Here is a 110411-nt window from a genome sequence, read left to right as displayed (position 1 = left end):
GGGTCGCCGCGGGGGAGATCGCCGCACCCGAGACCTTCGAGGTCGGCGGCCTCGTCGTCGGGCTGCAGACCTGCTACGACCTGCGCTTCCCCGAGGTCAGCCGCTGGCTGGTCGACGCCGGGGTCGACGTCATCGCGGCACCGGCCGAGTGGGTGCGCGGCCCGCTCAAGGAGGCGCACTGGCGGACGCTGGTCACCGCTCGCGCGCTCGAGAACACGGTGTACCTCGTCGCAGCCGACCAGGCTCCGCCGATCGGGGTCGGCACGAGCATGATCGTCGATCCGATGGGCGTCGAGACCGCCACCCTCGGCGAGGTCGAGGACGTCGCCGTCGCCTGGGTCTCGCGCGAGCGGATCGACGCGGCGCGCGCGAAGAACCCCGCTCTGGCGCTGCGGCGCTTCCGGGTGCTGCCGCTCTGACCGCCGCCACCGGCCCGGCGGCGCGGATCCGGCCGCATCCGGTGCCGCGGGGTCCTCAGCGCGCCATGCCCGCGAGGCCCGCGACCGCGGTCTCCAGCACCTCGAACCGCTTGCAGAAGGCGAAGCGGACGAGCGAGCGGTAGGGAGCGGCGTCCTCGGGGCGGCAGAACGCCGTCACGGGCACCGCCACCACTCCCGCGAGCTCCGGGAGCGCCCGGCAGAGCGCGACCCCGTCGTCGTAGCCGAGCGGTGCCGCGTCCGCGACGACGAAGTAGCCGCCCGAGGAGGGCGCGACGCCGAAGCCCGCAGCAGCCAGGCCCGTCGACAGCAGGTCCTTCTTGGCCGCAAGAGTCTGCGCCGCGCCGGTGAAGAAGGCGTCCGGGAGCCCGAGCCCGAGGGCGACGGCCCCCTGGAACGGCGAGCCGCTGACGTAGGTGAGGAACTGCTTCACGGCGAGGACGGCCGTGATCAGCTCGCGCGGGCCCGTGACCCAGCCGATCTTCCAGCCCGTGGTGCTGAAGGTCTTGCCCGCCGAGGAGACGGAGAGCGTCCGCTCGAAGGCTCCGGGAAGGGAGGCCAGCGGGACGTGCGGGGTGTCGAAGCGCAGGTGCTCGTAGACCTCGTCCGTCAGGATCACGGCGTCGTGCCGCTCGGCGAGCCGCACGATCAGCTCGCGGGTCTCGGCCGGGAGGACGGCACCGGTCGGGTTGTGCGGGTCGTTCACCAGGATGACGCGCGTGCGGTCGCTCACCGCGGCGGTCAGCTCGTCGTGGTCGACCGCGAAGGAGGGGCCGCGCAGGAGCACGGTGCGGTGCACCCCTCCGGCGAGGGCGATCAGGGCTCCGTAGGCGTCGTAGTGGGGCGTGAAGGTGACGACCTCGTCGCCCGGCTCGAGCAGGCCCAGCAGAGCCGCGGCCAGGGCCTCGGTGGCGCCCGTGGTGACGAGGACCTCGCCGTCGGGGTCGAGGGCGATCCCGGAGAAGCGCAGCCGGTGCGCGGCGATCGCCTCGCGCAGGACGGGGAAGCCGGGACCCGGCGGGTACTGGTTGAGCCCGGACGCGATGGCGTCGCGCGCGGCGTCGAGGATCTCGCGCGGGCCGTCCTCGTCCGGGAAGCCCTGGCCGAGGTTCACCGCTCCGGTGCGCAGGGCGAGCGCGCTCATCTCGCTGAAGACGGTGGCGGCGACCTCGCCGCCGGGGCCGAGGAGGCCGGCGCCCGCCGCGGCGCGGGACCAGGATCCGGGAATGCTCACGTGCCCAGTGTGCCCGCTCGAGCAGCCCGGCCGGTTTCATTTCCCGCTCGCAGGCCCGTCATAAGAAACCCCCAGGTACGATCGCCAAGCTATCCCCGCTTGGAAGGAGCAGCACCCATGACCGAGAGTCACGAGGGTCCTCGTCAGCCGGAGGAACCCACCACGCCGACGGAGTCCGGCGCCCGAGAGGCGACCGAGCGCACCCCCGGCGAGAGCTCCGGAGCGTCGTCCTCGACCACCGGGCCCACCGAGCCGATCCACCGGGGCGGAGAGCACCGCGAGAGCGAGAACCCGACCGTCCCCTACCCCTCCTCCTCGGCCCCCCAGCCGCCGTACACGCCGAACGCGACGGCCGGCAACGAGGCGCAGCCCGTCTCCCAGCCCGCCCGCTACGGGCAGTACGCGCCGCCCGCTGCGAACACCCTGCACGGCTCCGAGGAGCCGCCCTCCTCGAGCCCCTTCGGCCCGGGCGCCGAGTACACCCCCGCCCCCACCGCCACGAAGCGCCGAGCCGGAGTGGGCGTCGTCGCGGCGCTCGCCATCGGCGCGGTCGTGGGCGGAGTCGCGGGAGCCGGCGTGTTCGGCCTCTGGTCCGCCTCCAACGGCGGCGGGACCCGCGTGGTCTCCGCCGGCGGCTCGCAGACGATCACGGTCAACAACGCCGAGGACGCGACGACCGCCACCGCGGTCGCCGCCAAGGCCACTCCGAGCGTCGTCACCATCGCGGTGAGCGGCAGCTCGTCCGCCGGCACCGGCTCCGGCATCGTGCTCTCGAAGGACGGCTACGTCCTGACCAACACCCACGTGGTCACCCTCGACGGCGAGATCGCGAACGGCACCGTCTCGGTCACGACCAGCGACGGCCGGATCTTCGACGCGACCGTCGTCGGCACCGACCCGACCCTCGACCTCGCCGTGATCAAGCTGACCGGCGCGTCCGACCTCAGCCCGATGACGTTCGCGGACTCCACCAAGATCAACGTCGGCGACACGGCGGTCGCCATCGGCGCCCCGCTCGGCCTCTCCGGCACCGTGACCGACGGCATCGTCAGCGCGCTCAACCGCAGCATCCAGGTCGCCTCCTCGGCTGCTCCGGACGATTCGGGCGACAGTTCGAGCGGCGGCACCGAGAGCCCGTTCAACTTCGACATCCCTGGCCAGCAGGCGCCGACCCAGGCGAAGAGCACCATCTCGCTGCCCGTCATCCAGACCGACGCGGCGATCAACCCGGGCAACTCCGGCGGCGCGCTGCTCGACAGCGACGGCGAGCTGATCGGCGTGAACGTCGCGATCGCGAGCGCCGGCCAGTCCTCCTCGAGCGGCCAGTCCGGCAACATCGGAGTCGGCTTCGCGATCCCCAGCGCGATCGCGGAGCGCATCGCGAAGGAGATCATCGCGAACGGCTCCGCCTCGCACGGCCTGCTCGGCGCGAGCGTCTCCGACTCGACCGCGGACGTCCTCGGCGCCCGCATCGAGGAGGTCTCCGGAGGCGGTGCCGCGCAGGCGGCCGGTCTCGCCAAGGGCGACATCATCACCGCGATCGACAGCACTCCGATCACGAGCGCGTCCGACCTCACCGCGCAGGTCCGCGCGCAGGCCGCGAACGCCGCGGTCGAGCTGACCTACGTCCGCAACGGCCAGAGCTACCAGGCGAAGGCGACGCTCGGCCAGATGGCCGCCGGCTGACCCCCGCCGCCGCGCACAGCCCCTCGAGGATCCGTCCCCGGGGGGCTGTGCTCCGCCACCGCGCACAGCCCCTCGAGGATCCGTCCCCCGGGGGGCTGTTCCGCGTCCGGGCCGGCCCCGGGGCGGGGCGGTCTCCGCTGGTAGGGTGGTGGATCCCTGCGCCCGCGCTCCTCCCGCACGAACTGGACCCATGCAGCACGAGATCCCGGAAGACGACCTCTCCGACCTGCCCGGCGTCTCCTACGTCATGCCCGTCCTCAACGAGGTCGCCCACGTGCGCGCCGCGGTCGACTCGCTGCTGCACCAGGACTACACCGGCCCCTTCGACGTCGTCCTCGCCGTCGCCCCGAGCATCGACGGCACGGAGCAGCTCGTCGCCGAGCTGAGCGCGGCCGACCCGCGGATCCGCGTCGTGCCGAACGAGGTCGGCTCCACTCCTGCGGGCCTCAACGCCGCGATCCGCGCATCGCGCCACCCGGTCGTCGTCCGGGTCGACGCGCACTCCGTCCTGCCGCCCGAGTACGCGCGCACGGCGGTCGAGGCGCTGCAGCGCTCCGGAGCGGCGAACGTCGGCGGAGTGATGGCGGCGGAGGGCCTCACCCCGTTCCAGCGCGCAGTCGCCCGGGCCTACGGCTCCCGCATCGGGCTGGGCGGCACGCCCCACCACGTGGGAGGCGAGGAGGGCCCGGCCGACACGGTGTACCTCGGCGTCTTCCGCCGCTCCGCCCTCGAGCGCGCCGGCCTGTTCGACGAGCGCTTCAAGCGCGGGCAGGACTGGGAGCTCAACCGGCGGCTGCGCGAGCGCGGCGAGGTCGTCTGGTTCACTCCGCGCCTCACCGTCACCTACCGGCCGCGGCCCTCGATGCGCGCGCTGCTCCGGCAGTTCCTCTCGACGGGGATGTGGCGGGGCGAGCTCACCCGGATGTTCCCGGCCTCGCGGTCGCTGCGCTACTTCGCTCCGCCCGTGCTCGTCGCGATGCTCGCGATCGGGCTGCTCGTCGGGCTGGCGGGAGTCGTCCAGGTGCTCGCCGGAGCCGCGCCCTGGCTCCTGCTCGGGTTCGCGGTGCCCGCCGCCTACCTCCTCCTGGTGGCGGCGGCCACTCTCGTGGTCGCGCGGCCGGACGGCGCGCGTGCGATGCTGTGGTTCGCCGTGGTCATCCCGGCGGTCCACGTGGCCTGGGGGACCGGCTTCGTGCTCGGCTTCGCCGGGCTGACCAGCAACATCTCCGCCCACCGCCACCAGCCGCGGTCCGACTCGCCGAGGGGCGCATGACCACGACGACGAGACCCCGCTCCATCGCCGAGCTGCGCGCCGTCGCGCAGCCCCCGGAGGTGCGCGGGCGCCGCAACGCCGAGCACTGGACGGCGTCCCTCTACCTGCGCCGCTTCTCGCCCTACCTGACCTGGCTGCTGCTGAAGACCTCGATCTCGGCGAACGGCGTCACCGGGCTGATGATCCTGGTCGGCTGGAGCGCGGCGGCAGCCCTCCTGATCCCGGGGATCGCCGGAGCGGCGCTGGCGCTGCTCCTCGGCCAGCTGCAGATGCTGGTGGACTGCTGCGACGGCGAGGTCGCGCGCTGGCGCCGCACGTCCTCGCCGGCGGGCGTGTTCCTCGACAAGGTCGGGCACTACACGACCGAGGCGCTGATCCCGATCGCGCTCGGGCTGCGAGCGGCGGGCGTCCCGTTCGAGGCGCCGGCGGACTTCCTCTGGACCACGATCGGCTTCGCCCTGGCCCTGGTGATCGTCCTCAACAAGGCGCTCAACGACATGGTGCACGTGGCGCGCGCGAACGCCGGTCTCACGAAGCTGGCCGACACGAAGGGCGAGGCGGTGCCGTCCTCGTCCGGGCTGGCGGGGCTTCGCCGCGCGGCCCGCTTCCTGCCCTTCCACCGCCTCTACCACTCCGTCGAGCTGACGATGCTGGCCTTCGCGACCGCCCTCGTGGGCCTCGTCGTCGGAGCGGGCACGGCCGACCGGGTCCTCGTCGGGGCGCTGCTGCCGCTCGCCCTCCTCGCCCTGGTCGGCCACTTCGTCGCGATCATGGCGTCCAAGCGTGTCCGCTCCTGAGCCGCGGGTCGGCGTCGTCGTCCTGACGCAGGGGACCCGGCCCGACGACCTCGCCGCGGGGCTGGCCGGCGTCCTCGCGCAGGAGGGCGTCGAGCTGGACGTCGTCTGCGTCGGCAACGGCTGGGAGCCCGACGGCCTGCCCGAGGGAGTGCGCGCCCTGGCGCTGCCCGAGAACCTCGGCATCCCCGCGGGCCGGAACGCCGGAGTCGACGCCGTCGCGGGGGAGTACCTCTTCTTCCTCGACGACGACGCCCGGATCCCGTCTCCCCGCTTCCTCGTCGACGCGATCGCGCTGCTCGCCTCGAACCGCCGCATCGGCCTGGTGCAGCCCCGCGTCGACAGCACGGACGGCACGCCGAGCCCGCGGCGCTGGATCCCGCGGATCCTCAAGGGCGACCCCCGCCGCTCCGGCCCCGTCTTCTCGGTCTGGGAGGGAGCGGTCGTGCTGCGGCGCGACGTGTTCGCCCGGACGGGCGGCTGGGCGGCTCCGTTCTTCTACGCCCACGAGGGCATCGAGCTGGCCTGGCGGGTCTGGGACACGGGTCGCACCGCCTGGTACGCGGGAGAGCTCGTCGCCCAGCACCCGGTCATCCAGCCGACCCGTCACGCCGACTACTACCGGCTGAACGCGCGCAACCGCGTCTGGCTCGCCCGCCGCAACCTCGCCGCACCTCTGGCGCTCGTCTACGTGGGGTCCTGGACCGCGATCCAGTGCCTCCGCTGGCGTCGCGACCCGGCCGCCCTGCGCGCCTGGTTCGCCGGCTGGCGGGAGGGATGGCGCTCGGATCCGGGCGGCCGGCGCGTCCTCTCGGCCCGCACGGTGCTCCGGATGGCGTTCGCCGGGCGCCCGCCGATCGTCTAGCATCGGGGAATCCGCCCCCGCCGGGGCCCCCGAAAGGACGACGGTGTTCGATTCGACCCAGCTCTCCCCGCCCGAGCGCGCCGAGGCGGAGGCGACCCCTGCCGGACCGGACCTCCTGACGACGGTCCGCGAGCGCCTCGGCGCCGTCGACGACGAGTTCTCCGGCCGCCTCGACGAGCACCTCCCGCGCCTGGTCGATCTGCTCGCCACGGTGTACGCCGGCCGCGACGACCTCGAGGACCAGCTCGTCGCGATCGTCGAGCTCGCCGCCGCCTCCTGGGAGGAGCGGCCCGAGGAGCTCCGCGCGCTCGACCGCGCCCGCGAGCAGCACCCGACCTGGTTCCTCTCGAACAAGGCTCTGGGCGGGGTCTGCTACGTCGACCGCTACGCGGGCGACCTCGAGGGGCTGCGCGCCGAGATCCCGTACTTCCGCGAGATCGGCCTGAACTACCTGCACCTGATGCCGCTCTTCGATGCGCCCGAGGGGGAGTCGGACGGGGGCTACGCGGTCTCGAGCTACCGGCGCGTGCGCCCGGACCTCGGCGACATGGAGCAGCTCCGCGGGCTGGCCTCCGAGCTGCGCGAGCAGGGCATCGCACTCGTGGTCGACTTCGTCTTCAACCACACCTCGAACGAGCACGAGTGGGCGCAGCGCGCGCTGGCCGGCGAGCAGCGCTTCGAGGACTACTACTGGATCTACCCGGACCGGGAGCAGCCCGACGCCTTCGAGCGCACGACGCGCGAGATCTTCCCGGACGACCATCCCGGCTCCTTCGTGCAGCTGGAGGACGGGCGCTGGGTCTGGGCCACGTTCCACCGCTACCAGTGGGACCTCAACTACTCCAACCCCGAGGTGTTCCGGGCGATGGCGGGAGAGATGCTCTTCCTCGCCAACCAGGGGATCGACGCCCTGAGGATGGACGCGGTCGCGTTCATCTGGAAGGAGCTCGGCACCACCTGCGAGTCGCAGCCGCAGGCGCACCTCCTGCTGCGCGCGTTCAACGAGGTCTGCCGCCTGGCCGCTCCGGCGCTGCTGTTCAAGTCCGAGGCGATCGTGCACCCCGACGAGGTGATCGAGTACATCGACGTCGAGGAGTGCCAGCTCTCGTACAACCCGCTGCAGATGGCGCTCACCTGGGAGGCGCTCGCCACGCGCGACGTCCGTCTCCTCTCACAGGCCCTCGAGCGCCGGCACGCCCTCCCCGAGGGCACGGCCTGGGTCAACTACGTGCGCGGGCACGACGACATCGGCTGGACCTTCGCCGACGAGGACGCCGCCGAGCTCGGGATCGACGCGGCCGGTCACCGGCGCTTCCTCAACGACTTCTACACGGACCGGTTCGACGGCACCTTCGCCCGCGGAGTGCCGTTCCAGGAGAATCCGCGCACCGGCGACCGCCGCGTCTCGGGCACCACCGCGTCCCTCGCCGGAGTGGAGGCGGGCGACGCCTACGGGATCGACCGCGTGCTGCTCGCGCACTCGATCGCCCTGAGCACCGGCGGGCTGCCGCTGCTCTACCTCGGCGACGAGGTCGGCCAGCTCAACGACTACGGCTACCTCGACGACCCGACGACGGCCGGCGACTCGCGCTGGGTGAACCGGCCCCGCCGCCCCGCGGAGCGCTACGACGAGCGCGAGGTCCCGGGGACTGCCGCGAGCGAGGTCTTCGGCGGGCTGCTGCACCTCATCGCCGTGCGCAAGGCCGCGCCGATGTTTGCGGGCACCGAGCTGAGCGTCTTCGACCCGGTCAACGACCACGTGCTCGGCTACCAGCGCCCCGGCGACGGGGAGTCGGTGCTCGTGCTCGCGAACGTGTCGGACGAGGTCCAGGAGGTCGCGGCCGAGCGGTTCGGCGGGTTCGCCGCGGAGGCGGTCGACCTGGTCACCGAGATCGCGGTCGACCTGCGCGAGGGCTTCCGTCTCGCTCCGCTGCAGTTCGTCTGGCTGAGGGTGACCCCGGCCTGATCGGACCGCGCGAGGCCCCCGGCGCGGGGGCCGTCGCCGGTACCCTGGGGCGGATGACTCCCGCTCCCCGCGCCCTCCTCGCCCGCCTCCGCACCGACGCGCGACTCGCGCGGAAGGTGGGCGGCGAGCTGCTCGCGGCCCGCCGGGCCCGCCACGCGGTGGCCCGGCTGCTCGCGGAGCGCGGGCCGCTGCCCGAGGGCCGGTTCGAGATCGGCGTCTACTTCGCCGACGGCGACATCAACCTGTACCAGCTGCGGCAGTGGTACCGGCCGCTGGCCGAGCTGGCGGAGACGCACCCGGTCGTGCTGCTCAGCCGCAACGCCGGCGCCGCGGAGGTGCTGCTGCGCGAGAGCCCGGTCCCCGTCGCCTACGTCCGCTCCGTCGCCGACCTCGAGAGCACCATCGCGAGCCAGCCGCTGCGGATCGTGCTCTACGTCAACCAGAACGCCCGCAACTTCCAGATGATGCGCTACGGGCGCCGCTGGCACGTCTTCGTCAATCACGGCGAGAGCGACAAGATGTACATGACGACGAACCAGTTCAAGGCGTACGACTACAGCATGATCGCCGGGGACGCCGCCCTCGCCCGGCTGCGCCGCGTGCTCTGGGATTACGACTTCGACAGGCGCGCCCTCGCCATCGGCCGTCCTCAGGCGGACCACTTCGCCGGCGCCGTGCCGTTCACGCCCGACGAGCGCCGCGTGGTGCTCTACGCGCCGACCTGGGAGGGCGACCGCCCCGCCGCGGGCTACGGCTCGATCCGGAGCCACGGCACGGCCCTCGTGCGCGGGCTCCTGGCCGACCCGCGGTTCCGGCTCGTCTACCGCCCGCATCCCCGCAGCGGCGCGGTCGACTCCGACTACGCCGCGGCCGACCGGGCGATCGTCGCGATGATCGCCGCCGCCAACGCCGCCGATCCGCGAGCCGGTCACGTGCACGACACCGGTGCCGAGCTCGGCTGGCAGCTCGCCGCCGCCGACCTCGCGATCCTCGACGTGTCGGCGATGGTCTACGACCGGCTCGCCACGGGGCGCCCGCTGCTGGTCACCCGGCCCGTCAGCGCCGAGGCGCAGGTCGACGAGAGCGGCTACCTCGGCGACGCGGAGTGGCTGCGCGCCGAGGGCGCCTCCGCGATCATCGCGCGGATCGACAGCGCCGAGCGCGATCCGGAGTCGGTCGAGCGGCTGGAGCGCTGGGTGCACCGCTACTTCGGCGATACGTCGCCCGGAGCGGCCACGCGGCGCTTCCACGAGGCGGTCGAGCACCTGCTCGCGGAGTGGGAGCGGCACGCCGCTCTGCACCGGGGCGACGGCGCGGTCGACGACCACGATCCGGAGGGCTGAGCGGGCGGGAGCACCGCTCGAACCGCCGCGTCAAGGGTCGGCCCGGTCGCCGGGCGGCCTCCCGGCGCCCCGCTACGCTCGTCCCATGATGACCCCGCGCGCCTTCGCCCGCTCCCGCCGGCGCCGGTCGGCACCCGCCCAGCCCGTGGTCGAGCCGGACATCGTGGTCTCCGCCGACCCGGAGAAGCCGGTCTTCACGATCCGCTCCTTCCGCATCGGCCTGTTCGGCGCGCTCGGCGTGCTGGTGGCGCTCGTCCTGGGCGGCCTCGTCGTGCAGCTGGGCACGGTGCTGACCTACATCTTCGTGGCGCTGTTCTTCGCGCTCGGCCTCGATCCGCTGGTCTCCTGGCTCGAGAGCAAGCGCCTGCCGAGGCCGCTCGCGATCACGGCGGTCTTCGCCGCGGTGGTGCTGATCTTCGCCGGCCTGCTGGTCTACATCATCCCGATCCTGGTCGAGCAGCTGACGATGTTCGTCACGAGCGCCCCGCAGATCGTCACCGACATCGCCTCGCAGCAGTGGGTGCTCGACCTCGAGCAGCAGCTGCGCGGCGTGATCGACATCGACGAGCTGATCGAGAGCGTCCAGAGCTTCATCGGCAACCCCAACAACCTGCTCTCGCTCGGCGGCGGACTGATCGCGGTCGGGACCGGGATCGCCAGCGGCGTGACCGGCGCCGTCATCGTGCTGATCCTGACGCTGTACTTCCTCGCGTCGCTGCGCTCGATGAAGGCCGTCGCCTACCGCTTCGCCCCCGCCTCGCACCGCGCGAAGGCGCACGAGGTCGGCGACGAGATCACCGGCGCCGTGGGCCGCTACGTGGTCGGCCAGGTCTCGCTCGCCGGCGTGAACGGCGTGCTCACGTTCATCCTGCTGCTCTCGATCGGCGCCCCGGTGCCGGCGCTGCTGGCCTGCGTCGCGTTCCTCGGCTCCCTGATCCCGCTGGTCGGCACTCTCTCGGGCGCCGTGATCATCTCGCTCGCCTGCCTCCTGGCCTCGCCGCTGACCGCGCTGGTCGCCGCGATCTACTACCTCGTCTACATGCAGGTCGAGGCGTACCTCCTCAGCCCCCGCATCATGAACAAGGCCGTCTCGGTCCCCGGTGCGGTCGTCGTGATCGCGGCGGTCGCGGGCGGCACCATCGCGGGCGTGCTCGGCGCCCTGGTCGCGATCCCGGTCGCGGCCTCGGTGATCATCGTCGTGCAGAAGGTCGTCTTCCCCCGTCAGGACGCCAAGTAGCGGACCGCACCGCGACGGCCGGTCCGCTCAGCGCCAGGGCGGCACCGCGCCGTCGACCGCAGCGCTGAAGCGGCGGACCGACTCCGGGACCGCGACGCCCTCCTCCGCCGGCACCGGCGCGAGCGTGCGGGTGACCAGGGGCACGACGCCCGCCCAGACCCCGGCCTCCGGCTCGTCGCCCACTCCGTGCGCGCGCACCTTCAGGCTCGCCTCGGCCAGGGGGAGGCGCAGCACCAGCGTCGCCGCGATCTCGCGGTCGGTGCTCGGCCGCACCTCCTCGTCGCGCCCCGGGAGGAGGCGGGCCACCAGCAGGTCGAGGGCTCGCTCCTTCTCCTCTCCCTCCAGCGCCTCGGCCCGGCCGATCACCATCGCCGAGCGGTAGTTCATCGAGCTGTCGAAGGTGGAGCGGGCGACGACCAGCCCGTCAACCAGCGTGACTGAGGCGGTGAGGAGCGAGTGCCGCGCCGCCTCCCGCAGCAGTCCTCCGCCGCTCGACCCGTGCAGCAGGACGGAGTCGCCGTCGCGGGCGAAGAGGATCGGCAGCACGATCGCGGCGCCGTCCCGCACGACGGCGACGTGGGCGACGAGCGCCTCGTCGAGCAGGGCGTGCAGCTCGGCGGGATCGGTGCGCTGGCGGTCGCGGAGACGGGAGACGCGGGTGCGGTCGGTGACGGGGAGGCTGTCCATGTCGGAATCGTCCCGCGCCGACTGGATCTGCCAGGATGCCACTGGGCCGCGATCGGAGTGGTCCAGAGCGGAGCGGTCGATGGCGTCGGGCGATCTGGAGATCCCGCTCCTCCTCGGGCCGTCGCCGCGCGGCTCGGTCCGCGCCGGGCTCGCCGAGGCGCTGCGCCAGGCGGTGCTGGACGGGCGCTACCGGGCGGGCGATCCGATCCCGTCGAGCCGCGTGCTCGCCGAGCGGCTCGGCGTCTCGCGGGGCTCCGTCGTCGCCGCGGTGGATCAGCTGGTGGGGGAGGGCTACCTCGTCGCCCACCCGCGCGCAGCGGTGACGGTCGCCTCCGACGGACTGCTGGCGCCGGCGCCGCAGGAGCCGCGGCCGGAGTCCCGGGAGACCGTCGTCCCGCCCGCCGCGGCGGACCTGAGGCCGGGCCGGCCGGACACCCGCGCCCTCGACACCCCGGAGTGGCGGGCCGCCTGGCGCCTGGCGCTCGCCTCGCCGCCCTCGGCGCCTCCTCGGGGTTCCGGGGACCCGGCCCTGCGGGAGCAGATCGCCGAGCAGCTGCGCCGGTCCCGCGGCGTCGACGTGCAGGCGTCGGACGTGGTGGTGACCAGCGGCACCGCGGGCGCCGTCGCGCTCCTGGCCCGCGCCGCCTCGGCCTCGCTCGGACGCGAGGTGCGCGTCGCCGTCGAGGACCCCGGCTACCCGGCCGTCCGGCGCCGCCTGCGCGCCGACGGGCACGAGGTCGTCGGCGTCCCGGTGCGCGGCGACGGCATCGACCTCGACGCTCTCGCGAGCTCCGGCGCGGACGTGGTCGTCGTGACTCCGTCGCACCAGTACCCGACCGGCGGCAGGCTCGCGCTCGCCGAGCGCCTGGAGCTGGTGCGCCGCGCGTCGGCCGGCCCCCTGCTCGTGGTGGAGGACGACTACGACAGCGAGTTCCGCTACGTCGGCGCCCCGCTGCCCGCGCTCGCCTCGCTCGACTCCGGCGGCGGAGTCGCCCATGTCGGGTCGTTCTCGAAGACCGTCTCGCCGTGGCTCCGCATCGCCTACCTGGCCGTTCCGCCGGCGTCCTGGCTCCGCGGGGCGCTGGCCGGCCTCGACGACGAGAAGGACGCCTCCGCCTCGGGCCCGACGCAGGCGGCGCTCGCGCAGTTCATGGCGAGCGGGGCGTTCCGGAGGCATCTCACGCGCTCGAGACGGCGCTACGCCCACCGCCGTGAGCTGGTCCACGCATTCGGGGAGTCGGTGCCGTGGGGGCGCGCAAGCGGACTCGACGGGGGTCTGCACGTCGTCCTCTCCCTGCCCGCGCCTCTGGACGCGCACGCCGTCGCGGCCGCGCTGCTCCGGGAGGGACTGCTCGTCGCCACTCTGCACGAGTACGCCCTGTCGGGACGGGCTGCGACCGAGGCGCTGGTCCTCGGCTACGGCCATGTCGGAGACCTCGAGCTCGCTGCGGCGCTGGATCTCGTCGACCGGACCGTCCGCGCGCTCGCCGCCGGGGCCGTCCGTGGTATCCCTGGAGGATGACCCGCGACTCCGCCCTGCACATCACCGACGATCCCGACGCCGACGCGCTGCTCAGCCGCGACCCGCTGGCGCTGCTGATCGGGATGCTCCTCGACCAGCAGGTCGCGATGGAGACGGCCTTCTCCGGGCCCCGCAAGATCGAGGAGCGCCTCGAGGCCGAGGGCGCCTCCTTCGACGCCGCGTCCATCGCCGGATTCGACGACGACGCGTTCTCGGAGCTCTGCCGGACACCGCCCGCGATCCACCGCTACCCGGCGAACATGGCGGGCCGCGTGCAGGTCCTCTGCCGTGCTCTCGTCGACGACTGGGACGGCGACGCCGCGGCCCTCTGGACGCGGGAGAACCCCGACGGACGCACGGTGCTCGCCCGCCTGAAGGCGCTGCCCGGCTTCGGCGAGCAGAAGGCGCGGATCTTCCTCGCCCTGCTCGGCAAGCAGCGCGGGTTCACGGGCGAGGGCTGGCGCGAGGCCGCCGGCGCGTACGGCGAGGAGGACTCCTTCCGCTCGGTCGCCGACATCGTGTCGCCGGAGTCGCTGACGAAGGTCCGCGCCACCAAGCAGGCCGCGAAGGCCGCCGCCAAGGCGAAGAAGTAGGGCGCGGGGCGGCGGCCGGATGGATCGAGCGCTCGACGACGGTCCCGGTCGCCGTCTCCGCAGTCGCAGGCCGAGCAGCCCGACCCGATGATCCCCGCCGCCACCGCCCGGCTGCGCTTCCGTGAGATGACCGCCGAGGACCTCCCCGACATGGCGGACCTGCTCGGCGACCCGGTCGTGATGCGGTACTACCCCGCGCCGAAGGACCGCGAGCAGGCAGCCGCCTGGATCGAGTGGAACCGGCGCAACTACCGCGAGCACGGCTTCGGGCTGTGGATCGTCGAGACCCTCGACGGCGAGTTCGTCGGCGACTGCGGGTTGACCTGGCAGCGCGTCGACGGCGGGATCGAGCTCGAGGTCGGCTACCACGTGCGGGCCGGTCTGCACGGCCGCGGCTACGCCACCGAGGAGGCTGCGGCCTGCCGCGACCTCGCGCTCGCCCACCGCCTCGCGGGACGACTCGTGGCGCTCGTGCACCCGGACAACGCCGCCTCGAGGCGCGTCGCCGAGAAGACCGGCCTCCGTGTGATCGCCGAGGACCGCGACGGCGGCGGACTCGTCCGCACCGTGCTCGGGATGCCGCTCGTCGGGCCCGGGCGCCGGCCTCGGGAACGCTGACCGAACGCCTCCGACGGCTCCGGACCATCGCGCGCGGAGCAGGCCCTGAGCTGGAGCAGATCCTGAGCTAGATCCGGTCCTCCAGCGCCGCGATCAGCGCCGCGCGGTCCTCACGGAGGATCGAGGCCCCGCCCCCCGGCACGGTCCGCACCTCGACGCCGCGGCCGGCGAGGACGCCGCCCAGCGAGCCGTGGCCCAGCGGGTCCTCCGGCATCACGGCGAGCGTCGGTACGGGGAACGTCTCGGGGGCCTCGGCCGCACCCCGTGCCGTCAGCCCGCCGGCGGAGTCCTGCTCCCAGAGCGCGTGGGCCGACACGTCGAGCTCGATCTGCTCGTCCGTCCAGATCGGGTGGCGGTGGCGGAGGGAGTCGGCGTCGCCCTTCTCGACGTGCGCGACCGAGCCGCCGCGGTGGAGCGCGCTCGTCAGTCCCCGGGCGTCCGAGAACGCGGGGTCGAGCAGGACGAGCCGGTCGGCGCCGTACTCGGGGGCGAGCCGGGCGGCGATGACGGCGCCGAGGCCGTGGCCGATGACGAGGTCGGGGGTCTGCAGCACCGAGGCGCGGACGTCCGACGCCCAGCGCTCCGGCGAGTACGCGGGCGATGCCGGCGAGCCGCCGTGACCGGCGAGATCGGGGGCCACCACGCGGTAGCCGTGCTCGTGCAGCGTCGGGACCAGGGCGTACCAGATCCGGGAGTCGGAGCCGAGGCCGTGGAGGAGGAGCGCCGTCCGCTCGCCCGTTCCGCCGTAGTCGCGGACGAACAGCGCCAGCGGCTCGGCCGGCGCGGCGGCCAGCGCCTTCCGCTCGGCACGGGTCGGCTCGAGCACGAGGGTGTTGCCGAACGCCTGCGGTGCCGGCCCGAACGCATCGCGCGCGCTCTGGATCACCTTGCGGCCCAGCATCGCGTTGCCGACGCCGCCCAGTGCCGCTCCGATCCCGAACGGCATCGCCCGGCCGACCAGGCCCGCGCCCTGCTGGGCGAGGAAGTGCTTGGCGAAGGACTTCTTCGCGCGGTCCGCCAGCTCGCCCACGAGGAAAGACGGCAGGCCCTTCGTGACCACGGAGCCCCAGTACTGGTTGAGGCCGCTGCCCCCGCCGACGGCCTGCCCGGCCACCTGACGCACCATCTCGCTGCCGGAGGAGCCCATCATCAGCGTGAGCACGAGGGCCCGCGCGCGGTCCGGATCCTCGAGCGGGATCCCGTGCACCTCCGTCACCGACTGCGCGAAGAGCGCGCTCGCCTCCAGGAACCCCGCCGCTCCCGCGCCGGAGAGGGCCACCGAGGCGGCCGTGCCGATGCCGGGGACGACGGCGGTCGCCCCGATCGCCGCGCCTCCCGCGGCCACGCTCGAGAGGTACTGCCGCTCGAGCGACGTGATGATCTGCTCCGGAGTCGCCCCGGGACGCCGGCGCCGCAGCAGGCGGATGTTCGCCAGCACGGCCGGGCGCTGCACCGCGAGGAGCCGGTCGAGCAGCTTCGCCAGCTGCGCGTTCTCGGAGCCGTCGGCCTGCTCCACCTCGCCGGCCCTCTCCACGGCGCGCTCGCGCTTGCGGTCCTTCTGGGCCATGTCGTGCACTCCTGCGTCCTCGGGCGCCGCGTGCGGGAGGGGTCAGTCGTCGGAGACGGTGCCCTGGACGGGCGGGCCCTCGGCCGGTGCCGTGCTGCTCCGCGGTGTCGGCGCGTAGTCCTCAGCGTAACGCGCGAGCACCTCCTCGATCGGCGCGTCCAGCACCAGGCGGCCCTTGTCCAGGTAGAGGCCGCGCGTGCAGAAGCGGCGGAGGTCGCGCTCGTTGTGCGAGACGAAGAAGAGGGTGCGGCCGGAGGCGAGCAGCTCCTCGATCCGCGCGTAGCACTTCTCGCGGAACGCCCTGTCGCCGACCGCGAGCACCTCGTCCACCAGGATGATCGGCTCCTCGAGCCGCGACACGACGGAGAAGGCGATGCGCACCTTCATCCCGCTCGAGAGGTGCTTGTAGGGGGTGTCGAGGAAGTCGCCGATCTCGGCGAACTCGATGATCGAGTCGAAGCGCGCGTCGACCTCGCGCTTGGACATCCCGTGGAGACCCGCGGTCAGGTAGACGTTCTCGCGGACGCTCAGGTCGGCCACGAAGCCGCCGGTGATCTCGATGAGCGGAGCGACGCCCCCGCGCACCTCCACCGCGCCCTCGTCCGGCAGCACCACGCCGGCGACGAGCTTGAGCAGCGTCGACTTGCCCTGACCGTTCCGGCCGACGACACCGATGGCCTCGCCCGCCCGCACCTGCACGTCGAGCCCGCGGAGCGCCCAGAACTCGCCGGGCCGCGAGCGGCGGGAGCGGCCGGCGAAGAGGTCCTTGAAGGAGCGGCGGCCCCGCCGGTTGCGGCGGAAGCGGATCCCGAGGCCGCGGCATTCGATGACCACGGGGGCGTCGGCCATCACAGCTCCTTCAGCACCGCGCGCTCGGAGCGGCGGAAGACGACGAGGCCCAGCGCCAGCACGAGCACCGAGATGCCCGCGGAGGCGAGGATGAGCGGGACGTCGAGCTCGCTCTCGAAGAACGCGGAGCGGTAGAGGGCGAAGATCCCGCTGAGCGGGTTGAGCGCCGCGAGCGGCCGGATCTGCTCCGGCAGGTTGGCCGTGGAGTAGATGATCGGCGACGCGTAGAAGAGGAACCGGAGCACGAGCTTCACGGCCCGCTCCAGATCGCGGAAGAACACCACGAGCGGAGCCACCAGCAGACCCACGCCGAGCGTGAGCACCGCCTGCAGCAGGATCGCCACGGGGAACAGCAGCGCCGCCCAGGTCAGGTGCGCGCCGGCGATCACGGCGAAGAGCACCAGCACCGGCAGGCTCGCCACGAACTCGATGCCCTTCGAGAGCACGATCCGCCCGACCCAGATGGTCCGCGGGATCGACGTCGACCGCACCAGCTTCGCCTCGCGGAGGAACGCGCGGGTCGCGTCGGAGGTCGCCTGGTTGAACCACATCCACGGCAGCAGGCCCGCGAGCAGGAAGACGATGTACGGATCCTCGCCGACGGTCCGCTGGAAGACGACGGTGAAGACGAAGAAGTAGATGCCCGACATGACGAGCGGGTCGAGAACCGACCAGACGTAGCCGAGCGCGCTCGTGGCGTACCGGACGGTGAGGTCGCGCCTGGTGAGCAGCCAGAGGGAGTGGCGGTAGCGCCAGGCCCGGGAGCGCCGGTGGCGCAGGGCCGTCTCGGTCGCGAGGGTGTCGGCCGTGCTCACTGCGCGACTCCTCCCGTCGGCTCCGCTCGAGCCGGGGGAGGAGCCGGGAGCGTCAGACGAAGAGGTTCGCGCGCTCGAGGTCCTCGGCGAAGTCCACCTCGACGGCGTAGAGGTCGGAGATGTCCATCGGCTCGACGAGCAGGCGGTCCTGCTCGATCGCCAACTCTATGCCACGCTCGAAGTAGTCCTGGGCGTCGACCCGGGCGAGCTGGCGCACCAGCGCGGCCTTGTCGGAGGCGGACACGTAGTTGATCCCGACCGCCTCGCCGAGGCCGCCGCGCACCGTCTTGGAGAGCTCCTGGATGAAGCCCTCGGCGCTCGTCGTGTACTTGACCTCCTCGTCCGACACCTTCGAGGTGTTGACGGTGACGAAGGAGACGTCCTTCGCGATCAGCGCGGCCGCCCGGTCGAGGATGCGCGGGTCGAAGACGACGTCGCCGTTCATCCAGAGCACGCCGCCCTGCCCGCTCGCCTGCAGCGCGCGGAGGAGGCTCTTGGAGGTGTTGGTCTGGTCGTACTGCTCGTTGTAGACGAACGTCGCCGAGGGGAAGGCCTCGATGATGTGCTCGAGCTTGTAGCCGACGACGATGCTCACCGGGACCTTCGTGCCGAAGGCGTGGTGGATGTTGTCGAACTGCTGCTGCATGATCGTGCGCCCGTCGCTGAGCGGCGTGAGCGGCTTGGGGAGGGAGCGGCCGAGCCGGCTGCCCATCCCTGCGGCGAGGATGACGACGGTGGCGGGGCTGCTGCTCGTCGAACCTGTGTGCATCATCGTGTGTTCTCCTCGAATTAACCGCTGCGTCTCGATCTGATCGACTCCTCGGGTAGAGACCTAGTGTACAGTTCACGCCCCCCGGGGCCAGGGTGGTTGACCTCTCGCCGTGTCGCCGGGTGTCGGCGCGGGCGCCGGGGGCCCGCGGGCGAGTTGGTACCGTAGCCGGATGACGTCCGTGACGAACGCCGAGCCCGCTGAGGGTGCCGCGGATCCGGACGGCGCCTCGCCCGTCGTCTTCGAGCTGCACCAGCTGACCCGGACCTTCGGGAGGACGGTGGCGGTCGACCGCATCGACCTGGCCGTCCGCGCGGGGACCTTCTACGGGATCATCGGCCCGAACGGCGCGGGCAAGACCACCACGCTCTCGATGATGACGGGCCTCCTGCGACCCGACACCGGCCGCGTCCTCGTGCACGGCGTCGACGTCTGGAAGGACCCGTCGGCCGCGAAGCCGCTGATCGGGGTCCTGCCCGACCGTCTCCGGCTGTTCGACCGGCTCACCGGCGCTCAGTTCCTCGCCTACTCCGCCGCGCTGCGCGGCATCGACCTCGCCACGGCGAAGCAGCGCACGGTCGAGCTGGCCGAGGCGCTCCGCCTCTCCGACGCGCTGGAGCGCCTGATCTCGGACTACTCCGCGGGGATGGCGAAGAAGGTCGCCCTCGCGGCGGCGATGATCCACGCCCCGCGCGTGCTGGTCCTCGACGAGCCGTTCGAGTCGGTGGACCCGGTCTCCTCGGCCGCCGTGATCACCGTGCTGCGCCGCTTCGTCGAGGGCGGCGGCACCGTCGTCCTCTCCAGCCACGGGCTCGACTTCATCGAGCGCGTCTGCGACGACGTGGCCGTGATCGTCGGCGGGCGCGTGCTCGCCTCCGGGACGGTCGCGGAGGTCGCCGGCACCGCGACGCTGGAGGAGCGCTTCCTCGAGCTCGCGGGCGGCAAGCAGATCGCCGAGGGGCTGCAGTGGCTGCACGACTTCTCCGGCTGAGGGTCGACGTCCTCCTGGGCGCGTTCCGCTCCGGGCCCGCGCGCTCGGCCGGCGCCGTCCTGGGCGTGCTCGTGGTCGTCGCGGTGACGGCCCTGCTGATCGCGGCGATCGGCGCTCTGCGCTCCTCGGACGCGGCGGCGGGCGCTCTCGTGACCGCCGGCGGCCTCGTCTCCGTCGGCTTCCTGGTGCTGCCCTTCCTGCTCGGCCCGCTCGACCCGATGGATCCGCGCGCGTTCCGCCTCTTCGGCCTTCCGCCGCTCCGCCTCGCCGGGGCGCTCGCCCTGGCCGGCCTCGTCTCGGTCCCCACGCTCGCCCTGCTGGTGGTCGGGCTCGCGAGCGCGCCGCTCGTCCCGGGCGCAGGCGCCTTCGCCGTGGTCGGCCCGCTCCTCGCGGTGGCGACGGCCTCGCTGTTCGCGCGGATCGGCCTCGCCGCCTCCGCCGCCCTCGTCCCCTCCCGGACCGCCCGCGAGCTGCTGGCCGTCCTCGGCCTGGTGCTGATGCTGGGCGGTCCCGCAGCCCTCGGCGCCGCCGCGCTGGTCGACACGGGGGACACCCCGGTGCTCGAGCGATGGGGCGCGGCGATGGGGGCCACTCCGTTCGGCGCGGCGTGGATGATCGCCCCGGCCGCCCGGACCGGCGACGCGCTCGGCCCGCTCCTGCTGGCCCTGGCGACGCTCGTCGCGGCGGGCGCGCTCTGGTGGCTCGTCGTCCGCCTGCTGACGGAGCGCCCCGAGCGCACGCACCGGCCGCCGCGCGGCCTCCGGCTGGGCTGGTTCGACGTCCTCGGCTCGACCCGGACCGGCGCGATCGCGGCGCGCAGCATCACCTACTGGCTCCGGGATCCGCGCTACCAGGCGTCGCTCGTCGCCGTGCCGGTGCTGCCGGTCGCGGCCCTGCTGCTGCTCGCGGTCGTCGGCGTCCCCTTCCCGCTGCTCTCGCTGCTCCCGGTCCCGCTGATCGCGCTGTTCCTCGGCTGGTTCCTGCACAACGACGTCGCCTACGACGGCTCGGCGTTCTGGCTCCACGTGGCCGCGGGCGTCCGCGGCTGGTCGGACCGGCTCGGCCGCGCCTTCCCGACCCTCCTGCTCGGCGTGCCGGTCGTCGTGCTCGGCTCGCTGATCAGCAGCGCGACCTCGGGGCTCCCCGATGCGCTGCCCGTCGTGCTCGCCGTGAACACCTGCCTCCTGCTCGTCCCCGCAGGCGTCGCCAGCGCCGTCTCGGCACGGCTCGCCTATCCGGCTCCGCGCCCGGGCGACAGCGCGTTCACGCAGCCCCAGGCCCCCGGAGCCAGTGGCGCCGGTCCGCAGTCCCTGGCGTTCGGCCTGGGGCTGCTCCTCTCGGCTCCGGCCGTGGTGCTCGGCGTCCGGGCGCTCTTCGTCGACCAGGAGGCGGCCGGGGACGCCGTCCTCGTCGGCTTCGGCAGCGCGGTGGTCGTCTTCGGCCTCGGCGTGCTCCTCGGCGGATGGCTGTTCGAGCGCCGCGCGACCGAGCTGGTCGCCTTCACCAGCCGCTACTAGCGCCGCCCGATCCGGAGCGCACAGCCGGGGGCCCGGGCTCCGCGCGTAGGATCGTCGGCATGATTCCGCGCGTCCAGAACAGCAGCACCGACCCCCTCGAGGGAGGCGGAGGAACCGCCACGCTCGACCGCGAGCTCGAGGAGCTCCTCAACCAGGAGTCCATCGAGCCGGGCGACCACGAGCGCTTCTCCCACTACGTGCCGAAGGACAAGATCCTCGAGAGCGCCATCACCGGCAAGCCGGTCCGCGCGCTCTGCGGCAAGAAGTGGCTCCCGGGCCGCGACCCGGAGAAGTTCCCGGTGTGCCCGGCCTGCAAGGAGATCTACGCGAAGATGAAGTGAGCTCCTGACCCGCTCACTCGTAGCGGGTCGGGATGACGGGCTCGCCGCGGCCGAGCCGGAGCGCGTCGATCGGCAGCTCGAGGACCGCGTTCGCGTGGTGCGCGCGGGCTGCCGCCACTCCCTCGATGCCGAGGTGCTCGGGACGGATCGTCCCGTCCTCGATCAGGGGGACGAGCAGCGCCCGCTCGCCCTCGCCGACGGCGCCCTCGGGGCCGGCACCCACGTGCACGACCTCGGCCTCGGCGACCCCGTCGTCGGAGAGCAGACGGCCGGCGGCCTTCCGCCCGCCGATCGACGCCTTCGAGACCGACTTCTTCGCCACCGCGACCCACTCGCCCGCGTCGTCCTCGTGCGCGACCAGCTTGTAGACCATGCCCGCCGTCGGGTGGCCCGAGCCCGTCGCCACCGAGGTGCCGACGCCGTAGGAGTCGACCGGTGAGGCCGCGAGCGCGGCGATCCCGTACTCGTCGAGGTCGTTGGTGACGGTGATGCGCGTGCCGGTCGCGCCGAGCGCGTCCAGCTGCTGCCGGACGGCGGCCACCTGCTGGGGGAGGTCCCCGGAGTCGATGCGCACGGCGCCGAGGCCGGTGCCGGCGACGCGGACCGCCAGGTCGACGGCGGCCGTCACGTCGTAGGTGTCCACCAGGAGGGTCGTGCCGGGGCCGAGCGCGGCGACCTGCGCGCGGAAGGCCTCCTCCTCCGAGTCGTGGAGGAGCGTGAAGGAGTGCGCGGAGGTGCCCATCGTGGGCACGCCGAAGCTGCGGCCCGCCTCCAGGTTCGAGGAGGCGCCGAACCCGGCGATGTAGGCGGCGCGAGCCGCCGCGACGGCGGACCGCTCACCGGCGCGGCGCGAGCCCATCTCGGCGAGCGGTCGCCCGTCGGCGGCCGAGACCATCCGCGCGGCGGCGCTCGCCACGGCGCTGTCGTGGTTGAGGACGCTGAGCACCAGGGTCTCCAGGAGCACGCCGTCGGCGAAGGGCGCCTCGACGATGAGCACGGGGGAGCCCGGGAGGTAGACCTCGCCCTCGCGGTAGCCCCAGACGTCGCCCCGGAAGCGGTAGTCGGCGAGCCAGTCCAGCGTGCGGGAGTCGACCACGCGGTTCTCGCGGAGCCAGGACAGCTCGTCGTCGCCGAAGCGGAAGCGCGAGATGAGCTCGAGGAGCCGGCCGGTGCCCGCGAGCACGCCGTAGCGGCGTCCCGGCGGGAGGCTCCGGGCGAACACCTCGAACATGCAGCGGCGGTCGGCGGTGCCACTGCCGAGGGCGCCCTCGACCATCGTGAGCTCGTACCGGTCGGTGAGGAAGGCCGTGGAGTCCATCCGCTCAGTGTTCCACGGCCGCCAGCGCGCGGCCCAGGCGCGGGTGCCGGGGCTTGCGCACGCCGTCGGGCCCGGGAACGGCGTGCGGCCGGGACCGGGCCGCAGGGCGCGGGTAGGCTGTTCCTCCGTGACGGACGCACCGCTGGGCATCTTCGACTCCGGAGTCGGCGGGCTCACCGTCGCCCGCTCCGTGATCGACCAGCTGCAGAACGAGTCGATCGTCTACCTCGGCGACACCGCGCACTCGCCCTACGGGCCCAAGCCGCTCGCCGACGTCCGCGCCTACGCCCTCGACACCCTCGACACGCTGGTCGACCAGGGCGCCAAGCTGCTCGTCATCGCCTGCAACACCGCCTCGGCCGCGATGATGCGCGACGCCCGCGAGCGCTACACGCTCGGCCGCGGCATCCCGGTGATCGAGGTCATCCAGCCCGCCGTCCGCAGCGCTGTCCGCGACACCCGCAACCGCCGCGTCGGCGTGATCGGCACGGTCGGGACGATCCGCTCCCGCGCCTACGACGACGCCTTCGTCGCCGCGCCCGACCTGCAGCTGTTCACCGCCGCCTGCCCGCGCTTCGTCGAGTTCGTCGAGGCGGGCGTCACCTGGAGCGACGAGCTGCTCGCGGTGGCGGAGGAGTACCTCGCGCCGCTCAAGGCCGCGGGGGTCGACACACTCGTCCTCGGCTGCACGCACTACCCGCTGCTGCGCGGTGCCATCGCGTACGTGATGGGGCCGGACGTCCGCCTCGTCTCGAGCGCCGAGGAGACCGCGCTCGACGTCTACCGCACCCTCGTGGCGCACGGCCTGCAGCGCACCTCCGCCGCTCCTCCGACCTACCGGTGGGAGGAGACGGGCTCGAGCGACTTCGTCCGCCTCGCCCGCCGCTTCCTCGGTCCGGAGGTCTCGAGCGTCGATCTCGTCGAGACCGGCACCATCAACCTGCGCGAGCTCGACCGGGCCGCGCTCCCGCACGATCGAGGGAGACCCGAGTGACCGACAGCACCGCATCGAAGGCCGCGCGCAAGGACGGGCGGGCGCCCGACGAGCTGCGCACCGTGACGATCGAGCGCGGCTGGAGCACCCAGGCGGAGGGCTCCGCGCTCGTCTCGTTCGGGAGCACCAGGGTGCTCTGCACCGCCTCCTTCACGAACGGCGTGCCGCGCTGGCTGCAGGGCAAGGGCAAGGGCTGGGTCACCGCCGAGTACGCGATGCTGCCCCGATCCACCAATTCCCGCATGGACCGCGAGTCGGTCAAGGGGAAGGTCGGCGGGCGCACGCACGAGATCTCGCGGCTGATCGGCCGGAGCCTGCGCGCGGTGGTCGACACGAAGGCGCTCGGCGAGAACACCCTCGTCATCGACTGCGACGTCCTCCAGGCCGACGGCGGCACCCGCACCGCGGCGATCACCGGCGCCTACGTGGCGATGGCCGACGCGATCGAGTGGGCGCGGGGCAAGAAGTACGTGGGGCAGAAGGCGCAGCCGCTGATCGACAGCCTCTCGGCGGTGTCCGTCGGCATCATCGACGGCGTGCCGATGCTCGACCTGGCCTACGTCGAGGACGTGCGCGCCGAGACCGACATGAACGTCGTCGTCACCGGACGCGGCCTGTTCGTCGAGGTGCAGGGCACCGCCGAGGGGGCCCCGTTCGACCGCCGCGAGCTCGACGCCCTGCTCGACCTCGCGGTCGCCGGTGCCTCCGACCTCGCCCGCATCCAGGCCGAAGCGCTCGCTGCGGAGCCCGGCGCGTGAGCCTGGACCTCGTCCTCGCCACGCACAACGCCGGCAAGGTGGAGGAGTTCCGCGCCATGCTGGCCGGCGCGCTCCCCGGAGTCGGCGTCCGCGCCTACGACGGACCCGAGCCCGTCGAGGACGGCGTGAGCTTCGCCGAGAACGCGCTGATCAAGGCGCGCGCGGCGGCGGCGCACACCGGCCTCGTGGCGCTCGCGGACGACTCCGGGATCTGCGTCGACGTCCTCGGCGGCGCGCCGGGCATCTTCTCGGCCCGCTGGTCGGGACGCGCGCACGACGCGACGGCCAACCTCGAGCTCCTCCTGGCGCAGCTGCACGACGTGAAGGCGGAGCACCGCGGTGCGCACTTCAGCTGCACCATCGCCCTCGTGGTGCCGGACGCCGTGCTCCCCGGCGGGCAGGAGACGGTGGTCGAGGGCCGCTGGGACGGCGCGATCGCGACGGCCCCGCACGGTGCGAACGGCCACGGCTACGACCCGGTGTTCGTCCCCGAGGCCGGGGCGCTCACGGCGGCCGAGCTCGCTCCCGAGCAGAAGAACGCCCGGAGCCACCGCGCCCGCGCCTTCACCGCGCTGCGCGCCGAGCTCGCCGCCCTGTCCGCCCGGCTCTGACCCGGGCGGGATCCCACCGCGAGATGCCACTCCGGTGCACGCCTGTCGGCGTGCGGCGTGCCGGAGTGGCGTCCCGCGGAGGCGGAGGTCAGGACTTCGGGTGCTTGTCGTCCAGGGTGTCGGCGTCGAGCACGTAGGCGGCCGACTCGGTCGAGTCGGTCTCGGGGTCGGCGGCGAGCTTCGCCTTGCGCTGCTGCTGGAAGAAGTGGAACAGCGTCGGCACCAGCGCGAGCACGACCGCGCCGATCAGGATCACGTCGATGTAGTGCGAGACGAAGTCGGCGACCGGCGGGATGAAGGCGAGCAGCCACCCGATCAGGGTGACCCCGCTGCCCCAGATCAGGGCGCCGATGAGGTTGTAGAGGCTGTACTTGCGGTAGTTCATGTGGGCCACGCCGGCCGCGATCGGCGCGAAGGTGCGGACGATCGGCACGAAGCGCGCGAGGATCACGGCGAGGCCGCCGAAGCGCTCGAAGAACGCGTTGGTCCGCTTCACGTTCTCGATGCTGAAGAAGCCGGACTCCTTGCGCTCGAAGATGCGCGGGCCGGCCTTGTGCCCGATCAGGTAGCCGACCTCGCCGCCGACGAAGGCCGAGAACCCGACAGCCAGGCAGATGAGCCAGATCGGTACGCCGAGGCCGCCGTTCGAGGCGTTCTCGTGCGCCAGCAGGCCCGTGATGATCAGCAGCGTGTCGCCCGGGAAGAGGAAGCCGATCAGCAGTCCGGTCTCGGCGAACACGATGAGGCAGACCACGAGCACGCCCCAGGGGCCGAACGAGGTCAGGATCGTCTCCGGATCGAGCCAGGGGACGAGGGCGGCGTGATTCAACGGATCTCCAGTCGACGGGGGCCGGTGGCCGGTCGGCGGTCACGCGAGCGCGCTCAGCGTACCGGCCGATCCCGTGCGGAAGGAGGGACTCGAACCCTCACGCCTCTCGGCACAGGAACCTAAATCCTGCGTGTCTGCCATTCCACCACTCCCGCGTGCGGGCTCCAGTGTAGGAGGAGGGCCCCGCGCCTCAGCCGCGGGAGGCCGCCCGGGGGAGGTACCGCGGGATCCAGCGGGCGAGCGCCCCCGCTCCGCCCAGACCGAGCACCCCCATCACGACGGCGGCGAAGGGGAGGGAGATCAGGGCGGTGAGCGCCGACACGACGATCGGGGCGGCGGCGTTGCCCGCGTCGCCGGTGAAGCGGAACGCGCCGAGGAACGGGGCCGGATCGGCGGGGGGCGCGAGATCGGCGCCGATGGTCATCAGGATCCCGGAGCCGATGCCGTTCGCGGCCGCGAGCACGCAGGCCACGGCGACGAACCAGGGCACCGGATCGAGGGCGAGCACCGAGGCGGCGAGGGCGAGGTGGCCGAGCCCGAGGCCGATCATCGAGGGGATCGCGGTGGCGCCCCGGCCGAAGCGGTCCATCAGCTGGCCGCCGGCGTAGAAGAGGGCGAAGTCGAGAGCGCCGGCGATGCCGATGATGATCGCGGTGTCGGTCTCGGCGAGCCCGATGCTCACCGCCCAGAGGGGGAGGATCAGCGTCCGGCTCGCCCGCAGCGCCCCGATCACGGCGGCGCCGGTCCCCATCCGAGCGAGGACCCCGCGGTGCTCGCGCAGCGTCCCGAGCAGCGACTGCGGCGACTCCGGGACGGTCGCCGACGCCTCCGCGGCGACCACGTCCTCCGGAGCGGCGCGGTCGGCCGCGGCCTGCGCCCGCCGCAGCACCGTCGCGGGGTCGGGCACGAGCAGCAGGACCACGACCGCCGCCACGCAGCAGACGATGTGCACCCAGAAGACGGACTCGACGGAGCCGGTGAAGTGCACCACCCCGGCCGCCAGGAACGGGCCGATCAGCCAGCCCGCGCGGAATGCCCCGGCGAGGGCGCTGAGCGCGCGGGCGCGGTGCGTGATCGGGACGAACGACGTCATGAACGCGTGGCGCGCCAGCGCGAAGACCGCGGTCGCGAGGCCGATCACGAAGACGCCGATCGTCAGCCCGACCCACGACGTCGAGAGCAGGCACACCACGAGCCCGAGGATCGACGCGGCCGAGGCTCCGAGCATGGCGCCGCGCTCGCCGATCCGCGAGACGATCCAGCCGCTGGGGATGTCGCCCGCCAGCTCGCCGATCATGATCATCCCGGCCACGAGGCCCGCCAGAGCCAGTGTCGCGCCGAGGTCGCCGGCCGCGGCCGGCAGGAGGGGGATGATCGCCCCCTCGCCGATGGAGAAGAGGAGGGTGGGGAGGAAGGTCGACAGCAGCAGCGGCCCGACGGGGAAGGGGCGCGGAGCGGTGCTGGTCACCGTCCCCAGGGTACGCCCGGGCCGGAGGGCGGCCCCCGGCCCCCGGTAGTCTGGACGCACCATGCTGGACAACGACTTCACCGAGCAGATCACTGCTCTCCGCTCCACCTTCGCCGACATCCGCGCCGTCATCGACGTGGACGGCCTCCGCTCGAAGATCGCCGAGCTCAGCGAGCAGGCCGGCGCCCCCGACCTGTGGGATGACACGGCCAACGCGCAGAAGGTGACCAGCGCCCTCAGCCACCGCCAGTCCGAGCTCGCGCGGATCACCGCGATCGACCGGCGCCTGGACGACCTCGAGGTGCTCGTCGAGATGGCGAACGAGGCCGAGGACGCCGAGTCCGAGCAGGAGGCGATCGCCGAGCTCTCCTCCCTCCAGAAGGTCATGGGCGAGCTCGAGGTGCAGACCCTGCTCGACGGCGAGTACGACGACCGCCCCGCCGTGGTCACCATCCGCGCGGGAGCGGGCGGCGTCGACGCCTCCGACTTCGCCGAGATGCTCATGCGCATGTACCTCCGCTGGGCCGAGAAGCACAAGTACGCGGCGACCGTCATGGACGCCAGCTACGCGGAGGAGGCGGGCATCAAGTCGGCCACCTTCCAGATCGACGCTCCCTACGCCTTCGGCACGCTCTCGGTCGAGGCAGGCACCCACCGCCTCGTGCGGATGAGCCCCTTCGGCGCCGCGGGCAAGCGCCAGACCTCCTTCGCCGCGGTCGAGGTCATCCCGCTGATGGAGGAGGCCGGGGCGATCGAGATCCCGGACAACGACATCCGAGTGGACGTCTTCCGCTCCTCCGGCCCCGGCGGCCAGTCGGTGAACACCACCGACTCCGCGGTGCGCCTCACCCACCTGCCCACCGGCACCGTCGTGTCGATGCAGAACGAGAAGAGCCAGATCCAGAACCGCGCCGCGGCGATGCGCGTGCTCCAGTCGCGGCTCCTGCTGCTGCAGAAGGAGCAGGAGGCGGCCACCAAGAAGGAGCTCGCCGGCACCATCACCGCGAGCTGGGGCGACCAGATGCGCAGCTACGTCCTCGCTCCGTACCAGATGGTGAAGGACCTGCGCACCGACCACGAGGTCGGCAACCCCTCGCACGTGTTCGACGGCGATCTGGACGGCTTCATCGCCGCCGGGATCCGCTGGCGGAAGTCCTCCTAGCGCGGCTCGGGCGCGTCCCCACCGACGCGCCGCGCGCCCCCTCGGCGGACTCTTCGGGATCGTCGCTTACCCTCGTACCGACATGATTCGCTTCGACAACGTCTCCAAGCAGTATCGGGGCGGCACGAGACCCGCCCTCAACGCCATCGATCTCGAGATCCTCCGGGGCGAGTTCGTCTTCCTCGTCGGCGCCTCCGGCTCCGGCAAGTCGAGCTGCCTCCGCCTGATCCTCAAGGAGGAACGCCCCTCCTCCGGGTCGATCCACGTGCTCGGGCAGAACCTCGGCAAGATCTCGAGCCGCAAGGTCCCGTACTTCCGCCGCAACATGGGCGTGGTGTTCCAGGACTTCCGGCTGCTGCCGAACAAGTCCGTCTTCGACAACGTCGCGTTCAGCCTCCAGGTGATCGGCAAGTCGAAGGGCTACATCCAGGAGGCCGTCCCGGACACGCTCAAGATGGTGGGCCTCGCGGGCAAGGCGTCGCGCCTGCCCCACGAGCTCTCCGGCGGCGAGCAGCAGCGCGTGGCGATCGCCCGCGCCGTCGTCAACAAGCCGGCCGTCCTGCTGGCCGACGAGCCCACGGGCAACCTCGACCCGACCACGAGCGCCGGCATCATGGCGCTGCTCGAGCGGATCAACGCGGGCGGCACGACCGTGATCATGGCGACCCACGAGGCCGGCATCGTCGACCAGATGAAGCGCCGCGTCATCGAGCTCTCGGCAGGCAGCATCGTTCGCGACGAGAGCCAGGGCGGCTACGGCCAGACCGAGAGCATCACCGTCGTCCACGACGGCGTCGTGGTCGTGGCGGCCGACGACCACGCGGTCGCCGAGCAGCCCGCGCCCCCGGCGATCATCGACAGCGAGCTCGCGCCCGCCGAGGTCCCCGAGATCGACCTGCGCCAGGAGGCCCCGGCCCCGCCGCCCGAGCCGGCCCGCCTCTCGCAGACCGCCGCCCAGCCCCGCGTCCCCGAGGGCCGCCGCTCCGCCGCCGTCGAGCCGGAGCGCGAGCCGGAGCCGGCCGCCGAGCCCGCCGCCGCCCCGCGCGTCGTCGAGCTGCAGAGCCAGACCGGTCCGATCTTCCTCCCCGCCGACACCGGCGCCCTGCCCGAGGAGTCGCTCGCCGCTCGCCTCGGCCTCCGCGCCCACACGGGCGAGGGCGACGAGACCGGCGACGACCAGCAGAACGTAGGACCCGTCAAGTGAGATTCGCACTGATCTGGTCGGAGGTCGCCAGCGGCCTCCGGCGCAACGTCTCCATGGTCGTCTCGGTGATCCTGGTGACCTTCATCTCCCTCACCTTCGTCGGCACGGCGATCCTGCTCCAGATGCAGATCGGCCAGATGAAGAACTTCTGGTACGACAAGGCGCAGGTCGCGGTGTACATGTGCACCGCCACCTCCGGCGGCTCGAACTGCAGCGGCTCCGACGCCACCGCCGAGCAGATCGACGCGGTGCAGGGCCAGCTCGAGGGCGCCACGCTCGCGCCGTACATCGACCGCTCCTACTTCGAGGACCACGACCAGGCCTACGCGAACTTCCAGGAGCAGTTCGCGGGCAACCCGGTCGCCGAGTACGTCACTCCCGACCTGCTCAACCAGACCTTCTGGATCAACCTGAAGGACCCGACCCAGTCGGACGTCATCGTGGAGAGCCTGTCGAGCGTCTCGGGAGTCGAGAGCGTCACCGACCAGCGGCAGTACCTCGACCAGATCTTCTCGATCCTCAACGCGGCGAGCTACACGGCGATCGGCATCGCCGTCCTGATGCTCGTCGCGGCCGTGCTGCTCATCGCCACCACGATCCGCCTCTCGGCGTTCTCGCGGAGACGGGAGCTGGGCATCATGCGGCTCGTGGGGGCCTCGAACCGGTTCATCCAGACCCCGTTCATCCTCGAGGGGGTCTTCGCCGCGCTGGTCGGCTCGATCCTCGCGGGAGTCGCGGTGGTCGCCATCGTGCAGGTCTTCGTGCAGGGGTTCCTGGCGTACCGGATCCCGCTGACCTCCTTCGTGGGACTCGACGACGCTCTGATCGTCGTGCCGATCCTGATCGTGGTCGGCATCGTCCTGGCCGCCGTCTCGGCGAACGTCGCGATCGCACGGTACCTGCGGGTCTGATCCCGGACCGGACGTATACTGGTGGGCTGTCCCGTTCGGGGCGGCCCACCGGTGCATCGCCCCGACGATGCCCGCCCCCTTCATCCGCTCGCGACCCGAGGAGCAGCCGTGCCCAGAGAACAGGGACAGAAGGTCGTCGCGACCAACCGCAAGGCGCGCCACGACTACCTCATCGAGGACACCTACGAGGCGGGCCTCGTGCTCACCGGCACCGAGGTGAAGTCCCTCCGGGCCGGCCGCGCCTCGCTGGTCGACGGCTACGCCTTCGTCGACGGGGGAGAGGCGTGGCTCGACGCCGTCCACATCAACGAGTGGGCGCAGGGCACCTGGACGAACCACCCGCCGCGCCGCAAGCGCAAGCTGCTGCTGCACAAGGCGCAGATCCTCAAGATCCACAACAAGGTGAAGGAGGGCGGGTACACGCTGATCCCGCTCTCGCTGTACTTCAGCGACGGCAAGGCCAAGGTCGAGCTGGCCGTGGCCAAGGGCAAGAAGGACTACGACAAGCGCCAGGTCCTCCGAGAGCGCCAGGACCGCCGCGAGGCGGACCGTGCGATGTCGACCCGCCGCCGCCTCGGCGAGTAGGCTCCGGCGGGCACTGTCCGACGGGTGCCGCGCAAGCCTCTTCTTCACGCCCCGCGCTTTGGGAGACTGGGGCGCGTGACCTCCCCCGAGAACAGCGCCCCCGCCGCCCTGAGCGCCGCCGACGAGAAGACGCGGTGGCGCGCTTTCGCGGTGAGCGTCGGAGTCGCGGCCATCACGATCCTCGACCTCTCGAAGGTCAACGTCGGCCTGCCGTCGATCGAGCGCTCGCTCGGAGCGGATGCGAGCCAGCTGCAGTTGATCGTCGCGGGCTACGCGCTCGCCTTCGGACTGGCGCTCGTGCCGGCCGGCCGGCTGGGCGACATCCGCTCGCGCCGCCTGCTGTTCCTGATCGGGCTGACCGCGTTCACGGTGACGAGCCTGCTCTGCGCGCTCGCGCCGTCGATCGAGCTGCTCGTCGTCGCGCGCTTCCTGCAGGGCGTCGCCGCGGGCATCCAGATGCCCCAGGTCCTCGGGCTGGTGCAGCAGATGTTCACCGGCGCCGAGCGGGCCCGGGCCTTCGGGGTCTTCGGCGCGACCATCGGCCTGTCGACCGCCTTCGGCCCGACCCTCGGCGGCCTCCTGATCGCGATCGGCGGCGAGCAGGACGGCTGGCGCCTGCTGTTCTGGATGAACATCCCGCTGGGCGTCGCCGCGTTGGTCTTCGCCTGGAAGCTCATCCCGAAGAAGCGCTCGCGGCCCGAGGGAGACCGGTCCCTCGACCCGGTCGGCCTGCTCCTGCTGGCGGTCGCGATCTTCGCGTTCATGCTGCCGTTCCTGCTGACCACGGGCTCCTCCTCGGACTCGCCCTACCGCTGGTTCTGGCTGGTCCTGGCCGCGGCCGCCGCCGCCGTCTTCGTGCGCTGGGAGGCGCACTACGCCGCGTCGGGGCGGACGCCCGTCATCGACTTCCGCATCTTCCGGACCAGCTCCTACCGCAACGGCATCCTGGTCGCGACCTCCTACTTCGCCGCGATCCCGGCGACCTTCCTCCTCACGACGCTCTTCCTCCAGCAGGGGCTCGGCCTCGAGCCGGTGTTCGCCGGCATGGTGAGCATCCCGTTCGCGCTGACCTCGGCGGTGACCGCCTGGTACGGCGGCAAGCTCGTGCAGCGCTACGGCCGCGCACTGGTGGTGCTCGGCATCGTGCTCGTGGTCATCGGCTTCACGCTCGTGCTGCTCGCCGCCGAGCTCCTCCCGGCCGAGACCGCGGCCTACGGCATGGGTGCCGCGATGCTCGTCGCCGGGGCCGGCGGCGGCTTCGTCGTGTCGCCGAACCAGACGCTCACCCTCGCCGAGATCCCGCCGGCGCAGGGCGGCGTGGCGGGCTCCGTGGGCCAGCTCGGCCAGCGCGTGGGCACCGCGGTCGGCACCGCCTGCGCCTCCGCCGTCTTCTTCGCGACGCTGGCGAGCGAGCAGGGGATGGCGGAGGGGCTGGACCGGTACCACGACGCCTTCCGCAACGGCTACTTCGTCACCCTCGGGCTGATCGCGCTCGCGCTCGTGCTGGGTCTGCTCGATCTGCGCCGCCGCCGGGTGACCGCCCGCGGAGCTGAGGTAGACTAGAACCCGTAACTCCACAGTGTGCGACGAACGACCCACTCCAGCGGCCTCCGGGCCGTCGAGTGCTCGCGGGGATGATCGGTTTCGACATTGCCTGCGAAACTGCGAGAAGCGGGTCGAGGATCCAGGGTCATCTCGTCAACGATCCCTGGAAAACACAGGTGCCGAACAGAAGCGCACCGACTTCGCTCTCGCTGCCTAAGCCAGAGTAGATAGTCCGTCAGCCCGTGGGTGCGTCCTCGCCCCGGATCCTGGCGTCATCTAGAGGACTTGCTGCGTCGTTACGCCTGAGGGCGACGCGGGACTTGCACTCGGGCTGGGCCCGTCGACCGATGCGCCGATGGTAACGGTCGGGGCCGAGCAGAACGCTCTCATCGGCTACACCCGTAGAAGGCGCAGAATCACAGCGATGGACGGGGGTTCGATTCCCCCCATCTCCACCACGGTCGTCGTCGCACACTGGGAGCTCCGCTCCGCCGCCCTCACGACGGGCGCACGTCGAGTTGTCTGATCCGCCCGTAGAGGGTGAGCATCGCCAGCCGGTCGTCGTCGTCGTGCGCCGGGCCGGCGAGAGCCTGCGGCGGGGCCCAGTCCCGGTAGAGCACGCCCGGCGCCAGCACGGCGACGGCGGTGCCGGCCGGGTAGTGAGCGCTGCGGTCCACCGGCAGCTCGGCGAACGCGTCGGGCAGGAGCCGGTGCAGCACCTCCAGCAGAGGACGGAGGCGAACTGCTCGCGCCTCGTGCACGGAGAGGGTCACAGCGTTCATCGCGGCGAGCGCGGCCACCAGGTGCTCGGCGGCGTCGTCGTCGTCGCACCGCTCGGTGACCAGCAGCGAGATCACCCCGCGCGGCTTCAGCCAGCCGAGCGTGGCGGCCTCGGCGTCGCCGTCCACCGAGACGACGCGGTCGGAGGCGTGGGCGTAGTCGTGCAGGAGCCGCGACCAGACGTCGCCCGGGCCGGGCCCGTCGACCTGCGCGACCGCCTCCGCCGCGGCGAGCAGGGAGCTCTGCCGGTGGAGCCTCGGGAACAGGCTGTCCGCCGGTCCCCAGTGCTGCTCGGCCGTGCGCGAGCGCTCGGGGGGTTCCTGGTCGTGCCGGTCCTGCATGTCGACTCCTGAGCCGCCGGTCTCCGCGCCCCCTCGCGCCTGCCGGTCGTCCCTTCACCCTGCGCTCCGCCGGAGCGCGTGTCAATGAGTCGGACGGGGGTCGATCGGAGCCGTGGTCAGCGAGCGGAGCCGAAGAGGCTGCCGGTGGTGGAGTCGTCGGCCGGATCGAGGACCGCGCAGACGATCGTGCGGTCTCCGTGGCGCCAGCCGACCTCGGAGGGGACGAGCGAGCGGTACTCGAGGGCGGAGTCGCCGTAGGCGATCCCCATCACGGCGCCGAACTCCGGCTCGCAGCCCGCCTCGGCCTGGGCGAGCAGCGTGTTGCGGCTGGTGTAGCGGTCTCCGGGCTGCGCGAACGTGTGGAAGACCTCCAGGGCGTGCTCCTCCGCGCACGGGACGACGTCCACGTCGGCGATGCGGTCGTCGCCCGGGTCGGCCAGGCAGTCGCCGCGCCGCAGCGAGAACACGTCGGTGACGCCGGCGGTCGCCACCGTGCCGCCCTCGTCACGCACGGCCTCCGGACCGTCCGGCCCGACGACGGAGGAGCAGCCCGAGAGGAGCAGGAGGAGCGCCGCCGAGGCGAGCGCGGCCGTCCGGCTCCTCATCGCGGCGCCACGATCGCGAGCACCTCGTCGTGCAGCAGGCCGTTGGTGGCGACGGCGCTGCCGTGCCACGGCCCGTCCTCCCCGTCGGCGGAGGTGAAGCGGCCGCCCGCCTCCTGCACGATCGGCACCAGGGCCGCCAGGTCGTAGGGCTTCACGTCGAACTCGCCCGCACCGTCGAGGAGGCCCTCGGCGACGAGCATGTAGGGCCACGCGTCCCCGTACGCCCGGTCGCGCCAGACGGCGCCGGCGAGCTCGAGCAGCTGCGGGAGACGGCCCGCGCCCTCCCACTGCTGGATGCTGTTGTAGCTGAAGGTCGCCGAGGCGAGCGTGTCGATCCCCGAGACGCGCAGTGGTCGCGGCTCGGCCCCGGCCTCCAGCTCGACGGCCCAGGCGCCGGAGCCCTCGGCCGCCCACCAGCGCGTGCCGAGAGCGGGAGCGGAGACGACTCCGACGACGGGGACGCCGTCGACCGCGAGCGCGATCAGGGTCGCCCAGATCGGGACGCCGCGGAGGAAGTGGGCAGTGCCGTCGATCGGGTCGAGGATCCACTGCCGCGAGGCCTCGCCCGAGGTGCCGAACTCCTCGCCGAGGATCGCGTCGTCCGGACGCTCGGCGGCGAGCAGCGCGCGGATCGCCTCCTCGACGGCGCGGTCGGCGTCGGTGACCGGGGTGCGGTCGAGCTTCGTGTCCACGACGAGGTCGAGCGCGCCGAACCGCTCCCGCGAGATCGCATCGGCCGCGTTCGCCAGGCGGAGGGCGAGTCGGAGGTCGTCGTCGAAGCTCTGGTCACTGCTCTGCGAGGTCACGCGACCACGATACCGGTGGGTCCCGCGGAGCCTCCGATCGCTGCCGCGGGCGGTCCATCGCACTCGATTTGACGAGACGGGGGGAGACGCTGGTAATGTGAACCCTCGGTTCGGTACGCACGATCAGTCGGCCGAAACGCACCTCTAGCTCAATCGGCAGAGCAACTGACTCTTAATCAGTGGGTTCTCGGTTCAAGTCCGAGGGGGTGCACCACCAGCCCCGCACCTCCTCGTGAGGTGCGGGGCTTCGTCGTTCCCGGTCCGTGTCCGTTCCCGACCTCCTCGGAGCGCCCGCGGGGGGAGCGCCGGCCCGTGCTCACTCGCTGGAGGGTGCGGCGGTCGACGGGTCGAGCAGCGGCAGGACTCCGCGGAAGCCGACGCTCGTGGAGCCGATCCCGATGTCGAGCGCGTCGGAGGCCCGGGCCTGATCGGCGGCGGCGGCGGTCAGGCTCAGGGTGATGCCCGTCCGCGTGAAGGTCCGGGCGACGGTGCTCCAGGCGAGGTCGACGTCTCCGTCCGCCGACGCTAACAGGCGCCTGAGCATCCGCACGGTGTCCGGCGCAGAATGCGGACCGACCCCCGTTCGCGTGGCAGGATCTCCGTTCGCTTCCGTTTCCCTCCAGAAAGGACCGATGTGCCCGAAGACGTCCTCCCCGTGATCGGCTCGATCGCGCTCGCCGTGGTGATCGCGGTCGTGATCGCCGTGGTCGCGACCGCCGTCGTCGCCCTCGTGCTGCGCTCGGTCGGCAAGCGCAAGACCTGGGCGCGCCTGCTGATCCGGCGTCTGCGCATCCCGTTCCGCGTGCTGCTGATGACCATCGCGGTCTGGGCCGCGCTCGCCGCCACCGTGTCGGGCGACCCCTGGCCGGGTCTCGTGCAGCGGGTGTTCCAGATCGCCACGATCGGCACGGCGGCGTGGGTGATCGGCTCCCTGTTCGTGTTCCTCGAGGATCTGGGCGCCGAGCGCTACCGGACCGACACGGCCGACAACCGCCGGGCACGCCGCCTCCGCACGCAGATGACGATCATCCGGAGGGTCGCCGTGGCGGCCGTCGTGGTCATCGCGATCGGCGCCTCGCTGCTGACCTTCCCCGAGGCCCGCACGGCCGGTGCGAGCCTCCTGGCCTCGGCCGGCGTGCTCTCGATCGTGGCGGGCCTGGCCGCGCAGTCGAGCCTCACGAACATCTTCGCCGGGATGCAGCTCGCCTTCAGCGACGCCATCCGCCTGGACGACGTGGTGATCGTCGAGACCGAGTGGGGGCGGATCGAGGAGATCACGCTGACCTACGTCGTCGTCCACCTCTGGGACGACCGCCGCCTGGTGCTGCCCACGAACTACTTCACGACCCAGCCGTTCCAGAACTGGACCCGCACCGGGTCCGAGCTGCTCGGCGCCGTCGAGCTCGACCTGGACTGGCGGGTGAGCCCCGAGCAGATGCGCGACGAGCTGCACCGCATGCTCGAGGAGACCGACCTCTGGGACCGGCGCACCAGCGTCCTGCAGGTGACCGACGCGACGGGCGGCTTCGTCCGGATCCGGGTGCTCGTCACCGCGAAGGACGCGCCGACGCTCTTCGACCTGCGCTGCTACGTGCGCGAGCGGCTCGTCTCGTGGCTGCACGAGAACGACCCCGTCGCCCTCCCGCGTCAGCGCGTCGAGATGGAGCGGGAGCCCGCTCCCGCCGTGACCCCGCGCCGGCACGGGTCCTCCGCCCCGGACAACCTGTTCTCGGGCGACGAGCGCTCGAACGAGCGGGGGGCGATGTTCACGGGTCTCATCGACCTGCGGGACACCCCGAAGCGGGAGCTGCCGCCGAGGGACTGACTCCTGCGAGGACGCCGCTCCCACGGCCGCACCCGGGGTGCGCGCGGCGAGCGGCGTCCCGCAGGGCGGTCAGCGGTTCACAGAGCTCATGTCGGCGTAGCGGTCGCCGACGGGGGCCTCGAGCGCGCCGAGGACGTCGAGCTGCTCCGCGGTCAGCACGAGGGCGTCCGCGGCCGCGTTCTCCTCGATGCGCGAGACGCGCTTGGTGCCCGGGATCGGAGCGATGTCCTCGCCCTGGGCGAGCAGCCAGGCGAGCGCCACCTGCGCGGCGGTCGCGTCCGCCTCTGCCGCCACACGGTCGACGGCCTCCACGATGCGGAGGTTCGCCTCCAGCGCTCCGTCGGCGAAGCGGGGGTTGTCGCGGCGGAAGTCGTCGCTGCCCAGCTCGGCGACCGAGCGGATGCTGCCCGTGAGGAAGCCGCGGCCCAGCGGCGAGTACGGGACGAAGCCGATGCCGAGCTCGCGGAGGACCGGCAGCACCTCCGCCTCGGGGTCGCGGGTCCACAGCGAGTACTCGGACTGCACGGCGGTGACCGGGTGCACGGCGTGAGCGCGCCGGATCGTCGCGGGCGCCGCCTCCGAGAGGCCGTAGCCGCGGAGCTTGCCCTCCTGGATCAGCTCCGCGAAGGCCCCCGCGGTCTCCTCGACCGGGACGCCCGGGTCCATGCGGTGCTGGTAGTAGAGGTCGATGCGGTCGGTGCCCAGGCGCGCGAGCGAGCCCTCGACGGCGAGCCGCAGGTTCTCCGGGGAGCCGTCGAGTCCGCGGCCCCCGTCGCCGCGGTGGCGGATCATGCCGAACTTGCTCGCCAGCACGACCTCGTCGCGGCGGCCGGCCAGCGCGCGGCCGAGCAGCTCCTCGTTGGTGTACGGGCCGTAGATCTCGGCGGTGTCGAGGAACGTGACGCCGAGATCGAGGGCGCGGTGCACGGTGCGGATCGACTCCGCGTCGTCGGTGCCGGCGCCGGTGTAGAACGCCGACATGCCCATCGCGCCGAGACCGAGGCGCGAGACCTCGAGGGCGGCGACGTCGGATCCGAGGGTGATCGTCTTCATCAGTGGGTGGTCCTCTCCTGGTACGCCGCGATCTTGATGTCGATCGCGGCGAGGCTGGCGTGTGTCCGGGCGAGCTGCGCCTCGACCTCCTCGCGGTGCGTCCGGAGCAGCGCGAGGCGCTCCGGCTCCGTGGCGGGCCCGATCCGGAGGAGCCGGGCGTACTCGCGGATCCGCGCGATCGGCATCCCGGTCGCGCGGAGCTTGGTGAGGAAGTCGACCCAGCCGACGTCGGCCGGCCGGTAGCGGCGGTGCTGCGACGAGGCGCGCTCGACCGGGTCGAGCATGAGCCCGGCGCGCTCGTAGTAGCGCAGGGTGTGCACGGTGAGACCGGTGACGGCGGCGACCTGCGAGATCGACAGCACCTCCGGCTCGGCCGGGGCGGCGGTGGCGGTGGACATGGCGTCAACCTACGACTTCGAGTGCGCTCGAGGTCAAGCGGGAGCGGGCGACTCAGCCGACCTCGCGGCTGAAGCCCAGGAGGGCCTCGGCGATGCGGGCGTCCGCCTCCTCGTGGCTGATGGTCGCCTCGCCGTCGCCCGCCTGCGGCCCGTACCAGCCGAAGTCGGCGTGGTTGGCGCCGTCGATCTCGACGAGGTCGGCGGAGGAGGGCAGCCGGACGCTCGCGTCGGCGACCTTCTGCGGCGTGCTGAGCCCGTCCTCCGATCCGCTGACGCTGAGGACGGGGAGCTCGGAGCCCGAGAGGTCGTTCGCGCAGTAGCTGCCGAGCAGCACCAGGCCCGCCACCGCCGGGTCCTCGGCCCACTGGCAGGCCTTCACGCCGCCGAGGGAGTGGCCGCCGACGAGCCAGCGGTCGACGCCCTCGGCCTGGCTGGTGAAGGTCTCGAGGGAGCGGAGGTCGAAGAAGGCCAGGTGCAGGATCGGCCGCGTGATCACGACGGTCGCCCCGGCGTCGACCAGCGGAGCCAGGGTCGCCTCGTAGGAGGAGGCGTCGACCTTCGCTCCGGGGATGAAGACCAGGCCCGTGCCGGCCAGCTCACCGGTCGAGGTCGGCGTCATCACGAGCGCGTCGTCCGTGCGCTCGACCGCGATCGCCGGATCGGCGCGCACACGGGCGAGGGCGTCCTCGTCGGGGCCGCTGACGATCGAGCTCCAGGTGAGGAAGCCGAGGACCGCGACTCCGAGGACTCCACCGACGCTCGCGAGAACGACGCGGCGGCGCCTCATCGGGCTGCCGCGATCGCGTCGGCCGCCTGCACCAGGGCGAGGTGGGAGAGGGCCTGGGGAGTGTTCCCCGCGTGCCGGCGGCCCTCGACGTCGTACTCCTCCGAGAGGAGGCCCACGTCGTTGCAGAGCCCGACGAGCCGGTCCATCAGGGTCCGCGCGTCGTCGATCCGGCCGGAGTCGGCGTACTGCCGGACGAGCCAGAAGGAGCAGGCGAGGAACGGGTGCTCGCCGCCCGCGAGGCCGTCGACCGAGGACTCGGTCCGGTAGCGGTGCAGCAGGCCGTCCTGCAGGAGCACGCGCTCCAGCTCGGCGACGGTGCCCAGCATCCGCGGGTCGTCGGCGGGGACGAACCCGACCATCGGCAGCACGAGGAGCGACGCGTCGACCTCGGGCGAGCCGTAGGACTGCACGAAGTGGCCGCGCTCGGCGTCGAAGCCCTGGGCCTCGATCTCGGCGCGCACCTCGTCGCGGAGGCGCTCCCAGGTCTCGACCGGACCGGGCAGGCCGTTCTCGCGCACGGCGCGGACGCCCCGATCGAGCGCGGCCCAGATCATGACCCGCGAGTGCGTGAAGTGCCGCGGCTCGCCCCGGATCTCCCAGATGCCGTTGTCCGGCCGCTGCCAGTTGGTCTCGACGAAGCCCAGGAGCGCGCGCTGGAGCGGCCAGGAGAACTCCGTCTCGTCCACTCCGGCCACGCGGGCCTCGTGCAGAGCGACCATCACCTCGCCGATCACGTCCGCCTGGTACTGGTCGACGGCGGCGTTCCCGATCCGCACGGGGGAGGCGCCGTCGTAGCCGGGCAGGCTCGGCATCTCCCGCTCGGGCAGGTCGCGCTCGCCGGCGAGGCCGTACATGATCTGCACGTCCTCCGGCGCGCCCGCGACCGCGCGGAGCAGCCAGGCCCGCCACTTCTGCGCCTCCTGCTCGAACCCGTGCGCGAGCAGGGCCTGCAGGGTGAGCGAGGCGTCGCGGAGCCAGACGTAGCGGTAGTCCCAGTTGCGGGCGCCGCCGAACTGCTCCGGGAGCGAGGTGGTCGCCGCCGCGACGATGCCGCCGGTCTCGTCGTCGGTCAGGGCGCGGAGGGTGAGCAGCGAGCGGACGACGGCGTCGCGGTGCGGCCCGTCGTAGTCGATCGCCGACGCCCACTCGGACCACCAGGAGAGCGTGCGCTCCAGCGCGCGGTCGACGTCGAGGCGCTTCGGCGCCCGCTGGTGCGAGGGGAACCACGCCATCGAGAGGTCGACGACCGCGTCCGTGTCGACGTCGAACTCCGCCGCGTGGGCGTGGTCGACGGCCTTCAACCGCACTCCGCGCACCACGACCGCGTCGGGCCCGGCGACGGCGACGAGCAGCGGATCCTCGTCCGTCCCCTCCTGCCGCACCCACGGCATGGTGCGGGCGTAGTCGAAGCGGATGCGCAGCTCCTGCCGCATCCGGACGGTCCCCGACACTCCGCGCACCCGGCGCACCAGCTCGGCGCGCTCGTCGCGCAGCGGCATCACGTCGACCACCTCGACGACGCCGGTGGGCGTCGTCCACCGGGTGACCAGCGCGAGCGTGTCGCCGAGGTAGTGGCGCTCGCTCGTCGCCTCCCCGTCCACCGGCCGGAGCGACCAGCGCCCCTGGTCGTCGCCGCCGAGGAGGGCGCCGAAGACGGAGGCGGAGTCGAAGCGCGGCAGGCACAGCCAGTCGATCCCCCCGTCGCGGGAGACGAGAGCGGCCGTGCGGCAGTCGGAGAGGACGGCGTAGTCCTCGATCGGGGAGACCATGCGGCGATCCTCTCAGGTGCGGCTGTGGCCTCCCAGTCAAGGCGGAGCGGGGCTCTTCAGTGCCGCCGTAGGGTGAGCCGCATGGCACAGACCGTCTCGACCCTGCTCATCCTCGGAGCGACGGGGGACCTGTCCTCGCGGCTCCTCCTCCCCGCCGTCGGCCAGCTGCTGACCCGCGAGACCGACCGGCGGGTCCACCTCGTCGGCGCGGGACGCGAGGACTGGACCCAGGAGCACTGGCACGAGGTGCTGACCGCCTCCTTCGCCACCGTCGAGGCGCAGGGCGAGGGCGTGGACGCGCTCACCTCCGGCACGCGCTACCAGCAGGTCGACGTCACCGATCCGGAGGCGCTCGCCGCCCTGCTCGCGAGCTGCGACGGTCCGGTGGCGGTCTACTTCGCCCTCCCGCCGGCGATCGCGGCGAAGGCCTGCGAGGCGCTCGCCGCCCATGACCTGCCGGAGGGCACTGTGCTGGCGTTGGAGAAGCCGTTCGGGACCGACGAGGCGAGCGCGCACGCCCTCAACCAGCGCCTCGCCGCGCTGGTCCCCGAGGACCGCATCCACCGCGTCGACCACTTCCTCGGCCGCGCGACCGTGATGAACGTGCTCGGCCTGCGCTTCGCGAACCGGATCCTCGAGCCGCTGTGGTCGGCCGAGCACATCGAGAGCGTCGAGATCGTCTACGACGAGCAGCTGGCCCTCGAGGGGCGGGCGAGCTACTACGACGGCGCGGGCGCGCTGACCGACATGATCCAGAGCCACCTGCTGCAGGTCCTCGCGGTGATCGCGATGGAGCCGCCGTCCTCGCTCGACGCGGCCGACCTCCGGGACGCGAAGTCGATCGTCCTGCGCGCCACCCGCCTGCACGGCGACGACCCCGCCGCGAGCTCGCGCCGCGCCCGCTACACAGCGGGGACGATCGACGGACGCGAGCTGCCCGCCTACGCGGACGAGAAGGGCGTGGACCCCGCTCGCAGGACCGAGACGCTGGCCGAGCTGGTCGTCGAGATCGACACCTGGCGCTGGGCCGGCGTGCCGTTCACCCTCCGCTCCGGCAAGGCGCTCGGGGAGCGGCGACGCGAAGTGGTCATCCGCTTCAAGCCGGTGCCGCACCTGCCCCGCGGCTTCGTGGGCACCGAGGCGCCGTCCGTGCTGCGGCTGTTCCTCGCGCCCGACCAGATGTCGCTCGAGCTGAACATCAACGGCCCCGGCGACCCGTACACGCTCGAGCGCGCCTCGCTGGAGGCGACTTTCGGCGCGGGCGAGCTGCTGGCGTACGGCGAGGTCATCTCGGGGATCCTCGACGACGACCCGTCGCTCTCGGTCCGCGGGGACGCCGCCGAGGAGTGCTGGCGCATCGTGCAGCCCGCGATCGACGCGTGGCACGCGGACCGGGTGCCGCTCGACGAGTACCCGGCGGGCAGCGAGGGACCCGGGAGCTGGCCGACGCTCTGACGGGCGGCCGGGGGAGGGGCGGCCGCGGGGGATCTCGGGACGGCGGCTGCGCCGCCTCCTCGATCAGCGGGAAGCGCGACGTCGCTCGTCGGGTCGGCCGGAGGGCGAGCCCGCCGGCCGACCGCTCGGGTCAGGAGCGGTTCGCGACGGGGGTGTCGACGGCGACGTCGGCGGGGGCCGGCTCCGCCCAGACGGCGATCGGCTTCGGCTCCCAGGTGAGGGCGGCCGGCTCCACCGGGGGAGTGGAGGCGCGCATCACGGGGATCGCCTCGGTGACCGGGGACGACGTCCGCTCGGCGCCGGCGCGGAGCTGCTCCTCCTGGATGGCGGCGGAGAGCTCGTGGGCGAGGGAGCGCGCGAGCATCCCGTGGAAGATCGGGTCGCGGTCGTCGTGGCTGCGGCGCGTGACGACCCAGGCGCCCTCGGATCCGACGAAGGCCGCGAGCCGCTCGTGGACGACGGCGAAGAGCTCGTCATGCGTGAGGACGGGGGCCGCCTCGACGACCTCGGGGGCCGCCTTGCGACGCCTCAGACGAAACCTCATGACGAACCCCGTTTCCCGTGCCGGCAGCGACTGGGAACAGTGTCGCCGCCATCGGGTCGGGAGACCGGCTGACACGCCGCCCCGCGGGGAGGCGGCGCGTCAGGAGGGCCTAGCGGTCGCGCTTCTTGCCGTGCTCCTCCTTGACGATCTCCTTCGAGTCGTAGGACACGGAGCCCAGGGCGACGGTGACCGAGATGGCCCAGCTGACCCACTGGAGGGCCAGGCGCCAGTCGCGCGGGCCCTTGCGCGTGGTCTGCAGGATCGACCAGCCGCCGACGATCGCGCTGATGACGCTGGAGTTGAGGATGAACTTGCGCATGCGTGTGCCTCCCGTGTTCACCCCGACGCTAGCGGGTGCGAAAGCTCTCAGAGGAACGCTTGACAGCACCGAGGGGTTGTCCCGCTACGGTGGACCGCCGCCGGGACCCGAATCCTCGAGCCGGGGCACGCCGAGGAGAACGGGAACGACATGCGCACGGCTGTGATCGGGGCGGTGCTGCTCGTCGTCGGGGCGGTGGCCGTCGTCACGGGGGTCCTCCCGATGGACGCGCTGGGCGAGCTGGTCGAGCGGACGGCGCCGATCCTCGGCTTCGTGGTCGCGGTGACCGTGGTCGCCGAGCTGGCCTCCGAGGCCGGCGTCTTCACGGTGGTCGCCGAGCGCTCCGCCGAGTGGGGCCGCGGGCGGACCGCGGTGCTCTGGCTGCTGGTGGTGGCGATGGCCGTCGTCAGCACGGTGTTCCTCTCGCTCGACACGACCGCCGTGCTCCTGACCCCGGTCGTGGTCCTGCTCGCGGCGCACGTGCGCGTCCCACCCCTGCCGTTCGCGATGGCCACGGTCTGGCTGGCGAACTGCGCCTCCCTCCTCCTCCCCGTCTCGAACCTCACCAACCTGCTGGCGCAGCGGCGCCTGGGGGTCGAGGGCCCGTTCGCCTTCGCCGCGCTGACCGCGGTGCCCGCGCTCGTCGCGGCCGTCGTGCCCGTGCTGATCCTCGCGATCCGCTACCGGCGCGAGCTGGCCGGGCGCTACACCCCGGGGGAGCGGACGCCGGTGGAGGACCGGGTGCTGCTGGTCGGCGCGGGGATCGTCGTGGCGCTGCTCCTGCCGGCGCTCGTCTCGGGCCTCGAGGTGTGGATCCCGGCGACGGTCGCCGCGGTCGCGCTGATCGTCCTCTTCGCGGTGCGCCGTCCCGCGGCCCTCACGCCCGCCCTCCTGCCGTGGCAGCTCGTCGTCTTCGCGGCGGGCCTCTTCGTGGCGATGGAGGCGGCGCACCAGCTCGGGCTGGGCGCGGCGCTCGCCGTGGTCGCGGGGGAGGGGAGCGGGACGCTCGACCTGCTGCGCCTCGCCGGCTCCGGCGCGGTCGCCTCCAACCTGGTCGACAACCTGCCCGCCTACCTCGCCCTCGAGCCCGTCGCGGCGGATCCGCTCCGCCTGGTCGCCCTGCTGATCGGCGTGAACGCCGGACCGCTGATCACCCCGTGGGCCTCGCTCGCCACCCTGCTCTGGCACCAGAGGCTGACCGCGCTGGGCGTGCACGTCTCGTGGCGCCAGTACGCGCTCCTCGGACTCGTCGCGGTCGTCCCGACGGTGGGCGGAGCGACGCTCGCCCTCGCCCTCGTGCAGGGCTGACCCCCCGTCCCCCGAGCGGGGCCGGCTGATAGCCTCGACGGGCACGACGACGGCTCGACCGACGAAAAGGGACCACCATTCCTCCGCACTCCGCCTCCGACTCCTCCGCCGCTGACAGGACCGACGCCGGGACCTCGGGAGGGACCGAGCGCAACGCGTTCGTGGTCGTCTCGAACCGCCTCCCCGTGGACCGCGTCGTGGCCGAGGACGGCACCGCCTCCTGGAAGACCTCGCCCGGCGGGCTGGTCACCGCGCTCGAGCCCGTGATGCGCGCGAACGAGGGCGCCTGGGTCGGCTGGCCCGGCGTGGCCGACGAGGAGGTCGCGCCGTTCGTCGACAACGGCGTGCAGATCGTCCCCGTCGCCCTCAGCGCGCAGGAGCTCGAGGACTACTACGAGGGCTTCTCGAACGACACGCTCTGGCCGCTGTACCACGACGTGATCGCGCCCCCGACCTACCACCGCGACTGGTGGGACGCCTACGTGCGGGTCAACCAGCGCTTCGCCGAGGCGGCCGCGGCCGTGACGGAGGAGGACGGCGTGGTCTGGGTCCAGGACTACCAGCTCCAGCTCGTGCCCAAGATGCTGCGGGAGCTCCGGCCCGACGTCACGATCGGCTTCTTCAACCACATCCCGTTCCCGCCCTACGGGATCTTCGCGCAGCTCCCGTGGCGCCGGCAGATCGTCGAGGGCCTGCTCGGCGCCGACGTGATCGGCTTCCAGCGCCAGGGCGACGCGGGCAGCTTCCTCCGCGCGGTCCGGCGCCTGCTGGGCTACGACACCCGCAGCACGGTCGTCGAGGTCCCGGTCGAAGAGGAGGCCGTCGGCGGCACCCGCCGCGTCAACCGCTCGCGGCGCGGGGCGAGCGTGCGCCCGGTCGTCGCCCGGCACTTCCCGATCTCGATCGACTCCGCGTCGTTCGAGGCGATGGCGCGCACCCCCGAGATCCAGGCCCGCGCCGCCGAGATCCGCGCCGAGCTGGGCAACCCCGCGACGATCATGCTCGGCGTCGACCGGCTCGACTACACCAAGGGGATCGGCCACCGCCTGAAGGCCTTCGGCGAGCTCCTGGCGGACGGCCGCCTCACCTCCGAGGACGCGGTGCTGGTCCAGGTCGCGAGCCCGAGCCGCGAGCGCGTGGACACCTACCGGCAGCTGCGCGACGACATCGAGCTGCAGGTCGGCCGGATCAACGGCGACTACAGCACGCTCGGGCACCCGGCGATCAGCTACCTCCACCACGGCTACCCGCGCGAGGAGATGGTGGCGCTCTACCTCGCCGCCGACGTCATGCTCGTCACGGCGCTGCGCGACGGGATGAACCTCGTCGCGAAGGAGTACGTCGCCTCCCGCTTCGACAACGACGGCGTGCTCGTGCTGAGCGAGTTCGCCGGAGCGGCCGACGAGCTCAAGCAGGCCGTGCAGGTGAACCCGCACGACATCTCGGGGCTGAAGGACGCGATGGAGGCGTCGGCGCGGATGCCGCGCGTCGAGCGCACCCGGCGCATGCGCGCGCTCCGTCGCCGCGTGCTCGAGAACGACGTGGCGCGCTGGTCCGAGTCGTTCCTCTCCGCTCTCGCGGAGCACGCGGCCGGCCAGCAGCTCGACGTGCGGCCCGCCGCCCGCGGGCAGGAGGCGCCGCACGGCCAGGAGGCCGAGCACCGCGACGACTCGGCGCACGGACAGGCGGCCGAGCTCGAGCGGGAGGCCGCCGACGACCGCGAGCTCGACGGCGGCGCGCGATGAGCGAGGGAGTGCCCGAGCGGCTCGCGGCGGCGCTGCGGGAGCTCGCCGCGGCCGATCGGCTCCTGGTGGCCCTCGACTTCGACGGCACTCTCGCGCCCGAGGTCGACGACCCCGCCCGCGCGCGAGCGCTCCCCGAGGCGCGCGAGGCCGTGCTGCGGCTCCTCGCCCTTCCCGGCACCCGGGTCGCGCTGGTCTCCGGCCGGGCGCTCGGGAGCCTGGAGGAGGTCTCGCAGCTGCCGGACGAGGCGCTGCTGGTCGGCTCCCACGGCATCGAGATCCGCCTCGACCCCGAGGAGGACGCGGTCCGGCTCGACGACGACGAGCTCGAGAAGGTGGGAGTGCTCGAGGACGTCCTGAAGGGCATCGCCCGCGGGATCGACAACGTCTGGATCGAGGACAAGCCCGCCGGCTTCGCCCTGCACACCCGCCTCGCGACCGAGCGCCACAGCCGCGTCGCCCACGTCGTCGCCCTCTCCGAGGCGCGCGCCGAGGTGCAGGGGGTCACCGTCCGCGAGGGGAAGAACGTCCTGGAGTTCTCGGTCCGCTCGACCACCAAGGGCGAGGCCGTGCAGCACCTCCGCCGCTACACCGGCGCGACCGCCGTGCTCTACGCGGGCGACGACGTGACGGACGAGGACGCCTTCGCGGTCCTCGGCTCCGGCGACGTCGGCATCAAGAGCGGCGAGGGCACCACGGCGGCCTCCTACCGGGTCCGCGGCCCCGAGCAGGTCGCGCACGCACTCCGGCTTCTCGCCGATCTGCGCGCGGAGTAGCAGCCCCCTCCCTGCGGTCAGCGCCGGCGGGTCCCGGACCGCCGACTCGCCGAGGACGGCCGTCCGCCGACGCGGGGAGCGGCCGTTCGCGACGAGTCGGAGATCCGCGGGGACGTCCGCATCCGGTGCCGCTGCCGGAGGCCGGGGCCGGGACGGGTGCGCAGGCCGGTCCGGGTCCGCCCGGCGAGCAGGGGCACTGCGCGCGAGGCGGTAGCCTCATCGCATGCCGGAAATCGATTGGAAGCCCCGCTCGCGCACCGTCACGGACGGCATCGAGGCCACGACGTCGCGCGGGATGCTGCGGGCGGTCGGGATGGGCGATGACGACTGGGAGAAGCCCCAGATCGGCATCGCGTCCTCGTGGAACGAGATCACCCCCTGCAACCTCTCGCTCGAGCGCCTCGCGCGCTCCGCGAAGGAGGGCGTGCACTCCGGCGGCGGCTACCCGCTCCAGTTCGGCACCATCTCCGTCTCGGACGGCATCTCGATGGGCCACGAGGGCATGCACTTCTCGCTCGTCTCCCGCGAGGTCATCGCCGACTCCGTCGAGACCGTGATGATGGCCGAGCGCCTGGACGGCACCGTCATGCTGGCCGGCTGCGACAAGTCGCTGCCCGGCATGCTGATGGCCGCGGCCCGCCTCGACCTCGCCGCCGTGTTCGTCTACGCCGGCTCGATCGCCCCGGGCTGGGTCAAGCTCTCGGACGGCACCGAGAAGGACATCACGATCATCGACTCCTTCGAGGCCGTCGGCGGCGTCAAGGCCGGGATCATGTCCGAGGAGGACGCCAAGCGCATCGAGTGCGCCTTCGCCCCGGGCGAGGGCTCCTGCGGCGGCATGTACACCGCCAACACCATGGCCAGCGTCGCCGAGGCGCTCGGCATGAGCCTGCCCGGCTCCGCCTCGCCCGCCGCCGCCGACCGCCGCCGCGACTACTTCGCCCGCAAGTCCGGCGAGGCCGTCGTCGAGCTGCTGCGCAACGGCACCACGGCCCGCGACATCCTCACCAAGGAAGCGTTCGAGAACGCGATCGCGGTGGCGATGGCCTTCGGCGGGTCGACCAACGTCATCCTGCACCTGCTCGCGATCGCCAACGAGGCCGAGGTCGACCTCACGATCGACGACTTCAACCGCATCGGCGACACGATCCCGCACATCGGCGACCTCAAGCCCTTCGGCAAGTACGTCATGAACGACGTCGACCGCCACGGCGGCGTCCCGGCCGTGATGAAGGCGCTCCTGGACGCCGGGCTGCTCCACGGCGACTGCCTGACGGTCACCGGGAGGACGGTCGCCGAGAACCTCGCCGCGATGGACATCGCACCGCTGGACGGCGAGGTCATCCGCACCCTCGACAACCCGATCCACGCGACCGGCGGGCTCACCATCCTCAAGGGCTCGCTCGCCCCCGAGGGCGCGGTCGTCAAGACCGCCGGCTTCGACGCCTCCGTCTTCGAGGGTCCGGCCCGCGTGTTCGAGCGCGAGCGCGCCGCGATGGACGCTCTGACCGAGGGCCGGATCGAGAAGGGCGACGTGGTGGTCATCCGCTACGAGGGCCCGAAGGGCGGTCCCGGCATGCGCGAGATGCTCGCCATCACCGCCGCCATCAAGGGGGCCGGGCTCGGAAAAGATGTACTACTGTTGACGGACGGACGATTCTCAGGCGGCACAACCGGCCTGTGCATCGGCCACATAGCTCCCGAATCGGTGGACGCAGGTCCCATCGCATTCGTTCGCGACGGAGACCCGATTCGGGTCGACATCGCCGCTCGCTCGATCGACCTACTCGTCGACGAGTCCGAGCTCGCCGCCCGCCGAGAAGGCTGGGCCCCTCTCCCTCCGCGCTACACCCGCGGTGTCCTCGCCAAGTACGCCAAGCTCGTCCGCTCGGCAGCCGAGGGCGCCGTCACCGGGTGACCCGGCCCGCTCCGGCCGGCCGCGCACTCGCGTTCCCGGGCACTCGCCTCCGGCTCTGCCCGCCGCCGCACCACCTCCTGAAGGAATCGACACCCGCATGACTCCGGATCCGTCCGCCGTGCAGCCCGCACCGACGCCCCAGCCACCCCGACCCGCCCACGCTCCCGCGGCCGCCCCCGCGGCCGAGGTCCTCACCGGAGCGCAGGCGGTCGTCCGCTCGCTCGAGATGCTCGGGATCGAGGACGTCTTCGGCCTGCCCGGCGGCGCGATCCTCCCGGTCTACGACCCGCTGATGGACTCCTCGAAGATCCGGCACATCCTGGTCCGCCACGAGCAGGGCGCCGGCCACGCCGCCGAGGGCTACGCCTCGGCGACCGGCAAGCTCGGCGTCTGCATCGCGACCTCGGGCCCCGGAGCGACCAACCTGGTCACCGCGATCGCGGACGCCTACATGGACTCGGTTCCGATGCTCGCGATCACCGGCCAGGTGTTCTCGACGCTCATGGGGACCGACGCGTTCCAGGAGGCGGACATCGTCGGCATCACGATGCCGATCACGAAGCACTCCATCCTCGTGACGCGGCCCGAGGACATCCCCTCGGCCCTCGCCTCCGCCGCGCTGATCGCCACCACCGGCCGCCCCGGCCCCGTGCTGGTCGACATCACGAAGGACGCGCAGCAGGACCAGGCGCCGTTCCTGTGGCCGCCGAAGATCGACCTGCCCGGCTACCGCCCGGTCACGAAGGCCCACGGCAAGCAGATCCAGGCCGCGGCCCAGCTGCTGGTCGAGTCGAGGAAGCCGGTGCTCTACGTGGGCGGCGGCATCATCCGCGCCCGCGCGGCCGCCGAGCTGAAGGCGTTCGCCGAGGCCTGCGGCGCTCCCGTGGTGACCACGCTGATGGCGCGCGGAGCGTTCCCGGACTCGCACGAGCAGCACCTGGGCATGCCCGGCATGCACGGCACCGTCCCCGCGGTGCTCGCGCTGCAGGAGGCGGACCTGATCCTCGCGCTGGGCTCGCGCTTCGACGACCGCGTGACCGGCAAGGCGGCGCTCTTCGCGCCCCACGCCAAGGTCGTGCACGTCGACATCGACCCGGCCGAGATCTCCAAGATCCGCACCGCCGACGTGCCGATCGTGGGCGACCTGAAGGACGTCCTCCCGGACCTCACCGACGCGTTCGCCAAGGCCTCCGCCGACGGCCGCGCCGACACCTCCGAGTGGTGGAGCTACCTCAAGGGCCTGCAGACGGAGTTCCCGCTCGGCTACACCGAGCCGAACGACGGCCTGCTCTCGCCGCAGTACGTCATCAAGCGCATCGGCGAGATCACCGGCCCCGAGGGCGTCTTCGCCTCCGGCGTCGGCCAGCACCAGATGTGGGCGGCGCAGTTCATCACGTACGAGCGCCCCAATTCCTGGCTGAACTCCGGCGGCGCCGGCACCATGGGCTACTCCGTGCCCGCGGCGATGGGCGCCAAGGTCGGCGAGCCCGAGCGCACCGTGTGGGCGATCGACGGCGACGGCTGCTTCCAGATGACCAATCAGGAGCTCGCCACCTGCACGATCAACGACATCCCGATCAAGGTCGCGGTGATCAACAACTCCTCGCTCGGCATGGTGCGCCAGTGGCAGACCCTGTTCTACGAGGGCCGCTACTCCAACACCGACCTCAACACGGGTCACGACACCGTCCGGGTGCCCGACTTCGTGAAGCTCGCCGACGCGTACGGCGCGCTCGGCATCCGCGTCACGAAGCCGGAGGAGATCGACGACGCCATCCGCCTCGCCATCGCCACCAACGACCGGCCCGTGGTGATCGACTTCGTCGTCAGCCGCGACTCCATGGTCTGGCCGATGGTCCCGCAGGGCGTCTCCAACAGCTACGTCCAGTACGCCCGAGACCACAGCCCGACCTGGGACGACGAGGAGTAGACCCGCATGACGCACCACGTTCTCTCCCTGCTCGTCGAGGACAAGCCGGGACTGCTCACCCGTGTCGCCGGGCTGTTCGCCCGCCGCGGCTTCAACATCGAGTCGCTAGCGGTCGGTCCGACCGAGCTGGCCGGGCTCTCGCGCATCACGGTCGCAGTGGACGTCGAGGACCTGCCGCTCGAGCAGGTCACGAAGCAGCTCAACAAGCTCGTCAACGTGATCAAGATCGTCGAGCTCGACACCGACCAGTCGGTCCAGCGCGAGCACCTGCTCGTCAAGGTCCGCGTCGACAACGTCACGCGCTCGCAGGTGCTCGAGGCCGTCACGCTCTTCCGCGCCCGCGTGGTCGACGTCGCGACGGACGCCCTGGTGATCGAGGTCACCGGCGACACAGGCAAGACCAACGCGTTCCTGCGGGTGATCGAGCCCTACGGCATCAAGGAGATCGCGCAGTCGGGCCTGCTCGCCATCGGGCGCGGCTCCAAGTCGATCACCGAGCGCGTCTTCAAGAACTGACCGCGAACTCTCCACTACAGAAAAGGACTCACCACGTGACCGAGCTCATCTACGACGCCGACGCCGACCTGTCCATCATCCAGTCCAAGAAGGTCGCGATCGTCGGCTACGGCTCGCAGGGCCACGCGCACGCGCAGAACCTCCGCGACTCCGGCGTCCAGGTCGTCATCGCGCTGAAGGAGGGGTCGAAGTCGACCGCCAAGGCCGAGGACGACGGCTTCGAGGTCAAGAGCGTCGCCGACGCCGCGGCCTGGGCCGACCTGATCATGATCCTCGCGCCGGACCAGCACCAGCGCGCGATCTACAGCGAGCAGATCGCCTCCGCGCTGACCGAGGGCAAGACCCTCGCCTTCGCGCACGGCTTCAACATCCGCTTCGGCTACATCGAGGCGCCCGCGGGCGTCGACGTCATCCTCATCGCGCCGAAGGCCCCCGGCCACACCGTGCGCCGCGAGTTCGTCGCCGGCCGCGGCATCCCGGACATCATCGCCGTCGAGAACGACGCGACCGGCACCGCCTGGGAGACCGCGAAGTCCTACGCGAAGGCCATCGGCGGCACCCGCGCCGGCGTCATCAAGACCACCTTCACCGAGGAGACCGAGACCGACCTGTTCGGCGAGCAGGCCGTGCTCTGCGGCGGCACCTCGCAGCTCGTCCAGTACGGCTTCGAGACCCTCGTCGAGGCCGGCTACCAGCCCGAGATCGCCTACTTCGAGGTGCTGCACGAGCTCAAGCTCATCGTCGACCTCATGTGGGAGGGCGGCATCGCCAAGCAGCGCTGGAGCGTCTCCGACACCGCCGAGTACGGCGACTACGTCTCCGGCCCGCGCGTCATCGACCCGCGCGTGAAGGAGAACATGAAGGCCGTCCTCGGCGACATCCAGAGCGGTGCCTTCGCGAAGCGCTTCATCGGCGACCAGGACGCGGGCGGACCCGAGTTCCAGGAGCTGCGCGCCAAGGGCGAGAAGCACCCGATCGAGGAGACCGGCCGCGAGCTGCGCAAGCTCTTCGCCTGGAAGCAGACCGACGAGGACTACACCGACGGCAGCGTCGCGCGCTAGTCGCACCGCGTCGACCGGGGGAGCCCCGGTCCGACGAGGGACCCGTCCACCGGGATCCCCTCGCCGGGCCGGGGCTCCTCCGCGTCCGGGGCGCGACTACCGCTCGAGCTCGCGGACGAGACGGCGGAGACCGCCCTTCGGCGGGACGAGGACGGGGTCCGGCCACCGGGGCGAGAGGTGGTCGCCGAGCGTCACCCGGCGCAGCTTGCGGCCGACGAGGGGGAGTACCCAGTCGGCGGCCCAGCGGCGCTGCTCGCGCAGCCGCGCGCGGAGGCGGAGCGGCTCGGGAGCGTCCCAGGGCCCGGTCGAGATCGTGTGCGGCACGCCGAGCGTGTCGAGCACGCGACCGGCCAGGACGCGGTGGCCGCGCTTGGAGAGGTGCATCCGGTCGGGCGACCAGAGCACGGGGGAGTGGAACTCCCGCATCGCCCAGTAGTCGACGAGGATCGCGCCCCGCTCGCGGGCGATCCGGCGGACGGCGCTGTTGTAGAGGTGGTTGCGACGCAGGAACATCCGCGGGGCGGGCAGTCCCGGGATGTCGACGCCCGTGAAGAGCACGAGGGAGGCGCCGGTGGTCGCGAGCGCGTCGACGAGCGCCTCGTAGCGGGTGATCAGATCGACGGTGTCGGTGCCGATGTCGAGGATGTCGTTGCCGCCGGCGTACAGCGTGATCAGGGTGGGGCGGAGCGCGAGGGCGGGCGCGAGCTGGTCCTCGGTGATCTGGGCGAGGCGCTTCGAGCGGACGGCGAGGTTCGCGTACTCCCAGCCCGGCTCGGCCTTCGCCAGGCGCTCGGCGACGCGGTCGGCCCAGCCGCGCACCCCGTTCGGCAGGCGCGGGTGCGGGTCGCCGACCCCCTCCGTGAAGGAGTCGCCGAGGGCGACGAAGCGGCGGCGGCGGTCGTCCATCCGCTCAGCCTCGCCCCCGGGGGAGGACGCGGGGTGTCCGCCGGGTGTCGGGGAGGCGGCGGCGGGCTCCGAGCCTCCTGCGAGGTGCGCGCGGCTAGGGTGTTGCGGTGATCGATGGTGGACCGGGCCGCTCCCCGGAGGACGACGACGCGGCGACCCCGCCGGTGGACCGCGGGCCGGACGCCGGCCCGGAGGACGACGCCGACGACGAGGCCCTGGAGTGGGCTGGCGAGGGCGCGGACCCGACGCTCGCCGCGGGGACGGCGCGCGTGCGCCGGACGCCCCGCACGGTCGCGGGGGCGGGCCCGGCGGACGACGGCTCGGACGACGACGACTCCGAGGACGAGGACCCCGACGACGAGGCCGCGTCCTCGTCCGCTCTGCTGATCGCGGCGGGCATCGCGGCCGGCCTCTACCTCCTGTACGCCATCGCCTGGGCGATCACGGCGACGCGGCAGTCGCCGGTCGCCGCGGCCGGCTTCGCGGGCGATGCGCTCGGCGGCGCCCTCTACTCGCTCGGGCTCTGGCTGGCGGTCCTGGCGCCGCCGGTGTGGTTCGCCGTGGTGCTCCTCGCCACCCGCGACGCGCGGGTGCGCACCCGCGTGCTCTGGCTGGTCGCCGGACTCGTCCTCCTCGCTCCGCTGCCGTTCCTGAAGGGGGCCTGATGACCGACTCGACCCGGGCCACCCTCGGCGGGACCGGCCGGCGCGACCGGCCCGGCCGGCGCCTGGCCGCCTCCGTCCTCGTCGCCGTGGTGTTCGCGCTCTTCTTCGCCTGGGACGTCTGGGAGGCGGTCGGCAACCTGATCGGCCTGCGCAGCTACGCGGCCTCCCTCGGCACCGACCTGAACCCGACGGGCTGGGCGGTGCTCCTGCTCGGCCTGGTGCTGCCGGTCGCCTGCTTCGTCGCCGCCGTCCTGCTCGGGCGCCGCCGGGGGCTCCCGGTGCGCGTCGGACTGCTCGCGGCGGCCCTCTGCCTCTCGGCGGCGCTCTCGCTCGACGTGCAGCTCGTCCTCGGCGTCGAGAGCCTGGTCTCGCTGAGCTGACCGGCGGCGTCACACGGCGCGGGGCGCGCGCACCCCTCCGCTACAGTGACGGGGGGCTGCCGACGCCCCCGCCTCGGTGCCCGCTCCGTCCCCTCTCCGAAGGAAGCGCCTCTCGTGACAAAGCCGGTCGTCCTGATCGCCGAAGAACTCTCGCCCGCCACCGTGGACGCGCTCGGTCCCGACTTCGAGATCCGCTCCGTGGACGGCACCGACCGCCCGGCGCTGCTCGAGGCCCTCGCCACGGCGCACGCGATCCTCGTGCGCTCCGCGACGCAGGTCGACGCGGAGGCGATCGCCGCGGCCCCCTCGCTCCAGGTGATCGCCCGCGCCGGTGTGGGCCTGGACAACGTCGACATCACCGCCGCGACCGCCGCGGGGGTCATGGTCGTGAACGCACCGACCTCGAACATCATCTCGGCCGCCGAGCTCACCGTCGGCCACATCCTGAGCCTCGCCCGCCACATCCCCGCCGCTCACAGCGCGCTCGCGCAGGGCCTCTGGAAGCGCTCGAAGTACACGGGCGTCGAGCTCTACGAGAAGACCGTCGGCATCATCGGCCTCGGCCGCATCGGCGCGCTGATCACCGCGCGCCTGCAGGCCTTCGGGGTGAACGTCGTCGCCTACGACCCCTACGTGACCAGCGCCCGCGCGCAGCAGCTCGGCGTCACGCTCCTCTCCCTGGAGGAGCTGCTGGCCGAGAGCGACTTCATCACGATCCACATGCCGAGGACCCCCGAGACGACGGGCATGATCTCGGACGATCAGCTGGCGCTGATGAAGCCGTCGGCGTTCATCGTGAACGTGGCCCGCGGCGGCCTCATCGACGAGGACGCGCTGCACCGCGCGCTCGTCGCGAAGACCATCGCCGGCGCCGGACTCGACGTGTTCGTCAAGGAGCCGCCGACCGGATCGCCGCTGCTCGCCCTCGAGAACGTGGTCGTCACTCCGCACCTCGGGGCCTCGACCGACGAGGCGCAGGAGAAGGCCGGCGTCTCGGTCGCCCGCTCGGTGCGCCTCGCGCTCTCGGGCGAGCTCGTGCCGGACGCCGTGAACGTCGCCGGCGGCGTGATCGACGAGTACGTGCGCCCCGGCATCCCGCTGGTCGAGAAGCTCGGCCAGGTCTTCTCGGGCCTCGCGGACTCGCCGGTCACCTCCATCGACGTCGAGGTGCGCGGCGAGCTCGCCGGCTACGACGTGAAGGTCCTCAAGCTGGCGGCTCTCAAGGGCGTGTTCACCAACGTGGTCTCGGAGACGGTGTCCTACGTCAACGCGCCGGTGCTCGCGGAGCAGCGCGGCATCGAGGTCCGCCTGATCACGGAGCCGGTCTCGGACGAGTACCGCAACGTGATCACGCTGCGCGGCGCGCTCTCGGACGGCTCGCAGATCTCGGTCTCGGGCACGCTGACCGGCACCAAGCAGGTCGAGAAGATCGTCGCGATCAACGGCTACGACGTCGAGGTCCCCCTCGCGAAGCACCTCGTCGTCATGAGCTACGTCGACCGCCCCGGGATCGTCGCGGTCTACGGCCGCGAGTTCGGCGACGCCGCGGTCAACATCGCGGGCATGCAGATCGCGCGCACCGAGGCGGGCGGCAAGGCGCTCTCGGTGATCACCATCGACTCTCCCGCCCCCGACGGCCTGCTCGAGAAGGTCCGTGTCGCGATCGACGCCGACCTCATGCAGGAGATCGACATCACCGAGCAGTGAGCACCCGGCGGTTCGCTCAGGTCGACGTCTTCGGCGCCGCGCCGTTCCGGGGCAACCCGGTGGCGGTCGTCGTCGACGGCGACGGTGTGGGCGACGCCGCGATGGCGGAGTTCGCGCGCTGGACGAACCTCTCCGAGACGACCTTCCTCCTCCGCCCGAGCGACCCCGCGGCCGACTACCGGCTGCGGATCTTCACGCCGGGCGGGGAGCTGCCCTTCGCCGGGCACCCGACCCTCGGGAGCGCGCACGCCTGGCTCGCGGCCGGAGGGACGGCCCGCGCGGCGGGGGAGCTCGTGCAGGAGTGCGCCGCGGGTCTCGTCCGGCTGAGGGTGACGGAGGAGGGCATCGCCTTCGCCGCCCCGCCCCGCCGGCGGTCCGGACCGGTCGACGAGGCGACGCTCGAGCGGGTGGCTGCGGCTCTGCGGATCCCGCGCGCGGAGATCCTCGACCACGAGTGGGTCGACAACGGTCCCGGCTGGCTGGCCGTGCGGCTCGCCTCGGCGGAGCAGGTCCTCGCGCTGCGGCCGGACCAGGCTCTCCTCGCCGGGCTCCCCGTCGGCGTCGTGGGCGAGCATCCGGCGGGAGGCGAGTGCGCGGTCGAGGTGCGGGCGTTCATCCCCGACGCCGGTGTGTCCGAGGACCCGGTGACGGGGAGCCTCAACGCGGGGATCGCCCAGTGGCTGCTCGGCAGCGGCGTGCTGCCCGAGCGCTACACGGCCGCCCAGGGGGCGGCGTTGGGCCGAGCCGGGCGCGTGCGCGTCGAGAGCACGGACGGCGCGATCTGGATCGGCGGCGCGACGGTGACCCTGATCGACGGGGTCGTCGAGCTGTAGCGGGTCCGCCGGGGGCGGCGCCACTCAGCTCCCGAGGAGTCGCTGGACGACCGCGAGGACGTCCTCGGCCTCGCCGCGCGACGGCGAGCCTGTGGGGAGCAGGGCGGAGTTGTAGTAGAGCCCGTCGCTCATCAGGACGATCGCCCGGGCGACGAGCGGGTCGCCCACGGCGTCGGCGACCACCTCGTTCCAGCTGTCGTGGATCCGCGCGAGGCCGCCGCTGGCGCGCTCGTCGTGCCCCTGCGCGATGCGTGACACGGCGAGGATCGTGCGGTCGAAGGCCGAGTCGGCGGCGAAGGAGGTGCGCAGCAGGTAGGCGACCACGCCCTCGGGAGCGGCGAGGCTCTGCGCGACGTCCGCCTCCCGCCGCGCGTCGAGGCGCTGCAGGAGCCCGTCGACGAGGGCGTCCTTCGAGGGGAAGTGGTAGAGCAGCCCGCCCTTGGAGACTCCGGCCTCGCGGGCGACGGCGTCGAGGGTCGCGGCGCGCTCGCCCTGCTCGATGAGGAGCTGCTCGAACGCGTCGAGGACGCGGTCGCGGGCGGGGGCAGGAGGCACGGCGACCATCCTACGGCGGATCAGTGGCGACTGTACCGGCTGGACGGTATACTCTCTCCGTTCTCCTCTGAAAGGTCGTTCCCGTGTCCGCGCGCACCGCTCCCGTCTCCACCCACGACACCGCCGGCGCCGCCGACAGGGTCGGGCGACGCGCCTGGGTGGCGCTCGCGGTGCTGATGCTCCCGGTGCTGCTGGTCTCGGTCGACAACACGGTGCTGAACTTCGCGCTCCCCTCGATCGCCGAGGATCTGGGCCCCTCCGGCACCGAGCTCCTGTGGATCGTCGACGCCTACCCGCTGGTGCTCGCGGGCCTGCTGGTGGCGATGGGCAGTCTCGGCGACCGCGTCGGGCGGCGGCGCCTCCTGCTGGTCGGCGCGGTCGGCTTCGCCGCCGTCTCGGTCGTGGCCGCGTTCGCTCCCACCGCCGCAGCGCTCATCGGCGCCCGCGCGGCACTGGGCTTCTTCGGCGCGATGCTGATGCCCTCGACGCTCTCGCTCCTGCGCAGCGTCTTCCCCGACCGCGACCAGCGCCGCCTCGCGATCGCGATCTGGGCGACCGGCTTCGCCGTGGGCTCGGGCGTCGGCCCTCTGGTCGGCGGCGTGCTGCTCGAGCACTTCCCCTGGGGGTCGGTGTTCCTGCTCGCGGTGCCCGTGCTGCTCCCGCTGGTCGTCCTGGTGCCGATCCTGGTGCCGGAGTCGCGCGACCCGCAGCCCGGCCCGGTCGACGTGGTCAGCATCCTGCTGTCGCTGGCGACCATGGCGCCGGTCGTCTACGCGGTGAAGTCCTTCGCCGAGCACGGGATCGACGCGGTCGGCGTCGCGGCGCTCGTCGTGGGCGTCGTCTCGGGAGCTCTGTTCGTCCGCCGCCAGCAGCGCCGGGCCTCGCCGATGCTCGATCTCTCGCTCTTCCGGCGCGGCTCGTTCAGTGCGGCGATCGTGGTCAACCTCCTCAGCGTCACCGCGCTGGTCGGCGGGCTCTTCTTCCTCTCGCAGCACCTGCAGCTCGTGGTCGGGCTCTCGCCCCTGGAGGCGGGCCTCGTGCTCGTGCCGGGCCTCGCCGTGATGATCCTGGCCGGGCTCGGCGTGGTGCCGATCGCGCGCCGCGTCGCTCCGCGCCTCGTCGTCCCGGCCGGACTGCTGGTCTCGGCCGTCGGGTACATCCTGCTGGCCCTCGGCAGCGGGGCGCCCGGAGGAGCGTCCGCGCTCACCGTCGCCGTCGCCTTCGCGTTCCTCGGCCTGGGCATCGGTGCGGCCGAGACGGTGTCGAACGAGCTGATCCTGGCCAACGCGCCCGCCGACAAGGCCGGTGCGGCCTCCGCCGTCTCCGAGACCGCCTACGAGCTCGGCGCCGTCCTCGGCACCGCGACGCTCGGCACGGTCCTCACCGCCGTGTACCGCGGGGGAGTCGAGCTGCCCGAGGGCCTCGACGCCGCGCAGGCGCAGCGGGCCGGGGAGACCCTCGGCGGCGCCGTCTCGGTCGCCGGCGAGCTGCCCGCCGACTCCGCCGCGAGCCTCGTCGCGTCGGCGAGCGCGGCGTTCGACTCGGGCGTCGGCTGGTCGGCCTGGCTCGGCGTCGTCCTCGTGCTGGCCGCCGCCGCGGTCGGCGCCTGGCGCCTCCGCCGGAGCTGACGCTCCTCCTCTCCTCCCGAGGGAGGCCGCCCGGGACGCGCAGCGCCTCCCGGGCGGCCCTCGCCAGCCCGACGGGGGCGCGTGCCCCGGACCGCGGCGCGGGCGGGCCGCGAGTACGCTGGGGGGACTCCGACCCCGTACGCCTGAGGACCGCCATGCCCCGCACCGTGAAGCTCGCCGTCATCCCCGGAGACGGGATCGGGCCCGAGGTGACCGCCGAGGCCGTCAAGGTCCTCGACGCCGTCACCGCCGACTCCGACCTGGTGCTCGAGACGACCACCTTCTCGCTCGGCGCCGCCCGCTACCTCGAGACCGGCGACGTCCTCACCGACGAGGACCTCGCGGCGATCGCGGGGCATGACGCGATCCTCCTGGGCGCCGTCGGCGGAGCACCGGGGGACCCGCGCCTCCGGGACGCGAACATCGAGCGCGGGCTGCTCCTGCGGCTGCGCTTCGAGCTCGACCACTACGTCAACCTGCGGCCGACCCGTCTCTACGCGGGCGTCCCCTCGCCGCTCGCGGCTCCCGGGGAGGTCGACTTCGTGGTCGTCCGCGAGGGCACGGAGGGGCCCTACGTCGGCACCGGCGGCTCGATCCGGCAGGGCACCCCGCACGAGGTCGCCAACGAGGTGTCGGTCAACACCGCCTACGGGGTCGAGCGCGTCGTCCGCCACGCGTTCGAGCTCGCCCGCACGCGTCGCTCCCGGCTGACGCTCGTCCACAAGACGAACGTCCTCGTCTTCTCCGGCTCGCTCTGGAAGAGGATCGTCGACGAGGTGGGGGCCGCCTTCGAGGACGTGGCCGTCGACTACCTCCACGTGGACGCCGCCACGATCTTCCTCGTGACCGACCCTGCTAGGTTCGACGTCATCGTCACCGACAACCTCTTCGGCGACATCCTGACCGATCTGGCCGGCGCGATCAGCGGCGGCATCGGACTCGCGGCCTCGGGCAACATCAACCCCGACGGCGCGTTCCCCAGCATGTTCGAGCCGGTCCACGGATCCGCGCCCGACATCGCCGGACGGCAGCTCGCCGACCCGACCGCCGCGATCCTCTCGGCCGCGATGCTGCTGGACCACCTCGGCCGGAGCGACGAGGCCGCCCGCGTCACCGCGGCCGTGACCGCCGACATCGAGTCGCGCGACGGCACCCCGCGCTCCACGGCCGCGATCGGCGACTCCGTCGTCGCCCGCCTCCGCTGATCCCCCGCAGAAGGACACCACCACGATGAGCACCGACTCCGCCCCCGCCGACCTCGCGTTCGAGGTGACCGCCGCCCCCGCGCCCCGCTCCGCCGAGGAGCGCGCCCGGATCCTCGCGAACCCCGGCTTCGGCATGCACTTCACCGACCACATGGTCGGCCTCCGCTGGACCCGCGCGGACGGCTGGCACAGCGCCCGCGTCGAGCCCTACGGCCCGCTCGCGCTCGACCCCGCCGCCGCCGTCCTGCACTACGCGCAGGAGATCTTCGAGGGGATGAAGGCCTACCGCCACGAGGACGGCTCCGTCTGGACCTTCCGCCCGGAGGCGAACGCGCGCCGCCTGCAGCGCTCGGCCCGCCGTCTCGCGCTGCCGGAGCTCCCGACGGACCTCTTCGTCGAGTCGCTGCGGCAGCTGATCGCGGTCGACGGCGACTGGGTCCCCTCGGAGCCGGAGACCAGCCTCTACCTGCGCCCGTTCATGTTCGCGCAGGAGGCGTTCCTCGGCGTGCGCGCGGCCGAGGACGTCGGCTACTACGTGATCGCCAGCCCCGCCGGCGCCTACTTCTCGGGCGGGGTCGCCCCCGTGTCGATCTGGCTCTCCACCTCCTACGCCCGGGCGGGCAAGGGCGGCACGGGAGCGGCGAAGACGGGTGGCAACTACGCCTCCTCCCTCCTCCCGCAGCAGGAGGCCTACAGCCACGGCTGCGCGCAGGTCCTCTTCCTCGACTCGCAGGAGTCGCAGTGGATCGAGGAGCTCGGCGGCATGAACGTGGTGCTGGTGAAGAAGGACGGCACGCTGGTCACCCCGGAATCGGACTCGATCCTCGAGGGCATCACGCGCGACAGCGTCCTGCAGCTCGCCGAGGACCGCGGCCACCGCGTCGAGCGGCGCCGCGTGAGCATCGACGAGTGGCGCGACGGAGTGGCCTCCGGCGACGTGGTCGAGGTGTTCGCCTGCGGGACCGCCGCCGTGATCACCCCGATCGCCGAGCTCAAGGGCGAGGGCTTCTCCGTCGGCCGCGAGGGCGCGCCCGCCGGGGAGCTCACGATGTCGCTCCGCGAGGAGCTGACCGGCATCCAGTACGGACGCCGCGAGGACACGCACGGATGGATGACGAGGCTGGACGCATGAAGATCGCACGATTCGCCACGCAGCGCGACGGGGACAACGGGGGAGCGATCCACTTCGGGATCGTGGACGAGGACGACCTGGTCGTGCTCGCCGGCGACCCGATGTTCGCCGGGTTCGACACCACGGGGGAGCGCATCCCGATCGCGGAGGCGAAGCTCCTCGCGCCGGTGATCCCGCGCTCCAAGGTCGTCGGCATCGGGAAGAACTACGCCGACCACGCGGCCGAGATGGGCGGCGACGCCCCGGCGGAGCCGCTGGTGTTCCTCAAGCCGAACACGTCGGTCATCGGCCCGGACGAGGCGATCGTCCTCCCCGAGGACAGCCAGCAGGTGGAGTCCGAGGGCGAGCTGGCGATCGTGATCGGCGCCGTGGCCCGCAACGTCCGCGCGGAGGACTACGAGGACGTGGTCTTCGGGTACACGATCGCCAACGACGTCACCGCGCGCGACCTCCAGCGCTCCGATGGCCAGTGGGCGCGGGCGAAGGGCTACGACACCTTCTGCCCGCTCGGTCCGGTCATCGAGACCGAGTTCGTCTGGAACGAGAGCGCGATCGAGACGCGCGTCAACGGGCGCGTGCAGCAGTCGGGCAGCACCGGCGACATGATCCACGGGGTGCCCGAGCTCGTCGCCTACGTCTCGCGCATCTTCACGCTCCTCCCCGGGGACGTGATCCTCACCGGGACGCCCGCCGGCGTCGGGCCGATCGCGAACGGGGACACCGTCGCGGTGGACGTCGAGGGCATCGGCACGCTGTTCAACCCGGTGGTCGTCCGGCGCTGAGCCCGGGCCCTCCTCCGCGGAGGGACGAGCGCCTCCGGCCCGCGAGGATCCTCGGATCCGGCGGGCCGGACGCGCTCGAGCGGGACGTCAGTCGGCGCTCGCCGGGTCGCTGCCGACCGCGCCCTCGGTCTCGTCCGGCAGGTCGGCGTCGCCGGAGACGGTGTCCCCTCCGCTGTCGCCGTCGGTCACGGCGTCCGTGACACCGCGGTCGATCGCGGTGCCCCCGGGAGCGGCCCCCGCGGCGGAGGCGTCGGCCGCGTCCTCGCCGGGCAGCACCGTCTGCGCGCCGCCGGTGTTCGGGACGGCGTCGCCGCCGGATCCGGGAAGGTCCTCGTTCATGTTCTGGTCGGCCATGTCGGCTCCTCTCGTCGGGGCTCCAGCCCAGCACGCGACGGGCCCCTCCGCAGGACGTTGACAGCGCGGGGACGAGGGGGCAGAGGCGGGCCGCGAGGCCGGGCGACGCGCCTTCACCGTGCTCCCCGGCGCTGTCAAGCGGACTGCCTCCGGGGCCGTCTGGTCGTAGCGTCGAGCTATGAACTCCTCCCGCACCGACTCCGTCAGCCGCATCGCCCGGGAGGACTTCGGCTGGTCGTCGCTGCTCCCCGGTCAGCGCGAGGCGATCGAGTCGGCCGCCTCCGGGCGCGACACGCTGCTGGTGCTGGCGACGGGCGGCGGCAAGTCCGCGGTCTACCAGATCGCCGGAGCCGAGCGCGGCGGCGTCGTCCTGGTCGTCTCCCCGCTCGTCGCCCTGCAGGCCGACCAGCTCGCCGCGATCGAGGCGGCTCCGGCGGCCCCGCCCGCCGTCGCGATCAACTCCTCCCAGGGCGCCGCGGCCGTCGCCCGCGCCTGGGACCGGATCGACGAGGGCGGCCCGCTCTACGTGCTCCTGGCGCCCGAGCAGCTCGCCAAGCCCGAGAACGTGGCGCGCCTGGCGGCCGCGGGAGTGTCGCTCCTGGTCGTCGACGAGGCGCACTGCGTCTCCTCCTGGGGCCACGACTTCCGCCCCGACTACCTCCGCCTGGCCGATGTGCGCGGCGAGCTCGGCGATCCGCCGGTGCTCGCGATGACCGCCACCGCCTCCGGGCCGGTGCGCGACGAGATCATCGAGCGCCTCCGGATGACCGACCCCGAGATCCAGGTGCACGGCGTCGACCGTCCGGAGATCCGGCTGGTGGTGCACCGCCACGAGAGCGAGAACGAGAAGCGCGCCGCCGTGGTCGAGGAGGCGCGCAGCTGGACGGCTCCGGGCCTGGTCTACGTCGCCACCCGCAAGGAGACGGAGGCCTACGCGGCAGACATCGCGGCGGAGGGGCGCCGGGTCGCGGCGTACCACGCCGGACTCAAGGTGTCCGAGCGCAAGGTCGTGCACGAGCAGTGGCGCGCCGGCGAGCTCGACGTCGTCGTCGCGACCTCGGCCTTCGGGATGGGCATCGACCGGGCCGATGTCCGCTTCGTGCTGCACGCGACGACCACCGAGTCGCTCGACGCCTACTACCAGGAGATCGGCCGCGCGGGCCGCGACGGCGAGCCGGCCACGGGCGCGCTGCACTACCGCGCCGAGGATCTGGGTCTCCGCCGCTTCTTCGCCAAGCGCTCGGTCGACAAGGCCGCGCTGCGCGTGATCTGGGCGGCCGTCTCGGAGCAGCCGGGGCTCGACTCCGCGGCTCTCGCGAAGGAGCTGGGGAAGCCGGCCCGCACGATCGCCCGGATCGTCAACGATCTCGCGGACGCGGGGCTGGTGGAGACCGGGTCCGGTCTGCGCGCCACGCGCGAGGCCTCGGGCGACGAGGCCGTGCACGCGGTGAAGGAGGCTCTGGCCTCCCGCGAGCGGATCGCGGAGTCGCGCCTGTCGATGATGCGCGCCTACGCGGAGACCAGCCAGTGCCGCCGCCGGGTCCTGCTGGACTACTTCGGCGTGGAGTCGGCCGAGTGGTGCGGCAACTGCGACGGCTGCGAGCGGCACGAGGCGAGCGGCGAGACCGTCGAGGCGCCCGTGGACGCCCCATTGAGCGTCGACGAGTCGGTGGAGCACCGCGAGTGGGGCGCCGGCACCGTGATGAGCGTGGAGGCCGACCGGGCGACGATCTTCTTCGAGTCCGAGGGCTACAAGGTGCTGTCGTTCCAGGCGCTCGAGTCCGGCGTCCTGCGCGAGCGCGAGCACGCCTCCGCCTGACCCCGGCTCTCCGCGCCGGCCGATCGCCGCTCGCGGGACGCCGCTCCGGTACGGCAGGCACGGCGTGCCGTGCACCGGAGCGGCGTCCCGCGGAGGGGGTCAGACCTTCGAGACGGCCGAGCTCACGTCGGTGGGCTTCTCGTAGTCGCCGTCCGGGATCGCACGGAGGGCATCGAGGACGTCGCCGTCCGCGCCCTCCTTCTCCGCGGTCTCGACGATCGTGTCCTTCGAGGCGGGGTAGTCGATGCCCGAGAGGTACTTCTGGATCTGGATCGGGTCGGGTGCGTCCATCGTGCTGTCCTTTCGTCGCCTTGCTGAGTGTTACGAGAGCTCTTCGGCGAAGAGCCGGTCGAAGGCGTCGACGCGCCGGTCGGTGACCGTCGTGGGCGTCTCGAGGTGCACGGCGCCGCTGGGCACGAGGCCCGCGCCGCCGAAGCGCTCCATGACGCGCCACTGCGCGGCGACGTCCTCACCGCTGTGCTCCGGGGGCAGCTGCTCCCAGAAGTCGAAGCCGCCGACGGCCAGGAGGGCGTCGCGGCGGTAGAGGACGCACGCGCCCAGCCAGGCGACCCGGTACGCGCGCCAGGCGCCCTCCGGGACGTCGAGGCGGGCGGCGACGTGCGTGAGATTGGCCGCGTTGTGCAGCGGCCAGCGCTCGAACTCAGGGGTTCCGCGCCGCACCCGCTCGGGTTCCACGCGCTCCTCCCAGGTCTCGAACGACTCGGTCTCGTGAGGGCGCACGTCCTCGAGGTAGGACAGGCCCTGCACCGCGGAGCCGACGAAGCCGCAGTCGAGGCGCTCGAGGGCCTCGTGCAGCCGCGAGAGCGTGCCCGGCTCGAGCCACACGTCGTCGTCGAGGAAGAGGACGGCCGGGGCGGTGGCGAGGGAGAGGAGGTAGTGCCTCTGCTCCGCGAGCCCGCGCCGGGGCAGGTGCCGGCGCACCACCGGGGCCCGGCCCTGCGCCTCCAGCACGCGCAGCATCGCGAGGATCGTCGGGTCGCTCTCGGCGATCGCGTCGTCGGACTGGTCGCTCACGATCACGCGGAAGGGCGGGTCGTCCTGGGCGGCGAGTCCGGCGAGCGTGGCGGCGAGCTCGGCACGGCGGCCGACCGTCGGCACCAGCACGTCGATCAGCGGCTGCCGGGGAGCCTCGGGGACCCCCCAGCGCCCGGACCACCGGCGGCTGGTCACGGCGCGGCCGATCGGATGCGCTGGACCATCTCGGTCGTGGAGTGCTCCGAGACGTAGCCGACCGTGGTGACGACGCCCCCGTAGGAGCGGACGACGGCCGCCTCCGCGAGCATGTCGGGGTTGTAGTCCCCGCCCTTCACGTAGACGTCGGGCTGCACGCGCTCGAGCAGCGGGATGGGGGTGTCTCCGCCGAAGAGCGTCACGTAGTCGACGCAGCCCAGCTCGGCGATCACGCCCGCGCGGTCGCCCTCCGGGTTGATCGGCCGTCCCTCGCCCTTCAGCCGCCGGACGGAGTCGTCGTCGTTCACCGCGACCACGAGCACGTCGCCGAGCTCGCGGGCCTGGCGGAGATACGCCGTGTGGCCGCGGTGCAGGACGTCGAAGCAGCCGTTGGTGAAGACCACGCGGCGACCGCGGCGCGCCTGCTCCGCGAGGACCTCGACGAGGGCGTCCTCGCCGAGCACGACGGCGCCGGGAGCGGCGAGGGAGGCGAGCAGGTCGTCGCCCGAGCAGACGGAGGTGCCGGGGCGCTGCACGACCACGTCGGCGGCGGCCTGCGCCAGATCGACGGCGGTGGCCAGGGAGCGGCCGGCGGCGAGGGCGAGGGTGGCGGTCGCGGCGAAGGTGTCGCCGGCGCCGGACGCCTGCTTCTCCTCCGCGGGCTGAGCGAAGGTGCGGCTGACCGTGCCGTCGGCGTCGAGGGCGGTGGAGCCGTCCCGGTCGAGGGTGACCACGACGTGCCGGGCGCCCGAGCGGGCGCGCAGGTCGTCCGCCGCGTCGCGCACGGCGGCGGCCCGCTCCGTCCCGCGGCCGAGGGAGCCGCCGAGCAGCCGCTCCGCCTCCTTGGCGTTCGGAGTGACCAGGTCCGGCCGGGCGAAGGCCCAGTCGGCGAGCTCGTGCGCGTCGACCACGAGGAGGCCGGGGCGCTCGACGGCGAGCAGGCGCTCGACGGCCTCGCGGAGGATCCCCGAGCCGTAGTCGCAGACCAGGACGGCGTCGGCGCCCGCGGCGGCCTCGGCGGCGGCACCGGCGAGCAGGGCCAGCTCGTCGTCGGCCGGGCGGTGCGGGCCGGAGTCGACGCGCAGCATCACGCTGTCGCCGCCGACCACGCGGGTCTTGATCGTCGTCGCGGCGCCGGTGCGGACGACCCGGGAGGTGTCCAGGCCGGCCCGCTCGAGGGCGCGCACGAGCCGGTCGCCCTCGGAGTCGCGTCCGGCCACGCCGACCGTGCGGACGACGGCGCCCAGCGCGCGCAGGTTGGCGGCGGTGTTGGCGGCCCCGCCCGCGACGTCGACGACGTCCTCGAGCCGCAGGACCGGCGCGGGCGCCTCCCGCGTGACGCGCTCCGCCTCGCCGAGCCACCAGGAGTCGAGGATGAGGTCCCCGATCACGGCGACGACCGGCGGGCGCTCGTGGACGTGCGCCAGGAGGGCGCTCGCCCGCTGGAGCGCCGAGCCCTCGAGGCTCATCGCGCGCCTCCCGGCAGAACGGGCAGGCCGAAGTGCACGACCGTGGTCGTGGTCATCTCGTCGAGCAGCTCCGGGCCGTAGCCGAAGCCGGAGCCGGACGCTCCGCGGGGCTGGGCGCTGCCGCCCGGCGCTCCTCCGAAGACGCCGTTGACCTTGACGGTGCCCACCGGCAGCGTCGCCGCGGCCCGATGGGCGTGCTCCATGTCGGCGGTGAGGATCGAGGCGGCCAGACCGTAGGGGCTCGCGGCGGCCAGGTCCAGGCCCTCGTCGAAGGAGTCGACGACGCGGATCGGCGCGACGGGCCCGAAGGTCTCCTCCGTCATCACCAGCATCGACTCGGTGCAGTCGGCCAGGACGGTCGCGGGGTAGAAGGTGCCGTCCCCGGGAGTGCCGCCGGTGAGGGCCTGCGCGCCGCTGCCGAGCGCCTCCGTGACGTGCTCGTGGACGGCGTCGCGCATGCGGGCGTCGACGAGGCGGGGGAGCGGGCCCGCGCTCCAGCGGTCGGCCTCGGCGACCAGCGCCGCCGTGAACGCCTCGGCGATGTCGCGGTGCACGTAGATCCGCTCGACGGAGGTGCAGATCTGGCCGGCGTTGGCGAAGGCGCCCAGCGCGGCCTGCTCGGCGGCCCAGACCGGGTCGACGTCGCGGTCGACGACGAGCGCGTCGTTGCCGCCGTTCTCGAGGATCACGTGCGCGCCGGTGACGGCGGCGACCCGGGCGAGCGCGCGGCCGGTGGCGGTCGAGCCGACGTGGGCGAGGACATCGACGCCCTCGGTGCGCGCCAGCTCGTCGCCGACCGCCCCGTCGCCCTCGACCAGGGTCAGCACGCCCTCGGGCAGCGCCTCGGCGAGGATGCTCGTGAAGAGGGCGCCCGTGCCCGGGCTGCGCTCGCTCGGCTTGTGCACGACGACGTCCCCGGAGACGATCGCGGCGCCCAGGAGCCCCGCGGCGACGGCGACCGGGTCGTTCCACGGAGTGAGGGCGAGCACGACCCCGCGCGGGTGCGGCAGCGCCAGATCGACGTTGAGGGCCGCTCCGCGCAGGCTCCTCCCGCGGTGCAGCGGGCCGAGCTCGGCGTACTGGAGCAGCGTGTCGACACCGGCGCGCACGCCGCCCAGCGCGTCGCCGGCGGGCTTGCCCGTCTCCTGCGTGTTGAGGTCGGCGAGCTCCTGCTCGCGCTCGGCCACGCGGTGGGCGGCGGCACGGAGCAGGGCACCGCGCTCGGCTGGCGCGGTGGCGGCCCACGCGGGGAAGGCGGTCCGCGCGCGGCGGACGGCGTCGGCGGCGGTCGTGGCGGGGGTCGTGATGTCGATGGTCACGGTCACCTCTCGGTCGGGGGCGCCCGCGGAGTGGCGGACGCATCCGTCCGGTACCCGGGTGGTGCGCGCCTAGACACGCCGCCTCGGGAATCCGCCCCCGGATCGGCGACGAGGGCTCGCCGCCGATCCGGTTTCGGATCGGCCCCGGCGGGGAAGTGGAGGAGTGCACCGTCCCCGGAGCGGCGCCCGCGCGCCCTCCGCACCTGAGAGGAACCCGTCGTGGTCGCCATCGCCCCCCTCCGAGAGCCCTTCGCCGGAGTCGAGAGGATCGCCGTCCTGCGCGGCGGCGGACTCGGCGACCTGCTGTTCGCGCTGCCCGCCGTCGACGCTCTCGCGGCCGCCTACCCGGGAGCCGAGATCACCCTGCTCGGGACGCCCGCGCACCGGGTCCTGCTGACGGGCGTCGAGTCGCCGATCGCCGACGTCGAGATCCTGCCGGTGGCGCAGGGCGTCCGCGACGGAGAGGGGGAGGACCCCCGGGTCGTCGAGGACTTCACCGAGCGGATGCGCGCGCGCCGCTTCGACCTGGCCGTGCAGCTGCACGGCGGCGGGCGCTACTCCAACCCGTTCCTCCAGCGTCTCGGCGCGCGCCACACGGTCGGGTCGCGCACCGACGACGCCGCGGAGCTCGAGCGCACGATCCCCTACGTCTACTACCAGCACGAGATGCTGCGGGCGCTCGAGATCGTCGGGCTGGCAGGAGCGCCCGCGACCCGCCTCGAGCCGGCGCTCGCCGTGGATCCGGAGCGGCGGGACCGCCTCGCCGCGGCGCTGCCCGCGGGCGGCCCGCTGGTGCTGATCCACCCCGGCGCGACCGATCCCCGCCGCCGCTGGCCCGCCGCCTCCTTCGCCGCCGTGGCGACGGAGCTGCTGGCGGACGGCGCGCGCGTGCTGGTGGTGGGCGACGCCTCGGACGTGCCCGCCGCCGACGAGATCGTCGCCGGAGCGCAGGGAGCGGTCTCCTGGGCGGGCGTCGTGGACCTCCCGGACCTCGCTCCGCTGCTCTCGCTCGCCGATCTCGTGCTCGGCAACGACTCCGGACCCCGCCATCTCGCCGCCGCGGTCGGCGCTCCGACGGTCGGGATCTTCTGGGTGGGCAACGCGATCAACGCCGCGGCCCTCGGGCGGCAGCGCCACCGGGTGCAGCTGAGCTGGACCACGCACTGCCCGGTCTGCGGGCGCGACGTCACGCAGGTCGGCTGGACCGCTCCGCGCTGCAAGCACGACGTCACGTTCGTCGGCGACGTGCGCGTCGAGGCCGTGCTCGAGGACGTCCGCGGGGTGCTCGCCTCCACCCGCTGAACCGCGAGACGCCACCTCGGTACGCGACGCGCCGGGGCGTGCGAACCGAGGTGGCGTCTCGCGGCGGGGGATCCGGAGCGCGCCCGGATCAGCGGATCACGGCCAGGACGGCTCCTCCTCGTGCGTGATGACGAGCTCGCGGACCTCGCAGCCGCGCGGCTGGCCGAGGACGAACATGACGGCGTTCGCCACGTTCTCCGGATCGTTCAGCAGCGCGTCCGGACCCGGCTTGTACTGCTCGTCGCGGTCGTCGAAGAAGCGCGTCTTCATGCCCGACGGGATCAGCGTGGTCACGCCGATCTCGCCCTTGGTCTCGGCCGCGAGCGCGCGGGTGAAGCCGAGCACGCCGAACTTCGAGGCGCAGTACGCGGTCGCGTCCGAGACGGCCTTGATCGCGAGCGAGGAGGCGACGGTGACGACGCGGCCGTGGGTCTCGGTGAGGAAGGGCAGGGCCGCCCGGACGACGGCCGCGGTGCCGAGGAGGTTGACGGAGATGACGCGCTCCCACTCCTCCGGCTCCACGTCGACGAGGCGGCCGCAGCGGTCGATGCCGGCCGCGGTCACGACGGCGTCGAGCCCGCCGTGCTCGCGGGCGATCTCGATGACCGCCTTCTCGGCCTCGCGGGTCTTCGCGACGTCGACCTGGTAGGCGGCGATGCCCTTCTTCACCGACAAGACGTCGCGGTCGAGCACGATCGGGGTGCCGCCGGCGGCGGTGACCGCGGCGGCGACGGCCGCACCGAGCCCGGAGGCTCCTCCGGTGATCAGGACGCGGCCGATGGGGGTGGGAGTGGTGCTCATGGTTTCCTTCCGGGGGTGGTCTGCGGGCCTCGTGGGCCGCGGGTCAGCCGACGCGCGCGAGCGCGGCGGCGAGATGGGTGGTCGAGCGGCCCGGGTGGTACGGCACGGTCAGGACCCGGCCGCCCCACTCCGCCACCGTCGCCGTCTCGGGGAGGGACTCGGCGGAGTAGTCGCCGCCCTTCACCCAGACGTCGGGGCGGATGCGGCGCAGCGCCTCGTCCGGCGTGTCCTCGCCGAAGACCAGCACGGCGTCGACGCACTCGAGCGCGAGCAGCAGGTCGACGCGGTCGTCCTCGGGGATGATCGGCCGTGCCGCGCCCTTGAGGCGCCGGACGGAGTCGTCCGAGTTGAGGCAGACGATCAGGCAGTCGCCGAGAGCGCGTGCTGCGGAGAGGGTGCGGGCGTGGCCGGCGTGGAGCAGGTCGAAGCAGCCGCCCGTCGCGACCACCGTTCCTCCTGCCGCGCGGACGGACTCGGCGACGCGCAGGGCGTCCACCCCGCCGCCGTGGAGGGGTGCGGGGTCGGCGGGAGCGGAGAGGGAGGCGACCCCTCCCGCGAGGAGGTAGGCGCCGGCTGCGGCGACCGCCGCCTGCACCGCCTCCGACGTGCTCGCACCCTCGGCGAGGGCGACGGCGGCGGAGGCGGCGAACCGGTCGCCTGCGCCGCACGGGTCGGTGGGCGGCACGGCGACGGCCGGTGCGACGACCGGGACGCCGGCGCCGCGGGAGCGCAGCAGGGCGCCGGAGGATCCCATCGTCACGGTGACCGCGCCGCAGCCCCAGCGCTCGAGGAGGGTGGTCGCGGCGGACTCGGCGCGCGTCACTCCGCGGCCGACGGCTCCCGAGAAGGCGGTGGCCTCGGCCAGGTTCGGGGTGGCGAGCGAGGTGGCGGCGACCGGCTGCGAGCCGCGCGGGTGCGGATCCCACACCAGCGGCACGGTGAGCGCATCGAGCGCCGTGCGGAGCGACGGCTCCTCGGTCAGGCGGCGGCCGTAGTCGGCGACGATCACGGCGTCGGCGTCGGCGAGCGCGGCGAGCATCGCGTCGGTGACGCCGGGGACGGGCGGCGTCTCGCAGCCGCGGTCGATCCGCACGACGGCCTGGCCGGAGGCGGCGACGCGGGTCTTCACCGGCGTCGGCGCTCCCGAGGGACCGGCGACCAGGCGGACGCCGGACAGCTCGGCGCGCAGCTCCGCCACGTCCGGATCCGAGTCCTCGGCGAGCGCGGTCACCAGAGTCACCTCGTGCCCGTCGCGGGCGAGCATCCGGGCGACGAGCCCGGCACCGCCGGCGCGGGCGCTGCGGGCCGAGACGTCGACCACGGGGACGGGGGCGTCCGGGCTCAGCCGCTCGGCGGGTCCGGAGAGGTCGACGTCGAGCATCACGTCACCGACGACGACGAGGCGCAGGCGGCTCACGAGGCGGCCGCCGTCCGCGCGCGGATCCGGTGCTCGAAGGCCCGGCAGAGCGCGTGCACGAGCACCAGCTGCGCCTCCTGCACGTTGGAGCCGTGGCCCTCGAGGGCGATCGCCTCGTCGCAGAGCTCGGTGAGCGGGTTCGGCCCCTCGCCGGTCAGCGCCCACGACCGGGCGCCCGCCGCACGGGCGGCCTCCGCGGCGTGGAGGAGGTTCGCGCTGCGTCCGCTGGTGGAGAGCAGGACCACGACGTCGCCCGCCCGGGCGTGCGCGGTGACCTGGCGCGAGAACACGTGGTCGAAGCCGTAGTCGTTGCCGATCGCGGTCAGGCTCGACGTCTCGGCGTGCAGCGAGATGGCGGAGAAGGGGACGCGGTCGCCGTCGAAGCGGCCGACGAGTTCGGCGGTGAGGTGCTGCGCCTCGGCCGCGGAGCCGCCGTTGCCCGCGGCGAGCAGGCGCGCGCCGGAGTGCAGGCGGTCGGCGAGCTCGACGCCCCAGGCGGCGATCCTGAGGGAGTGGCGCTCCAGCTGCGCGACCGCGTCGAGCGCGCGCGCCACGTGGTCGTCGACGAGGCGCCGGGCGGCGCCGGCCGGGGTGTCCAGAACGGTGTCGATGGTCGCGGTGTCGATGGTCATCGTCGCGGAGCCGCCTTCCGGGTGGTGGGAGATGAGGGTGCGCTCGTGGCGCCGGTGAGGAGCGACTCGTCGCCGAGGCCGGCGAGGGTCGTGACGTAGGCGCGCTCGGTGTCGGCGGCGACGCGGTCCCAGGAGTAGCGGGACTCGACGCGCTCGCGGCCGGCGGCCCCGTAGGCGCGGGCGCGGTCGGGGTCCTCCAGCAGCGAGCCGAGGGCGGCGGCCAGAGCGACCGGGTCGCGCGGAGGCACGTGGACCCCGGTGACGTCCTCGACCACGGTGTCGATCAGGCCGCCCACGGAGGAGGCGACGACCGGCACGCCGCAGGCCATCGCCTCGAGCGGAGTGATGCCGAACGGCTCGTACCAGGGCGCGCAGACCACGACGTCGGCCGAGCGGAGCATCGCGGGCATCTCGGTCTGCGAGAGCTGGCCGACGAAGTCGACGCGGTCCGCGACGCCGAGGCTCTCGGCCACGCCGTGCAGCCGCTGGTACTCGGGGTCCGCGGTCAGCGCGTCGCCGGAGCCGGAGCCCCCGACGACGACGAGCTCGGCGTCGTGGCCGGCCGCGACCAGGTGCGCGAGCGCCTCGATCGCGATGCCCATGCCCTTGCGCGGCACCAGGCGTCCGATGGTCATCAGCCGCGAGCGCTCGCCGCGGGGCGCGACCGGGCCCTCGACCGAGAACCGGTCGATGTCGACTCCGCAGGGCACCACCGAGATGCGCGAGGTCGGCACGCCGAGCCCCTTGAGCTCGAAGGCCTCGTCCGAGCAGGTGGCGACGACGCCGTCGGCCTTCTGGCCCACTCCGGGCTCGAGCCAGGCGCGCTCCTCGGGGCTGGTGTCGAGCGCGCCCTGCTGGCGGCGCTTGACCACGCCCAGCGCGTGGAAGGTGTGGAGGACGGGCACGCGCCGACCCGTGGCGCGCTCCACCCGCTCGGAGGCGTCGAGCGCGGCGACCCCGGACATCCAGAAGTGGCTGTGCACGAGGTCCGGCCGCTCCTGCAGCCACTCCTCGGCGAGGTCGACGGCGAAGTCGCCCATGAAGGGCAGCAGCTCGTCCTTGGACACCCGGCGCGGCGGACCGGCGTCGATGTGCACGACCTCGACTCCCGAGGTGAAGGGCACGCGCCGGGGGAGGGAGGGGTCGTCGCGGCGGGTGTAGACGACGACGCGGTGGCCGCGGCGGGCGAGCGCGTCGGCGAGCGCCGCCACGTGGACGTTCTGGCCGCCGGCGTCGACGCCGCCGAGGGTCGCCAGCGGGCTCGCGTGCTCCGAGACCATGGCGATCGTCAGCGCGGGCGCGGCGGAGAGGTGCTGCTTCATCGGGTGCTCCCTTCCAGAGCGGGCTCCGGCGACCGGCGTCCGGGGAGGTCGGCGAGGACCTCGTCCCAGTCGCGGTGGAACCGGGCGAGGCCGTAGCGCGCGAGCGCGGCCTCGCGGGCGACGGCGCCGGCGCGGGCGGCGCGGTCCGGGTCCTCGACGAGCGCCCGGGCCGAGGCGACGAGGGCGTCGAGGTCGTTCGAGACCGCTCCGGCCTCGGGCGGGACGGCGCGCCCCGCCTCCGTCACGTCGAGCGCGACGACGGGCATCCCGAGGTGCATCGCCTCCAGCAGCGCGAGGCCGAGGGAGGTCCATCGGAACGGGTGCAGGTAGACCCGGCGGCGGGACAGGGCCGTGTGCATCGCCTGCGTGCGGACGTCGCCGAGGACCGTCACGTCCTCCAGGCCCGGCAGCTCGGCGAGCCGGTCGGTCTTCATCCCGAAGACGTCCAGCGGAGCGACGGCGCCGAAGCGGGGGAGCAGGTCGGTCCCGGCGACCCGGCCCCGGCGGACGGGCTCGTTGACGACCACGCCGAAGTGCGGCAGCTCGCCGGTGTAGAGGGGACCCGGGTCGTGGATCCCGTGCTCGATCACCGTCGTCCGCGTCGATCCGGTGTCCCACATCAGGGCGTTGAAGTGGGTGACGTGGACGATCAGCAGGTCGTCGCGGTCGGCGAGCGGGTGGCGGTTGTCCGGCACGTCCCCGCGGGGGGTGTTGTGCTCCACGTAGACGGCGGGCACGTCGCGGCCGAGGCGTCGCCCGAGCAGGCGCTCGGCCTCGGCGAGCTCCTCGGGCCTCTGGAGGAGGACCGCGTCGACGTCGGCGTCGTGCAGCTCCTCGGGCGCGATCTCGACGGCGCTCGGCCAGTCGCGGCCGCCGGTGCCCAGGCCCCAGCCGTCGCGGGCCGGAGTCGTGGGGAGCAGGTAGGTGTGGGCGCCGCGGACGAAGGCGTCCGCCCAGCCGCCGTGCACGTGCCAGAGCAGGATCCTCATGCGATGGCCTCTCTCGGGGAAGTCGTGGGTCGGAGTCGGAGGGCGGCGGCGACCGCCTCCTCGGCGCTCACCCCCGCGAGGCACGGATGACCGGGGACGGGGCACACGCGGGCGCGCGAGCCGGCGCAGGGCGCCTCCTGGTCGCCGAGCAGCGCGACCGGGACGCCGTAGGGCGCCCAGCGCTCGGCCGGGACGACCGGCGCGAAGAGGCTGACCACGGGGGTGCCGACCGCGGCGGCGAGGTGCGCGGGGCCGGTGTTGCCGCAGATCACGACGTCGGCGCCGGCCAGCACCTCGGCGGCGCCGGCGAAGTCCGTCGCCCCGCCGAGGTCGATGCCGCGGGAGCCCGCGACCTCGGCCGTGAGGGAGCGCTCGCCCGGCCCGCCGGTGACGACGACAGCGAGGCCCGCGTCCGCCAGCAGCTCGACGGCGCGGGCCGCGTTCGCCGCCGGCCAGGCGCGGGCGGGGACGGCTGCCCCGGGGTGCACGACCGCGTAGGGGCCGATCCCCTCGAGAGCGGCGGGCAGCACGCCCTCGCGGCGCACGCGGAGCCGTCCGTCGTCGCCGGCGGGCAGCGCGAAGCCGGCCGCCGCCGCGATCGCGAGCGCGCGCTCCGGCTCCGGCTGGTCCTCCTCGAGGGTCTCGCCCGGGACGAGGCGCACATCGAGCAGAGCGCCCGCGAAGTCGACCGAGGCGCCCGTGATGCGGGCGACACCGGCGAGGCGGAGCAGCAGGGCCAGCGGCAGCGGCGACTGGTGGAAGGAGGTGAGGATCACGGCCTCGTCCGGCGCGAACTCCTCGACGATCGCGCGCAGCTCGTCGACGAGCTCGCCGTCGACGGGGCGGGAGGCGTCGCCGATCCACGGGCACCACCAGGTGCGGACGGAGGAGGGACCCGGCAGCAGCGCGGCCGCGGGCGCTCCCTGCGGACCGCTCAGCAGCAGCACCTCGGCGTCGGCCGCGATCGCGCGGACGGCGGGTCCGCACAGCAGGACGTCTCCCGCGCTGTCCAGGCGGGCGACGAGCACGCGGCGCCTCACTCGGCGTCCTCGTCGGGCTGCATCGCGAGCAGCAGCTCGACCGCCTCGAGGAGCGTCGCCGCCTGCAGCGGGGCGGCGTCCACCTCCTCGGCGCGGGTGATCGGAGTCGGCACCAGCACTCCACGGGCGCCGGCCGCGGCGGCGGCGCCGACGTCGGCCCCGATGTCGCCGATCACGGCGAGGGACCGTGCCGGCAGTCCCAGCTGCTCGGCGGCGCCGAGCACCATGCCGGGCCGGGGCTTCCGGCAGGAGCAGCCGTCCTCCGGGCCGTGCGGGCAGAGCATCCACACGTCGAAGCCGCCGAAGAGCTCGTCCACGCGCCGGTTCACCGCGTCGGCCTGGCCGCGGTCGATGATCCCGCGGGCGATCCCGGACTGGTTGGTGACCACGCCCACGGCCAGCCCCGCCTCGCGCGCCCGCTCGACCGCGGCGAGGGCGGTGGGCATCGGGGAGACCTGCGCCGGATCGCCGTTGTAGGGCACGTCGACCACGAGCGTCGCATCGCGGTCGAAGAGGATCCCCCGCAGGCGCGGGGCCCTCGCGCGCTCGTCGGCGCTCCGGGAGGAGGAGTCGTTCACCTTCTCCTCGTACCCCTCGACCGGGGATGTAAACCCCCTTCCGGGGAAGTCGGTCCCTCCGGGCGCGTCGCTCGCATCTGCGGGCGGCGCGTCTGAGGTGAGCGCAGCGGGGTACGGGGACTCCGACAGGAAGGAGGCGCCGTGCGCGCTCTCACCGCCCCGGACGGGACTCCGGAGATCCTCGCGCTGCGCGCCCTCAAGCTCGGCGACCTGCTCGTCGCCGTCCCGGCGCTCAAGGCTCTGCGCCGCGGCTTCCCGGACCACCGGCTGATCATGGCGACCACGCCCTGGCTCGAGCCGATCGTCGACCTGGTCGAGGGCGTGGACGCGCTCGTGCCCACCCTCCGCGGACTCGACGACCCCTTGCCGATGGCCGCCGGCCGGGTCGAGCTCGGCGTGAACCTCCACGGCAACGGCCCCGAGTCGCGGCTGCGGCTGCGCGAGATCGCGCCCGAGCGCACGCTGGAGTTCCGCGTCCCGGCGCTGGACCCGGGCGCGGGCCCGGAGGACCCGCGGCCGCTCTGGATCGACGGCGAGCTCGAGCGCGCCCGCTGGGCCCGCCTGGTGAACTCGATCGGTCTCGACGCCGACCCCGAGGACGTCGCGATCGCCGTCCCGGAGGAGCCCGCCTCGGCCCCCGGAGCCGCCGTCGTGCACATCGGGGCCTTCTACGGCTCGCGCGAGTGGCCGGAGGAGCGCTTCGCCGCGGTGGCGCGCTCCCTCACTGCCGAGGGGCACCGCGTCGTCTACACCGGAGGCGCGAACGAGGCCGACCGCGCCCGCCGCGTCGCCGAGCTCGCAGGCGCGGGCGAGGTGCTGGCGGGGGAGCTCGCGCTCAGCGGGTTCGCCGCGGTCGTCGCGGCCGCCGAGGTCGTGGTGACCGTCGACACCGGAGCCGCGCACCTCGCCTCCGCGTACGGCGTCCCCTCGGTCGTGATCTTCGGTCCGGCACCGCCCGAGGCCTGGGGTCCTCCGGCCTCGGGTCCGCACGTCGTGCTGACCGACGCCTCCCTCCGCCGAGGCGACGTCTTCTCCGCCGAGCCGGATCCGGCGCTGCTCGCGGTCCAGGTCGACGACGTCCTCGCCGCCCTCGCATCGCTCCCGTCGCGTGCCGAGGCCCACCTCAGGCGGACTTCAGCCGCGTCGCGGGTCGGACCGGAGTGACCGTGGCCACGCGGGCCCGGGGAGCGCGCGGCTGATGGCTGCGCGAGGGGGCGCCGAGCCTGTCGGCGAGCTGCGCGAGGATCCGCCGCTGCAGGCGCGAGACCTGCATCTGCGTCGTTCCCAGCGCGTCGGCGATCTGCTGCTGGGTGCGCTCCTCGACGAAGCGCATCCGCAGGAGCTCGCGCTGGCCCTCCTCGAGCTCGGCGAGGGCCTCGGCGAGCCCGTGCCGCCGGTCGATCTCGAGCAGGCGCTCGTCCTCGCCGCCGAGGGTGTCGCCCAGGCCGACGCCGCCCTCGCCCGCGGTCTCGTCGAGGGAGAGCGGATGCCCCGCGAGGCGCGCGTCGGCCACCTCCGCCGCGTCCACTCCGAGGCGGCGGGCGATCTCCTGGTCGGTGGGGTGACGGCCGAGCTCCTGCGCGAGCTCGTCGGCGACGACGGCGGAGCGGCGGTGCAGCTCCTGCACGCCGCGCGGCGGCCGGATCATCCAGCCGAGATCGCGGAGGTGGCGCTTGAGCTCGCCGGTGATCGTGGGGACGGCGAACGCGGCGAAGCTGTCGCCGCGCTCGGGAGTGAAGCGGCGGGCGGCCTTCACGAGGCCCACGTAGGCGACCTGGCGCAGATCCGCCCAGTCGCCTCCGCTCCGGGAGACCCGGCGGGCCATGGCCTCGGCCAGGCCCAGGTGGTCGAGCACGATGCGCTCGCGGATGCGCGCGCCCTCGGCGGCCTCCGCGCTCACCGCGGCCTGGAAGAGCGAGAGCGTGCGGGCGTCCTTCTCCTCCCGCGCCGCCTCGGTGAGGACGCTCGGACGGTCGGTGCGGGGGTCGAGATCGATCGTGCTCATCAGTGCTCCTTCCGGGCACGCTCGCGCGGAGGCCCGGCGCGGCCTGCGGTGCGGCGCTCGGGCCCTCTCGACGAGAGGCCCGGGGTCAGCGCACCACTGCTCCTGCTCCCTCGGGGAGTCCGTTGACTCGGAGCAGTGCTGTCCGGTAGAAGCAGTGGCCGCGAGGCGCGCACCGTGCCCGGCGCTGAGGCGCCACGGCCCCCGCGATCCCGGGCGCCGCACCGGCTCCCGCCGGTAGGATCGGCCTCGTATGTCTGAGCTCACCCCGCCCCTGGAAAGCGCGCCGGACGCGCACCCGTTCACGACCGCGACCGGGAGCGACGTCCGCGTCCGCTTCTGCCCCTCGCCGACCGGGACCCCGCACGTCGGCCTCATCCGCACCGCCCTGTTCAACTGGGCGTATGCGCGCCACACCGGCGGCACGTTCGTCTTCCGCATCGAGGACACGGACGCCGCCCGCGACAGCGAGGAGAGCGTGGAGCAGATCCTCGACGCGCTGCGCTGGCTGAAGCTCGACTGGGACGAGGGCGTCGGAGTCGGCGGCCCGCACGGCCCGTACCGGCAGTCCGAGCGCACCGATGTCTACCTCGATGTGATCGCGCGCCTGACGGCCTCGGGGCACCTCTACGAGAGCTACTCCACGGCCGAGGAGATCGACGCGCGCAACGAGGCGGCCGGCCGCGCGAAGCAGCACGGGTACGACAACCACGACCGCGATCTCACCGAGGAGGAGCGCGCCGCCTTCCGCGCCGAGGGCCGCGCCCCGGCGCTGCGCCTGCGCGTGCCGGACGCCGACCTGTCCTTCGACGACCTGGTCCGCGGCCCGATCACGTTCCCCGCCGGCTCCTTCAGCGACTTCGTCGTGGTGCGCCCCAACGGCCAGCCGCTCTACACGCTGGTGAACCCGGTCGACGACGCGATCATGCAGATCACCCACGTGCTGCGCGGCGAGGACATCCTCCCCTCGACCGCCCGGCAGATCGCGCTGTACCACGCGCTGATCGACATCGGAGTGACGACCTTCGTCCCGCGCTTCGGGCACCTCCCCTACGTGATGGGCGACGGCAGCAAGAAGCTCTCCAAGCGCGACCCGTCCTCGAACCTCTTCCACCACCGCGACCGCGGCTTCATCCCGGAGGGCCTGGTCAACTACCTCGCCCTGCTCGGCTGGTCGCTCACGCACGACCGCGACGTCTTCTCGATCGACGAGATGGTCGCCGCCTTCGACGTCGCCGACGTGAACCCCAATCCGGCCCGCTTCGACCTCAAGAAGGCCGAGTCGATCAACGGCGACCACATCCGCCTCCTGGCCGTTGACGACTTCACCGAGCGGACGATCCCGTACCTCGTGGCGGCCGGAGTGCTCGCGGGCGAGCCGACCGCCGAGCAGCGCGCCGTGCTCGACGCCGCCGCACCCCTCGTGCAGGAGCGGATCGGCCTGCTCGGGGAGGCCCCCGGCATGCTCGGGTTCCTCTTCACCGCGTCCGACGCGCTCGAGTACGACGAGGACGCGCTGAAGGGCCTGCCCGCGAACGCCGGCGAGGTGCTCGCCGCCTCGATCGGCGCCCTCGAGCTCGTCCCCGCGTCCGAGTGGCTGACGGCCTCGATCCAGGAGGCGCTCGCCTCCGCGCTGATCGAGGGCCTCGGCCTCAAGCCCCGCATCGCCTACGGGCCGCTGCGCACGGCGGTCTCCGGACGCCGCGTCTCGCCGCCGCTGTTCGAGTCGATGGAGATCCTCGGCAAGCAGGAGTCGATCGCCCGCCTCGACCGCCTGGGCGCTCACCTCGGCACCTCCCGGCAGGCCTGACCGTGGCGGAGACGGTCGGCGGACGCTACGACGTCGTCGTGATCGGCGGGGGCCCCGCCGGGCTCTCGACCGCGCTCAACCTCGTCCGGGCGCGCCGGAGCGTGCTGCTGCTCGACAGCAACCGCCCGCGGAACGCCGCGACCCTGCACTCGCACGGGTTCCTCACCCGTGACGGCATCTCGCCGCTCGAGCTGCGACGCCTCGGCCGCGAGGAGTTCGAGCGCTACGAGGCCGCCGAGGTGCACAACGCCCTCGTCACGTCGGTCGAGCGCTCCGGCGGCGAGTTCGTGGTCGGCGCGCGCGGCGTGCGCGGCAGCGCGGACCGCTCCGTCGTCGCCACCGCCGTCGTGGTCGCCGCGGGGCTCCTCGAGACGCCGCCCGCGCTCCCGAGCCTGCGCGCCTACTACGGAACCGCCGTGCACAGCTGCATGGAGTGCGACGGCTACGAGAAGGCGGGGGAGGCGCTCGCCCTGATCGGCGAGACCGACGACCTCGCGGAGCGGGCCATGCTCCTCTCGCAGTGGTCGACCGACCTGATCGTCTTCACCAACGGCGTCGGGACGGTGAGCGACGCCGACGAGTCGCTGCTCGCCTCGATCGGCATCCGGGTCGACCGGCGCCCGGTCGCCGACCTCGCCGGGGAGCGCGCCGAGATGACCGGCGTCCGCCTCGTCGACGGCGACGTCGTGCCGCGCACCGGCGCGTTCGTCCGCCCCGTCTGGACGCCCGCGCTGGACTACCTGGACGCGGCCGGCCCCGACCGCGACGCCGACGGCTTCCTCCGCGTCGACGCCGGTGGCCGCACGTCCGTCCCCGGCCTCTACGCCGCCGGCGAGGTCACCCCTCCCGGCCCGCAGCAGCTGATCGTCGCCGCCGGATCGGGCGCCCAGGTCGCCTCCGCGATCAACCGCGACCTCGTTCGCGCCCGCCTCGGCGAGGCCGCCCCGGAGTCCGAGGGCAGCGTCGTCCGCGGCTCGATTTGAGCGGGATGCCCGCGTAGGGTACTGTCGTCTCTCGGCGCTCGGGTCTCGATCCGGTCGCCGCCTGGTCCCGGGATCACCTCCGGATGGCCATTGGGGTATGGTGTAATTGGCAACACGGCTGATTCTGGTTCAGTTGTTCTTGGTTCGAGTCCAGGTACCCCAGCACTGATCTCCTCCGCGGCACTCCGCGCGACGCCCTCGTTAGTGGCGTCCTCCTCCGGGCCCGCCCCCTCGTGATTCGCTCTCGGCGGCGTCCGCAGTATCCCCCCTCCGGCCGACGCGGCCGTCCGAGGCGCTGTGACACGATGGAACCTGTACGTCTCTCAGGTACCCGCGTCGCGCGGGTCGGACGAAAGGTCGCCCGCCCATGGAACCGGATCTCCTCTGGATCGTCCTCGCCGGAGTCGCCGTCGGCGCACTCCTGCTGATCGCCCTCATCGGCTTCTTCCTCTTCCGCGCCTGGTACCAGGTGCCGCAGGCCGACGAGGCGATCGTGATCGTCGGGAAGAAGCAGAAGGGCGAGGACGGCCTCACCTCGAACATGACCGTCATCACCGGCGGCGGCGCGTTCGTGAACAAGCTGACCCAGCGCTCCGACCGCATCTCGCTGCGCTCCCGCCAGATCAAGATGGAGCCGGTCGCGCAGACGAAGAACGGCGTGACCATCCACCTCGCGGGCGTCGCCCTGGTCAAGATCGGCTCCACGGCCGACCAGGTCCGCGCCGCCGCCGAGCGCTTCGCCTCGCAGGACCAGTCGATCGACGTCTTCACGACCGAGCAGCTCGAGGGCGCCCTCCGCGGCGTCGTCGCGAAGCTCAGCGTCGAGGAGGTCATGCAGGACCGGCAGAAGCTGGGAGACGAGATCGCCGAGGGCATCAAGGGCGACCTGCTCGCCCAGGGCCTCGTCCTGGACTCGTTCGCGATCCAGGGCGTCACCGACCGCAACGGCTACATCGAGGCGCTCGGAGCGCAGGAGATCGAGCGCGTCCGCCGCGAGGCCGACGTCGCGCGGATCAACGCGGCCCGCGAGGTCAAGGCTCGCCAGCTGGCCACGGACGAGGCGAACCTGATCGAGCAGACCGCCTACGACAAGAACACCGCCGCCGCGAAGTCCGAGGTCGGCCGCGCCAACGCCGAGGCCGAGCAGGCCGAGAACCTGGCCCGCGCCGAGCGCGAGCAGGCCGTCCTCGTGCAGCGCGCCGAGAACCGGCAGGCCGAGCTCGACGCCGACGTCAAGCGCGTCGCGGACGCCGAGAAGTACCGCCGTCAGACCGAGGCCGACGCCGACGCCTACGGACGCGAGAAGAAGGCCGAGACGGACCGCCAGGTCGCGCAGCAGGTCTCGGACGCCGAGGCCTACGCCGTCCAGCGCCAGGCGGAGGCGCGCCAGGCGTCCGCCGCCGCCGAGGCCGCCGCCGTGAGCGCCCGCGCCCAGGCCGAGGCCCACGCACTGCGGGCCAAGGCGGGCGCCGAGGCCGAGGCGCTGCGCGCGAACGCGACCGCCGAGGCGGAGGCCATCCGCGCGAAGGGCGAGGCGAGCGCGGCGGCCATCGCGGCCGAGGCGGAGGCGCTCCGCGAGAACCAGGAGGCGATCCTGGGTCGCGAGCTCATCGGGCAGCTGCCCTCGCTCATGGCCGAGTTCGCGAAGGGCTACCAGAACGTCGGCTCGGTGACGCTGATCGGCGGCGACACCGCCGGCACCCACATCGCGCGCGAGCAGGCGGCGGGTCTCGCCGCGACGTTCGACAGCGTCAGGTCGGCGACCGGCGTCGACCTCGGCGCGATCCTCCAGGGCCAGGCCTTCGGCCGGGGGATGGCGACCGGCGGCACCGTCGTTCCGACCGGCGCGTCGGTGGCGACCGGATCGGGTGACGCCCCGCGTCCGTCCGGCACCGGCGACCCGACCGCCGTCGCCTCCACGAGCTGACCGCAGGGTCCCGCTGATTTCCGGCGGTTCCACCACCGCCGCCGTGCTCGTCGGTGGGCGCCCGTCGGCGTCCGCCCTCGAGCACGGCGTGCGGCGTTCTGCGCGACCGGGTCGTGCCCCTTCCCGGAGTCGAGCAGCCCCCGCTCAGGCCAGCGGCTTGCGCATCTGCAGGGACGTCGTCTCGTAGCCGAGCGACTCGTACAGCGCCCGCGCGGCGGTGTTGAAGCCGAACACGTTCAGCGCGAGGGCGGAGCCGCCGCGGGAGCGGACGTGCGACTCCGCGAGCAGCATCGCCGCCCGGCCGAGGCCGCTGCCGCGCTCGGCGGCGTCGATCTGCACGTCCCAGACGTACCCGACGCCCTCGAGTCCGCTCGGGTGCGGGCCGAGCCAGAGCGACCCGACCGCGCGGCCGTCCTCGGAGACGAGGAGCACGTCGTGCCCGGCGGCGGGGGAGCCGCCCGGGAAGTACTTCTCGTACGAGGCGTCGGCGTTGCGCGTCGCGGCCGCCTCGTCGTCGCCCGCGCGCATCCGGTCCTCGATGTACGCCGAGCGCTGGACCCGCATCCAGGTGGCGAGGGCGGCGGCGGGAATCGGCTCGAGCGTGACGGTCATCCCCTCACGATCCCACTCCTCACCGCCCCCCGCGATCGATCCGTCGCGGACGGCCCGCAGGGGATCTGCGGACGGGCCGCTCGCGACGGATCGCCGCCGGCCCGGATCAGTCCGGGGTCCGCTCCGCGTGCTTCCGCTTCCCCAGGCGGGTGGCGAGGAACAGCAGCGTCCCCACGACCACGTAGCCCGCTGTCGCCAGCCAGACCACACCCGTCTGCTGCGTCAGCAGCACCACGCTCGCGATGGTAGCGAGCACCGGCACCACCCGCGGCACGGAGTAGTGGGCGTGGTCGACGCGGTCCTTCTTCAGCACCAGCACCGAGACGTTCGCCGCGATGAACACCAGCAGGAGCAGCAGCACCGTCGTCTCGGCGAGCGTGCCGACGTCGCCGATCAGGCTGAGCAGCATCGTCACTCCGCCGACGACCACGATCGACACCCACGGCGTGCGGCGGCCCGGGAGCACCTTGCCGAAGGCGCTCGGCAGCAGCCCGGAGGTGGCGAGCCCGAAGCCGACCCGCGACGCCATCACCATGAACAGCAGAGCGCCGTTCGCGATGGCGACCAGCGCGATCAGGCCGAACAGCCACGGCGGCACGGCCACTCCGCTCGCCGCGACCACGTCCAGCAGGGGACCGCTGGAGGCCGCGAGCTCGTCGTTCGGCAGCACGATCACGGCGCCGAGCGCGATCAGGAGGTAGACCACGGCGGCGGTGATCAGCGCACCGAAGAGGGCCCGCGGGTAGACCTTCGAGGGGTTCCGCACCTCCTCGGCCATGTTCGCCGCGGCCTCGAAGCCGAGGAACGAGAAGAAGGCGACGATCGAGGCGGCGAACGCCCCCTGCAGCGGAGCGACGTCGGGGTTGAACTCGAGCACGCGGGAGGCGTCGCCGTCGCCGGAGCCGAAGAAGACCGCGGCGCAGACGATGACGATGACCAGTCCGCTCACCTCGATCACCGAGGCGACCAGGTTCGCGGTCAGCGACTCCTTCACCCCGCGCAGGTTCACCAGGGTGAGGATCGCGATGAAGACGATCGCGGTCGGGATCGGCGGCACGTCCAGCAGAGCCCCGAGGTAGTCGCCCGCGAACGCGTTCGCCAGGGAGGCCGCCGTCGTGATGCCGGACGCCATCATCAGGAAGCCGATCAGGAACGAGAGGTACGGCTTCCCGAACGCGCGGTCCACGTATCGCGCCGCCCCTCCGGCGTGCGGGTACTTGGTGATCAGCTCGGCGTACGTGCCCGCGGTGAGCAGGGCAACGACCAGCGCGATCAGCAGCGGCAGCCAGATCACGCCGCCCACGTCCTCCGCCATCGTGCCGACCAGGGTGTAGATGCCGGCGCCGAGTGTGTCGCCCACGATGAAGGCGAACAGCAGCGGTCCGGTGATCACCCGCTTGAGCGACGCCTTCCCGGGAGCGGTCTCGGCGGTGTCCGTCGTGTCGGTCATCCGGATACTCCACCGAAGCGAGGGGTCCGAGCGCAAGCCTGGCCGCCCGATCGCTGCGAGATTTCTCATCATCGCGGCCCGTGTGGCAGGGGCCCGGGCGGCGAGGCCTCCCACAGCGCGCTGATCCCGGGACTCGGGCGATCGGCCGCACCAGAGGGAGCGGACCCGGTGCGCACAGGGTGAACAGGGGGCGACCGCGCGTGCCGCCGCGCGCCCGCACTGGGTAGGCTGGAGCGCTTCGTCGTGAGTGGAGCGGTCGCGGAGGAATCATGGGCAAGAAGCGCAACCAGGGACGATCCGGAGGCGGTCAGGGCGGGTCCGGCGGTCAGGGCGGCGGCCGCACGGCCGAGACCGCGCTGATGGTGCGGTTCCGCAGCTGGTACCGCTCGCACCTCGCCGAGGTGGGCATGCAGCACGAGCACCTCGAGGCCGACGAGGCCGTCGAGGTGCTGACCGACCTCTTCGCGATGACCCGCGACCTGCGCCCGCGCGGCTCCTTCGCCCAGCCCGACGCCGAGCTGCTCGAGGCCGTCTTCGATCAGATCGAGGCCGACCTGTCGGGGGAGGAGAGCGAGGCCGACCTCGACGACACCCTCTTCACCGTCGCCGAGGTCGTCGAGCACTTCCTCGACTTCCTCACCGACGAGGACCTCTGGACCGGCACCGACGAGGAGCTGGACGAGTGCCAGGCCGTCCTCGACGAGGTCCTCGACCTCGCCGGCTCCTTCGTGGAGGCCGTGCTCGACGACCTCGCCGAGCTCGACGAGGTCCCGGCCGAGGAGCAGCTCTCCGCCGTCCGCGCCACCGCTCTCGTGCACGCCGCCGACGTCGTCGTCGAGCACCTCGCCGCCGACGACGGCGCGACCCTCACCGAGCGCGCCGCCCGCGAGATCGCGGTCGAGGCGGGCATCTCCTCCGCGGGATCCACCCCGAGCGACGACTCCGTCCGCATCCCGGTCTCTGCCTGGTGGGACGCGCTGGTCGGCTCGGCCGTGCTCGAGCAGGAGGGATCCGCCGCAGGTCTCGGCGAGTCCGCCGTGCTCTGGCGCAGCTCCGACGCGCACGAGGCCGCCGCCGAGCGCATCGCCTACGTCGCCCGCTTCCTCGAGCAGTGGATCCTCAGCGCGCAGACCGCGCTGGCGGCGGCGGACACCGAGGACGGCGCCTTCTCCCCGGAGGAGCGCGCGGTCATCACCACCGACGCCGTGCTGGTCCGCATCGCGGTCGCCTGCCAGGCCGAGATCCACCCGGGCCTGGTCGTCGGCGAGCTGGTCGACGAGCTGGCAGCCGACTCCGGAGTCTCGCTCGACGAGGCCCTCGACGAGCGCGAGCGCATGGTCGGCACGGCCGAGCGGATGCTCGACGACACCGCCGAGCTCGGGCTGCTGCTGCACTCGCCGGAGTTCGGCTACGCGGTGCCGGAGGGCCTGGCGCCCGTCCTCGCCTCCGTCGTCCGGGCGACGGTCGTCCTCCTCGGCGAGCGCGAGGCCACCCGCCTCGAGATCCTCGACGAGGCGACCCAGGACACGGCGACGGCCTACGCGCTCCACGTCGCCCTGCTCGGGACCAAGCCCGTCGTCTGGCGGCGCCTCGAGCTCTCCTCCGAGTCGTCGCTGCGCGATCTGCACCTCGCGCTCCAGCTCTCGCTGGGCTGGACCGACGCGCAGCCGCACTACTTCAGCGTCGGTGTGCCCGACGAGGAGCAGGCTCCGATCGGCTCGCCGTCCGACGCGGAGGAGTTCGGCGCCGATCTCGTGGACGAGGCGGGCGTCGCGCTCGCCGAGGTGCTCGAGCAGGAGCAGGACGAGCTCTTCTACGTCTACGACCTCGAGGACGAGTGGCGCCACGTCATCCGCCTGGAGTCGATCGCGCCGCTGTCGTCGGCTCTGCCGCGCTGCACGGGCGCGCGCGGCGCGGCTCCGCTCGACGTGCCGGGAGGCCCCGCGGCCTGGGCCGACACGGTGCGGGCGGCGACCGACCCGTCCTCGGCCGACCACGCGGAGGCGCTCGAGGCTCTCGGCCTCGCCGCCGGAGCCTCGTTCGATCCGGCCGCGGTCGACGTCGACGGCATCAACCGCTCGCTCGGACTCCTGCGCTCCGCCGTCTGACGCCCCGCCGCAGGGCATCACCGGAGGAGGCCCCCGCTCCCGCTCACCGCGGGCGGCGGGGGCCTCCTCCGGTGTCGGGCGTCACGGGGTGAGCAGCAGCTTGCCGATGTGGCCGGAGGAGCGCATCACGTCGTGCGCCCGCTCGGCCTCGGCGAGCGGGACCACCTCGTCCACCACCGGGCGCACCGTCCCGGCGGCGACCAGCGGCCAGACCTCCGCGCGCACCTGCGCGACGATCGCGCGCCGCTCCTCGAGGGGCCGGGCGCGGAGGGTCGTGGCGTGCACCGCCCCGCGCTTGCGCATCAGCACCCCGAGGTCGAGCGAGCCGAGCGCGCCGGACTGGTTGCCGATGAACATCACGCGCCCGCCCACGGCCAGCGCCTCCAGGTCGCGGGCCAGGTAGTCGCCGCCGACGGGGTCGAGGATCACGTCGACGCCGCGCCCACCGGTCGCCTCGCGGATCCGCTCGACGAAGTCCTCCTCGCGGTAGTCGATCAGGACGTCGGCGCCGAGCGCGCGGCACGCCTCGAGCTTGCGGGGGCTGCCGGCCGTGACGGCGACGCGGGCGCCGAGGGCGGCGGCGATCTGGATGCCCGTGGTCCCGATCCCGCTCCCGCCGCCGTGGAGGAGGACGGTGTCGCCGGATCCGAGCCCGGCCACCATCACGAGGTTCGACCAGACGGTGGACGTCGTCTCCGGGAGGGCGGCGGCCGAGACGAGGCCGACGCCGTCCGGCACCGGCAGCACCAGGCCCGCGTCGACCGCGACGTACTCCGCGTAGCCGCCGCCGGAGAGCAGCGCGCAGACCTCGTCGCCCTCCGAGAACCCGGTCGCGTCCTCGCCGAGCGCGACGACCGTGCCGGACACCTCCATGCCGAGGATCTCGGAGGCGCCGGGCGGCGGCGGGTAGACCCCGCCGCGCTGGCCGAGGTCGGCGCGGTTGACGCCGGCGGCCGCCACGCGGACGAGGACCTCGCCGGGTCCGGGGGAGGGCGTCGGCACCTCCTCCAGCACGAGTCGGGAGTCGGGGCCGGGGTTCTCGATGCGGATCGCCTGCATGAGGGGGATGCTACGCCGCGGGCCTCGGCGCTCGCGGTGCTCCCGTCCGGCGAGGGGCCGGCTCAGCGCTGCTCCGCCAGGAACGCCAGCACCGCGTCCTTGAAGCCCCGCGCGGGCACGGTGCTGGTGTGGTCGCGGCCGGGGACGCTCACGAACCGCGCCCCCGCCTCCGCCGCCAGCAGCTCACCGCCGGGAGCGATCGGATCCGCGCCGCCGGTCACGAGCAGCGTCGGCAGGCCGGGGTGCCGCCCGTGCTCCGGGTGCGCCCCGCCGCGGACGCCGTCGGCCACCGCCACCAGTGCCGCGAGGTCGTTGCCCTGCACGCCCTCCGCCATGCCGATGAAGGCGCGGGTGAAGCCGTCGTCGATCTCGCCGCCGGAGGCGACGCGGGCCCGGGCCGCCTCCGCGTCGAAGGAGCGGAGGGGCTCGCCCACGGTCAGCCCGCCGAGGCTCAGCGATGCGAGCCGCTCCGGGTGCTCGAGTCCCAGCACCCAGCTCATCCGGGCGCCGAGGGAGTAGCCGAGGACGTGGGGTGCCTCGAGGTCGTAGGAGTCGAGCACCCGCACCAGGTCGGCCACCATGGTGTCCACGCTGTAGGAGTCGGAGTGGTGCGGCTTCTCGCTCGCGCCGTGCCCGCGCTGGTCGAGCGCCACGACGCGGTACCCGGCCCGGTGCAGCGTCCGCAGCCAGCCCGACGTCTCCCAGTTGAGAACGGCGTAGGAGGCGAAGCCGTGCACGGCGAGGACGGTCGGGGCGCTCTCCTCGCCGACGGAGTAGGTGGCCAGCCGCACTCCGTCGTCGGCCACGACGTAGACGGGCGGAGGGAAGGCGATCACTCCACCACCCTGCCCGCCGCCGCGGGGTCGAGGGGGTACCGCGCCGCGGACACGCCGGGCGGAGTCCCAGGAGCGGAGAGCCGCCGTGCCCGGTGTCCCCGGACGGTCAGCGCGGCGGACGGGTGGAGCGGGCGAAGGGCACGGCGATCCAGAGGCGCACGGTGCGTCCCTGGCCGGACCGGATCCCGAGGACGACGCACAGCACGAGGTTGAGCACGGCCAGCGCGAGGATCGCCGAGATCGTCGCGAGCGGCCAGTCGGCGCCGAGCGAGTCGCGCACCGACACCAGCGCGAGGTGGAGCGGGACCAGCATCAGCTGGAGTGCGAGGTAGGTGAGCTGCCAGTTGACGGCGACCAGCCCGTTCCGGTCGCTGAGGGTGCCGATCCGCCGCCGCGACCCCCACACCATCACCGTCGCCGTGAGGGAGATCACGGGGGAGATCACCACGAAGCCGGCGAGCGCCGAGAGCCCGGCGAACCAGACGGCCCGGGCGCCCTTGCGGTCCCGGGTGCGGTGCCGCAGCTCGTCGTCGTCCATCGTCGCCGCCTCCTCGCGCCGGGACCAGTCTCGCACCCGCCCCCGCCTCGAGGCGGGGGATCGCCCCCGAGTTCCGGGGGTTCCCCGGATGGGGCGGGTCCGGGCGCGTCCGTAGCGTGGAGGCATCGCCGGAGCACACCGGCAGCACCGCCGGCCCGCCCGGCGGCACCGCATCCCGCCGGGCGACCGGCACCCGAGAAGGAGCACACCGTGACCACCGACGACCGCACCGCCCGCCTCTCCACCCCCGCCGACGAGCAGCCGACCGTGGACCTGGGCGCGTCCGCCGTCCTCACCGAGGAGCGGCCGTCCGCCGGGGAGCGCCCCGCCGCCGACGAGTCCGCCTCCTCGCAGCAGGCCCGCGCCCCCTACGGCACCCCCGCCGTCCCGCCCGCGGCGCTCGCCCCGGCGCCCTCGACCCCGTTCTCGCTCACCAGCCTGATCCTCGGCGTCACCTCCGTCTTCTTCGGACTGACCGTGATCGCTCCGGCCGCGGGCCTCGTCTTCGGCATCCTGGGCCTGCGGAGGGAGCCGTCCGGCCGCACGCTCTCGATCTGGGGCATCGTGCTCAACTCCGTCATGCTCGGCCTCGTCCTGCTGTTCGCGATCGCCGTGCTCGTCGTGGTCGTGCTCGTTCCGCTCGCGGCCCTCGCGTCGGGCAGCGACTACCGCTGATCCGCCGCTTCCCGCGTCCCGCGCCTCCTGTCCGCTCCTGCGGCGGGAGGCGCGGTCGTTCCGCGCCCGCCGAGCGGACGCTCCGCGCCCGCGTCCGCCGCCGCCCCGTGCCCCGGCGATAGGCTGGCCGCGCAGTTCGCGAGCCCCCTGCACCCTCCGGGGCCGCACGACGACAGCAACGGAGCTGGACGTGACCCTCGCACCGAGCACCCTCCCCGACCGCGACCCGGAAGGCAGAGCCCTGGACGACACCGAGACCCCCGCCACGCGCACCGAGAGCGACTCCCTCGGCTCGATGGAGATCCCCGCCGAGGCCTACTGGGGCATCCACACGGCGCGGGCCCTCGACAACTTCCCGATCTCGAAGCGCCCCATCTCGATCTACCCCGATCTCGTCCGGTCCCTCGCCACGGTCAAGCTCGCGGCCGCCCGGGCCAACACCGAGCTCGGCAGTCTCGCCCCCGCCAAGGCCGAGCTGATCGAGGCCGCGTGCCGCCGCATCATCGACGGCGAGTTCCACGACCAGTTCGTGGTCGGGGTGATCCAGGGCGGCGCCGGCACCTCGACGAACATGAACGCGAACGAGGTCGTCGCCAACGTCGCACTCGAGATCGGCGGCTTCGAGCGGGGCGACTACGCGCACCTGCACCCCCTCGACGACGTCAACCGCAGCCAGTCCACCAACGACGTCTACCCGACCGCGATCAAGATCGCGATGACCTGGTCGCTGCGCCGCCTGCTCGACGAGCTGGCGCTGCTGCGCGAGTCGTTCTCCCGCAAGGCGGTCGAGTTCGGCAGCGTCCTGAAGGTCGGCCGCACGCAGCTGCAGGACGCGGTGCCGATGACGCTCGGCCAGGAGTTCCACGGCTTCGCGACGACCCTCGGCGAGGACCACGCCCGTCTCTCCGAGACCATCTGGCTGCTCGCCGAGGTCAACATCGGAGCCACCGCGATCGGCACCGGCATCACCGCCGATCCGCGCTACGGCGCAGCTGCGGTCCGCCACCTCAACGACATCACCGACCTCGACCTCGAGATGGCGCAGGACCTCGTCGAGGCGACGAGCGACACCGGCGTCTTCATGTCGTTCTCGAGCGCGCTCAAGCGCTCCGCGATCAAGCTGTCCAAGATCTGCAACGACCTGAGGCTCCTCTCCTCGGGCCCTCAGGCCGGCTTCGGCGAGATCAACCTGCCTCCGCGCCAGGCGGGATCCAGCATCATGCCCGGCAAGGTGAACCCGGTCATCCCCGAGGTGGTCAACCAGGTCGCCTACTCGGTGGCCGGGGCCGACGTCACGGTCACGATGGCGGCCGAGGCGGGTCAGCTCCAGCTCAACGCCTTCGAGCCGGTGATCGCGCACTCGCTGCTGCAGAGCATCACCTGGATGACGCAGGCCTGCAGGACGCTCCGCGAGAACTGCATCGACGGCATCACCGCGAACGTCGACCGGCTCGAGGCCATGGTCGCCTCCTCGGTCGGCGTCGTGACGGCGCTCACCCCGAGCATCGGCTACACCGCGTCCGCCGCCCTCGCGAAGGCCGCCCTCGCGACCGGCCGCAACATCGCCGACCTGGTGGTCGAGGCGGGGCTGATGTCCCGCGAGGAGGTCATGCGGCTGATCTCGCCGGCGCGGCTCTCGGGCATCGAGGCGATGACCGCGGCGCTCCCGATCATCGACCCCGCGCCGGAGGCGTGACCGCGGCCGCGAGGCGCGCCCCGGCGTAGCTGCGCCAGGGCGCCCAGCGGCGTCCGGCCTCGGTCAGCGCGCGCTCGCCGGCGGGCAGGCCGAGCGCCGCCGCGCCCCGCCGGAGCACGGGATCCCCGGTGAGCAGGACGTCGGGATCTCCGGTCGCCCGCTGCGCCACCTCGCCCGCCGTGGCGGCGTCGATCCCGGGGACCGCCAGCAGCTGCTCGGCGAGCTCCTCCCGGTCGGCGTCGAGCCGCAGGGCTCCCTCGGCGAGCAGCGTGCAGGTCCGCACCAGCACGTCGGCGGATCCGCGGAGCACGTCGGCGGCGTGCTCGGCGATCACCGCGGGGGAGGGGAAGGCGCGTGCGATCGATCCGCTCGCCACAGACTCCGGGAGCGTCGCGCCGAGCGCCGCGACCAGCCGTGCAACCTCCCGCCGGCCGAGCAGCGCGCGCACCAGCGTCTCGGCCGGATCGACGGAGCCGGGCACGCGGACACCGGGGCGGGCGGCGACGCTCGGAGCGAGTGCGGGATCGGCCGCGAGGGCCTCGTCCACGGCCCGGGCGTCCGCGTCCAGGTCGAGAACCCGCCTCACCCGGGCGACCAGCGGCCCGACGTCGGCGACGGAGACGAGAGTCGCGCTGCAGCGGACGCTCTCCCCGTCCGCCGCCAGCCGCACCAGTGCCGCGCCCCCGGGCAGGACGAGCGAGCGCGCGTAGCCGCCGGGGGACGCCTCCTCGATGCCCGGGAGCGCGGCGCCGCCGAGCACGTCGAGCACCCCGGGATCGAACGGAGCCCGCACTGCCAGCCGGAGCTCCAGCGTGGTCGCGCCGTCGTGGACGCTCGCCTCGGAGCGCGTGCCGCGGGCCGAGGCGCGCAGGGCCGTCGGGGTCCGCTCGTACACCTCCGCCAGGGTCGCGTTGAACTGCCGGATACTCGTGAAGCCGGCGGCGAAGGCGACGTCGGACACGGGCAGGTCGGTGCTCGTGAGCAGGAGCCGGGCGGTCTGGGCGCGCTGGGCGCGCGCGAGCGCCAGCGGAGGCGCGCCCAGCTCCTCGCGCAGGATGCGGCCGAGGTGGCGCGCGCCGTAGCCGAGCCGGGCGGCCAGCCCCTCGACCCCCTCGCGGTCGACCACTCCGTCGGCGATCAAACGCATGGCGCGCGCCGCCGTGTCGTCGCGCAGGTTCCACTCGGGGGAGCCGGGGACGGCGTCCGGCAGGCAGCGCTTGCAGGCGCGCAGCCCCGCCTCGTGCGCGGCGGCGGCCGTCGGGTAGAAGCGCACGTTCGCGCGCCGCGGTGTGATGGCGGGGCAGCTCGGACGGCAGTAGATGCCGGTGGTGTGCACGCCGGTCAGGAACCGCCCGTCGAACCGGGAGTCGCGGGAGGCGACGGCGCGGTAGCGCTCCTCGAAGAGCGGATCGGAGTCGGGCACGCCTCGAGCCTCGCACGCGGCGGCGTCGAGCAGGAGCGGGAATCGGACACGGGCGTCGGCACCCCGGCCCTCCTCCACGCGCCCGGCGCGTGTCAACCGCCGACAGTCCACCCCGCCGGTGCCCTACTGTCGGCCCCATGAGCGCCTATCCGCCGCCCGCCCCGCCCGCCACCGCCCGCCCCTCCGCCGTGCCGACCGTGCTCGGCTCGATCGGCGTGGCGCTCCTCGGGATCCTGCTGCTGCTCGTGCTCGCCTACGTGGTCCTCGGACTCGGCGTCAGCGCCGCGGGGATCTGCGCGGTCATCGCCCTCGTCCCGCTGACCGTGGTTCTGCTGGGCGTCCGCTGGGTCGACCGGTGGGAGCCGGAGCCCGCGCTGGGCCTGTGGTTCGCGTTCCTCTGGGGTGCGGCCGGATCCGTCGCGATCGCGCTCCTGGTCGATCTCGGCGTGCAGATCGCCGTCTACGCGTCCGGGCAGCAGCCGAGCGGATCCGACTTCGTCGGCGCCGTGATCCAGGCGCCGCTGGTCGAGGAGACGGCCAAGGGGATCGGCGTCCTCCTCGTCTTGCTGATCTGGCGCCGGACCTTCGACGGACCCGTCGACGGCATCGTCTACGCGGCCGTCGTCGCCTCCGGGTTCGCCTTCGTCGAGAACATCCTCTACTTCGGCAGCGCGCTGGTGGAGGGCGGTCTCGGCTCGCTCGCCGTGACCTTCTTCCTCCGCGGGGTGCTCTCGCCCTTCGCGCACGTGCTCTTCACCGCCTGCACGGGCGCGGCCCTCGGCTTCGCCTCGAACCGGCCCGCCGTCGCGCGGCTGCCCATCGCCCTGCTCGGGCTGGCGCTCGCCGCGTTCCTGCACGCGCTCTGGAACGGCTCGTCGTTCCTGGTGTCCGACTGGTTCGGCTTCTACGGCGTGGTCCAGGTGCCGCTGTTCGCGGTCGCCGTGGTCGTGGTGGTGCTGCTGCGCCGGCAGGAGCGGCGCGTGACGCTCCAGCGGCTCGACGACTACGCCGTCGCCGGCTGGCTCTCGCCGGCCGAGGTGCGGATGATCGGCACCGCGGAGGGGCGCCGCACCGCCGCCCGCTGGGCCCGCAGCGCGGGAGGGGATCGGCCGCGGGCGATGCGGGACTTCCTCCGCTCGGCGACGCGGCTCGCGCACCACCGGCAGCACCTCCTGCTCGGCCGCGGCGGACGCACCGGAGCGGTCGACGAGCAGGTCCTGCTCGACGAGCTCGTCGCCCGCCGGGCGGTGCTCACCCGCTGAGCCGGGGCCACCCCCGCTCAGCCCCGGCGCGCTAGGCGGAGGCGCTGCGCACGCGGCGCTCGCCGGCCGTCACGGGCACGCCGAGCCGGTTCTGCGCGGGCGGCAGCGGGCAGTTGTAGTGGGGCGAGAAGCCGCACGGCGGGATGTACGCCCGGTTGAAGTCCAGGAGCACCGGACCGGGGGCACCCGCGTCGGCCGCGCCGCCGATCCGCTGCACGACGAGGAAGCGGCCGACGGGGTAGCTCGCGAGCTCCGGGTCGTCGCTGCGGTTGGTCGGATCGCCGAACGGGACGAGGAGCGTGCCGCCGTCGTCGAACGCCGCGACCGTGTACTCGCGGGCGCGCCCGTCGTCTACGAGCGAGAAGGTGATGTCGCCGGGCACGACGAGCTCGCGGGTGGCGCCGTTGTCGCGCAGGTGCTCGAACGGGACCGTGCGATCCTCGGCGACCGGCTCGAACCACGCCTCGAGCACCCAGGCGGCGTCGAACGGGAAGGTCTCGATGGCGTCGAAGGAGCGGATGCCGTCGGAGGCCGCGTCCCAGACGCGGTAGCCGTACTCGGGCTCGCCGGTGTCGAGGTTCTCGCGGCGCATCCGCGTCAGGGTCGCCGAGGGGCCGTAGCCGGCCAGCGCCTGCTCGTCGTCGACGCTCTCGCCGGGCTCGAGCCAGCGCGTCTCGACGAGGGCGAGATCGCCCCGGGGTCCGGTGACGCGCTCGACGCGTCGGGCGAGCCACGACTCCCAGCCGGCGCGTGCCGACTCCGTGAGGTCGATCGAGGCGCGGGAGGGGGCGGTGACGCTGCTGCTCGGAGTGGCCATGGGGCGTGCAACGCGGGGCCGTCCGGTTCTCTTCCCGGTCGATGACCGGACGGAGGACGGACACCCGCGAGAAAGAGCTCGACGCCCTGCGGCAGCGGCAGGGCCGGCTGCTCGGACGGGGCGTCGAGCTCTTCGTGAGAGAGAGGATGCTCCTCCGCGGCGCCGAGCGCAAGAGGCATCCGGATCCCGCTGTCGGCACGGGCCGCTTCGGATCGCTCGGTAGACTGGACCGCCTGTTTTCCCGCGGCCCCCGGAGCGCATCCCGCGCCTCCCGGTCCCGCGGCGGCGGACCCTCGGAAGGCGGACGATGACGGACGGCAGCACTGTGCAGGCCACCGAGCTCTCTCGGGAGCGCGACTACGTGGCGGCGCTCTACGCCCGCCTCGACGAGCTGATCGCCCAGGCCCGCGAGGCTCTGGACACCGTCCGCATCGAGAGCGTCGGCGGCAACCACCAGAGCCGCTCCGAGCGCGACGCGTACGCGCGGCTCTACGAGGACCGCATCCGCTCGCTCACCGGCGCCGACGACCGGCTCGCCTTCGGCCGGCTGACGCTCGCGGACGCCGACGCCGAGCACCGCTACATCGGCCGGATCGGCCTGCGCGACGAGGAGCAGGACACGCTGCTGCTCGACTGGCGCGCCCCGCAGTCGGCCGCGTTCTACCAGGCCACCGCCGCCCGGCCGATGGGGACGCGCGCCCGGCGCCACCTCACCACTCGGGGCCGCGAGGTCCTCCGCTTCGAGGACGAGGTCTTCGACGAGGAGCTGCTGCGCGAGGGCACCGTGCTGCAGGGCGAGGGCGCGCTCATGGCGGCCCTCGGCGCGCAGCGCACCGGCCGTATGCACGACATCGTCGCGACCATCCAGAGCGAGCAGGATCGCATCATCCGGTCCGAGCTGCGCGGCGTGCTCGTCGTGCAGGGCGGGCCGGGCACCGGCAAGACCGCGGTCGCCCTGCACCGGGCCGCCTACCTCCTGTACTCCTACCGCGACCGCATCGCCTCCTCCGGCGTGCTCGTGGTCGGCCCCTCGCGGTCCTTCCTCCGCTACATCGAGGCGGTGCTGCCCTCGCTCGGCGAGACGGGCGTCGTCCTCTCGACGCTCGGCCAGCTCTACCCGGGCCTCGACCTCGTCGAGGAGGACGTGCCCGCGATCGCCCGCGTGAAGGGCTCGGCGCGGATGGCGGAGCTGCTCAAGCGCGCGGTCCGCTCCCGCCAGACCGTCCCGGCCGAGACCCAGGTGCTCGACGTCAACGGCGAGAAGCTCCGTCTGGAGCCGCAGGACGTGGAGCGCGCGATCACCCGGGCGCGCGACACCCGCAAGCCGCACAACGAGGCGCGCGTCTCCTTCGTCAAGACGCTGCTCTCGCAGCTCACCCGCCAGCTCGCCGATCAGCTGCGGAGCCACGGCAGCACGGTCGACGAGGCCGACGAGGCGGTGCTGCGCGAGGACGTGCGGACCGCCCACGACGTCCGCGTCGCTCTCAACACCGCGTGGATCCCGCTGACCCCCGAGAAGCTGCTGCAGGACCTCTACGCCCGTCCGAACTGGTTCGCGACGCTCACGCCGCGCTGGACCGCCGCGCAGCGCTCCCTCCTCCGCCGCGACCGCGACGCTCCGTTCACGGTCTCCGACGTGCCGCTGCTCGACGAGGCCGCGGAGCTGCTCGGCGCCTACGACGACCACGCCGACGCCTCGAAGAAGGCCGAGAAGGAGCAGCGCAAGCGCGACGTCGAGAACGCGGAGGCCGCGATCCGCAACATGGGCGTCGACGGCCTCGTCAACGCCAAGGACCTCGCGGCCGGCTTCGCCGAGCGCTCGGTGCTCGGCACCACCGCCGAGCGGGCCGCGGCCGACCGCACCTGGACCTACGGGCACGTCGTGGTCGACGAGGCGCAGGAGCTCTCGCCGATGCAGTGGCGGGTGCTGCTGCGCCGCTGCCCGATGCGCTCGTTCACGATCGTGGGCGACGTCGCGCAGGCGTCCGGCGCCTCCGCCGCCTCGAGCTGGGACGCCGCGCTCCGCGACACCTTCGGCCGCCAGGGCCGGGGAGTGGAGGCCGCGCCGTGGCGCCTGGAGGAGCTGACGGTCAACTACCGCACGCCCGCGCAGATCGTCGCCTTCGCCGAGCGGACGGCGCGCGAGAACGGGCTGGAGATCACGCCGGGGGAGGCCGTGCGCTCCACCGAGTGGCCGGTGCGGACGATCCGCGACCGCGGCGACGCGAGCCTCTCGGAGCGCGTGCTGGCGGCCGTCGTCGAGGACCGGGCGATCGAGGCGGAGGGGACGCTGGCGGTCATCGCGCCCGACGACGACCTCGCCGCGATCGCCGAGCGCCTCGAGGAGCGGTTCGGCCGGGAGGTGGGCCGCGGAGCGACCGGGCTCGACCGCGCGATCGCCGTGCTGTCGACGAACGACGCCAAGGGGCTCGAGTTCGACTCCGTGATCATCGCCCGCCCGCGCCTCATCGCGCAGACCGGCGAGCGCGGCGCCGCATCGCTCTACGTCGCGATGACCCGGCCGACGCAGCGCCTCACGCTCGTGGAGTGAGTGCTCGCAGCCCGCTCCCGGACTCCGCTCCCGAGCGCCCTAGGATCGAGGCATGAGCAGCGAGAACCTGACCAAGCCCGAGGTCGACGCCCCTGAGGGCCCGGCCCCCGACACCCTCGTCGTCGAGGACATCGTCGTCGGCGACGGCGCCGAGGCGCAGCCCGGCTCGACCGTCGAGGTCCACTACCTCGGCGTCGAGTACGACACCGGCGAGGAGTTCGACTCCTCCTGGAGCCGCGACCAGTCGATCAACTTCCCTCTCAACAACCTCATCCGCGCCTGGCAGCAGGGCATCCCGGGGATGAAGGTCGGCGGCCGCCGCAAGCTGATCTGCCCGCCCGCGCTGGCGTACGGCCCGGCCGGCGGAGGGCACCCGCTCTCCGGCAAGACCCTGATCTTCGTGATCGACCTGCTCGGCACCAAGTAGCTCCGAGCACACGAAGAAGGCGCAGCTCCTAACGGGGCTGCGCCTTCTTCACGCGGTCGACCAGCTCGCGCCAGGCTCCGTCGAGCTCGGTCTCGCCGAGGCGGACGTGGTGCGTCTGCACGCGGATCTCGTAGACGAAGCGGTCGGCCCGGCCGGGGGACTCGCCGTCGGCGGCGTCCCAGGGGAGCGAGCCGAGCAGGTCGCGCCATGCGCGCTCGTCGGGCTGCTGCTCGACGTCGACCCGCCACACGCGGCGGAGGCCGGCGAATCCGCCGCTGCGCGACACGATGACGTCCATGCGCGCGATGCTACCCGCCTCCGCCCTCGAGCGGACCGGCTCAGGCGGACAGCGTCACGCCGACCGTCGTCCAGCCGGTGCGCACGGCGGCCTCGACCTCGGAGCCGGATCCGTAGCGCTCGGCGGCGGCCTGCACGGTGAGCGCGGCGAACGCCTCGAAGTCGGCCGTCGCGGTGAGGACGCCCCCGGTCAGCACGTCGTACCAGACCTGCCCTGCGCGCTCCCACGCCTTCCCGCCGAGGGTCGTCGCCGCCACGGCGAACGCGCGGTTGGGGATCCCCGAGTTGATGTGCACTCCGCCGTTGTCGTCGTCGGTCTCGACGTAGTCGGCCATCGAGCCCGGCTGCGGGTCGGAGCCGAGGACGTCGTCGTCGTACGCGGTGCCGGGGGCGATCATCGACCGCAGGGCCGTGCCCTGCACCTCGTCGGTGAAGAGCCCCTCGCCGATCAGCCAGCTCGCCTCATCGGCGCTCTGGCCGGCACCGTACTGCTCCAGCAGGGCTCCGAACACGTCCGAGACCGACTCGTTGAGCGCCCCGGACTGGCCGCGGTAGACGAGGTTCGCCGTGTACTCGGTGATGCCGTGGGCGAGCTCGTGGCCGATCACGCTCTGCGAGACGGTGAAGCGGCGGAACACCTGGCCGTCCCCGTCGCCGAAGACCATCCGCGAGCCGTCCCAGAAGGCGTTGTCGTAGTCGTCGCCGAAGTGCACGGTCGCGTCGAGCGGGAGCCAGGCGTCGTCGATCGAGTCGCGGCCGTACGCGCCCTGCAGGAAGGCCGACATCGCGCCGAGGCCGTCGTACGCCTCGTCGACGGCCTCGTCCCCCGTGGCCGCCTCGCCCTCGCGGCGGACGACCGTGCCGGGCAGGGTCTCCTCGGTCCGCGCGTCCGCGATGGTGCGCTGGAGGGACTGCACGCGGGTGCGCGGCGAGGACGACGCGGCCGCGGTCGGCGCCCCGCGGTCGGGCGCGGGCTCTCCGGGCCGGACGCGCCGGAACGGCACGTCCTGCTCGAGCGAGCGGCTCGCGGCCCGCGCGGCCCGGGCGAAGGCCGGATCGTCGAGGCGGGCGATGCGGACGAGGAGGTACGGCGGCACGACGGTTCGTCTCATGCCCCGATCCTGGCACCGACGTCCGACACGGTCCCGGGCTCGCCCGGCGGGCCCGCATGCGGTAGCGCCGAGCGGTAGCGTGAGCGCGACGAGCGGTTTCCAGCGATCCGGGGCCAGGCCCCGAGGACGACGAGGGCGGACATGGGCATCATCACGCGGGGCTTCTTCGGCAAGAGGGAGGCGGACCCGGACCTCCCGCCGGGCCAGCACCTCGAGAACGGCTTCCCCGTCCTCTCGATCGGGCCCACCCCGAACATCCACGAGTGGGCCTTCTCCATCGACGGCGGCCCCGCGGGCGTCCGCCGCTGGAACCGGGAGGAGTTCGACGCGCTTCCGCACGAGGATGTGCACACCGACATCCACTGCGTGACCCGGTGGTCGAAGCTCGGCACCAGCTGGCGCGGCGTCTCGGTCGACACGCTGCTGGAGGGCCTGGGGACGGACGCCGGCTTCGTCATGGCGCAGAGCTTCGGCGGCTACACGACGAACCTCCCGCTCGCCGAGATCCGCGGCGGGAGGGCCTGGGTCGTCACCGAGTTCGAGGGGAAGCCCCTCGCGGCCGAGCACGGCGGCCCCGCCCGGCTCCTGGTGCCGCACCTCTACTTCTGGAAGAGCGCGAAGTGGGTCCGGACGCTCCGCCTGATGCCCGGCGACGAGCCCGGCTTCTGGGAGCAGAACGGCTACCACATGCACGGGGACCCCTGGAAAGAGGAGCGCTACTGGTGATGTGGACGGAGGCGGTGGCCGAGTCGGTCGCGCCGCTCACCCCCACGTCGCGCCTTCTGGTGCTCCGCGTGCCCGGGTGGCCGGGCCACCTGGCGGGGCAGCACCTCGACGTGCGCCTCACCGCGCCCGACGGCTACCAGGCGAGCCGCTCCTACTCGATCGGCGCCCCGGCCGACGGGGAGCGGGTCGAGCTCGCGGTCGAGAGGCTGGACGACGGGGAGGTCTCCCCGTACCTGGTCGACGACCTCGAAGCGGGCGACCGGCTCGAGATCCGCGGTCCGATCGGCGGCTGGTTCGTCTGGCGTCCGGAGCAGGCGGAGCCGGTGCAGCTGATCGCGGGCGGGAGCGGCGTGGTGCCGCTGATGGCGATGGCGCGCGAGCACGCCCGGTCCGGGAGCGCGGCGCGGATGCAGCTGCTCTACTCGGTCCGCTCGCCCGTCTTCGCCTACTACCGCGAGGAGCTGGCGGCGCTCGCCGAGCGGCCGGCCGCGACGGGCGGAGTCGCGGTGGACCATGTCTTCACCCGGGTGGCGCCGGCGGGAGCGGCGCGTCCGGCCGGCCGCGTCACTCCGGAGCTGCTCGCCGAGGCGGCTCTGCCGGCCCCGCTCGAGCCGACCGTCTACGTGTGCGGCCCGACCTCGTTCGTCGAGGCCGTCGCCACCGCCCTGGTCGAGCAGGGCCACGCGCCCGAGCGCGTCCGCACCGAGCGCTTCGGCGGCGCCTGACGCCTTTCCCCGCGAGGCGCCGCGCCCCGGCGGCGCCCCGGGGGGAGGGATCACTCGAAGGAGACGGTGCGGTTCTCTCCGATGTCGGGCTGTCCGCCGGTGACGGCGGCCTTGAGGACCTTGAACAGCACCACCGGACGCGGCTCGTCGGTCGCCCACAGCTCGACGGTCTCGGCCTCGACGCGGATCAGCGCGACGGTCGGGTCGTCCTTGCCGTCGGGGAACCAGCCGGCGACGGCCGGGGACCACAGCTCGTCCACCTTCGCCGGGTCGTGCACGACGGTCGCCGAGCCGGCCACCGACAGGTAGCCCTTCTTCGACTCGAACGCGACGTTGACGCTCGGGTTCGCGCGGATGTCGTCGACCTTGGGCGACGGGTCCTGCGTGAAGAACCACAGCTCGCCGTCGAAGTCGATGTCCTGGGCCTTGAGCGGACGGCTGACGAGCTGCCCGGTGGCGTTGACGGTGGTGAGGAGCCCGATCCCGGCGCTCTTCACCATCTCGGTGATCTGCTCGCGGTCGTCGGAGTCGGCGGGAGTGATGTCGGTGTCGGTCATGGTGCCGACGCTACGCGGACCGCGCGCCGCCGCAAGGGGTGGCGACGCCTCACCGCGCGTGTCTAGCGTCGAGGCATGGACACCGAATCGACGTACACCGCCATCCTCGACAGTGGAGCGGAGCAGGAGAGCATCCGCCTCGAGATGATCGACGGCTCCCCGCAGCGCTCCTTCACCCGCCTGGCCGACATCGACGGCGAGGAGGTCGAGGTGGTCTGGGAGCTGGAGCCCGACGACGACGGCTTCCACGTCTACCGCCCGGTGCGGGTCGAGGGCCGCGACGACGACAGCGGACTGGTCTCGGACGACCGGCTGACCGACGGCGGCGGCGCCGACGCGGCCTCCGGCGACTGATCCTCGGCGCGCCCGTCCGCCGGCCTGAGCCGAGCGGGCGGGCGCGCTGTCCCATCCGGCTCGAGGGAGACGCCCCCCGCTCAGGCCGTCGGGTGCAGGGCGTCGTACCCACGGAACCCCGGTCGCAGGCGCAGCACCGCGGCGAGGATCGCGATGATCGCGAGCCCGCCCGCGAGCGGCGGCAGCCAGAGCAGCGCGAGCGAGGCGAGCAGTCCCGTGTAGAGGTCGCCGACCCGCGGGCCGCCCGTCACCACGACGATGAACACGCCCTGGAGCCGACCCCTCATGTTGTCCGGGACCGCGGTCTGCAGCATCGTCTGCCGGAAGATCGAGCTGACGTTGTCGGAGGCGCCCGCGCCGGCCAGGGCGACCGCCGCCAGCGCGATGAGCACCGCGTTCGGCGCCGACGCGTCGTGCTGCACGAGTGCGGCACCGAGCAGGACCGCGCCGAACGCGACCACGAACGCTCCGTACACCTGGATCGAGCGGCCGATCGCGAGGCCCTGTCGGCGGACCCCGGTGAGCCGGCCGGAGAAGACGCCGCTGATCAGCGCCCCGGTCGCGAACGCGGCCGTGAGGGCGCCCACCGTCACCGCGCCTCCGCCGAGCAGCACGGCGGCGGCCGCCGGGAAGACCACGCGCGGCTGTCCGAAGGTCATGGCCACGATGTCGACCAGGAAGGACATCCGGATGTTCGGGGCGCCCTTCAGGAAGCCCAGGCCGTAGCGGAGGGACTTCAGCCCCGGCCGCTGCCGCTCGCCCTCGGGCACGAGCGCCGGCAGCCCCGCGATGCCGAGGAACGCGGCGAGGAACAGCACGACGTCGATCGTGTACGTGATCGCGAAGCCGGAGGAGGCGACCAGCACGCCGGCGAGGGCGGGCCCCACGGTCACCTCGACTCCGCTCGCGATGCCGCCCAGCGCGGCGGCGGCGGGGACCAGCTCGGTGCGGAGCAGCCGCGGAGCCAGCGTCATCCGGGTGGTCACGATCACCGTCGTCGCCACCGCGTTCACGGCGGTGAGCACGTAGAGGGAGAGCGGGGTCTCGGCGCCGAGCCAGGCGAGGGCCGCGATCCCCGCCGTCGAGCCCCAGGCCACGACCGCGGCGAGCAGGAGCACCAGGCGGCGGTCGAACGCGTCGGCGAGCATCCCGCCGTAGAGGCCGGCGATCACGGTCGGGACCAGCGCCACCACGCCGACCAGCGCGACCGCGAGGGTCGATCCGGTGAGCTCGTAGATGTGCAGGCCGACCGCGACGATCGTCATCTGGCCGCCGATGCCCGAGATCACGTTGCCGGCCCAGAGCCGGGCGAAGGCCGGGGACTCGCGGAGGGGGGAGACGTCGAGGACGTGGCTGCGCCGGGGGGCGCGGGGGGTCTGGCTCACTCGCTCCATTCTGCTGACTCCGCCGCCCCGGCGGGCCGCGTCGCGCCGATCCGGGGGCTCAGGGGTCATCCCCTAGGGTGAGAGGCATGAGCACGTCATCCGACGGCGCGCCCGGGCGTCAGGGTCCTCCTGCCCCGCGAGCAGCCGGAGCCGCCCCCTCGCGACGCTCGATCCGCACCGCCGCCGAGGCGGGCGCGCGTCGCGCGGCGGCCGCCACGGGCGGTCGGCGCAGCTCCACGGGCGGCGTCCGCGCCGGAGCCGCTCGGACCGGTGCCACGGCCTCGGGAGCCCGCGGGTTCCTCCGCCGCTACGGAGCCGGGATCGTCTCGGTCCTCCTGGCCGTCCTCGCCGTCCCGCTGTCGTTCTTCGTCTGGTACGCCCTGATCTCGCTCGGCGCCTACCCGGGCGACCAGGCCGTCAGCGACCTGCTGGTCGGCGTGCTCTACACCGCGCTCGTGCACGCGGTCCTGCTCGCCGGGATCCTGCTCGCCGTCTCCACCCTCCGCGCCCGGCGTCGCGAGAAGCGCCCGCCGATCGCCGGCTGGATCGGCGTGGTCCTCAACGTCCTCGTGCTCGTCTACTGGCAGCTGCTGGTCTCGCCGTGGCTCGTCGTGCTCTGGAACCGGGCCACCGGCTCCTGATACCGCCCTCCCTCTGGTAGAGTCGTCCGGTTGCCGTTCGACGGCCGCGGATCAAGAGAGCCCACGCATCAGGCGCCGGGCACCGCGCAACGAGAGAGAGGGGATCCCATATATGGCACTCGAAGCAGATGTCAAGAAGGCGATCATCGAAGAGTACGCGACCCACCCCGGTGACACCGGATCCCCCGAGGTGCAGGTGGCCGTCCTGACCAAGCGGATCAAGGACCTCACCGAGCACCTCAAGGAGCACAAGCACGACCACCACTCGCGTCGTGGTCTGCTGCTGCTCGTGGGTCAGCGTCGTCGACTCCTCGGCTACCTGTCGGATGTGGACATCAACCGCTACCGCTCGCTGATCGAGCGTCTCGGTCTGCGCCGCTAGCTCCTCCCGGAGCAGGGCGCGGTCTCGATGACACCGCGAACTTCTTGCCGAACGGGCCGTCCTCCTCGCGGAGGGCGGCCCGTTCCGCGTTCCCGGGCGGACGAGGCGCGCGGCGCCGGTCAGGGCAGGGGAGCGGGGCGGTCGACTCCGCCCCACGAGTAGCCGCTCGAGGCCGAGAACCAGTCGGCCGCGGCCCGCTGGAGCGCCGTGTCCTCCTCGGGGCGGCCGGGAGCCTCCACGGCGTCGACGAGCCCGGGCAGGGCGATCCGCCAGGCCGCCGCGCTGCGCTGGGCGCGGGCCCAGTCGCGCGCGCACACCGGGTCCTCGGCGGCCGCGGCGAGAGCCCGCGGCGAGGTCACCCGCCAGCCGGTGTCCGACTCCGCGACCACGACCGCGCAGGTGAGCGCGGCGCCGCGGATGATGCTGTCGGGACCGGCGGAGGGGCCGATCGCCTGATCCTGAGCCGCGACCACCGCGGTGAGCGCGAGCTGCAGCCGGGTCGAGGGCTCGTCGGGCCGCGGTCGGATCCTCCCGTCGCCGGCCGAGACCGAGGCCGACGATCCGGGTGCGAGGAGCAGCCCGGAGGAGGACTGCGACGCGTGCAGGCTCAGCAGCCCCGTCACTCCGTCCGTCCCGCTCGTCACGCCCCGCACCGAGGAGTCGCCGAGACTCCAGACGACGGGGGTGCGGTTGTGGATCGTGAGGCGCCGGTGGTCCTCGTCGAGGCAGGCCACGAGGTGGCCGGCCGGCACGCCCGCTCCGCCCTCGAAGGCGGACGAGGCGGCCAGCAGCTCCCGGGCGTCGTCGCACTGGGCGGGGGCGTCGGAGGCGGCGGCGGCCTGGTCGGCGACCGGCGCCCTGGGGGCGAGGGAGCCCTGCACGCCCGCGACCGCCGCCGTGGTGAGCGCCGCGGCGGCGAGGAGGAGGACCACGCCGCGCCTGCCCATCCTCCGCACCTCCTGGTCGGAGGCTAGCCCGGCACGGGCGCTCGGGCCAGCGCCGCGAGGGGCTCGCGAAGCGTCCGGCAGGAATTCTTTCGAGGAATCTCAGACCGGGTGCATCCGAGGAGGCGCCTCGGGCGGAAGTAGTGGTGAAGGCCCTTCTCGACCACCCCCCGACCCCTCGCGGGTCCCATCGTGAAAGAGGAACACCGTGACCACCTCCCGCTTCTCCCGCAGCCTGCTCGCCGGTGCCTGCATCGGAACCCTGGCCGTCGTCGGCATCGCCGCCACGCCCGCCGCCGCCGCCGACGCCGACTCGGCCGACCTCTCGGTCCTGCACGCCGTCCCCGACACCCCGGTCGACGTGTACGTCGACGGCAAGCTGACGCTCGACGACTTCACCCCCGGTTCGCTCGCCGGCCCGCTCGACCTCCCCACCGGCACCTACAAGGTCGCCATCACGGCCTCCACCGCCGCGGACGCCAGCGCCCCCGTGATCGGCCCGATCGACATCAGCCTCGAGGCGGGCAAGAGCTACACCGTCGCGGCGCACCTCACGCCGGACAACACCCCCACCGCGACCCTCTTCACCAACGACATCTCGAAGACCGCCGCGGGCGAGGGCCGGCTCACGGTCCGCCACATCGCCGCCGCTCCGGCCGTGGATATCCTCGCCGGCGGGTCGCCCGTCCTGACGAACGTGACGAACCCGAACGAGGGCGTGCTGAACCTCGCCCCGGCCACGATCTCGACCGTGGTCGCCGCGACCGGAACCACCGCGCCGGTCATCGGCCCGGCCGACGTGCAGGTCCAGGAGGGCGTGAACACGATCGTCTACGCCTGGGGCAGCCTGGAGAAGGGCAACCTCGCCCTCGCGACGCAGACCATCGACGGACTGCACTCCTCGCCGTCGGGCGTCCCCGCCGGTGAGGCCGGCCTCGCGGCGGACAACCGCCCCGACGCCGCCGCGGGCTGGTGGGGCGGAGCACTGCTCGCCGCCCTCGCCGCTGCCGGCGCCGTGCTGATCGGCCGCCGCACCGCCGCCTCGCGTCGCTGACCCGAGGATCCGACCGCCGGGTCGGCCGTGCTGGAGCGCGGCCGTCCCGGCACCCCCGACCACGACCCAGGAGGACGCCATGAGCCGGAGCCCCTTCCCTCTGCGCGTCCTCGCCGTGGTCGGGCTGATCGTGGCCGGTGCCGGTCTCGCCGGATGCGCGGCGCAGGAGTTCCGGGTGGAGCCCGCTCCCGCCGCCGTCTCCTCGGCGCCCCAGCAGCCGGTGCCGGCCACGGTCCCCTCCTCGCCCGCGGCGGCCCTGCCGGAAGCGGTGCCGTCCGTCCCGGTGGCGGACGCCCGGCTCGGCGCGACCCCCGCCCCCACCGCGCTCGCTCCCGAGCGGCTCGTCGTCGACGGGCTCCCCGTCGACATGGCCGTCGAGCCGGTCGGAGTCGCGGACGACGGCACGATGGAGCTCGTGCCCGACACGCAGGTCGCCGGCTGGTACCGCTTCGGCGCCGGCCTCGACGAGCCGGAGGGCACGGTCGTGATCGCCGCGCACGTCGACTCCCTCGCCTACGGCCTCGGGCCGTTCGTCGAGCTGAAGAAGGCGGTCCCGGGCCAGACCGTGACCCTCACCGGCGCGGACGGCGCGGAGCGCGCGTACACCGTCTCGACGGTGGAGACCACGGAGAAGACCACGGTCGACCTCTCGGCCGTGTTCGCCGCCGACGGACCGCCGCGGCTGGTCCTGATCACCTGCGGCGGCGACTTCGACTACGACACCCGCCACTACCTCAGCAACGTGGTGGTCACGGCCGTCCCGGCCGGCTGATCCGCCCGCCCGAGCCTCAGCGACGTACGATGAGCCTCGCAGCGCCGCACGCCCCCGGGCGGCAGCGCTCCCCGCAGCCCTGGAGGGACCCCCTGATCGAGACCATCGAGCCCGCCGACGGCGCCGAGCCCGACAGCGCTCTCGTGGCCCGGCTCGGCCGCCGCTTCGCCGCAGGGGAGGAGTCGGCGCTCGCCGAGGCGTACTCGCGCTGGTCGCCGCTGGTCTTCACGCTGGCGCTGCGCTCGCTCGGCGACCGCGGCGACGCGGAGGACGTGGTGCAGCGCGTGTTCGTCTCGGCCTGGACCTCGCGCTCGGGCTTCGACCCCGGACGGGCGGCTCTCGGAGCCTGGCTGGTCGGGATCTCCCGGAGGAGGATCGCGGACGCGCACGAGGCGCGGGCGCGCGAGCGGAGGCTCACCGAGGCCCTCGTCGCCGTCACCCCGGTCGAGGAGGGGGAGGCCCCCGTCGACCTCGAGGCGCGGATCCTGATCGCCGACGAGCTGGCCCGCCTGGATCCCGTCCCCCGGCGGGTGATCGGCCTCGCCTTCTACGAGGACCTCACCCACACCGAGATCGCCGAGCGCACCGGCCTGCCGCTCGGTACCGTCAAGAGCCACATCCGCCGCAGCCTCGACCGGCTCCGCTCCCGCCTGGAGGTGAGCAGCACATGACCCACCTCGATCCCGACGAGCTCGCCCTGCTCGCCCTCGGCGAGCACTCGAGCGACGCCGAGCAGGCCCACCTGCGCGACTGCCCCGACTGCGCCCGGCAGCTGGTCGAGCTCGGCCACGCCGCGGGCCTGGGCCGTGCGAGCCGTGCTGTCGAGCTGGAGGCGCCGCCCGCGATCGTCTGGGACCGCATCCGCGAGGAGCTCGCCCTCGGCGACCTCGGGCCCGGCGCCCTGCCGTCGTCGGCCGCTGCCGTGCCGCCTCCGCTCGCCCTTCCCCCGGGACGGCACCGTCCCGCCCGCCGCCGCCGGCCCCGCGCTCTGAGCGCCGTGCTGGCCGCTCTCGGCGCGCTCGTCATCGGGGTCGCGGGCGGAGCCTGGTGGCAGGCCTCGCGGAGCGACGACACCGCCGCCGTCGTGGCGCGCGCTGATCTCGCCGCTCTCCCCGACTGGCAGGGAGCGAGCGGAACCGCCGAGCTGGAGGACGCCGACGGCACCCGCCGCCTGCACGTGCACCTCGATGCGCAGAGCGCGGACGACTCGTACCGGGAGGTCTGGCTCCTCGCCGCCGACGCCTCCGGGCTGGTCGGCCTCGGCGTGCTCGACGGGACCGACGGCGTCTTCGCCGTGCCCGACGACGTCGACCTCGCCGAGTACCCGCTCGTGGACGTCTCCCAGGAGCCGTTCGACGACGACCCGGAGCACTCCGGCGACTCGATCGTCCGCGGCCCCCTGCGCGAGGGCTGAGGCCTAGGCCGACCGCTCCGCCAGCACGGCCGTGAGCGCCTGCACCGCGGCGGAGGGGCGCGGCGCCGTGCAGACCGAGAGCTCCCAGACCAGCCCCGGCCAGTCGAGCGCGAGGGCCGTGACGCCCTCCAGCGGCTCGACGCCCGCGCGCGGCACGATCGCCGGACCCAGCCCCGCCTGCACGAAGCGGGGGATCCCCGGCAGATCGGCGACCTCGGTGGCCACCCGGCGCGACGCCCCGGCCTCGCGGAAGGCGAGGTCGACGGCGACCCTGTTGCCGAAGCCGGCGGGCGTGTCCACGAAGGTGAGCCCGTCGAGGTCCTGCGGGGAGGGCGGTCCCGCCGCGGCGAGCGGATGCGCGCTCTCCACCAGCAGGACGTAGTCGCTGCGCACCAGCCGCGTCACCGCCAGGCCCCGCAGCTGCGTCGCCGGCAGTGCCAGCAGAGCGGCGTCGAGCAGGCCGCGGCGCAGGTCCTCGGCGAGACCGGTGGAGCCGGTGGTCGAGGTGCGCAGGAGCAGGTCCACCAGCGGGTGCCGGGTGCGGAAGACGCCGAGCGCGTCGGGCAGGTCGACGAGGTCGAGGGCGGAGAAGGTGCCCACCCGCACCCGCCCGCGGAGCCCCGCCGCGTCGTCGGCCGCGAGCGAGCGCATCCGGTCGAGGCTGTCGATCGCCGATCGGGCCGAGGGCAGGAGCGCCTCGCCGACCGCGGTGAGCGCCACCCGCCGGGTCGAGCGGGCGAACAGCGGCGAGCCGAGCTCCTGCTCGAGCGAGCGGATGCTCGCCGAGAGGGTCGACTGCACGACGAACAGGCGCGCGGCCGCCCGGGTGAAGCTGAGCTCCTCGGCGACGGCGACGAAGGAGGCGAGCTGGCGGTCGTCCATGCGCCCATTATCCAACAGGGACGATCAATCCATCCGTGATCCTCCGTTGGACACGGATGATGGGGCGGAGCACTGTGGACACCGTGACCACCACCGAGCGCTCCCTCCCGTCCGTCCACCGCCGCGAGCTCCCGCACCGCCACGGCTTCTGGGTGATCGCCGTCGCCTTCCTCACGGTGATGGCGTTCTCGACCGTGCCGACACCGCTCTACGCGATCTACCAGCAGCGCGACGGGTTCCCGGCCTTCGTCGTCACCGTGGTCTTCGCCGCGTACGCGGTCGGAGTCGTGGCGAGCCTCTTCCTCGCCGGGCACGTCAGCGACTGGCTCGGCCGCCGCCGGATCCTGCTCGCGTCGATCCTCGTCGAGGTCCTGGCGGCCGCCGTGTTCCTGCTCTGGCCGGCCGTGCCCGGGCTGATCCTCGCGCGCCTGCTGACCGGGCTCGGCGTCGGCGCGCTCACCGCGACGGCCACCGCCCATCTCTCGGAGCTGCGCGCCGTCGCCCGCCCGGAGGAGGGCCCCGGCACCTCCCGCGCCGTCTCC

At 73.6% G+C, this 110411-nt stretch carries 108 protein-coding genes, 3 tRNA genes and 1 other RNA gene (2 of these 112 only partly in view); 64 read left to right on the top strand and 48 right to left on the bottom strand.

The genetic code is table 11. The annotated features are described in order from the left end of the window. Nucleotides 1-419 carry the 3' portion of a carbon-nitrogen hydrolase family protein gene (locus tag C5C59_RS02735; protein WP_104238178.1) on the top strand. The gene continues 385 nt to the left of window position 1, outside the view, so the window shows 419 of its 804 coding nt (coding positions 386-804); its start codon lies beyond the left edge, outside the window; its stop codon occupies nucleotides 417-419. 55 nt (nucleotides 420-474) lie between these two features. Here C5C59_RS02735 and C5C59_RS02730 read toward each other — a convergent pair whose 3' ends face one another. After that, the gene (locus C5C59_RS02730) at nucleotides 475-1671 is read right to left on the bottom strand and encodes an aminotransferase class I/II-fold pyridoxal phosphate-dependent enzyme (RefSeq protein ID WP_104238177.1); all 1197 of its coding nucleotides are present in this window, start codon (nucleotides 1669-1671) and stop codon (nucleotides 475-477) included. Between the two features lie 117 nt (nucleotides 1672-1788). Here C5C59_RS02730 and C5C59_RS02725 point away from each other — a divergent pair, with 117 nt between their 5' ends. The 7 genes from C5C59_RS02725 (at nucleotide 1789) to C5C59_RS02695 (ending at nucleotide 10835) form a co-directional block, all read left to right on the top strand. Beyond that, complete coding sequence (locus C5C59_RS02725; protein WP_104238176.1) at nucleotides 1789-3357, top strand: S1C family serine protease; 1569 nt, start codon at nucleotides 1789-1791, stop codon at nucleotides 3355-3357. Between the two features lie 190 nt (nucleotides 3358-3547). Then, entirely contained in the window at nucleotides 3548-4630 is a 1083-nt protein-coding gene (locus C5C59_RS02720; RefSeq protein WP_181067779.1) for a glycosyltransferase family 2 protein, read from the top strand. Continuing rightward, a complete protein-coding gene (locus C5C59_RS02715; protein ID WP_104223579.1) occupies nucleotides 4627-5427 on the top strand; it encodes a CDP-alcohol phosphatidyltransferase family protein in 801 nt (266 codons plus the stop codon). Before C5C59_RS02720 ends, C5C59_RS02715 begins: the two co-directional genes overlap by 4 nt. Further along, the gene (locus C5C59_RS02710; RefSeq protein ID WP_104226957.1) at nucleotides 5414-6289 is read left to right on the top strand and encodes a glycosyltransferase family 2 protein; all 876 of its coding nucleotides are present in this window, start codon (nucleotides 5414-5416) and stop codon (nucleotides 6287-6289) included. The genes C5C59_RS02715 and C5C59_RS02710 overlap by 14 nt, the downstream gene beginning before the upstream one ends. 115 nt (nucleotides 6290-6404) lie before the next feature. Further along, on the top strand, nucleotides 6405-8255 hold the full coding sequence (locus C5C59_RS02705; protein ID WP_104238190.1) for an amylosucrase: 1851 nt from the start codon (nucleotides 6405-6407) through the stop codon (nucleotides 8253-8255). Nucleotides 8256-8308: 53 nt separating this feature from the next. Beyond that, entirely contained in the window at nucleotides 8309-9598 is a 1290-nt protein-coding gene (locus C5C59_RS02700) for a CDP-glycerol glycerophosphotransferase family protein (protein ID WP_258062541.1), read from the top strand. Nucleotides 9599-9683: 85 nt separating this feature from the next. Beyond that, complete coding sequence (locus C5C59_RS02695; protein ID WP_258062540.1) at nucleotides 9684-10835, top strand: AI-2E family transporter; 1152 nt, start codon at nucleotides 9684-9686, stop codon at nucleotides 10833-10835. A 27-nt stretch (nucleotides 10836-10862) separates the two neighbouring features. Here the strand turns inward: C5C59_RS02695 and C5C59_RS02690 are convergent, their stop codons facing one another. Continuing rightward, complete coding sequence (locus C5C59_RS02690) at nucleotides 10863-11522, bottom strand: pyridoxamine 5'-phosphate oxidase family protein (RefSeq protein WP_104238175.1); 660 nt, start codon at nucleotides 11520-11522, stop codon at nucleotides 10863-10865. A 79-nt stretch (nucleotides 11523-11601) separates the two neighbouring features. Here C5C59_RS02690 and C5C59_RS02685 point away from each other — a divergent pair, with 79 nt between their 5' ends. The 3 genes from C5C59_RS02685 to C5C59_RS02675 all read left to right on the top strand — a co-directional run bounded on the left by C5C59_RS02685 (nucleotide 11602) and on the right by C5C59_RS02675 (nucleotide 14255). Further along, nucleotides 11602-13044, top strand: coding sequence for a PLP-dependent aminotransferase family protein (locus C5C59_RS02685; protein WP_181134807.1), 1443 nt, complete (start codon nucleotides 11602-11604; stop codon nucleotides 13042-13044). Next, nucleotides 13041-13637, top strand: a complete 597-nt coding sequence (locus tag C5C59_RS02680; protein ID WP_104238173.1) for an HhH-GPD-type base excision DNA repair protein — start codon at nucleotides 13041-13043, stop codon at nucleotides 13635-13637. The genes C5C59_RS02685 and C5C59_RS02680 overlap by 4 nt, the downstream gene beginning before the upstream one ends. Nucleotides 13638-13724: 87 nt before the next feature. Further along, entirely contained in the window at nucleotides 13725-14255 is a 531-nt protein-coding gene (locus C5C59_RS02675; protein ID WP_104238172.1) for a GNAT family N-acetyltransferase, read from the top strand. A gap of 67 nt (nucleotides 14256-14322) precedes the next feature. Here the strand turns inward: C5C59_RS02675 and C5C59_RS02670 are convergent, their stop codons facing one another. Genes C5C59_RS02670 through C5C59_RS02655 form a run of 4 tightly spaced genes read right to left on the bottom strand, consistent with a single transcriptional unit; the run spans nucleotide 14323 to nucleotide 18255 of the window. After that, complete coding sequence (locus C5C59_RS02670) at nucleotides 14323-15822, bottom strand: alpha/beta fold hydrolase (RefSeq protein ID WP_104238171.1); 1500 nt, start codon at nucleotides 15820-15822, stop codon at nucleotides 14323-14325. 42 nt (nucleotides 15823-15864) lie between these two features. Next, complete coding sequence (locus C5C59_RS02665) at nucleotides 15865-16671, bottom strand: ABC transporter ATP-binding protein (RefSeq protein ID WP_104223571.1); 807 nt, start codon at nucleotides 16669-16671, stop codon at nucleotides 15865-15867. After that, entirely contained in the window at nucleotides 16671-17486 is an 816-nt protein-coding gene (locus C5C59_RS02660) for an ABC transporter permease (protein ID WP_374953048.1), read from the bottom strand. The genes C5C59_RS02665 and C5C59_RS02660 overlap by 1 nt, the downstream gene beginning before the upstream one ends. A 52-nt stretch (nucleotides 17487-17538) precedes the next feature. Continuing rightward, the gene (locus tag C5C59_RS02655; protein ID WP_104226983.1) at nucleotides 17539-18255 is read right to left on the bottom strand and encodes an NTP transferase domain-containing protein; all 717 of its coding nucleotides are present in this window, start codon (nucleotides 18253-18255) and stop codon (nucleotides 17539-17541) included. Between the two features lie 172 nt (nucleotides 18256-18427). Here C5C59_RS02655 and C5C59_RS02650 point away from each other — a divergent pair, with 172 nt between their 5' ends. From C5C59_RS02650 to C5C59_RS02640, 3 genes are read left to right on the top strand one after another with little or no spacing between them, the layout of a single operon-like run. Further along, nucleotides 18428-19246, top strand: a complete 819-nt coding sequence (locus C5C59_RS02650) for an ABC transporter ATP-binding protein (RefSeq protein WP_104238170.1) — start codon at nucleotides 18428-18430, stop codon at nucleotides 19244-19246. Further along, nucleotides 19222-20763 carry an ABC transporter permease gene (locus tag C5C59_RS02645; protein ID WP_104238169.1) on the top strand — a complete coding sequence of 514 codons (1542 nt, stop codon included), beginning with the start codon at nucleotides 19222-19224 and terminating at the stop codon, nucleotides 20761-20763. The genes C5C59_RS02650 and C5C59_RS02645 overlap by 25 nt, the downstream gene beginning before the upstream one ends. A gap of 59 nt (nucleotides 20764-20822) precedes the next feature. Continuing rightward, the gene (locus tag C5C59_RS02640) at nucleotides 20823-21104 is read left to right on the top strand and encodes a DUF3039 domain-containing protein (protein WP_104223568.1); all 282 of its coding nucleotides are present in this window, start codon (nucleotides 20823-20825) and stop codon (nucleotides 21102-21104) included. A 13-nt stretch (nucleotides 21105-21117) separates the two neighbouring features. Here C5C59_RS02640 and C5C59_RS02635 read toward each other — a convergent pair whose 3' ends face one another. Then, nucleotides 21118-22422, bottom strand: coding sequence for a nicotinate phosphoribosyltransferase (locus C5C59_RS02635; RefSeq protein WP_104233197.1), 1305 nt, complete (start codon nucleotides 22420-22422; stop codon nucleotides 21118-21120). Nucleotides 22423-22549: 127 nt separating this feature from the next. On the opposite strand from C5C59_RS02635, the gene murI reads away from it, so the two are divergent. From murI to rdgB, 3 genes are read left to right on the top strand one after another with little or no spacing between them, the layout of a single operon-like run. Next, entirely contained in the window at nucleotides 22550-23416 is an 867-nt protein-coding gene (gene murI / locus C5C59_RS02630; RefSeq protein ID WP_104223566.1) for a glutamate racemase, read from the top strand. Beyond that, nucleotides 23413-24174: a ribonuclease PH gene (gene rph, locus C5C59_RS02625; RefSeq protein ID WP_104238168.1), complete on the top strand. Its 762-nt coding sequence runs from the start codon at nucleotides 23413-23415 to the stop codon at nucleotides 24172-24174. The genes murI and rph overlap by 4 nt, the downstream gene beginning before the upstream one ends. Then, nucleotides 24171-24785 carry an RdgB/HAM1 family non-canonical purine NTP pyrophosphatase gene (gene rdgB / locus C5C59_RS02620; RefSeq protein WP_104238167.1) on the top strand — a complete coding sequence of 205 codons (615 nt, stop codon included), beginning with the start codon at nucleotides 24171-24173 and terminating at the stop codon, nucleotides 24783-24785. The genes rph and rdgB overlap by 4 nt, the downstream gene beginning before the upstream one ends. Before the next feature lie 88 nt (nucleotides 24786-24873). Here the strand turns inward: rdgB and C5C59_RS02615 are convergent, their stop codons facing one another. The 3 genes from C5C59_RS02615 to C5C59_RS02605 form a co-directional block, all read right to left on the bottom strand. After that, nucleotides 24874-25614, bottom strand: a complete 741-nt coding sequence (locus tag C5C59_RS02615) for a DedA family protein (protein ID WP_104238166.1) — start codon at nucleotides 25612-25614, stop codon at nucleotides 24874-24876. Between the two features lie 74 nt (nucleotides 25615-25688). Next, a tRNA-Leu gene (locus C5C59_RS02610) sits at nucleotides 25689-25769 on the bottom strand. 35 nt (nucleotides 25770-25804) lie between these two features. Continuing rightward, entirely contained in the window at nucleotides 25805-27082 is a 1278-nt protein-coding gene (locus C5C59_RS02605; RefSeq protein ID WP_258062539.1) for an MFS transporter, read from the bottom strand. 61 nt (nucleotides 27083-27143) lie between these two features. Between C5C59_RS02605 and prfB the strand changes: the two genes are divergently transcribed. The 6 genes from prfB (at nucleotide 27144) to ssrA (ending at nucleotide 32947) form a co-directional block, all read left to right on the top strand. Next, entirely contained in the window at nucleotides 27144-28244 is a 1101-nt protein-coding gene (gene prfB, locus C5C59_RS02600) for a peptide chain release factor 2 (protein WP_104226967.1), read from the top strand. Between the two features lie 82 nt (nucleotides 28245-28326). Continuing rightward, complete coding sequence (gene ftsE / locus C5C59_RS02595) at nucleotides 28327-29448, top strand: cell division ATP-binding protein FtsE (RefSeq protein ID WP_104238164.1); 1122 nt, start codon at nucleotides 28327-28329, stop codon at nucleotides 29446-29448. Then, nucleotides 29445-30359, top strand: a complete 915-nt coding sequence (ftsX, locus tag C5C59_RS02590; RefSeq protein WP_104223559.1) for a permease-like cell division protein FtsX — start codon at nucleotides 29445-29447, stop codon at nucleotides 30357-30359. Before ftsE ends, ftsX begins: the two co-directional genes overlap by 4 nt. A 108-nt stretch (nucleotides 30360-30467) precedes the next feature. Next, on the top strand, nucleotides 30468-30944 hold the full coding sequence (smpB, locus tag C5C59_RS02585) for an SsrA-binding protein SmpB (RefSeq protein ID WP_104223558.1): 477 nt from the start codon (nucleotides 30468-30470) through the stop codon (nucleotides 30942-30944). Nucleotides 30945-31019: 75 nt separating this feature from the next. Beyond that, nucleotides 31020-32507: an MFS transporter gene (locus C5C59_RS02580; protein ID WP_104223557.1), complete on the top strand. Its 1488-nt coding sequence runs from the start codon at nucleotides 31020-31022 to the stop codon at nucleotides 32505-32507. Between the two features lie 67 nt (nucleotides 32508-32574). Continuing rightward, nucleotides 32575-32947, top strand: a transfer-messenger RNA (tmRNA) gene (ssrA, locus tag C5C59_RS02575). 39 nt (nucleotides 32948-32986) lie between these two features. Here the strand turns inward: ssrA and C5C59_RS02570 are convergent. The 3 genes from C5C59_RS02570 to C5C59_RS02560 all read right to left on the bottom strand — a co-directional run bounded on the left by C5C59_RS02570 (nucleotide 32987) and on the right by C5C59_RS02560 (nucleotide 35021). Then, on the bottom strand, nucleotides 32987-33610 hold the full coding sequence (locus C5C59_RS02570) for a hypothetical protein (RefSeq protein WP_104238163.1): 624 nt from the start codon (nucleotides 33608-33610) through the stop codon (nucleotides 32987-32989). A gap of 116 nt (nucleotides 33611-33726) precedes the next feature. Then, complete coding sequence (locus tag C5C59_RS02565; RefSeq protein WP_104238162.1) at nucleotides 33727-34215, bottom strand: septum formation family protein; 489 nt, start codon at nucleotides 34213-34215, stop codon at nucleotides 33727-33729. Further along, complete coding sequence (locus C5C59_RS02560; protein WP_104238161.1) at nucleotides 34212-35021, bottom strand: inositol monophosphatase family protein; 810 nt, start codon at nucleotides 35019-35021, stop codon at nucleotides 34212-34214. The genes C5C59_RS02565 and C5C59_RS02560 overlap by 4 nt, the downstream gene beginning before the upstream one ends. A gap of 138 nt (nucleotides 35022-35159) precedes the next feature. On the opposite strand from C5C59_RS02560, the gene C5C59_RS02555 reads away from it, so the two are divergent. Next, nucleotides 35160-35235: transfer RNA gene (locus C5C59_RS02555), tRNA-Lys, on the top strand. A 102-nt stretch (nucleotides 35236-35337) separates the two neighbouring features. Here C5C59_RS02555 and C5C59_RS02550 read toward each other — a convergent pair. Next, nucleotides 35338-35565 (bottom strand): hypothetical protein, encoded by a 228-nt coding sequence (locus C5C59_RS02550; protein ID WP_104238160.1) that lies wholly within the window; start codon nucleotides 35563-35565, stop codon nucleotides 35338-35340. A gap of 90 nt (nucleotides 35566-35655) precedes the next feature. On the opposite strand from C5C59_RS02550, the gene C5C59_RS02545 reads away from it, so the two are divergent. Next, nucleotides 35656-36846 (top strand): mechanosensitive ion channel family protein, encoded by a 1191-nt coding sequence (locus tag C5C59_RS02545; RefSeq protein ID WP_258062538.1) that lies wholly within the window; start codon nucleotides 35656-35658, stop codon nucleotides 36844-36846. Nucleotides 36847-36915: 69 nt separating this feature from the next. On the opposite strand, the gene C5C59_RS02540 is transcribed toward C5C59_RS02545, so the two are convergent. Genes C5C59_RS02540 through C5C59_RS02525 form a run of 4 tightly spaced genes read right to left on the bottom strand, consistent with a single transcriptional unit; the run spans nucleotide 36916 to nucleotide 40853 of the window. Continuing rightward, nucleotides 36916-37899 (bottom strand): aldo/keto reductase, encoded by a 984-nt coding sequence (locus C5C59_RS02540; protein ID WP_104238158.1) that lies wholly within the window; start codon nucleotides 37897-37899, stop codon nucleotides 36916-36918. Next, entirely contained in the window at nucleotides 37899-38297 is a 399-nt protein-coding gene (locus tag C5C59_RS02535; protein WP_104223551.1) for a MerR family transcriptional regulator, read from the bottom strand. The genes C5C59_RS02540 and C5C59_RS02535 overlap by 1 nt, the downstream gene beginning before the upstream one ends. 52 nt (nucleotides 38298-38349) lie before the next feature. After that, nucleotides 38350-39084, bottom strand: a complete 735-nt coding sequence (locus C5C59_RS02530; protein WP_104238157.1) for an alpha/beta hydrolase — start codon at nucleotides 39082-39084, stop codon at nucleotides 38350-38352. After that, complete coding sequence (locus C5C59_RS02525; RefSeq protein WP_104251215.1) at nucleotides 39081-40853, bottom strand: glycoside hydrolase family 15 protein; 1773 nt, start codon at nucleotides 40851-40853, stop codon at nucleotides 39081-39083. The genes C5C59_RS02530 and C5C59_RS02525 overlap by 4 nt, the downstream gene beginning before the upstream one ends. Nucleotides 40854-40934: 81 nt before the next feature. On the opposite strand from C5C59_RS02525, the gene C5C59_RS02520 reads away from it, so the two are divergent. Then, complete coding sequence (locus C5C59_RS02520) at nucleotides 40935-42308, top strand: glucose-6-phosphate dehydrogenase (protein ID WP_181133476.1); 1374 nt, start codon at nucleotides 40935-40937, stop codon at nucleotides 42306-42308. Between the two features lie 130 nt (nucleotides 42309-42438). Here the strand turns inward: C5C59_RS02520 and C5C59_RS02515 are convergent, their stop codons facing one another. After that, complete coding sequence (locus tag C5C59_RS02515) at nucleotides 42439-42852, bottom strand: hypothetical protein (protein ID WP_104239479.1); 414 nt, start codon at nucleotides 42850-42852, stop codon at nucleotides 42439-42441. A gap of 109 nt (nucleotides 42853-42961) precedes the next feature. Further along, nucleotides 42962-43171: a hypothetical protein gene (locus C5C59_RS02510; protein WP_104239477.1), complete on the bottom strand. Its 210-nt coding sequence runs from the start codon at nucleotides 43169-43171 to the stop codon at nucleotides 42962-42964. 150 nt (nucleotides 43172-43321) lie between these two features. Here C5C59_RS02510 and C5C59_RS02505 point away from each other — a divergent pair, with 150 nt between their 5' ends. The 7 genes from C5C59_RS02505 to ilvC all read left to right on the top strand — a co-directional run bounded on the left by C5C59_RS02505 (nucleotide 43322) and on the right by ilvC (nucleotide 52422). Further along, nucleotides 43322-44479, top strand: a complete 1158-nt coding sequence (locus C5C59_RS02505; RefSeq protein WP_104226243.1) for an SLC13 family permease — start codon at nucleotides 43322-43324, stop codon at nucleotides 44477-44479. 161 nt (nucleotides 44480-44640) lie between these two features. Beyond that, on the top strand, nucleotides 44641-46224 hold the full coding sequence (locus C5C59_RS02500; protein ID WP_104226244.1) for a trehalose-6-phosphate synthase: 1584 nt from the start codon (nucleotides 44641-44643) through the stop codon (nucleotides 46222-46224). Beyond that, the gene (gene otsB, locus C5C59_RS02495; protein ID WP_104226245.1) at nucleotides 46221-46997 is read left to right on the top strand and encodes a trehalose-phosphatase; all 777 of its coding nucleotides are present in this window, start codon (nucleotides 46221-46223) and stop codon (nucleotides 46995-46997) included. Before C5C59_RS02500 ends, otsB begins: the two co-directional genes overlap by 4 nt. A gap of 223 nt (nucleotides 46998-47220) precedes the next feature. Next, the gene (gene ilvD / locus C5C59_RS02490) at nucleotides 47221-48915 is read left to right on the top strand and encodes a dihydroxy-acid dehydratase (protein ID WP_104233215.1); all 1695 of its coding nucleotides are present in this window, start codon (nucleotides 47221-47223) and stop codon (nucleotides 48913-48915) included. A gap of 97 nt (nucleotides 48916-49012) precedes the next feature. Next, entirely contained in the window at nucleotides 49013-50845 is a 1833-nt protein-coding gene (locus C5C59_RS02485; RefSeq protein WP_104239279.1) for an acetolactate synthase large subunit, read from the top strand. 6 nt (nucleotides 50846-50851) lie between these two features. Next, nucleotides 50852-51361 (top strand): acetolactate synthase small subunit, encoded by a 510-nt coding sequence (gene ilvN, locus C5C59_RS02480; RefSeq protein ID WP_104223540.1) that lies wholly within the window; start codon nucleotides 50852-50854, stop codon nucleotides 51359-51361. Between the two features lie 35 nt (nucleotides 51362-51396). Continuing rightward, entirely contained in the window at nucleotides 51397-52422 is a 1026-nt protein-coding gene (ilvC, locus tag C5C59_RS02475) for a ketol-acid reductoisomerase (protein ID WP_104223539.1), read from the top strand. A 96-nt stretch (nucleotides 52423-52518) separates the two neighbouring features. Here ilvC and C5C59_RS02470 read toward each other — a convergent pair whose 3' ends face one another. After that, nucleotides 52519-53328, bottom strand: coding sequence for an SGNH/GDSL hydrolase family protein (locus tag C5C59_RS02470; RefSeq protein ID WP_104239278.1), 810 nt, complete (start codon nucleotides 53326-53328; stop codon nucleotides 52519-52521). A 107-nt stretch (nucleotides 53329-53435) separates the two neighbouring features. Between C5C59_RS02470 and C5C59_RS02465 the strand changes: the two genes are divergently transcribed. The 4 genes from C5C59_RS02465 (at nucleotide 53436) to C5C59_RS02450 (ending at nucleotide 56913) form a co-directional block, all read left to right on the top strand. Further along, complete coding sequence (locus tag C5C59_RS02465) at nucleotides 53436-53993, top strand: DNA polymerase III subunit gamma/tau (protein WP_104239277.1); 558 nt, start codon at nucleotides 53436-53438, stop codon at nucleotides 53991-53993. Then, nucleotides 53993-54373 carry a hypothetical protein gene (locus tag C5C59_RS02460; protein ID WP_104239276.1) on the top strand — a complete coding sequence of 127 codons (381 nt, stop codon included), beginning with the start codon at nucleotides 53993-53995 and terminating at the stop codon, nucleotides 54371-54373. Before C5C59_RS02465 ends, C5C59_RS02460 begins: the two co-directional genes overlap by 1 nt. Before the next feature lie 114 nt (nucleotides 54374-54487). Further along, entirely contained in the window at nucleotides 54488-56080 is a 1593-nt protein-coding gene (serA, locus tag C5C59_RS02455) for a phosphoglycerate dehydrogenase (RefSeq protein ID WP_104223535.1), read from the top strand. Further along, entirely contained in the window at nucleotides 56077-56913 is an 837-nt protein-coding gene (locus C5C59_RS02450) for a PhzF family phenazine biosynthesis protein (RefSeq protein ID WP_104239275.1), read from the top strand. Before serA ends, C5C59_RS02450 begins: the two co-directional genes overlap by 4 nt. 24 nt (nucleotides 56914-56937) lie before the next feature. On the opposite strand, the gene C5C59_RS02445 is transcribed toward C5C59_RS02450, so the two are convergent. After that, complete coding sequence (locus tag C5C59_RS02445) at nucleotides 56938-57477, bottom strand: TetR/AcrR family transcriptional regulator (protein WP_104239274.1); 540 nt, start codon at nucleotides 57475-57477, stop codon at nucleotides 56938-56940. A 74-nt stretch (nucleotides 57478-57551) separates the two neighbouring features. Between C5C59_RS02445 and C5C59_RS02440 the strand changes: the two genes are divergently transcribed. The 4 genes from C5C59_RS02440 to C5C59_RS02425 all read left to right on the top strand — a co-directional run bounded on the left by C5C59_RS02440 (nucleotide 57552) and on the right by C5C59_RS02425 (nucleotide 62215). Then, nucleotides 57552-59096: an MFS transporter gene (locus C5C59_RS02440; RefSeq protein WP_258062536.1), complete on the top strand. Its 1545-nt coding sequence runs from the start codon at nucleotides 57552-57554 to the stop codon at nucleotides 59094-59096. 155 nt (nucleotides 59097-59251) lie between these two features. Further along, nucleotides 59252-60301 carry a 3-isopropylmalate dehydrogenase gene (locus tag C5C59_RS02435; RefSeq protein WP_104223533.1) on the top strand — a complete coding sequence of 350 codons (1050 nt, stop codon included), beginning with the start codon at nucleotides 59252-59254 and terminating at the stop codon, nucleotides 60299-60301. A 25-nt stretch (nucleotides 60302-60326) separates the two neighbouring features. Further along, nucleotides 60327-61433: a branched-chain amino acid aminotransferase gene (locus tag C5C59_RS02430; RefSeq protein WP_104239273.1), complete on the top strand. Its 1107-nt coding sequence runs from the start codon at nucleotides 60327-60329 to the stop codon at nucleotides 61431-61433. Beyond that, on the top strand, nucleotides 61430-62215 hold the full coding sequence (locus C5C59_RS02425) for a fumarylacetoacetate hydrolase family protein (protein WP_104239272.1): 786 nt from the start codon (nucleotides 61430-61432) through the stop codon (nucleotides 62213-62215). Before C5C59_RS02430 ends, C5C59_RS02425 begins: the two co-directional genes overlap by 4 nt. An 87-nt stretch (nucleotides 62216-62302) precedes the next feature. On the opposite strand, the gene C5C59_RS02420 is transcribed toward C5C59_RS02425, so the two are convergent. After that, the gene (locus C5C59_RS02420; RefSeq protein ID WP_104239271.1) at nucleotides 62303-62569 is read right to left on the bottom strand and encodes a hypothetical protein; all 267 of its coding nucleotides are present in this window, start codon (nucleotides 62567-62569) and stop codon (nucleotides 62303-62305) included. Between the two features lie 178 nt (nucleotides 62570-62747). Between C5C59_RS02420 and C5C59_RS02415 the strand changes: the two genes are divergently transcribed. Next, nucleotides 62748-64388 carry a RecQ family ATP-dependent DNA helicase gene (locus C5C59_RS02415; RefSeq protein ID WP_104239270.1) on the top strand — a complete coding sequence of 547 codons (1641 nt, stop codon included), beginning with the start codon at nucleotides 62748-62750 and terminating at the stop codon, nucleotides 64386-64388. Nucleotides 64389-64487: 99 nt separating this feature from the next. Here the strand turns inward: C5C59_RS02415 and C5C59_RS02410 are convergent, their stop codons facing one another. The 4 genes from C5C59_RS02410 to C5C59_RS02395 are packed head-to-tail and all read right to left on the bottom strand — an operon-like array spanning nucleotide 64488 to nucleotide 68367. After that, on the bottom strand, nucleotides 64488-64679 hold the full coding sequence (locus C5C59_RS02410; RefSeq protein ID WP_104239269.1) for a DUF2795 domain-containing protein: 192 nt from the start codon (nucleotides 64677-64679) through the stop codon (nucleotides 64488-64490). A gap of 30 nt (nucleotides 64680-64709) precedes the next feature. Then, on the bottom strand, nucleotides 64710-65579 hold the full coding sequence (locus C5C59_RS02405) for a glycosyltransferase family A protein (RefSeq protein ID WP_219812485.1): 870 nt from the start codon (nucleotides 65577-65579) through the stop codon (nucleotides 64710-64712). Continuing rightward, on the bottom strand, nucleotides 65576-67048 hold the full coding sequence (gene rfaE2, locus C5C59_RS02400) for a D-glycero-beta-D-manno-heptose 1-phosphate adenylyltransferase (RefSeq protein ID WP_104239268.1): 1473 nt from the start codon (nucleotides 67046-67048) through the stop codon (nucleotides 65576-65578). Before rfaE2 ends, C5C59_RS02405 begins: the two co-directional genes overlap by 4 nt. Continuing rightward, complete coding sequence (locus C5C59_RS02395; RefSeq protein ID WP_258062535.1) at nucleotides 67045-68367, bottom strand: aldehyde dehydrogenase; 1323 nt, start codon at nucleotides 68365-68367, stop codon at nucleotides 67045-67047. Before C5C59_RS02395 ends, rfaE2 begins: the two co-directional genes overlap by 4 nt. 219 nt (nucleotides 68368-68586) lie before the next feature. Between C5C59_RS02395 and C5C59_RS02390 the strand changes: the two genes are divergently transcribed. Then, complete coding sequence (locus tag C5C59_RS02390; RefSeq protein ID WP_104239113.1) at nucleotides 68587-69669, top strand: glycosyltransferase family 9 protein; 1083 nt, start codon at nucleotides 68587-68589, stop codon at nucleotides 69667-69669. Nucleotides 69670-69765: 96 nt separating this feature from the next. Here C5C59_RS02390 and C5C59_RS02385 read toward each other — a convergent pair whose 3' ends face one another. Genes C5C59_RS02385 through C5C59_RS17155 form a run of 7 tightly spaced genes read right to left on the bottom strand, consistent with a single transcriptional unit; the run spans nucleotide 69766 to nucleotide 76448 of the window. Then, complete coding sequence (locus C5C59_RS02385; RefSeq protein ID WP_104239112.1) at nucleotides 69766-70470, bottom strand: SDR family oxidoreductase; 705 nt, start codon at nucleotides 70468-70470, stop codon at nucleotides 69766-69768. A 43-nt stretch (nucleotides 70471-70513) separates the two neighbouring features. Beyond that, nucleotides 70514-71878, bottom strand: coding sequence for a PfkB family carbohydrate kinase (locus C5C59_RS02380; protein ID WP_104239116.1), 1365 nt, complete (start codon nucleotides 71876-71878; stop codon nucleotides 70514-70516). A gap of 5 nt (nucleotides 71879-71883) precedes the next feature. Beyond that, nucleotides 71884-72519, bottom strand: a complete 636-nt coding sequence (locus C5C59_RS02375; protein WP_104239111.1) for an SIS domain-containing protein — start codon at nucleotides 72517-72519, stop codon at nucleotides 71884-71886. Next, nucleotides 72516-73811 carry a glycosyltransferase gene (locus C5C59_RS02370; protein WP_104239115.1) on the bottom strand — a complete coding sequence of 432 codons (1296 nt, stop codon included), beginning with the start codon at nucleotides 73809-73811 and terminating at the stop codon, nucleotides 72516-72518. Before C5C59_RS02370 ends, C5C59_RS02375 begins: the two co-directional genes overlap by 4 nt. A 26-nt stretch (nucleotides 73812-73837) precedes the next feature. Next, on the bottom strand, nucleotides 73838-74830 hold the full coding sequence (locus tag C5C59_RS02365) for a glycosyltransferase (protein ID WP_104239110.1): 993 nt from the start codon (nucleotides 74828-74830) through the stop codon (nucleotides 73838-73840). Further along, nucleotides 74827-75870 carry a glycosyltransferase family 9 protein gene (locus tag C5C59_RS02360; RefSeq protein ID WP_219812480.1) on the bottom strand — a complete coding sequence of 348 codons (1044 nt, stop codon included), beginning with the start codon at nucleotides 75868-75870 and terminating at the stop codon, nucleotides 74827-74829. The genes C5C59_RS02365 and C5C59_RS02360 overlap by 4 nt, the downstream gene beginning before the upstream one ends. Beyond that, nucleotides 75867-76448, bottom strand: coding sequence for an HAD-IIIA family hydrolase (locus tag C5C59_RS17155; protein ID WP_104226264.1), 582 nt, complete (start codon nucleotides 76446-76448; stop codon nucleotides 75867-75869). The genes C5C59_RS02360 and C5C59_RS17155 overlap by 4 nt, the downstream gene beginning before the upstream one ends. 141 nt (nucleotides 76449-76589) lie before the next feature. Here C5C59_RS17155 and C5C59_RS02355 point away from each other — a divergent pair, with 141 nt between their 5' ends. Beyond that, nucleotides 76590-77612, top strand: coding sequence for a glycosyltransferase family 9 protein (locus C5C59_RS02355; RefSeq protein WP_104239109.1), 1023 nt, complete (start codon nucleotides 76590-76592; stop codon nucleotides 77610-77612). Here the strand turns inward: C5C59_RS02355 and C5C59_RS02350 are convergent. Continuing rightward, a complete protein-coding gene (locus tag C5C59_RS02350) occupies nucleotides 77572-78453 on the bottom strand; it encodes a sigma-70 family RNA polymerase sigma factor (protein ID WP_104239108.1) in 882 nt (293 codons plus the stop codon). The two genes, C5C59_RS02355 and C5C59_RS02350, sit on opposite strands and share 41 nt — an antisense overlap. 250 nt (nucleotides 78454-78703) lie before the next feature. Between C5C59_RS02350 and gltX the strand changes: the two genes are divergently transcribed. The 4 genes from gltX (at nucleotide 78704) to C5C59_RS02330 (ending at nucleotide 83170) form a co-directional block, all read left to right on the top strand. Next, nucleotides 78704-80260, top strand: coding sequence for a glutamate--tRNA ligase (gene gltX, locus C5C59_RS02345; RefSeq protein WP_104233235.1), 1557 nt, complete (start codon nucleotides 78704-78706; stop codon nucleotides 80258-80260). A 2-nt stretch (nucleotides 80261-80262) separates the two neighbouring features. Beyond that, the gene (locus C5C59_RS02340; RefSeq protein WP_104276156.1) at nucleotides 80263-81243 is read left to right on the top strand and encodes an NAD(P)/FAD-dependent oxidoreductase; all 981 of its coding nucleotides are present in this window, start codon (nucleotides 80263-80265) and stop codon (nucleotides 81241-81243) included. Nucleotides 81244-81334: 91 nt separating this feature from the next. Continuing rightward, nucleotides 81335-81406, top strand: a tRNA-Gln gene (locus C5C59_RS02335). Nucleotides 81407-81610: 204 nt separating this feature from the next. Further along, complete coding sequence (locus tag C5C59_RS02330) at nucleotides 81611-83170, top strand: flotillin family protein (RefSeq protein ID WP_104239107.1); 1560 nt, start codon at nucleotides 81611-81613, stop codon at nucleotides 83168-83170. 144 nt (nucleotides 83171-83314) lie between these two features. On the opposite strand, the gene C5C59_RS02325 is transcribed toward C5C59_RS02330, so the two are convergent. Both C5C59_RS02325 and C5C59_RS02320 read right to left on the bottom strand, forming a co-directional pair. Beyond that, on the bottom strand, nucleotides 83315-83782 hold the full coding sequence (locus tag C5C59_RS02325) for an N-acetyltransferase (RefSeq protein ID WP_104239106.1): 468 nt from the start codon (nucleotides 83780-83782) through the stop codon (nucleotides 83315-83317). A 106-nt stretch (nucleotides 83783-83888) separates the two neighbouring features. Further along, entirely contained in the window at nucleotides 83889-85232 is a 1344-nt protein-coding gene (locus C5C59_RS02320) for an APC family permease (protein WP_104226270.1), read from the bottom strand. 269 nt (nucleotides 85233-85501) lie between these two features. On the opposite strand from C5C59_RS02320, the gene C5C59_RS02315 reads away from it, so the two are divergent. Continuing rightward, on the top strand, nucleotides 85502-87340 hold the full coding sequence (locus tag C5C59_RS02315; RefSeq protein ID WP_104239105.1) for a plasmid pRiA4b ORF-3 family protein: 1839 nt from the start codon (nucleotides 85502-85504) through the stop codon (nucleotides 87338-87340). Between the two features lie 81 nt (nucleotides 87341-87421). Here C5C59_RS02315 and C5C59_RS02310 read toward each other — a convergent pair whose 3' ends face one another. The 3 genes from C5C59_RS02310 to C5C59_RS02300 all read right to left on the bottom strand — a co-directional run bounded on the left by C5C59_RS02310 (nucleotide 87422) and on the right by C5C59_RS02300 (nucleotide 89809). Then, a complete protein-coding gene (locus C5C59_RS02310; protein ID WP_104251213.1) occupies nucleotides 87422-88399 on the bottom strand; it encodes an NAD(P)H-quinone oxidoreductase in 978 nt (325 codons plus the stop codon). A gap of 62 nt (nucleotides 88400-88461) precedes the next feature. Then, the gene (locus C5C59_RS02305) at nucleotides 88462-89235 is read right to left on the bottom strand and encodes an alpha/beta fold hydrolase (RefSeq protein ID WP_104239103.1); all 774 of its coding nucleotides are present in this window, start codon (nucleotides 89233-89235) and stop codon (nucleotides 88462-88464) included. Nucleotides 89236-89341: 106 nt separating this feature from the next. Beyond that, nucleotides 89342-89809 (bottom strand): DUF4870 domain-containing protein, encoded by a 468-nt coding sequence (locus C5C59_RS02300; RefSeq protein WP_181127854.1) that lies wholly within the window; start codon nucleotides 89807-89809, stop codon nucleotides 89342-89344. Nucleotides 89810-89983: 174 nt separating this feature from the next. Here C5C59_RS02300 and C5C59_RS02295 point away from each other — a divergent pair, with 174 nt between their 5' ends. Beyond that, on the top strand, nucleotides 89984-90448 hold the full coding sequence (locus tag C5C59_RS02295; protein WP_104239101.1) for a DUF4190 domain-containing protein: 465 nt from the start codon (nucleotides 89984-89986) through the stop codon (nucleotides 90446-90448). Nucleotides 90449-90689: 241 nt separating this feature from the next. Beyond that, nucleotides 90690-92144 (top strand): aspartate ammonia-lyase, encoded by a 1455-nt coding sequence (locus tag C5C59_RS02290; protein WP_258062548.1) that lies wholly within the window; start codon nucleotides 90690-90692, stop codon nucleotides 92142-92144. Here the strand turns inward: C5C59_RS02290 and C5C59_RS02285 are convergent. Further along, complete coding sequence (locus C5C59_RS02285; RefSeq protein ID WP_181134805.1) at nucleotides 92119-93567, bottom strand: Ada metal-binding domain-containing protein; 1449 nt, start codon at nucleotides 93565-93567, stop codon at nucleotides 92119-92121. The two genes, C5C59_RS02290 and C5C59_RS02285, sit on opposite strands and share 26 nt — an antisense overlap. 137 nt (nucleotides 93568-93704) lie before the next feature. Between C5C59_RS02285 and C5C59_RS02280 the strand changes: the two genes are divergently transcribed. Then, nucleotides 93705-94829: a PrsW family intramembrane metalloprotease gene (locus tag C5C59_RS02280; RefSeq protein WP_104251212.1), complete on the top strand. Its 1125-nt coding sequence runs from the start codon at nucleotides 93705-93707 to the stop codon at nucleotides 94827-94829. 31 nt (nucleotides 94830-94860) lie between these two features. On the opposite strand, the gene C5C59_RS02275 is transcribed toward C5C59_RS02280, so the two are convergent. After that, entirely contained in the window at nucleotides 94861-95646 is a 786-nt protein-coding gene (locus C5C59_RS02275) for a DUF1684 domain-containing protein (protein WP_104239030.1), read from the bottom strand. A gap of 307 nt (nucleotides 95647-95953) precedes the next feature. Between C5C59_RS02275 and C5C59_RS02270 the strand changes: the two genes are divergently transcribed. Together C5C59_RS02270 and C5C59_RS02265 are read left to right on the top strand one after the other, a co-directional pair. Then, nucleotides 95954-98197: a UvrD-helicase domain-containing protein gene (locus C5C59_RS02270; protein WP_104239031.1), complete on the top strand. Its 2244-nt coding sequence runs from the start codon at nucleotides 95954-95956 to the stop codon at nucleotides 98195-98197. Nucleotides 98198-98249: 52 nt separating this feature from the next. Beyond that, on the top strand, nucleotides 98250-98624 hold the full coding sequence (locus C5C59_RS02265) for an FKBP-type peptidyl-prolyl cis-trans isomerase (protein WP_104226280.1): 375 nt from the start codon (nucleotides 98250-98252) through the stop codon (nucleotides 98622-98624). A gap of 28 nt (nucleotides 98625-98652) precedes the next feature. On the opposite strand, the gene C5C59_RS02260 is transcribed toward C5C59_RS02265, so the two are convergent. Beyond that, nucleotides 98653-98922, bottom strand: coding sequence for a protealysin inhibitor emfourin (locus tag C5C59_RS02260; RefSeq protein WP_104239032.1), 270 nt, complete (start codon nucleotides 98920-98922; stop codon nucleotides 98653-98655). A 40-nt stretch (nucleotides 98923-98962) separates the two neighbouring features. Then, a complete protein-coding gene (locus C5C59_RS02255) occupies nucleotides 98963-100033 on the bottom strand; it encodes a M4 family metallopeptidase (protein WP_104239033.1) in 1071 nt (356 codons plus the stop codon). A 141-nt stretch (nucleotides 100034-100174) separates the two neighbouring features. Between C5C59_RS02255 and C5C59_RS02250 the strand changes: the two genes are divergently transcribed. Beyond that, nucleotides 100175-100759, top strand: a complete 585-nt coding sequence (locus tag C5C59_RS02250; RefSeq protein ID WP_104239034.1) for a molybdopterin-dependent oxidoreductase — start codon at nucleotides 100175-100177, stop codon at nucleotides 100757-100759. Further along, nucleotides 100759-101484 (top strand): ferredoxin reductase, encoded by a 726-nt coding sequence (locus tag C5C59_RS02245; RefSeq protein ID WP_104239035.1) that lies wholly within the window; start codon nucleotides 100759-100761, stop codon nucleotides 101482-101484. The genes C5C59_RS02250 and C5C59_RS02245 overlap by 1 nt, the downstream gene beginning before the upstream one ends. Nucleotides 101485-101534: 50 nt before the next feature. Here the strand turns inward: C5C59_RS02245 and C5C59_RS02240 are convergent, their stop codons facing one another. After that, complete coding sequence (locus C5C59_RS02240) at nucleotides 101535-102041, bottom strand: pyridoxamine 5'-phosphate oxidase family protein (RefSeq protein WP_104224818.1); 507 nt, start codon at nucleotides 102039-102041, stop codon at nucleotides 101535-101537. Nucleotides 102042-102116: 75 nt separating this feature from the next. Here C5C59_RS02240 and C5C59_RS02235 point away from each other — a divergent pair, with 75 nt between their 5' ends. Next, nucleotides 102117-102395 carry a hypothetical protein gene (locus C5C59_RS02235; protein ID WP_104224817.1) on the top strand — a complete coding sequence of 93 codons (279 nt, stop codon included), beginning with the start codon at nucleotides 102117-102119 and terminating at the stop codon, nucleotides 102393-102395. A gap of 80 nt (nucleotides 102396-102475) precedes the next feature. Here C5C59_RS02235 and C5C59_RS02230 read toward each other — a convergent pair whose 3' ends face one another. Beyond that, on the bottom strand, nucleotides 102476-103780 hold the full coding sequence (locus C5C59_RS02230) for an MFS transporter (RefSeq protein WP_258062533.1): 1305 nt from the start codon (nucleotides 103778-103780) through the stop codon (nucleotides 102476-102478). An 86-nt stretch (nucleotides 103781-103866) separates the two neighbouring features. Between C5C59_RS02230 and C5C59_RS02225 the strand changes: the two genes are divergently transcribed. Together C5C59_RS02225 and rpsO are read left to right on the top strand one after the other, a co-directional pair. Then, on the top strand, nucleotides 103867-104421 hold the full coding sequence (locus C5C59_RS02225; protein WP_104224815.1) for a hypothetical protein: 555 nt from the start codon (nucleotides 103867-103869) through the stop codon (nucleotides 104419-104421). Between the two features lie 112 nt (nucleotides 104422-104533). Beyond that, nucleotides 104534-104803 (top strand): 30S ribosomal protein S15, encoded by a 270-nt coding sequence (gene rpsO / locus C5C59_RS02220; RefSeq protein ID WP_068252328.1) that lies wholly within the window; start codon nucleotides 104534-104536, stop codon nucleotides 104801-104803. Between the two features lie 119 nt (nucleotides 104804-104922). On the opposite strand, the gene C5C59_RS02215 is transcribed toward rpsO, so the two are convergent. Beyond that, nucleotides 104923-105750, bottom strand: coding sequence for a hypothetical protein (locus tag C5C59_RS02215; RefSeq protein WP_104239037.1), 828 nt, complete (start codon nucleotides 105748-105750; stop codon nucleotides 104923-104925). Between the two features lie 205 nt (nucleotides 105751-105955). Between C5C59_RS02215 and C5C59_RS02210 the strand changes: the two genes are divergently transcribed. The 4 genes from C5C59_RS02210 (at nucleotide 105956) to C5C59_RS02195 (ending at nucleotide 108987) form a co-directional block, all read left to right on the top strand. Next, the gene (locus C5C59_RS02210) at nucleotides 105956-106801 is read left to right on the top strand and encodes a DUF4397 domain-containing protein (RefSeq protein ID WP_104239038.1); all 846 of its coding nucleotides are present in this window, start codon (nucleotides 105956-105958) and stop codon (nucleotides 106799-106801) included. Nucleotides 106802-106880: 79 nt separating this feature from the next. Then, entirely contained in the window at nucleotides 106881-107573 is a 693-nt protein-coding gene (locus C5C59_RS02205) for a class F sortase (RefSeq protein WP_104239039.1), read from the top strand. A gap of 29 nt (nucleotides 107574-107602) precedes the next feature. Next, nucleotides 107603-108244 carry an RNA polymerase sigma factor gene (locus C5C59_RS02200; RefSeq protein WP_104239040.1) on the top strand — a complete coding sequence of 214 codons (642 nt, stop codon included), beginning with the start codon at nucleotides 107603-107605 and terminating at the stop codon, nucleotides 108242-108244. Further along, nucleotides 108241-108987, top strand: a complete 747-nt coding sequence (locus C5C59_RS02195; protein WP_104239041.1) for an anti-sigma factor — start codon at nucleotides 108241-108243, stop codon at nucleotides 108985-108987. Before C5C59_RS02200 ends, C5C59_RS02195 begins: the two co-directional genes overlap by 4 nt. Nucleotides 108988-108990: 3 nt before the next feature. Here the strand turns inward: C5C59_RS02195 and C5C59_RS02190 are convergent, their stop codons facing one another. Continuing rightward, complete coding sequence (locus C5C59_RS02190) at nucleotides 108991-109869, bottom strand: LysR family transcriptional regulator (protein ID WP_104239042.1); 879 nt, start codon at nucleotides 109867-109869, stop codon at nucleotides 108991-108993. A gap of 83 nt (nucleotides 109870-109952) precedes the next feature. On the opposite strand from C5C59_RS02190, the gene C5C59_RS02185 reads away from it, so the two are divergent. Further along, nucleotides 109953-110411, top strand: the 5' end (the start) of a protein-coding gene (locus C5C59_RS02185) for an MFS transporter (RefSeq protein ID WP_258062532.1). The gene runs 762 nt beyond the window's last position; 459 of the gene's 1221 nt are visible here — the first part of the coding sequence; the start codon lies at nucleotides 109953-109955; its stop codon lies off the right edge, out of view.

Source organism: Rathayibacter sp. AY1F4 (assembly GCF_002931775.1).
Classification (GTDB): Bacteria; Actinomycetota; Actinomycetes; order Actinomycetales; family Microbacteriaceae; genus Rathayibacter.
Note: the sequence above shows the minus strand (reverse complement) of the source record. Positions and strands in the feature narration are given on the sequence as shown.

Excerpts from the sequence above, each read along its gene's own strand:
- C5C59_RS02725 (WP_104238176.1), top strand. The coding sequence starts at position 1,789 with ATGACCGAGAGTCACGAGGGTCCTCGTCAGCCGGAGGAACCCACCACG.
- C5C59_RS02720 (WP_181067779.1), top strand. The coding sequence starts at position 3,548 with ATGCAGCACGAGATCCCGGAAGACGACCTCTCCGACCTGCCCGGCGTC.
- C5C59_RS02715 (WP_104223579.1), top strand. The coding sequence starts at position 4,627 with ATGACCACGACGACGAGACCCCGCTCCATCGCCGAGCTGCGCGCCGTC.
- C5C59_RS02700 (WP_258062541.1), top strand. The coding sequence starts at position 8,309 with ATGACTCCCGCTCCCCGCGCCCTCCTCGCCCGCCTCCGCACCGACGCG.
- C5C59_RS02695 (WP_258062540.1), top strand. The coding sequence starts at position 9,684 with ATGATGACCCCGCGCGCCTTCGCCCGCTCCCGCCGGCGCCGGTCGGCA.
- C5C59_RS02690 (WP_104238175.1), bottom strand. The coding sequence starts at position 11,522 with ATGGACAGCCTCCCCGTCACCGACCGCACCCGCGTCTCCCGTCTCCGC.
- C5C59_RS02685 (WP_181134807.1), top strand. The coding sequence starts at position 11,602 with ATGGCGTCGGGCGATCTGGAGATCCCGCTCCTCCTCGGGCCGTCGCCG.
- C5C59_RS02680 (WP_104238173.1), top strand. The coding sequence starts at position 13,041 with ATGACCCGCGACTCCGCCCTGCACATCACCGACGATCCCGACGCCGAC.
- C5C59_RS02675 (WP_104238172.1), top strand. The coding sequence starts at position 13,725 with ATGATCCCCGCCGCCACCGCCCGGCTGCGCTTCCGTGAGATGACCGCC.
- C5C59_RS02670 (WP_104238171.1), bottom strand. The coding sequence starts at position 15,822 with ATGGCCCAGAAGGACCGCAAGCGCGAGCGCGCCGTGGAGAGGGCCGGC.
- C5C59_RS02665 (WP_104223571.1), bottom strand. The coding sequence starts at position 16,671 with ATGGCCGACGCCCCCGTGGTCATCGAATGCCGCGGCCTCGGGATCCGC.
- C5C59_RS02655 (WP_104226983.1), bottom strand. The coding sequence starts at position 18,255 with ATGCACACAGGTTCGACGAGCAGCAGCCCCGCCACCGTCGTCATCCTC.
- C5C59_RS02650 (WP_104238170.1), top strand. The coding sequence starts at position 18,428 with ATGACGTCCGTGACGAACGCCGAGCCCGCTGAGGGTGCCGCGGATCCG.
- C5C59_RS02640 (WP_104223568.1), top strand. The coding sequence starts at position 20,823 with ATGATTCCGCGCGTCCAGAACAGCAGCACCGACCCCCTCGAGGGAGGC.
- C5C59_RS02635 (WP_104233197.1), bottom strand. The coding sequence starts at position 22,422 with ATGGACTCCACGGCCTTCCTCACCGACCGGTACGAGCTCACGATGGTC.
- prfB (WP_104226967.1), top strand. The coding sequence starts at position 27,144 with ATGCTGGACAACGACTTCACCGAGCAGATCACTGCTCTCCGCTCCACC.
- ftsE (WP_104238164.1), top strand. The coding sequence starts at position 28,327 with ATGATTCGCTTCGACAACGTCTCCAAGCAGTATCGGGGCGGCACGAGA.
- C5C59_RS02570 (WP_104238163.1), bottom strand. The coding sequence starts at position 33,610 with ATGCAGGACCGGCACGACCAGGAACCCCCCGAGCGCTCGCGCACGGCC.
- C5C59_RS02565 (WP_104238162.1), bottom strand. The coding sequence starts at position 34,215 with ATGAGGAGCCGGACGGCCGCGCTCGCCTCGGCGGCGCTCCTCCTGCTC.
- C5C59_RS02550 (WP_104238160.1), bottom strand. The coding sequence starts at position 35,565 with ATGCTCAGGCGCCTGTTAGCGTCGGCGGACGGAGACGTCGACCTCGCC.
- C5C59_RS02540 (WP_104238158.1), bottom strand. The coding sequence starts at position 37,899 with ATGAAGACGATCACCCTCGGATCCGACGTCGCCGCCCTCGAGGTCTCG.
- C5C59_RS02535 (WP_104223551.1), bottom strand. The coding sequence starts at position 38,297 with ATGTCCACCGCCACCGCCGCCCCGGCCGAGCCGGAGGTGCTGTCGATC.
- C5C59_RS02530 (WP_104238157.1), bottom strand. The coding sequence starts at position 39,084 with ATGAGGCGCCGCCGCGTCGTTCTCGCGAGCGTCGGTGGAGTCCTCGGA.
- C5C59_RS02525 (WP_104251215.1), bottom strand. The coding sequence starts at position 40,853 with ATGGTCTCCCCGATCGAGGACTACGCCGTCCTCTCCGACTGCCGCACG.
- C5C59_RS02520 (WP_181133476.1), top strand. The coding sequence starts at position 40,935 with ATGGCACAGACCGTCTCGACCCTGCTCATCCTCGGAGCGACGGGGGAC.
- C5C59_RS02515 (WP_104239479.1), bottom strand. The coding sequence starts at position 42,852 with ATGAGGTTTCGTCTGAGGCGTCGCAAGGCGGCCCCCGAGGTCGTCGAG.
- C5C59_RS02510 (WP_104239477.1), bottom strand. The coding sequence starts at position 43,171 with ATGCGCAAGTTCATCCTCAACTCCAGCGTCATCAGCGCGATCGTCGGC.
- C5C59_RS02505 (WP_104226243.1), top strand. The coding sequence starts at position 43,322 with ATGCGCACGGCTGTGATCGGGGCGGTGCTGCTCGTCGTCGGGGCGGTG.
- otsB (WP_104226245.1), top strand. The coding sequence starts at position 46,221 with ATGAGCGAGGGAGTGCCCGAGCGGCTCGCGGCGGCGCTGCGGGAGCTC.
- ilvD (WP_104233215.1), top strand. The coding sequence starts at position 47,221 with ATGCCGGAAATCGATTGGAAGCCCCGCTCGCGCACCGTCACGGACGGC.
- C5C59_RS02485 (WP_104239279.1), top strand. The coding sequence starts at position 49,013 with ATGACTCCGGATCCGTCCGCCGTGCAGCCCGCACCGACGCCCCAGCCA.
- ilvN (WP_104223540.1), top strand. The coding sequence starts at position 50,852 with ATGACGCACCACGTTCTCTCCCTGCTCGTCGAGGACAAGCCGGGACTG.
- C5C59_RS02470 (WP_104239278.1), bottom strand. The coding sequence starts at position 53,328 with ATGGACGACCGCCGCCGCCGCTTCGTCGCCCTCGGCGACTCCTTCACG.
- C5C59_RS02460 (WP_104239276.1), top strand. The coding sequence starts at position 53,993 with ATGACCGACTCGACCCGGGCCACCCTCGGCGGGACCGGCCGGCGCGAC.
- C5C59_RS02445 (WP_104239274.1), bottom strand. The coding sequence starts at position 57,477 with ATGGTCGCCGTGCCTCCTGCCCCCGCCCGCGACCGCGTCCTCGACGCG.
- C5C59_RS02435 (WP_104223533.1), top strand. The coding sequence starts at position 59,252 with ATGCCCCGCACCGTGAAGCTCGCCGTCATCCCCGGAGACGGGATCGGG.
- C5C59_RS02430 (WP_104239273.1), top strand. The coding sequence starts at position 60,327 with ATGAGCACCGACTCCGCCCCCGCCGACCTCGCGTTCGAGGTGACCGCC.
- C5C59_RS02425 (WP_104239272.1), top strand. The coding sequence starts at position 61,430 with ATGAAGATCGCACGATTCGCCACGCAGCGCGACGGGGACAACGGGGGA.
- C5C59_RS02420 (WP_104239271.1), bottom strand. The coding sequence starts at position 62,569 with ATGGCCGACCAGAACATGAACGAGGACCTTCCCGGATCCGGCGGCGAC.
- C5C59_RS02415 (WP_104239270.1), top strand. The coding sequence starts at position 62,748 with ATGAACTCCTCCCGCACCGACTCCGTCAGCCGCATCGCCCGGGAGGAC.
- C5C59_RS02410 (WP_104239269.1), bottom strand. The coding sequence starts at position 64,679 with ATGGACGCACCCGACCCGATCCAGATCCAGAAGTACCTCTCGGGCATC.
- rfaE2 (WP_104239268.1), bottom strand. The coding sequence starts at position 67,048 with ATGAGCCTCGAGGGCTCGGCGCTCCAGCGGGCGAGCGCCCTCCTGGCG.
- C5C59_RS02385 (WP_104239112.1), bottom strand. The coding sequence starts at position 70,470 with ATGAGCACCACTCCCACCCCCATCGGCCGCGTCCTGATCACCGGAGGA.
- C5C59_RS02375 (WP_104239111.1), bottom strand. The coding sequence starts at position 72,519 with ATGACCATCGACACCGCGACCATCGACACCGTTCTGGACACCCCGGCC.
- C5C59_RS02365 (WP_104239110.1), bottom strand. The coding sequence starts at position 74,830 with ATGAGGATCCTGCTCTGGCACGTGCACGGCGGCTGGGCGGACGCCTTC.
- C5C59_RS02350 (WP_104239108.1), bottom strand. The coding sequence starts at position 78,453 with ATGAGCACGATCGATCTCGACCCCCGCACCGACCGTCCGAGCGTCCTC.
- gltX (WP_104233235.1), top strand. The coding sequence starts at position 78,704 with ATGTCTGAGCTCACCCCGCCCCTGGAAAGCGCGCCGGACGCGCACCCG.
- C5C59_RS02330 (WP_104239107.1), top strand. The coding sequence starts at position 81,611 with ATGGAACCGGATCTCCTCTGGATCGTCCTCGCCGGAGTCGCCGTCGGC.
- C5C59_RS02325 (WP_104239106.1), bottom strand. The coding sequence starts at position 83,782 with ATGACCGTCACGCTCGAGCCGATTCCCGCCGCCGCCCTCGCCACCTGG.
- C5C59_RS02320 (WP_104226270.1), bottom strand. The coding sequence starts at position 85,232 with ATGACCGACACGACGGACACCGCCGAGACCGCTCCCGGGAAGGCGTCG.
- C5C59_RS02315 (WP_104239105.1), top strand. The coding sequence starts at position 85,502 with ATGGGCAAGAAGCGCAACCAGGGACGATCCGGAGGCGGTCAGGGCGGG.
- C5C59_RS02310 (WP_104251213.1), bottom strand. The coding sequence starts at position 88,399 with ATGCAGGCGATCCGCATCGAGAACCCCGGCCCCGACTCCCGACTCGTG.
- C5C59_RS02280 (WP_104251212.1), top strand. The coding sequence starts at position 93,705 with ATGAGCGCCTATCCGCCGCCCGCCCCGCCCGCCACCGCCCGCCCCTCC.
- C5C59_RS02275 (WP_104239030.1), bottom strand. The coding sequence starts at position 95,646 with ATGGCCACTCCGAGCAGCAGCGTCACCGCCCCCTCCCGCGCCTCGATC.
- C5C59_RS02270 (WP_104239031.1), top strand. The coding sequence starts at position 95,954 with ATGACGGACGGCAGCACTGTGCAGGCCACCGAGCTCTCTCGGGAGCGC.
- C5C59_RS02265 (WP_104226280.1), top strand. The coding sequence starts at position 98,250 with ATGAGCAGCGAGAACCTGACCAAGCCCGAGGTCGACGCCCCTGAGGGC.
- C5C59_RS02260 (WP_104239032.1), bottom strand. The coding sequence starts at position 98,922 with ATGGACGTCATCGTGTCGCGCAGCGGCGGATTCGCCGGCCTCCGCCGC.
- C5C59_RS02255 (WP_104239033.1), bottom strand. The coding sequence starts at position 100,033 with ATGAGACGAACCGTCGTGCCGCCGTACCTCCTCGTCCGCATCGCCCGC.
- C5C59_RS02250 (WP_104239034.1), top strand. The coding sequence starts at position 100,175 with ATGGGCATCATCACGCGGGGCTTCTTCGGCAAGAGGGAGGCGGACCCG.
- C5C59_RS02245 (WP_104239035.1), top strand. The coding sequence starts at position 100,759 with ATGTGGACGGAGGCGGTGGCCGAGTCGGTCGCGCCGCTCACCCCCACG.
- C5C59_RS02240 (WP_104224818.1), bottom strand. The coding sequence starts at position 102,041 with ATGACCGACACCGACATCACTCCCGCCGACTCCGACGACCGCGAGCAG.
- C5C59_RS02235 (WP_104224817.1), top strand. The coding sequence starts at position 102,117 with ATGGACACCGAATCGACGTACACCGCCATCCTCGACAGTGGAGCGGAG.
- C5C59_RS02225 (WP_104224815.1), top strand. The coding sequence starts at position 103,867 with ATGAGCACGTCATCCGACGGCGCGCCCGGGCGTCAGGGTCCTCCTGCC.
- rpsO (WP_068252328.1), top strand. The coding sequence starts at position 104,534 with ATGGCACTCGAAGCAGATGTCAAGAAGGCGATCATCGAAGAGTACGCG.
- C5C59_RS02215 (WP_104239037.1), bottom strand. The coding sequence starts at position 105,750 with ATGGGCAGGCGCGGCGTGGTCCTCCTCCTCGCCGCCGCGGCGCTCACC.
- C5C59_RS02205 (WP_104239039.1), top strand. The coding sequence starts at position 106,881 with ATGAGCCGGAGCCCCTTCCCTCTGCGCGTCCTCGCCGTGGTCGGGCTG.
- C5C59_RS02200 (WP_104239040.1), top strand. The coding sequence starts at position 107,603 with ATGAGCCTCGCAGCGCCGCACGCCCCCGGGCGGCAGCGCTCCCCGCAG.
- C5C59_RS02195 (WP_104239041.1), top strand. The coding sequence starts at position 108,241 with ATGACCCACCTCGATCCCGACGAGCTCGCCCTGCTCGCCCTCGGCGAG.
- C5C59_RS02190 (WP_104239042.1), bottom strand. The coding sequence starts at position 109,869 with ATGGACGACCGCCAGCTCGCCTCCTTCGTCGCCGTCGCCGAGGAGCTC.